Here is a 115,343-nt window from a genome sequence, read left to right as displayed (position 1 = left end):
TTTTTTCAGCCACCAAATTATTCAAAGATTTTAGTGTGTTGAAGGCGCCATTTTCATCAAAAGTTAAAAGTAAGTACATATTGTAGCACAGAAGTGCCTGAGACATGAGTTCTTGGTTGTAACAGATATTTCCAAGTTGAAGATGTGATTTGGCATAAGTTGGGTTGAATAAGATTGCTTGTTGGTAGGCGTAAACAGCTTCATTGATTTTATTAAGTGTTTCTAAAGCAACGCCTTTATTATACCATAATAAATAATAATTAGGATAGGTTTTTAAGCCCTCGTTATAAATTTGAATGGCCTCGTTATACTTTTCTAATGACGCAAAGGCTAACCCTTTATTTATGTAAAATGATAAATTAGTATCGTAGTTGTTTAGGCGTAAACCTTCGTCGGTAACTTTTATTGCCTCTTCGTACTTTTCAGAATTTAGCAGATAATATGATTTAGAAATCAAAACACTCGCATATGTGGAATCGTTTTTATTGATTTGATCTAAAATATCAATAGTTTTTTCATAATCATTCTCTTGTATGGCTTTTGATGCCTGAGAATAGACTGTATCATAATCTATGAATGGAATTTTTTCTTGTGAAAAGATTGAAAGCGATGTTATAAGATAAAGGGCAACAAATAATTTTTTCGTCATTGGTATAGTTTCGTCGAGGTAATTGTGCGAAAAATTTACATCTTTTTGTTGTCTTTACAAATAAAAAAACCATTTTATTGTTTAAATACACAATTTATAAGGGGAATCGCTCTACTAAACTTTAATCTGTTTTTACACTCAAAGTTGAGTGTTTTTTGGTGTATTTTAAAACCATTACCCCCTAAACAAAAAGAAGTCGTCTTTCATGTCTTCAATTTGGGTGTCTTCGTTTGTAATAATATAATCGATGGCTTGGGTGGTAAAGTCGTCGCCCTTTTTGGTAAGCGATACAATATCTTTTTCAATAGAAATCATGTTGTTTTTTAAAGCTAGGGTTAAAACCGTTTTGCTTCGTACTTTATGCCAGTTAATATGCTCGTTAAGGTGATTAACGTGGCGTTCGCTTTCCTCGGTATGGTTTTTTAGGTGCAGTAAAAAAGTAAGCAAAGAGACTTCTGTACGTTGCTGTTTTTCTCTATACAAAACGGCAAGAATACCTTTGCTTGGGGCAAACAGATAAACTATTAAAAATAACAAACCTAACATGGTAGTAATAGATCCAGCAATAGAAGCGTCTAACCAGTGGGCCACCCAATAGCCAGAAATAGCACTAAAAACCCCAAAGGTTATTGCGTAGATTAGCATGCGTTTTAAATCGGTGGTAAGTAAATAAGCTATAGCGGCAGGAGCTATCATAAGCGCAACGACCAAAATGGCGCCCACAGCATCAAAAGCACCAACAGTTGTAATTGATGAAACCGTCATTAAACCATAATGAATTATGGTTGGTGAAAACCCTAGTGAAGCCGCTAATCCAGCATCAAAAGTGCTCACTTTTAACTCTTTGAAAAATGCAAAAAGTAATGCGGTGGTGACTACTAAAATACTTCCGATAACCCACAACGATTTTGGTCCTACATCAATTCCAGAAATAATCAATCGGTCGAAAGGAGCAAAAGCTAATTCACCCAAAAGCACAGCATCAACATCTAAGTGAACATCGTTGGCGTTTTTTGCTATAAGAATCACCCCAATACTGAACAAAATGGGAAACACTAAACCTATGGCCGTATCTTCTTTTACTAAACCTGTTTTTTGAATGTACTCCACTAAAACGACAGTTATAATACCGGTTATAGTGGCCAAAAGAATAAGCAAAGGCGAGTTTAAATCTTGTGTGATGAAAAAGCCGATAACGATGCCTGGTAAAATAGAATGGCTAATGGCATCGCTTATCATGGCCATCTTCCTTAAAACTAAAAAAGTACCTGGAATAGCACAAGCTATAGCTACCAAACTAGCAATAAGCTGTATTTCTATTTGTGCACTACTCATCGGTTTTGTTTTGTTGGTTGTATAGGTTAGCCGCTGTATTAAAGCCTTTTTCGGTTAAACTCCACATATTGCCTTCTAAAATCACATAGTTTTTGTTGACCAACTTTTGTAAAGAACTTTTGGTGTAGCCATGAAAATTATTTAATATTTTGATGGTGTGCGGATGCGAAATATCATCATGTGTTGATGCAATGCGGTACATAAAAGCCAATGTTTTGTGAAGCTCCAAATCACGACGGTTTTTTATAAAACGGATTTGTTTAAAAAGGAGTCCGCGATTGGGAGAAAAAACGAATGAGAACAGCACAAAAATACCCGCAACGATAACGATTACCGGTCCAGTTGAGAGGTTGTTTTGAGTAGCGCTAATAGCCGTACCAAAAACCCCGGAAAAAGCACCAAAAATAGCGGCTAAAAAAACCATGGTGCTTAAACTGTTTGTCCATTGCCGTGCAGCAGCAGCTGGAGCCAAAAGCATGGCGCTCATTAAAACAACTCCAACCGTTTGTAAACCTAAAACGATAGCCAAAACGATAAATGATGTAATTAACACATCAATTATTTTTGTGTTAAACCCTAAGGTTTTTGTGTAATCGGCATCAAAAAGAAGAATTTTAAACTCTTTCCAGAATAATAACAAAACTATTAAACAAAGTCCTGTTACGAAGGCCATGAGCCAAACATCGCTTTCCACCAGCGTGGCGGCCTGACCAAATAAGTATTTGTCTAGCCCAGCTTGGTTAGCATTGGGTTGCTTTTGAATAAAGGTGAGTAGCAGCATCCCAAAACCAAAAAATAAAGATAAAATAAGCCCCAAGGCCGTATCAGGTTTTAAATGTGTTTTACTGATGATGCTCCGAATCCAAAATGTTCCAATTAAACCGCTTACCAAAGCTCCTAAGAGTAAATAATTGCTGTCTTTTGTTCCCGAAATTAAAAAAGCGATAGCAATACCAGGGAGGGCGGCGTGCGAAATGGCATCGCCTAAAAGGCTTTGTTTTCGCAATACAGCAAAACTACCAAGCATACCAGTAACTGCTCCAAGAATGGCAGTGCCCAATGTAATGGTGCGAAGTGTGTAGTCGCTTAAAACAAGTTTTATGTATTCTGTTAGGTCTATTTTGTTTGTTTTTTTGTCATTGAGAGACTTTTTAAAGTCGTGACAATCTTTTTTTCGAATCTTAATTTTAAAAGATTAACACGCCGTTTCGATTTTCATCGAAACTCCTCGTAATGTTGGGTTATTTATTATTTTACTCCTGAATACTTACTTTATAATTAATGCCATAGGTTTTAGTTAAATTATCGTCATTAAAAATATCCTTAATCGGACCTGTGGCAATTTTTTTAACGTTTAAAAAGGTTACCCAATCAAAATATTCAGGTACGGTTTGTAAATCGTGATGCACTACAATAACGGTTTTTCCAGCTTTTCTAAGTGCTTTTAAAATATTTATGATGGCAATTTCGGTTGATGCATCAACGCCTTGAAATGGTTCGTCCATAAAATAAATGGATGCGTTTTGTACCAAGGCCCTAGCAAGGAATATACGTTGTTGCTGTCCGCCAGAAAGTTGACTGATTTGTCGGTTTTTAAACGGCAACATCCCGACTTTTTCCAGAGCTTCAAGAGCTTCCTTTTTTTCTTTTTGCCCGGGGCGTTTTATCCAGCCTAAACTTCCGTAAGTGCCCATCATTACTACATCTAGTGCCGTTGTAGGGAAATCCCAGTCTACACTTCCTTTCTGTGGCACGTAAGCTACTTTGTCGCGTTGTTTTTCATAAGGTTGCCCATAAATGCTCACGCTGCCCGCAATAGGTTTTAAAATACCCAAAATGGATTTTATAAGCGTGGATTTTCCGGCACCATTGGGCCCAACTATGGCCATGAGAACACCTTCGGGGATTTCTAAATCGATATCCCAAAGTACGGGTTTATAATTGTACGCTACCGTTAAATCATCAACTTGTACAGCAATCACTCCTGTCGATGCATGAGTCTCTCTTTGGGTTTTGTCATTTTTTTGTAACATAATTTCTTTTTAATGTTCATTTTGTCACGATACAAAACAAACCAAAAAATCATATTTTAGGTCATTATTTCTGATTTTTGATGATTCGGACCATGTCCGAATTAGGGACTTGACTTTCTACATTTTTTATTCAATACAAAGTTAGTCTTTTTCAGTTTTTAAAATCTGTAAACTTATCACACTAAATTATGCAATTCCTCCCTGAGCCTGCATTGAGCGCAGTCGAAATGGGGAGTTAGGTGGGGCTATTCACTTCAGCGCATTAACAATCGTATTTACATTATGCTTAAACATGCCAATGTAGGTGCCTTCGGCAGTACCTGTATTTCCTAAGGCATCAGAGTACAACGAACCACCAATTTCCACATGATGTCCTTTTGAATTCACTGCCGCTTGTAACGCTTCGATGGTGCGTTTTGGTACTGAACTTTCAATAAAAATGGCTTTTACTTGCTTTTCAATGATATATTTTGAAAGGTTTTGGACGTCTTGAACGCCAGCTTCGGTGGCTGTTGAAATACCTTGTAAGCCAACCACTTCAAATTTGAATGACTTGCCAAAATAGTTAAATGCATCGTGAGCAGTGACCAAAATACGTTTTTCTTGCGGCAAGGTGCTTATGGTTGATTGTAATTCTGTTTTTAATGCATTGAGTGTGTCGATATAGTTTTGGGCATTGTTTTGAAACGTGGCTTTATGTTCAGGAATAGCTTCTGATAGTTTGTTGGCCACAAATTTGGTGGCCTGAATCCAATACTCTACATTGAACCAAATGTGTGGATCGAAGTTAGATGCGAAATATTCTGAGCCAATTAGGGTAGTTTTGTCTAGCGCATCTGAAATCGCCACGGTTTTTTGGGTTTTCATTTTTTCAAAAACATCAACCAACTTGCCTTCCAGGTGTAAGCCATTGTAAAAAATAATATCGGCACTTGCTAATTTGGTAACGTCGCCTTCGCTCGCTTTATAAAGGTGCGGGTCTACTCCGCTGCCCATTAAGCCTTGCAGATTAATGTATTCGCCGCCAATATTTTTAACCAAATCTGTAATCATAGTGGTCGTGGTAACCACGTTTAATTTTCCATTAGTTTTTTTATCGCTTTTACAGCCGAAGGATAATGTGATAAGAGATAAAACAAGTATATATTTTTTCATTTAATTTTTTGTGCTTTATGATTTGTTTTGGTATTGGTTACAGCCTGCCAAATGCCCATTATGGGCTTTAATTAGATCAAATTTAATTTAAAGTATAGCGTAAACCAAAAAATAGTCGTCTTCCTTGGTTGGGCCCATAAACGTAGGATGGGTCGAAGGTTAGTGCATACGGATTGTTGGCGGTTGCGATGGCATTTCCGTTGTTGTCAAATTGAACATTTTCATCAAAAGGATCTTGGGCACGGGCGATAATAAACGGATTACCTTTGTTGGGTGTCCAGTTCAATACATTTTTTACACCACCGTAAACTTCAAAGTTCTTTAAGCCATCAAAAGTCAGTTGGATGTTTTGAATACTCCAATAAGGAGATTCGGGCTGCCGAGGGTCTAAATCGCCCAAAAGCGGCAAACGCATAGGGCCGTAAAGGTTTCCAGTATAATCCAGAAGCAAATTGTACTTGTGATTTTTGTACGATACCGCCCAGGTTCCGGTGAAGCTTTCGGTTAAAATTTGGCGTTCGGTTACCCCGTTTTCGGTTTTCGATACATCCTGCAAGGTTGCGCCTGCCAGTAATTTTATGCCGTTGGGGAACATGACATCGATATTTAGACTAACACCTTGGCTTACCGCTTTTCCTTCTAAGTTGTCATAAATAATTTGATTGGGATTGGTGTCGTAATCTGGTAAAATGATGTTGTTAAAATGGGTGTACCAAGTTGAAGCATCCAGCCCGATAATGAAGCCGCTTTTGGAGAATATTTTGGTCATATAATTAATATTTACGTTATATGAGCGTTCTGGTTTTAGGGCTTCGGTTACCACTACGTTGCGTGCTCCCGTAAGTGCGGCATGTTCTTCCGTAAATAAATTGACCACTCTAAAGCCTGTTCCGGCATTGATGCGGAAAATGTCGTTTGCGGTAGGCTTGAATTTATAGGCCAATCGTGGCGTAAAAATATTACCGTGGCGTTTGTCATAATCGTAACGCGCACCTAAAAGGAGATTATGTTTTTCGTGTAATTTTATTTCGTCTTGAACAAATAATGATGGAATAATAAGTTCTTCTTTTACGGTTGAAGGCGTTTGGTCGTTATAAAAATTATAGCGCGCTGCCGCACCTAACAAAAGGTCGTGGTTGTTTAGTAGTTTGTCCCAGGTAAATTGCCCAAAACCAATACGCTGTTTGGCCAAATAAGGCATATCGCCATAAACGGAGTTTTGGTCATGGTCAGTATAAGAAAACTGGAATAGTACTTTTTCGTCAATGGGTAATTGGTACTTTCCTAAAAGTTCGAAGCGACTGGTGTAGATGCTTTCACCGTAAATTTCGTCGCCACCGCGATAAGAAGGGTTCCATTGCATTTCACCGCCCCAACGGTCTTCGTAAAAATATCGCCCAGCCAAAGAAAACACGCGATTGTTTTGGCGTTTAAAATTCCATTTTTGAAATACCGAAATACGGTCTTGCAGTGTGACATCAGTAAAATTATCGTTGTTGTTATCAATGGGGTTGCTATAATTAAAGTAATTAACACCCGTGAGTACATCGGTTTTCTCGCCTAATTTGACCTTAAAACCGAGGTCTAAATTGGCTTCACCCCAACCAGAAACATAACTGTCTGCAAAAACTAGAGGGGCATGCTCTGGTAGTTTGGTAATGATATTTATAAGGCCGCCAACAGCCTCACTACCGTACAGCGAGGAGGCGGGGCCCTTAACAATTTCAACCTGTTCTATAAGTGAATTAGGAATGCCTGATAACCCGTAAACCGTTGAAAGCCCACTAACAATGGGCATGCCGTCGATTAAAACTAAAGTGTAAGGGCCTTCAAGTCCATTAATGTGGATGTCGCCTGTATTGCAAACGTTGCAGTTTATTTGGGGGCGAACGCCATTTACATTTTGTAGCGCTTCAAAAATATTAGGGGTTGGATTCTTTTTTAAAAAGGTAGGGCTGTAAACTTCAACTGGCACGGGGCTTTCTAGTCTAGAAACCGCTTTTAGGGTTCCGGTAACCACGACTTCGTCGAGCATTTCCGATTCCTCTAAATGGAAATCAATGGTTACGTTTTTATCAGTTATAGTTAAGCGTTTTTTTCGTGTTTTATAGCCAGTAAACGAAACAAATATGGTGTATTTCCCTGTCTCTACATCTTTAATGGAATAGGAACCATCTTCTTTTGCTATGGTGCCTTTCGAACTTTCCTTTATAAAAACATTGGCAAAGGGTAACGGCTCACCGTTTGAAAAGACACGGCCACTTATTTCTTGTGCATGCAATGAAAATGAGATGAAACTTAAAAAAATTATAAGATGTTTCAATTGGTATATTTTTTGTAGTTAATATTGTTTATTTTATGCAAATATAAATATTAATTTAGATTAATCTAAAAATAGATTTAAAATAATGATTAAACTATATTTGTGTTTTAAATAAAAAGGTGATGATAACGCTAACAGAAGAAAACTACATTAAAACCATTTACCAACTTGGCCGATACGGTACCTTAACGGTAAGTACCAACAGTATTGCCCAGGCTATTGAAACGAAAGCGTCGTCGGTGACCGATATGATTAAAAAATTAGCTGAAAAAGGTTATGTTAATTACAAGCGGTATCAAGGTGCAACTTTAACAGCCAAAGGAAAAAAAATAGCTGCCGATGTCGTTAGAAAACACCGTTTATGGGAAGTGTTTTTGGTTGAAAAACTCAACTTTTCGTGGGATGAGGTTCATGAAATTGCTGAGCAATTAGAGCACATAAAATCGGAAAAACTGATAAGCGAACTCGATAAGTTGCTGGATTATCCCACACACGACCCGCATGGCGATCCCATTCCCGATAAATCAGGCGATATTAAAAAAACCGATAAAACCTTGCTTTTCAATTTAGCTGAAAACACCAAAGGGGTTTGTGTTGGGGTAAAAGATACCTCTTCGGCATTTTTAAAGTATTTGGATAAACATAAAATTGCCCTCGGTTCAGAAATCAATGTGATTTCTAGAGAAGATTTTGATGACTCGATGGTTGTTAAAATTAATGGCAGCCAAATGAGTATTTCGCAAACCGTGGCCAATAACTTGTTTGTTAAAGAAGAATAATATGCTCATAGAGCGTATTAGTGGCATCCGCAATCATCATTGCCACAGGCCTTTTTGGTTTTTGGTGTTTTCCAAAAGAATTTCTTTACTAAAAACACAATAGCAAGTACCAGAGCACTTATTACCAGTATATTTTGAAGGAGTATGTTCATATTTCTTTCGTCGGAATTAAATTAGTTTCATTTCAAAATTTGAAAAGCAATTAATGCTGCCGCATAGGCGATTCCGGTCATGACCACAAGTTGTAAGGTTGGCCATTTCCATGAGTTTGTTTCTCGCTTTACAATGGCCAATGTACTCATACATTGCATGGCAAAGGCATAGAAAAGTAACAATGAAATACCTGACGCAAAGTTAAATAAAGGACCTCCCAAAATGGGGTTTACTTCGGCAGCCATACGGTTTTTAATGGTGGCTTCATCATCGCTCCCAACGCTGTAAATGGTGGCCAAAGTACCAACAAATACTTCTCGGGCAGCAAAACTGCTTACTATGGCAATACCAATTTTCCAATCGTAGCCCAAAGGCCTTATAGCTGGCTCTATGGCTTGACCGGTAATGCCTATAAACGAATGCTCTAGTTTAAAAGAAGCGATGTGTTGTTGTAAGTCTTCTTTAGATATATTTTGTGAAGCATATTTTTCTGTTACAATTTCTTCGGCGTTGTTAAAATTGTCTCCGGGGCCATAAGATGCCAAAAACCATAATATGATTGAAATGGCCAAAATAATTTTTCCGGCGCCAAAAACAAAAGACTTGGTTTTTTCAATGACCGTAAGCGCTACATTTTTAAAAAGTGGTAGTTTGTAGTTTGGCATTTCAACAACAAAAAATGTTTTACTTCTAATTTTTAAAACTTTGTTTAGAATGTATGCCGAACCGACTGCGGCACCAAAACCCAAAAGGTATAAGAGCATTAAGGTTAAAGCTTGGTAGCCTAACCCAAAAAATCGACCCTCAGGAATTACCAAAGAAATAATAATTAAATAGACTGGTAGTCTTGCAGAACATGTGGTAAATGGAGTAACCAAAATAGTAATCAAGCGTTCTTTCCAACTTTCAATATTTCTAGTGGCCATAACTGCTGGAATAGCACAGGCGGTGCCAGAAATTAAAGGCACGACACTTTTTCCACTTAATCCGAAACGTCTCATAACGCGATCCATTAAAAATACCACGCGGCTCATGTATCCGCTTTCTTCTAAAACAGAAATGAATAAGAATAAAAAGGCTATTTGAGGAATAAAAATAACGATGCCGCCGAGTCCAGGTATAACGCCTTCTGCTAAAAGATTGGTGAAAGCCCCTTGCGGAAGCTGTGTTTTTAACCATTCGCTAAGTGATGCAAAAGTTTCGTCTATAAAATCCATGGGTATGCTAGACCAATCGTAAATAGCTTGGAAAATGAGCAATAAAATAACAAAGAAAATTATGTAGCCCCAGACTTTATGGGTTAAAATTCTGTCGAATTTGGTGCGTAAATCTTTGGCTTGCGATATATCAATTGTTTGCCCTTTTTTAAGAACGTTGTTTATAAATTGGTAGCGCTTTATGGTTTCTTTTTGTTGTAAACGTTTAAGGTCGGCTTCATTCTTTGTTTTAAAATCGGCTACAGCTTCAATTTCGTTTCTATCTGTTTTTCCAAAGTTTACATCTTGTGTAATAACCAACCATAGTTTGTAGAGCAATTGATTTGGAAATGCTTTTCTCAGGCCATCAAAATAATCTTTGTCTATTTCTGAAGCGTTTAAGCACGGTTCGGAAGACACGTTTTTGTAGTTTTCTATTAGGGATTTAAGGAGGTCAATGCCTTCCTTTTTTCGCGTACTTACAAGAGCAATTTTGGTATTCAGTTGTTTTTCTAAGTATTCAATGTCTAACGAAATGCCTTTGTATGCCATGCGGTCGGCCATATTGATAACCAAAATCGTGGGGATTTCCAAATCTTTAATTTGGGTAAACAGCAATAGGTTTCGTTTTAAGTTCTCAACATCGCTCACTACAACGGCGACATCGGGGAAATCTTTGTCGTTTTTATTGAGTAATAATTCAATAACTACGTTTTCATCTAAAGAAGATGCGTTTAGACTGTAAGTTCCGGGTAAATCTATTATATGGGCTTTTACGCCACGCGATAACTTGCAGATACCTTCTTTTTTCTCAACAGTTATGCCTGGGTAATTGCCTACTTTTTGGTTTAAGCCGGTTAGGGCATTAAAAACTGATGTTTTTCCTGTGTTGGGATTGCCAATAAGTGCAACATTTATTTGTTTACCCATTTTTTAATCTTTCAATTAAGATGTGAGAGGCAGTTTCTTTCCTTATTGCTAAATGAGACCCATTAATATTTAGGTACATAGGGTCTTGAAAAGGTGCCACTTGAACAAGCTCTACGGTATTACCGGGCAAGCATCCCATTTCCAATAATTTTAAAGGAATGTGTATTGACGAAACATCTTTTATAACCGCTATTTCGCCACGTTTTAAATGTGCTAATGTGTCTTGCAAGCTTATTTAGATTGATTTTAAAGAAGCAAAAGTAATGTAAAAGTTTAGAAGTATAAAAGTTCTGGCTTATTTTTTAGGAAAAGTAAAGAAAAGCGTAACAATTCCAAATAAAGCTTACTCATAACTATGTTATTTTCTGCATAAAACTTGTTTTTGCCGGGTTTTAAGTTAATATAGCATATAATTATGCCAATTATGTTGTTTTTACACTGATTTACAGAGCCTTATCTTTGCATTGTAAATATTTACATAATGTAATGGCCTACAATAATTAAAAGAACCATTGATAAATAACATCAATAAGGCAAATTACATTTTAACTTTTAAAGAACGTAAAATTTTTAATATGAAAACAAGTAACAGTATAGCAACAGAAAGTAAAGTTGGTGTAAAAACAAAACAATTCAGTAGCGCAAGTTCATTAGTTTGGAACAATAAAAGACGTTACAAATAATTAAACATTAAATCACAAAAAAAAGCGCTTTAAAAAAGCGCTTTTTTTATATACTATAATTAGTTTTAGTATTCTTCTTTCAAAATGGAAATATCATTAAGCAATCGCTCAATGTCCTCAGCATCAGTGCCGTCGTAAAACCCTCTTATTTGCCTTTTTTTATCAATGAGCATAAAGTTTTCGGTATGGATCATGTCGTAAGGGCCTTCAAACGGATTATCTTTTACGGCTAAATAACTTTTTCTGGCCAAATCGTAAATTTGTTTTTTATCGCCAGTTACTAAATTCCATTTTTCATCATTCACACCTTTTTCGATGGCATAACGTTTTAGTTGTGCCACGCTGTCAATTTTTGGAGTTACTGAATGGGAGAGCAACATAACGTCATCATCATTTAAAATTTCTTTTTGAATATCTGCCATATGGTCGGTCATAATCGGGCAAATGGTTGGGCAGGTAGTAAAAAAGAAATCGGCCACATAAATCTTGTTTTTGTAATCGTCTTGGGTAATGGTTTTTCCGTTTTGGTTGGTAAGTGAAAAATCGGCGATTTTATGATATTTTTTTTTGTACTGTAGAGTGCTGTCAACAAGTTCGGTACTCACCATGGTTGGTTGGTATATGGGTAAAGGCTTGTAGGTGTTTAAGGTGTTGTAAATCAATAAAATAATGATTATTGAAATGCCCGAGAAAACAATAGCAAAGCGCTTGTACTCCTTAAAAAAAGATAGCATAATGTTCAAATTTTAGCAAAAATACAATGAGTTTGATTAAAATGTAGTATTTTCCAAACCTAAATTTTTTAAAAGGCTCTAGATGAGAAATTTAATGTTGTTTATTGTTTTGATTATTGGCTGTACAATTTATGCCCAGGATGGAAGTTCTCTGAAGCCCTTATATGAAGCAGAAATGAAATCTGCTTTAAAGCGGATGCAATTCAAAGCGCCGGCAATAGTAGATAATTATGATTTAAAATATCATAGGCTTGCGTTTAATATAGATCCTTCTTATGCTGTTATTTCGGGTACTATTACATCTTATTTTGAAGCAAAAAACAATTTAAGCCAGGTAGTTTTTGAACTTACTGAAAATATGGTAGTTTCAGAAGTTGTACAGCGAGGTACAGCTCTGAATTTTACACAAAACAGTAATGACGAGCTTGTTATCGATTTGCAAGCTGTACAAAGTGCAGGCGCGCTGGATTCACTGGCAGTTACTTACTCAGGAAATCCAGTAGCGTCGAACCTCGACTCTTATGCTCAGAGCGAACATGATGGGCATCCTGCAATTTGGACGCTCTCTGAACCCTATGGGGCAAAAGGCTGGTGGCCCTGTAAACAAGACCTTAACGATAAAATAGACTCCGTAGACATTTTTATTACTACGCCAAAATTAGACCCCTCAGGAGAAGAGTACATAGCCGTAGCCAATGGTTTAGAGCAGAGCCAAGTTTATCAAGGGACAGATAAAACCACCCATTTTAAACATCGTTACCCTATTCCTGCATATCTTATAGCTATGGCTGTTACCAATTATGCGGTTTATACGCATACTGTGCAAAATGATGATAATCCATTTGATATAGTAAACTATGTATATCCAGAAGACTTGACTTCTGCTCAGACCAAAACGCCTGTTACCGTAGATGTTATGAACTTGTTTTCAAGTTTATTTGAACCCTATCCTTTTGCTACTGAAAAATATGGGCATGCCCAGTTTGGATGGGGAGGCGGTATGGAACATACCACGGTGTCGTTCATGGGAAGTTTCGATAGAAGCTTGATAGCACACGAACTAGCGCATCATTGGTTTGGAAACAAAGTAACGTGTGCTTCATGGAAAGATATATGGCTAAACGAAGGTTTTGCTACTTATTTATCTGGGCTTACAGTTGAACATTTAGATGGGAATGCCGCTTTTACCGATTGGAAAACACAGTATACGGCTTCTGCAACATCCTCCAGTGGTGGTTCGGTTTATTTAAAGGATAGTGATACAACAAATGTATACCGTATTTTTGATTCAAGACTTAGTTACCGTAAGGCGGCCATGGTATTGCATATGTTGCGTAAGAAAATTGGAGATGCCAACTTTTTTACGGGCTTGAAAAATTTCTTGACTAATACCAACCATGCCTTTGGATATGCTAATACAACAGATTTTATTAGCACAATGGAATCAGCTTCTTCAGAAGACTTAACCGAATTTTTCGATGATTGGATTTATAATGAAGGTTACCCTATTTATGATGTTCAATGGAGCCAACCTCAGTCCAGTCAATTGCAAATTAATATATCGCAGACGCAAAGCCATCCATCGGTAAGTTTTTTTGAAGCACCAATTACATTGCGTGTTCGTGGTACATTGGGTGAGACAATGGATATGACTTTGAATAATACAACCAACAATCAGAATTTTTTAGAATCGGTAACATTTAATGTGGCATCTGTTGAATTTGACCCTGAAGCCGATTTAATTTCAAAGAATAATATTGTAACGCTTTCCACGCATAGTGTTTTGCCTACAGAAGCTCTATCGTTATATGTCAATTCAGAAAATGAAACTCTTACCCTTGTAAATCCTAATCAAACTCAGATTCTAGGGTTTACAATTTATAATACATTAGGTCAGCGTTTATACCACGCAAAAGGTTGGGAGGATATAAGTACGGTTACCATGCCGTCTGGCTTATTTTTTGTTAAACTTCAAACAAATAGAGGTCTGATTACTAAATCGGTGTTAAAAAACTAAAGCATTCTCCATTGTCTTTTATAAAGTTGGTTTAAAACCTTACTTTTGTGCGATTATTAAAAAATTGAAAGACCATTTATGGAGTTTGTTATAAAAATATCCCAGTTTTTGTTGAGCCTTTCGCTGCTTATTGTATTGCACGAATTAGGTCATTTTATTCCGGCAAAAGCTTTTAAAACCAGAGTTGAAAAATTTTATCTATTTTTTGATGTCAAGTTTTCATTATTTAAAAAGAAAATTGGCGAAACCGTTTACGGTATTGGATGGTTGCCCCTAGGAGGTTATGTGAAAATTTCTGGGATGATTGATGAAAGTATGGATACCGAGCAGATGTCGCAAGAACCACAGCCTTGGGAGTTCCGCTCAAAACCGGCATGGCAAAGGCTAATAATCATGCTTGGCGGTGTAACCGTTAATTTTTTACTGGCTATTTTGATTTACATAGGTATGAGTTTTTTCTACGGAGAAAGTGTGCTGCCTGTTGAAAATATAAAAGATGGATTGGCCATTGAAAGTACAGTGGCCAACAAAGCAGGTTTTCAAACCGGAGACAAAATTGTGGCCGTTGACGGTGAGAAAATAGAAACCTATTCGCAAATTTCTGAAAAGGTTTTATTCGGAAAAGAAGTGCTTGTTGACAGAGACGGTTCGCAACTTACAGTTGAAATGCCCGAAGATTTTTTAGCCCAATTAATGGATTCCAAAGAGCGTGGCTTTATCAATCTTAGACAGCCTTTTATTGTTATGCAGGTTCCAGATACATCTTATAACAAGGCCAGTGGCTTAAAAAAGGGCGATCTTTTGTTGGGTTTAAATGATTACAAAACTAAATATGCCGACCAAGTTAAAGATGCTTTAGAGAACTTAAAAGGCCAAGAAGTAACCGCAACAGTAAAACGAAATGACCAAAACCTTACGTTGCCCTTAAAGGTAAGCGATGATGGTAAACTGGGCATTGTATATGCTGCTGCATCAACCCCAGAAACCTTAGAGGCTTTGGGGTATTACAATTATCAGATTAAAGATTATGGTTTTTTTGAATCTTTTCCAGTTGGGATGAAAAAGGCCAAAGACCGTATGGCATCTTATTGGGACCAGTTGGGCGCTATTTTTACACCAAGCACGGGTGCTTACAAAGGCGTAGGCGGTTTTAAAGCTATTTACGACATCTTTCCGAGCTTTTGGAGCTGGCAGGCATTTTGGAGTATCACCGCCTTCTTGTCTATCATGCTGGGCGTATTGAATCTTTTGCCTATTCCGGCATTAGATGGTGGCCACGTTATGTTTTTATTGTATGAAATGGTTTCTGGAAGAAAGCCAGGCGACAAGTTTATGGAATATGCTCAAATGGTAGGTTTCTTTATTTTAATAGCCTTGGTACTATTTGCAAACGGCAATGATATTTATAAAGCTATTTTTAATTAATTTTTTTTTGAAAAAGTATTGCAAGAACTAAAATAATATATATATTTGCGCTCGCAAAAGCGAAACAAAACCTTCCTCAGTAGCTCAGTTGGTTAGAGCATCTGACTGTTAATCAGAGGGTCGCTGGTTCGAGCCCAGCCTGAGGAGCAACAAAGACTTTACAGAGATGTAAGGTCTTTTTTGTTTGAAGTAATAATTTTTGAAGGCTCCATAGTTCAAGGGATAGAACAAGAGTTTCCTAAACTTTAGATCCAGGTTCGAGTCCTGGTGGAGTCACTGTTTTTTGGAATTTATTAAAAAGGCTTGCCTATATGGGGGTCTTTTTTTATTCTGTACTATTTCAGTTTTAACTGCATTGCATGCATTGATTGCATTTTGCATTAAAATATCAACTTGCTAAGTTTTTTAGCATAAAAAAGTACCCAAAAAAAATTAAATGTACTATTCTTAGTTAGAAAGGCTAAGTTTGATAAGAGGGGTTGTTCCCTATTGGTTAGAGAATTATATTTAATAAAGAGACCGCCCAGGTGGGGTCACGATTTGAAATCATAAATCCTTGTAAACGTTGAGTTTATGAGGATTTTTCTTTTTTTAGGTAGCATATAGGTGGTGAAATATTAATAAGAGTTAATATATTCATCTACAAGGTCTTCTAAAACATTTAGAGGAATGGCTCCATTTGAAAGGACGACTTCATGAAAATCTCTAATATTAAATTTTTTGCCCAATTTTTCTTTAGCTTTATGTCTAAATTCTAAGATTTTCATCATTCCAATCTTATAAGCTGTTGCTTGGCTTGGCATCACAATATGTCTTTCTACCATTTTAATAATATCTAATTCAGGATTTGGAGTATTATCCATATAATATTTTATTCCGTCTTCACGTGTCCATTTCTTAGCATGAATTCCAGTATCTACAACCAACCTACACGCTCTCCATAATTCCATCGCCAAACGACCAAAATCAGAGTAAGGATCAGCATAAAATCCCATTTCTTTTGGGATAAACTCTGAGTATAACCCCCAGCCTTCTTCATAAGCAGTTTGTTGCTCATATTTTCTAAACATAGGTACATTTTCTAATTCTCGTTGAATTGAATTTTGCATGTGATGTCCGGGAATTCCTTCGTGGTATGCCAAGGCTTCCATTTGGTATGTTGGCATAGATTTCATGTCATACAAGTTAACATAGTAGATTCCTGGTCTAGAACCATCTTCTGTAGGTGGATAATAAAAAGCTTTTCCAGCCGATTTCTCTCTAAATGGTTCAACAGCTTTCACTATTAAATCAGCTTTGGGCTTAGTGATAAAGAATTCATCCAATCTTGCTTTCATGCTATCAATTAGATTGGTTGCTTTGTTTAAATAAGCATCTTTTCCTTTTTGGTCTTCTGTATAATAGAATTGTTTGTCTGTTTTAATGAATTGAAAAAACTCATTTAAGCTTCTTTTAAATCCAACTTTCTCTCGTATAACATTCATTTCTTCATGAATTCTATCGACCTCTGCTAACCCTATATTGTGGATTTCATCTGCTGTTAAATTTGTTGTTGTTGTTCTATTTAATGCATTGTTATAGAAGGCTTCGCCATCAGGAAATTTCCAAACTCCATGATCGTTATTAGCCCTAGACTTCTGTTCTTTGGTAAAAGAAATAAGTTTTTCATATGCAGACTTAACGGAGGTTAAAAGAGCCTCTCTTGCTTGTTTTTCTAAATTAAATTTAATCTCGTCATCAGCATCTAAGTTGTTCACTTTTTTCATAAAGTCTTTCAATAACGTGCTTTCTTTATTTGATTTATCAAATGGTTGACCTATTAAAATGTTTTCTGAATCTTGAATCACTTTGTCATATACAAACTTTGGAGGCATAATGCCGAAAGCCTCACGTTCTTTTAAGTTTTCAACTAATTGAGTAAAGTATTTGTTAAAACTATTCAATCTTGAAATATAATCTTCTGCATCTTTAATATTATCAATTTGATGCATACTTATTAAAATTGATGGCAGCAAAGATTGTGCTCCAAACAACTGGTTTACAGGGTATGTGTATAGTCTATATTTATAGTCTGTAATATTATTTTCAATATTTTGCCTAAACAGTTTGTAATTCAATAACGCATCTTTAGAAAGTGCATTAGTATTAATTGAGTCATTTAACCATTGTAATTCTTCTTTCTTTATCAGTAAATTTCTTTCATCGGCAGCAGGAGAAATATCATCCAATTCACCATAATCTTTTTTAATTCCCAGCCATGTTTGAAATTGAGGGCTATTATCTAATTTTCTTTCGAAACTCATTTGAAAAAAGTCATTTAGTTTTTTAGACTCTTCAGCTATTTCAATATCAGTGTATGTTTTTGTGTTTTCCTTTATGCAAGAAATCAATAAAGCAACTGAATAAAGAAGTATTATTGATTTTAATAATAAATGTTTCATTTTTTTCTTTTTTGTTATTTTAGACTTTTTTCTAAAGTCTTAGTATGTATGCCAAAACACAATTGTGGTTGTTTTTATAATATTTTGATTATGAGGTATTTATGTGTTTTTATAAAGATAGCACATACAGGGTTAAGATAAAAATTAAGTGAGAGAAAACATCCAAGGAACTCTCTGTTCCATTGCTTCCGAAGGCTGAAGCCATTTTGAGTATTTACCAGAATGAAAATGATAAGGTATTTCCACGCATAAGTAATCAGCGTTATAATTCCTATTTAAAGGAAATTGGCGCTATTGTAGGTATAGAAAAGAAGTTAACTACCCATATGGCTAGGCGTACTTTTGCTTCAACCGTATTACTTTATAATGATGTTCCTGTTGAGATTGTTAGTGAACTTCTTGATCATAGCAATATGAAAGTAACACAGGAAAGCTATGGAAAGGTGGTGCAGAGACGCATTAGTTTAGAGGTGAACAGATAAAAGGGAAGTGGTTAGTTCCCTTTTAATTAAATACTGTTTCTGTTTTTAATTATATTGAAAATCACTGTATCAGTTTGTTGTGATTACTTGGGTAAGGTTTTATACTAAACTACGCATTATTTTTATACTGTGTTATCCACACACTATTTTAATAATATGATTTAAATAAAATAAAACCCACTCGCCGATTTAGGAGTGGGTTTATTGCTGACTATAAATCAAAAATATAACCTATAATTGTCCTCTAATTTCTCCACCTGGATTTTCTGAAGTGTGGACATTCACATAGATACTACCATTTTTTAAGGCGTCTATAAAATCGCTTATTTCCATATCTGCCAATGGTCCTGTCAAATCATCTTTTGTCTTATTACCATGAGCTAATATTCCGTTCATTCGTCCATTAGGACTGCCACTATAAAGAGCGATAACAACTGGTCCATTTTCTCCTACAGGAGCCCAGTGGAAGTGGGCACCAATAACATCTGTAAGGTTGGCTACAATTAATTTAAAATTAATAGAAGATCCATCTTTATTAACAGAAACAATACATTCTCCAACTGCATTTGTATCTACTCCAGGAACTTCATTTTCACCATTTAATGATGTAGTATACACCATTTTCATCGCCTTTTGAGAGCTCTGATTGGTAGTTAATGAAAGATTTAAAGAATCATCCTTTTGTTGTTCCTGTAACATTTCATTACTGCACCCTATTAACATAAAACTTAACGCTAATGCCCATAGGTAATACTTAGTTTGTCTTAACAATTTTTTCATAATAGATAGTTTAATACCTAGAAGTAAATGGACTAAAGTGAAGATTGTGGGGAAATAACTATTCCATCACTTCCATGTAGAAGTTAATATTAACCTATAATATACAAAAAAAATAGTTGAAAATCAATACGTTATTGTTTTTTTAGAGAATTCATGATAATGATTTTCCAGATGGATTTTTAAGTGTTTAAATAAATAGGAGGTTTTTTTGTTTTTATAGGGTAGGAATTTCATCAGTTAAACTGTTTTATATACAGAACAACAATAAACCATTTATTGTTGAGTTAAAACATTATTATTAATAATAAAATTAATAAAAAAAAGTATCATGAATTTTAAAAACTTAAAAACCTACTTATTTATTGGAATTGCAATTGCTTCTTTGTCCTTTTTTCAAAGTTGTACGGACAATGACTCAGAAAGCACCTCAAGAGTTAAATTAACCTTAGTTGATGCCCCAGGCGACTATCAAGAAGTTAATGTTGAAATTATGGATATTCAATACAATGCTACAGACACTGAAGAAGGTTGGAAGAGCTTTATCTCAGAAAGCGGATACCCAATCAATGTTGATTTAACAGAACTCATAGCTGGTAATAGCCTTTTATTAACAGACCAAATAATTCCTTCAGGCATGATGAAACAAATCAGGCTTATATTGGGAGAAAATAATACCTTGAAAATTGAAGGCAATGATGATTTAATACCACTTGATACCCCAAGTGCTCTACAGTCAGGGTTAAAGTTGAATCTGGATACAGAGTTAGAAGCGGGGTTCTCGTATAATTTTATACTTGATTGGAACGTTCAAGAATCCGTTGTTGATGCAGGAACTACTGGGATGTATAATTTAAAACCTGTGATTAAAGTAAATGCAGAAGTTAATTCGGGCTCTATTAGCGGTATGGTTGTCGAGACTGTAGAAGAAGTTCTAGTTTCTAAAGGGAACGTTATTGTAGAAGTTTATACATTAGATGATGTGTTAATAACAGATACCATGACTGATGAGTTGGGTAAGTTCTTAGTTCAAGGGCTAGAAGGAGGGAGTTATAAACTTAAAATATCTGTTGAGGGTTATCAGGACTATGAATCTGGTGAGATTGTTGTAACAGTCGGAGAGATTTTAGATGCTGGTACAATAGAGTTGTTAACTATTGAGTAAAAAGTTAAAAAATATTTTGACCACTCCAAAAATGGGGTGGTTTTTTATGGAATCAGTTTGGAGAAAAAAAAGGTTGAAGGGAAGTTAAGTGCTTCCCTTTTTAATTGCTCTCTTGTGATAAATAAGCTAATTTAATTTCCAGAACCTAATGAGTAACTACCATCTCCATTGAAAGTAGTTAGTGTAATGTTAACAGTCCAATTTCCTGGTTCGCCAACATCAGTTACTCCTGAAAAAGAATCAGGTTCAGTTGAGCCATTTAGATTTCTGTCAAGTACAACTGTCCCATTTGCATCTGCGACTACCATCTGAAAAGTGCCAGTTGCAGTCGACGTTATGTCCGCGTTATAGTCAGCTGTTATATTATTGTTTGACCAACTAATTGTCCTTGTTCCACTGCCACCATTTCCAGTAAAATCTCCACTAACATCATTCACCTGTCCTTGGTTGACAGTTATGTTTACGGTTGGTTCATTATTATCAGAACAGGATGTAAATGTTCCGACGAATATTACCATAGCAATTAAAATTGTAAGTAGTTTAAAATTTGAGGTTTTCATTTTTATCGATTTTTGTTATTAATTCTATTATAAAACAATTAAGTTGATAAAACTCCCAGTCTGAAAAATGTAATTATTTCAAATATATTTTATTCATATTGTCTCGTCCTGAAATATGGCTTCAGATTAAAAAATGATTTTACGACGTTTTTATTTTTTTAAATTAAACAATTTTATTCTCCAATTCAGTTCCAAACTGATAAGGTGTTCATAAATCGGGTCAAATCCATCATCAAGATTTATTAATGAAGGCCTATATATAATTCCGAAATTTAAAGTTTTTCCAATGTTATAATAAGTGTTAAGAGTCAAACCTAAATTCCGATTAGTATAGTAAGTGTTTTTTGGTAGAGGTGTTTCGTTTGCTCCTAAATCTTCGTAAATTTCATTCCTATGATTAACTGCGTAATTAATTCCATAACCAAAAGAGAAGTGACTTTTAATGAAATTGTCAGTTGCGCTTAGACAATATGAGTAAAGAGCTCTATTATATTCTGTATCCACTGGTACTGGAAATGGTAGTTCAAATGTTAATACAAATGAAATGTTCGCTTCGACAAAGCGTTTTTCACTGTAATTATATTCAAATCCGATTCCGTATCCATTAAAACCAAATTTGTTATCTCTAAACTCTTTGTCGGGATTTAATGATAAATGATTTATGTGCGGTAACTTTAAATCAATTCTAAAATCATTTTTTTCAAAATCAGTTCTTTTTTCAGTTTGCGTAAAACAGAAATAAGAGACAAAAAAGAATAGGATTATAAATTTTCTCATAGTAGGTTGTCAAAATGATATACAACGATTTGGCTAAACTGTTTTTTAATACAGTTTAGGTTTTGTTAGGTGCTGTTTATTCTTTTCGTATAATACTATCAAACCTAATATTGGGCCTAATGCTAATATTGGATAAATATATATAGGATTCATTGTAGCATGTAAAACATTCAGAAGTTGGATACTAATTATAGTTATTGAGAAACCAATGCAATTCACAATGGTAAGTGCAGTCCCTTTTATTTCTGCTAAGGCGTTTTGAGCGACTAGTGTTGAGAAAAGAGGTGAGTCTGCAATAACAACCATTCCCCAAAAAAGAAGAAAACCAATAAAAAAGCTTTCAGATTCGGTCAAGAACATCAAAGGAGAAATAAGGCAGCATCCGCAAGATAAGAGAAGTGCTATAAATGCTATTCGTTTAGTTCCTAATATTTGTGCTAGATATCCGCTGAGTACACAGGCCAATCCACCGAATCCTATAATCAGGAATGATAACAGCGGGACATTAAATGTAGCTTCAGGATGTTTCATGCCATATGTCTTTAGTATAATCGGTACAAATGTCCAAAAGGCATACAGCTCCCACATGTGACCAAAATAACCGAAGGCCGCAGAACGAAATTTATGATTTCTGAATACACTAAAAGAAGCTGATATTTCTAACTTGTTTCCAGGTTTTCGGTAAGGGCCGTCAGGAACCATAATAAACATCAACAGACCACCTAACGCCCCAAGAAATGAAGTTATGACCAGTACAGATTTCCATGGAAAAGCTCCGGTCATTTCCTTAGCTAAATGTGGGAATGCAGTACCAACCACCAATGCACCAACTAAGAAGCCAAGTGATTTACCTAATCCTTTTTCATAATGGTCTGCAGCTATTTTCATGCCTACTGGGTATATACCGGCTAAAAAGAAGCCAATAATAAAACGAAGTGAAAGTATGCTTGCTAAACTGTTCCCTTCCCATATTATTCCCGCATTGAATAAGGAGCCGAGTAAAGCACACGTTAAAAACACTTTTGATGGCGAAAACCGGTCAGCAATAGTTAAAATGGCGAAGGTCAGCGTCCCTAAAATAAAACCGAATTGTACAGCCGATGTTAAGTGTCCTAAAGCACTAGCATTAAGGTTGAAATTCACCATAAGATCGGCCATCACACCATTTCCTGCAAACCAAAGTGACGTGCAACAGAACTGAGAGATTACGATTATGGGAAGTATTAACTTAGATTGTTTCACTTATAGTTTTATTCAGGACGGATCATAATTTTTGTTAATGTGTTTTTGTATGGAAAGTTGCGTGTTTGTGTGCGAGGATTTTCCGAAGGAAAATCAGAAGCTAGCAACAAAGCAACGACCAAACGGCTTAACTAAAATAAGCAATGTTTTTTTTACACGGCTTAAGTTTGTTATATATTAAATTAGATACATAAACAGAAAGCCAAAAAAAAGGATTAAGGTTATTATACACGCAGATGCAATAGATTTTGTCAACATTGGACATATTAATATCCAAAAAGTATTTTGAAATAGCTTTACTGTACACTCTTCGCAATAAATTTCATTTTGGATACGGATTTTTATGTCTTGTACTGAAGCCTCATTTCAGGACGGGTCAGAGTATAAAAGTATATTTTGATTCCATATTTTTTTGAGTTATCACTTAATGTTTGGCCCTTTGATGCCATTGTAGTAGGTTGTAGGTTTTTGTTTTTTTAATTTTTTGACAATAAAAGGTGTATTTTTTTATTTATTTATTGTTTTTTTTGTTAAAAATCAATCGATTTAACAGGTATGTGCAGGATGGTTTCAATTGAGAGTAGAAATATATTTGTTCAAATCCCAATGAGTGTAGCGCATACATTTATAAAAAGCAAACTAAACTTTCAGTATATAAGACAACTAAATTAAACTAAATATGAAAACAACCTTTAACATTAAAAACACCGTGTTGATTTATCCTTTCACGGTTAAAAAGTTATTTGAGAACAGGTTATTTACTAAGCTGTGTTTATTTACGATCATGACGTTTTGTAGTTTCACACTTTATGGGCAACGCTACATGGAAAACCTTGATAGAGGATTGGTTGCCATGCGAACCGACGCTAACTCAGTACTAATAAGTTGGAGGATTCCTGGTGACGAATACACCCAGAATGCTACATATAACTTATATCGAGGATCTACATTAATTGCTTCCGATCTTAGTGTCTCAAATTATGTTGATGCAACTAGTACTGACGATTCTTACAGTGTAGCTGCTGTTATTGGAGGAACAGAGCAAGTTCTTTCCCCGGCTACAAGTATTAGAGGTGGTGAGTTTTTTACTATCCCAGTCCGGTCGCTTAATGGTGGTTACCTTACCCATCACCTGAATGACGCCTCTGTTGGTGACTTGGACGGTGACGGGGAATACGAAATTGTCATAAAAAGACTCTCAATTGATGAGTCTCCTGCCTCACCCTATAACCACTATCTTGAAGCTTATGAACTTGATGGTACGTTTATGTGGGCCATTGATTTGGGTCCCAATTTGTTGCACGCGGTAGAGGTAAACTTCTTGGTGTACGATTTGGATAATGACGGGAAGGCAGAAATTGCTACCAGGACTTCAGATGGTATGATCGACGGCTTAGGAAATAATATTGGTGACAGGGATGGAGACGGACAAGTGAATTATCGTTCTTCAGCGACACAAAATGGTCCTTTCTGGTTCAGAACCGAAGGTCCCGATTACATATCGATATTTGATGGCGAAACGGGTGGAGAAATTGCATGGGATTGGTATATTGACCTTGCACCAATTGAACAATGGGGACAGCCGGGCCATAGCCTTTCTCAACTTGGTCATAGGGCTACTAAATGTATGTGGGCAGTGGCCTATACCGATGGTGAAAACCCAAGCTTTATAATAAGCAGAGGTATTTATGAGCGCATAAAGATAGAAGCATGGCATTTTAGAAATGGGACCTTAACACAAGAGTGGGCCTGGGATAGCAGCCCTGGTGGTGTGGCCACTGAGTATCACGGACAAGGAAACCACAATCTTGCCGTGGGTGATGTAGATGGTGACGGTAGAGACGAGATAACTTATGGAGCCATGGCGGTCGATGAATACGGCAATGGCCTTTACTCTACCGGTTTTGCTCATGGCGATGCGGCCCATTTAGCGGATATAAACCCCGATATTCCCGGTTTGGAATATTTTAGCTGCCAAGAGTATGCTAATGGTACAGAAATCCCGGGTTTAGCATTAAGGAATGCTGAGACCGGTACAGTACAATGGGCAAATCCTTCAAGTGGTGATATTGGAAGATGTATGGCTGCTGATGTCGATCCAAATTATAAAGGTATGGAAATATGGGGGTCTGATGGTTCTGGTCTCCGCAGTAGTACGGGCCAACAAATATCAACTGCAATACCAACTTCTGCAGGAGGTGGAAATTCTTATAATTTTGGTGTTTGGTGGGATGGTGATGTTCAACGTGAAATACTCGACAGAAGAGTAATAACGAAATGGAATGGAAGTGGGACCGATAGGGTAGCTACCTTATATAATATGGCACCAATAGCCGAAAATAATGGTACAAAGTCAAATCCATGCCTTATGGCTGATATTTTGGGGGATTGGAGAGAAGAAGTTATATATAGACTTGATGATAATACAGGTTTGGCTGTGTTTGTTACGCCTTTCGTTACTAATCAAAGAATGTATACTTTAATGCATGACCCCAACTATAGGACTGCGATTTCTTGGCAGAATATTTCGTATAACCAGCCTCCAAATCTAGGATTTTATTTTGGAGGAGAGATGGATACACCACCATCTCCTAATATCAAATTGGTAAATAGCGAGTGTACGCCAACGGCAATAGTACCCTATATTGGTGTAGATGGTGGGACTCTTGCACAGGTAAATGAGGTGTCTATAAACCTTGGCTCATCAGTTACATTTTCACCACAGCCCGATGTTGGAGGGAGTTGGAGCTGGTCCGGGTGTGGTACTTCGGGGACGTCACGGGAACAGACCTTTACTCCAACCGAATCTTGCCTAGCCACCGTCATATATACGAATGATTCAGGTTGTGTTTCATCTTCAAATTTTACAGTCAATGTAAAGAAGAATATTTTACATTATCCGTTTGATGAAACAGGTGGCACAACCGCATTTGATAACTCTGGGAATGGAAATGATGGTACGGTTTCTGGTGGAGCAACGTTCTCATCTGGTAAGATAGACAATGCCTTAGTGCTTGATGGTACTGATGATTATGTTTCAGCTCCTGCTGGAGTCGTGGATAACCTTAATAGATTGACCGTAACTACATGGGTTTACTGGAATGGAGGAAATCCATGGCAAAGAATTTTCGATTTCGGTAATGGCCAAACAGAGAATATGTTCCTCACAGCCAGTAACTCAGATGGCGCTTTGCAATTCTCAATTACGGAAAATGGTATTACCCAAAATGTAGTAGGCCCTACATTACCGTTTAATAAATGGTCGCATCTTGCGGTAACGATAAACTCGAATGCCATTACACTCTATTTAAATGGCGATAATGTGGCTCAATATAGCGTTGGATCAACCATTAAGCCGTCAGATTTTAATCCCGTGCAGAATTACATTGGTAAGAGCCAATGGCCCGATCCATTGTTTAACGGTCTTATTGATGATTTCAGGATTTATAATTATGTGTTTTCTGATCAGGAAATCGCTGAATTGGATGTCGTGGCAAACGAACCTCCAACAGTGAGTATCACCAGTCCATCGGAAGGAGCGCAATATTTAATAGGGTCGGACGTGACCATCAATGCTTCGGCTGCGGATACAGATGGTGATGTTGCCCAAGTTGAGTTTTTTGTAGATGGAGAGTCTATTGGGGTCGATACTACGAGTCCGTATTCGGTTAACTGGACCATTGGAGATGGAAATTATAGCTTAACGGCGGTGGCAACAGATGATGATCTTGTAACAACAACATCAACAGCTGTTAGTGTAACAGGAAGTGCCCTTCCAAATACACCGCCCACAGTGAGCATCACTAATCCTATCAATGGGTCAAGTTACGATGAAGGCACCATCGTGTCAGTGGCTGCGACTGCAGCTGATGTAGATGGTAGTGTTTCACAGGTGGAGTTCTTTGCAAACGGCGTTTCCATAGGTGTAGACAATGTCAGTCCATATTCTGTCAACTGGACCATCGGAGTTGGTGGCTATAGTTTAACGGCTGTGGCAACAGATGATGACCTTGCAACTACGACATCTATAGCAGTTCTTACAACAGGAAATGCAATACCAAAATCACCTACGGTAAGTATAACCAGTCCAGCCGATGGATCAAGTTATGATGAAGGTACCAGTGTGAGTATTACAGCTAGTGCATCAGATTCTGATGGAAATGTTACCCAGGTGGAATTCTTCGTAGATGGCGTATCTTTAGGTATCGATAGTACGAGTCCTTATTCTGTAAACTGGACGATTGGTACCGGATCCTTCAGTTTAACGGCTGTGGCAACTGATAATGATGAACAGACAACCACTTCAACTGCAGTTAATGTTACGGGAAGTTGTGCTCCTTCAACGATAACCCCTTACTATAATGTTAACTCCACCGGATGGTTTACGGGAACAGATATTACAGTCAATGAAGGTGATAATATAGTATTTGGTCCACATCCAACAACTGGTGGATCCTGGAGCTGGAGTGGGTGTGGTACCTCGGGGACTTCACGTGAGCAAAGTGTAACCTTAACCAGTTCTTGTTCCGCTACAGCTACACATACCAATGATTGTGGTGGAGTGAGTAGTGTTACCTATAACATAACTGTAATCCCGGCTAGCAGTCCATACATGGCTGTTGATACTATTGAAACAAGTACCGTAAGTGCGGCGAAAGGCAAGAAATATGGTGCAGCAACGGTGACTGTTGTAGACGATCAGTCAAATACAGTATCTGGTGCCACGGTTTTTGGAACATTTAGTGGTTCGTTTGGAGAAAGTGTTTCAGGTGTTACAGATGCGAATGGTGTTGCTTATTTACAAACCACATCAACAGAGAAAGGAAATGTTGTGGTTGATTTCTGTGTAGATGATATTACACATAGCAATCTGCCTTATGACGCAACACAAAATCAAATAACGTGTACAGGTTCATCGGCAAAAATGTTGAATACCGAGTCGACAGATTTGGGCATAGAACCTTTAGAATTTAAGCTGTATCCTAATCCAACATCGCAGTATCTAAACATTACTTTAGGTTTAGAGTTGGTCGGTATGGATTTGGTAGACATCAATGGTAGACTGGTGCAAACCAATCTGGTTAAAACTGGTGATAAACGATACCAATTAGATATGAGCAATCTTGAGGTGGGAGTCTATTTACTTATTGTAAAAACTTCTGAATCACAAATAAACAAAAGGGTAATCAAGTTATAAAATAATAGTACATTGGTTAATCTAAAAGGATGGGGTCTGAATAGATCCCATCTTTTTTTTGATTAAAAAAAGAGCAGTAATTCCAATAAAGACATAAACCAATAACAAAGCTCACGAAAGAAGTATTCAAGTCCATATTACAGAACACCTTAGGTGGCTCTATCAGCAATCACATTCTGATAGAAAGTGTCAGGATCTATGTGCTTATAATCATACAGATACTGGTGACGGCCAAAAGGAGCTGATCACAGATAGGATGTAGAGCAAATTAAATACGTTTAAAAATATTAACTTTGAGAAAATGGACTAGTGCCTTTCACAGGATACGGTGTTGTGCTTAGTTTTTATATTTTAATTCTTTCAATCCCGATTTAAAAGCATGTCTGAAGGCTGTCAAATACATTCGATTTATTCTTTTATACGTTGCATCGAAGGTTTTCTTTTTTCCCCAAGATTTAGATGTTGTTTGCCCAATTAGTTCTTCAGTCTCATTGTCTAATGCTTTAATGTTTAATATGACTTCTACATATTCTACTTCATGAAATCCGTTAAAATGAAACGTTTGAACCCCTTTTTTAATTTCTACTTCAAACTTTATACTTCTATCACCTTTAATTTTCGCTTCGTTAATTATTGATTTAAGCTCAGATTCCAAATTATCAGGAACTGGAGGTGAAACAAAGTCCTGTTCTCCGCCAAAAGTGATTGGGTTCAAAAAAATATCATTGTCGCTCACATAGTCTCGGAGATCAGACACAGAAATTGAAAAACTCTCAAACGGAATAGTTACTTCCATTTTGTTAACTTTTTCTCTGAAAACAGGTCCGTGAGATGCACATCCACACAATAAGAGAATGAGGAAAACTATAATTCCGTTTTTCATTTGTTTCTTATTAAGCACAACGACTCGCCTATGAGCAGTAGCGTCCCGTAGGGCGCTATTGCTTATAGGTTTGTTGGTGCCGTTTTCTTTGTTTTCAATATTTTTCTCTTAGGACTTGTTATATTATTTCTTTTTCAATGTCAAATAGTCTGGTACTTCTAATGGAGAACGTGTCTCCAGACTAGAGTTAAATATATCTGTGTGCAATCGCCATTCGTTATTTTCTCTTCTATAAATCGCTATAAACTTACCAAGGTCAAGAATTTCATCTTGTTGATCGCGCATGGCATATTTGCCACGGGCAATTAGTAAGGCACCCGAAACCTCTAAGTCCACTAAATGCAACTGAAAATAATGCATGCCCCTTTTGGATACGGTGCGCCAAAATGTAGCAATTGCATTTCTGCCAAAGATGGGTGGGGCTCCTGGTGGATAAATAACACCATCACTCATATAAAGATTAGACACACCGTCCCAATCTGCATTGTTCGCTAATCGAACTAGCTCATTTTCTACTTCAATAACTGTAGCTCTTGCTCTTAGATAAGTGGATTCTTTCAAATCGTCAGGTAATACTACTCCGGCTCCAGAAGCATCAATGACTGATTCATCTGGTGTTTTGTCTTGTAAGAATGTTTCAACTGCTAAGAAAAAGGCAGCAGGCTTATCAGCATTCGGAACATGACCAGCACCTTTGAAATTGAGCAAACTACTATTGGGCAAACTGTTATTCCAATGCTCAAAAGAAGCAAAAGGAATAGCGTCATTGTCTCCTACTAATAGCAGTACCCTCGCTTTAACATTTGCCAATTGAGAAGTAATGTCCCAGTTGCCAATCGATTTCATCTTGTAATAACTAAATGGGTTTGTTAAATTAGCCTGATTGCAGTTGCAGATGTTTCCCCAAATGTTTCTAGCCTCTACATAGGAAGCTGCAAACCCTCTCATCCAAAGTGAATAGTAATCCCAACAAGCTTTAGTAGTATCGGCTGGATTGTTTTCATATATTTTTTTGTTTTGTTCTCTTAGAAGTGTTGTTAGACTGTCATTCTTATTAACCCAACCATTTGTCATGGCAGCTGCGGCTGGAAAAGGAGCCATGAGTATCATTGATTTGACTTTTCTAGGATATTTGGTTGCATAATAACCACAGATTAAACCACCCGTAGAATGACCCAAAAGGTTTAATTCTTTCAAGTTGAAATGTTTTCTTATGACTTCAATGTCTTCAATCGTATTATCAATGGAATATCTAATAGTGTCTTTTACCACGGTGGAGTAACCTGCACCAGCCTGATCGAAAAACAACAGCGTATGATGTGCTGCTAAAGGTTTCAAGTCAGGAATTAAGTAAGCCGAACCAAAAGTTCCTCCACCATGGACGACTACAATGGTGTCTTTTCCTTCACCAAGTAATTGGTAATGGAGTTTTACATAATCATTCGTTTCTACAAAACCTTTTGAAGATTTCAGTTTTACAATTTGGGCATTTCCAACAAAGGAATTTGTACATAAGAGCAATAGCCCAATCAAGAATGATTTCATATATTTTTCATTTTGTCATAAATCGAATTTTAACTAATGGCACACAACGTGTTTGTATAACGTGTTTGTTGCGTGGTTTAGCACGTAATTTAGCAAATAAAAACCGGATAGAAAATCCGTGAGGATTTTCAAAAGTAGTCGAGCAAAAGCAATTACTTGTAGTCATTGTTGGCTTTAGTTTTTTTTTAACTGGTTTTTGTTATGGTAAATCTGTGTTTATCATATCCTTATACATTTTCCAAATACCATCTTCTTTTTTCCAAATCACTAAAGATTTTCCTATAAGAGTGTCTTGCCCATTGCTTAAAGTCCACTTTTCAGTATCAAGTAAATATTCTCCACAACCTTCGGCCCAGGTTGACTCAACGTTTAGTTCAGTAAATCCACCTTCAATGAATCCAACAAACGCTTTCTCAATGTTATCTCTACCAGTAAAAATTGTGCTATTATGAGGCATAAATACACCGTCTTCTGTATAATAATTGGCAACAGCTTTTGCGTCTTTTTTAGCCAGAGCCTCTTTCACTCCTTTAAACGATTTTTGCAATTCTTTCTTTTCCTTATCTAAATTGAAAACCTGCTCTATTTTTTCGCTTTCATTTTCTTTAGACTTGTCTGAATTATTACAGCTTACTGAAATAAACAACAGTAAAATAATTAACTGTAGTATTTTGATTCGATTAAGATTCTTAATTGATTTTTTCATTTTTTTGGTTTTCAATTAGTGGTATTATTTTGTTTTCTGCATTACAGCCAACGAGTGGATAAACACACTGTTGTGTTTATTTTTATTAATCCCTTAGCTTAAATAAAATGTTCATTATTTCAATATTGGGCTCCTCTACCACTTTATAGGCTTGCGGAATACTTTTGGCTAAGTCTGAATCTTTAAAGGCTATTAATGACTCTTTGTTGTCCCAAATATACACGCCGCCGTAACTTCCTGTTTCCTTCATTTTAACATAAAACTTCTGCAAAAGTCCAGGTATTGCTTTAAACTCAGGTTTTCTTTCTTTTGCTTTGCTAATTAGTTCCTCTTCTGGAAGGCTAGATTTTAATTTGACAAATTGTAAGACCATATATTATGTAATTTAAGTAAAACTTGACTGCAATATTTTATTGATGAGGCAGATTTCAATATGCTAGTAATGTTTTGTTATTCAGTGACTAAGTTAGTAAATATACTTTTGCTAAATGCAAGTTTCGAGAGAATTTGCTTCAGGTTAAAATTGATTTGCGCTGTTAATTATATACCATAATCGGTATTTTAAAACCTAAAAATAAGTGCAATCTTGCTTTTTGTGTGGATTAATTACTTTTTCTTACTTGAGGTTAGGTAGATATTATTAAAATATAGCATTGTATTACATTTCGACGAAAAAATTTAAAAAAATTAGAATAGAGGGTAGGAAATTTAAAAGGTAACTTGTTTATATAACTATACAAACAAGTTAGAGGTCAGGAAAAATCCCAAAAGATTCTTTAATTAATAAAATTTAAATTTTGTAACTATGATAAAACCAAACACTAAGTCATTATTAGTAAAAGTAAAATTTAAAACATGGCTTTTCAATGCAGGGGTTGTGCTTATGCTGGTGTCATTTAATGGCTATTCACAAACAATAGTACGACAAAGTATTTCAAGTTATGGAGCCACATCATCACAAGAAGGGCTTTCTTATGCTCAAACAATAGGGCAAGCTTACAATACTCAAAATGTTAAAAACAGTAATGTTGCGCAAGGGTTTCTTCAGCCAGTAAGCTATAAAATTGAAAAAGTGGTTCAAGTTGATTTTGAAGCCTTAGAGGTTAAAGTATTTCCTAACCCATCGCAATACCGTATTACGCTACATAGTAAAAGTACTTTGAAAGAAGCTTATGTCGTTATTTCAAACATACAAGGAAATATCATTTACGATCAAAAAGTCCAAAACCTTAAAGAGTATAATATTAATTGTAGCTCTTGGGCAAAGGGGACATATCTTATAAAAATTCAAGACGACAACAATAAACAATCCGTTAGTAAATTAATAATATCTAAATAATCATTAATATGAAAAGAATTATACTAGTATTAACTCTAATACTTATATCATATACAAGCAAGGCACAAGAGCCTAGTTTTACCATAGAGGCTTCCCAATTAGTAAGTACTTTTAAATTTGTTGATAGCGATAATATGAAGCAAAATTCAGACTATCAATCCATATTTACAGGCGCTTATGGTATAGGATACCGAAATGCTTTTAGGAATAATGTGATTTTTAAAGCAGGTTTGGGAAAAAGAAATGGTGGAGCTAACTATGTTTATGATGGTATGAATTATTCCTGGCGTTTAGAGTATGCTGAGGCCAAAATAGGAGGAGGTTACATTTTAAAAAGGAGAGTGTTCAGTCCTTATGCCGTTTTAAATGGATATTATGGCCATTTATTGCGGGGTACTCAGATTTTAAACAACGAGGAGTTCAATATTACGAAGTCTGGCATACTGAAGAAATCAGATTTTGGCATCATTGGGAATATTGGAGTAAACTTTAATATTTCCCATTTTGTATCGGCATATGCTGAAGCATTATACTTATATGGGTTGAGTAATATCGAAGAAGATTCCGGACAGAAGTCGGCCAACAGGAGTTATGGTGTCACATTAGGCCTTTCTTTTAACTTAACCGAGTAGCAATAACTTTTAATTCAATTGTAATGAAAAAACTTAAATATATTTTTGTAGTAGCTTTTATAATAGCTGTTAATTTAGCTTCAGCACAGAGAATTGGTAATCTAGATGGTATTTACTATCAAGCCGTAGCCCTTAACGATGAAACACAGGAAATTGTTGGTCTGGATATAGAAGAGAAACCCCTTTATAATAGAGAAATTGGAATTAGGTTTACTATTACAAAAGGGCTAGATGGAGAGGTCCAATGGGAAGAAACTCATGTCACAACAACAGATGCACATGGCTTGTTTAGTTTAGTCATTGGTAAAGGAGATGTGTTAAGCACTACTTATACACGTTTATTGGATATTCCATGGATTGATGCAGATCAGTTCTTAAAAGTGGAAATATCAACCAACAATGACGGTAATTATACTCTGGTAAGCAACCAAAAGTTTATGGCGGTACCTTATGCTTTTTATACCGATGATATTGCTGATGATGCCATTACTACGCAGAAAATACTAAATGAAGAAATCCTTGCCGAAGATATCCAAGAGGGGGCTGTTGAAACTTCAGAGATTTTAAATGAAACAGTTTTAAATGAGGATATTGCCGATAATACTATAAACTTAACAACTAAGGTGACAGACATACTGCCTGTTGAAAATGGAGGAACAGGCCTTGATGCATCATCAGTTTCAGACGGTCAAATTTTAATTGGTGATAGTACCACAAATGATTTTAATTTGTCAACCATTACAGCTGGAGATGGTGTTGTAATTGAAAATACCCCAGGTGCTATTACCATTAGTTCGCCTCCTGTGTCTACTAGTGCCGATGGCTCTTTTACTATTCCCGTTGGAAGTAATGGAACCATTGGTGCAAATTCAGCATGGTATTCTCCAAATAGTTTAAAGGTAGAGCCTCCATTGGGTAAACCTTTTGAAATGGGAGATATTTTCCTTGCTTCTGCTAATGTTGATTTAAAGGGATGTATATTATCGGTTTATTTACAAAGTATTGATGGAGATGGAAGAGCAAATGTTCAGGTAATACTATACAACCCACAAAACACATCTGTAACGCTTCAAACACCAGTTACATTTAAATTCTTATTAGTTAAGTAAACTCAGTTAGCAAATATTAACCAAATGCAAAAAGCTAGGAGTAAACATACCACTTTGGTTGTTTGAGGTAAGATGTTTATTTATTCGGGATTATATGTAAGGTTCAAGTGAAAACACGTATGCTCAAATTATATCAGATGGGGAAGCACATGTTATTTTATTAGGAGGTGATAATGTGTTTAGTCTTGGTGTAAAATCAAGTAATGTGTTATTTTACTAATAACTAACTTTATGAAACAGGCCATCTCTTAAATAGAGAAGGCTTGTTTTTCAGGTATGTTGGAACAGTAATCGATAATACTATGAACTTCTAAAACTAGGAGTGGAACTAAAGATTTATCAATTCCACTGCTATACAAAGTTTTGAAAATTTAGAAGAGCATACAGAAGGCAGTTTATCTTAAAATAAGCAATTAACGATATAAAACTTGTTTAAAAGAAATATATGCCATTTTAACTTTTAGCATCTCAAAATTAACCGAAAGTTTCTCACTAATACAAATGTTTTTTCTTTGAGCAAACTATTTTTAATTCAACTTTAGAAAGGTTGAATCATTGCTAATGTATTTCATCAAATGATTAGGTTAAAGGTATGCGTGCCCCATTCTTAGAGAGCCATTGGTCAAAATCTTGTATCTCTGGGTTCAAATCTTTTGACAATGCTTCATCACGAATAGCATTAAAATCATCATTGAAATCTCTTTTAAACTGAAACATATTACCTAGGTCATCAGCACCGGGAAAGTCAAAATTACGATAGGTTTCTGGACTTACGCTATTATAAATAACATTAATATTGAGAGCATCTGATAGTTTGGCGGCCATCTCATTTCCTGTTAATTTTTCACCAACAATACCAATAGTTTCACCAATTAATTTATCACCTTTTTTGAAAACCCCGTAGGCACATTTTCCAATATCTTCTGCAGCAATTCCCGCTAATGCTTTAGTATCCATAGGAAAGGCTATATAATAATTGCCATCTTCTCCTTTTTGTGGACCCATCCCAAAATAGATGAAGTTGTCCCAATAAAATGAGGTTCTTAAAAATGTAACAGGTAATCCTGCCTCTTTAAACAGTTTATCTGCTGCACCTTTACTATCAAAGTGGGGAACCTTGTAATGACCTTGCAAGGTAGGCATACGTTCGTCATCCAATGGGACCCAATTTCTAGTATCCTCTAAAGTTGACCAAACAATATGTTCCAAATTAGATTCTTTAGCAACTTCAATAAAATCTTTTATTTGTTGATATTCCTTTTCAGCCGAAAAATGTTCCCAGAAAAAAGTGACAAAGTAAGCTCTTGTTGCTCCTTTCAATACTTTTTTAATGCTTTTTGGGTTGTTAAGGTCTGCTTCAACTACTTCCGCACCCATTTGTGACAAAGCTTTTGCTTTTTCAGATTGAGGGTCTCTGGTTACTGCTCTTACTTTATATTTTGAGTTAATATCTTTTAGGATAGCTCTTGCCAGTCCGCCGCCTTGAGCTCCCGTTGCCCCAAATACAGTTATAATAGTCTTGTTTTCCATTTTTTTATTCTTTTAGAAATTTATTATTGGTAGTTAAATGGCGACAAAAATACCTACCATTTATATTTGGGATAGGCTACTAATTTAACAAAAAATAATATGCAACAAAAATCTAAAATAAAACATTCTAGGGTCAAATTGTTTCTGGCTCTGTATGTCTAGATTTTGGAATAATGGCCTTACTGCTATTTGGTTTTATCTGTCAGACCAAACAGCCAATTCATTTCCTGAAGGGTCTGTAAAATGAAACCTCCGCCCTCCTGGGAAAGAGAAAACATCTTTTGTAATGGTTCCTTTGGCTTTAATAATCTTGTCTTTTATGGTATTGAGGTCTTCATGGTAAAGTACAATCAGAGCACCATTCACAACAGGGCTATCAGTCTTTTCAAAGCCACCTTCTAAGCCACTGTCCGAAAAAGCAATATATGTTGGCCCATAGTCAGTAAAGGTCCAGCCAAAGGCTTCAGAATAAAATTGTTTCGTTTTCTCAAGGTCATTAGCTTTGAGTTCAACGTAATTAATATGACTGTTTTCGCGCATGAGCTCAATTTATATGGTCGTTAAAAACGAATCAATCCAACTTTTCCGTTAATTTTTTAAACACCTTTTTCGGGTTTTTGTTTTCGTATAGAATATCGTAAACAGCTTCTATAATGGGGGTGTTGGCTTTCTTTTTGTTTTTTTGATTTAGCAAATGAGCACTTTTAGTGGCATAGTAACCTTCGGCCACCATACTCATTTCCATTTGAGCCGATTTTACTGTGTACCCTTTTCCAATCATATTTCCAAACATACGATTTCGTGAAAATACCGAGTAACCTGTAACCAACAGGTCGCCCAAATACGCCGAATTGTTAATGTTGCGTTTCATTTTATGTACCTTTTTAATAAAACGCTTCATTTCTCGAATGGAATTGCTCATAAGTACACTCTGGAAATTATCGCCATAACCCAAACCGTGGGCAATACCAGCAGCAATGGCGTAAATATTCTTTAGCATTACGGCATATTCTACGCCAATAATATCATCACTTATTTTGGTGTTAATGTAATCGCTGCTCAGGCTTTTTGCAATGGCCTTTGCTTTAGCTTCATCCGAACACGAAATGGTAAGGTACGATAAACGTTCTAATGCTACCTCTTCGGCATGGCAGGGGCCTGCAATAACAGCTATATTGTCGTAAGGCACATTATAAGCATCATGGAAATGTTCGCCCACCAACAAACCCGTCTCGGGCATAATACCTTTAACGGCCGATACTATAATTTTGTTGGAAATATCAACGTTTAGCTTTTCCAGTTCATTGTGGATGAAAGCAGAGGGTATAACAAATATTAAAACATCGGCATAATCGGCTATTTCATTAATGTCGTTACTTAGTTTTAACTGTTCTAAATGAAACTCTACCGAGCTTAAATAATTGGGGTTATGCTGCTCTCTTAAAAGATGTTCTTTGGTGTAAACACTACGCATATACCAACCAATTTCATCTAGGTTTTCGCAAAGCATCTTTACAATGGCCGTTGCCCAACTCCCCGCGCCAAATACCGCGTATTTTAAAGGTTTATCCATAAAATTAAAAATGTTGTCTTTTCAAAAATACGCAAAATATTACGCTTTTTTAAGATAACAAAATATAACCTTTTTGTTTTTGGCACGCGTTTTGAAACCCTTTTAACAGAAACCCAAAAAACGTTTGATTATGAAGACCATAAAAATACTTTTAAGCTTTGCCTTATTTGCAACTCTATTAACATCTTGTTACAGAGAAGTTGTTGTGGAAGAACGTATAATAGTAGACGATTATGAAGACCCCGGAATTTCTGTAAATCAGTTGCTGGGTGCATACGAGCTGTGGTATGTAGACATTAATCAAACTTTAGGTTATGGCGAAACACCTTTTTTACAAAAAGCATTTACTATTTCGTTTAGGAACGGTGTGGTTTATGCCAATAATAATATTGTGGGGTTGGGCAATAACGGGAACGGTTTTGGTATTGACGTTGGAGAGTATGATGCTTATGATATGATTTTGGATGTTTACCACGATATCGATGGGTTTTCAACCTTCGATGTTTATGAAATCGATTATAATACCATAGAATTGTACAACCCCAACAACGATACATCTTATTTCTTGGAAGGCTATCAGCGCAGTAATTTCGATTACGATTTTGTATTTTACGATAACATACATTATTTCCTTCAAGAATATGAAGCCTGGGAAAAGACTTATACGAGCGATTATGGGGCTTTAAATGAATTTGATAACGAAAATTATTTGCAGTTCTTAGCGGGCGGAAACGATTCCACTTTTAGGAGTTCCCAAAGTGATTTCGGATTGGGCGTTGATAACCTGTATTGGGATTACACGGGTATTTATGGAGTTGGAAACATAACAGGCGATGCATACCTAAAAACTTTAACATTAGATTATGATTCATGGGGCAATGAATATTTTGAATTGAGCGTTATAAATGACGGAAAGATAGAATTGTTCCACACAGCCTCTGAAACAGTTTATCAATTTGAAGGCCGAGGTTATATTCAGTATTTGAAATCATCAGATCAGGAAAAAAGAAAAGTCGCGAAAAATAAGATGCGTAAGCATAGAAAAGATAAAGTAGACAACCCACGCGAAAACACAAGGGTTAAATAAAAATTTTGGTTGGTTATTTAGTTTAGAAACCGTTTAAGGCAGCTTGCTTTAAGCGGTTTCTTTATTGTGACTATTTTTAAATAGTGTGTCTAAATAATTACTACGAACCCTTAACACATAATCTCATGGGAATATTTTCATTTATAAAAAACGCAGGGGCCAAAGTTTTTGGTATTGGAAAAACTGATGCCGAAGAGACGGCCGAAGCTGCAGCAAAAAAACTAAAACTTGAAGAAGCCGCAGCTAGAAATTTAGAAGAAACTGTTGCAGACTTAGATTTAAAGGTAGAAAACCTTAAAATTAGTATTGATGATGATAAAGCGACTATAAGTGGTGCTGCTTACGACCAAGCTACGAAAGAAAAGGTGGTTTTAGTGGTTGGTAATTCCAACGGAATTGCTACCGTAGATGACCAAATGACTGTTGAAAACGTCGAGCCTGAAGCACAATTTCACACTGTGGTTCGTGGCGATACATTAGGTAAAATAGCAAAGAAATTTTATGGAAACGCCATGAAATACCCTGTTATTTTTGAAGCCAATAAGCCAATGCTAAAAGATCCTGATAAAATATATCCAGGTCAAGTATTACGAATACCAGCACTTGACCAGTAGAAGTTCACTCAATTACAGTTAAAATATTTAATCTGTTTGGCCAACTCAATACGAGTTGGCTTTTTGTTCTTAGAACCATTTTTAAAATAAAAAATGGTTTACAATATTGACCACCGCTCAAAAAAGAGTCCGCATCCAACGATTTTGAAATAAATTTACTGACTAAATTCATATATTTTTCATTAGAACTATGAGGACAATACAGAAATTTTTTCGAGCAAGTTTATATGCTTTTGTTTTTTTGTATACTGTTGTGGTGGCTCAGGCTCAAAATAATGTAGCTACTTCCCAACAACCCGAGTCAGGGCAAATTCCGCCCCATCCGCCAAGGTTGCCAGAAGGTGTTATTCCTGCTTTTCCAGGGGCGTGGGGCGCAGGTATGTTTACCACCGGCGGTCGAGGAGGACAAGTAATTGCCGTTACCAATCTTAATGATAGTGGGCCGGGCAGTTTACGTGCCGCACTCGAAACCGAAGGCTCGCGTATCGTTGTGTTTCGTGTTGCAGGAACCATTAAGGCCAAAGAAGATTTTAATATTAATCATCCCGATATTACCATTGCTGGCCAATCGGCACCAGGAGGTGGCATTTGTCTTGCGGGAACACTAAATATTAATACGCATAATGTTGTTGTCCGGCATATCCGTGTGCGCCGCGGCGTACCTGTTGGAGGACAAGGCGATGATAATATTGGTGGAAATCCAGAACATCATATTATTATAGATCATTGCTCGACTAGTTGGGGAATGGACGAAAACATATCGCTTTACAGACACATGAGGCCCTCGCTAGATGGAAGTACAAGAATTAAAGATCCATCAAAGTATATTACCATACAATGGACAATTTCAAGTGAAGCACTCGATGCGCGCGGCCATGCTTTTGGAGGTACTTGGGGCGGTAATCCGTCAACCTTTCACCACAATCTTTTTGCGTGTAACACGGCAAGAAACCCGTCTATTGGAATGTCGGGACCGTTCGATTTCCGCAATAATGTAATTTATAATTGGCAGCATCGCACTATGGATGGTGGCGACGAAACGTCGCTTATTAACGTTATTAATAATTACTATAAACCTGGTCCGGCAACCAACGACAATATGAAAGCCGTTTTTGCCCGTGTTGAAAGTAGAAACATGTATTCGCCGGGCAGTGCTTGGGCAGATGGTGATTGGTATCCTAAAGAAGAAAAGCGGCCTGGAAAATGGTATGTGGCTGGAAACGTCATGTACGGTAATGAAGAGATTACCAATAATAATTGGGCTGGATTAAAAGGCCCAGAAAAGCTTGCCCGTGTAAATACGGCTTTTGAGGGGTGGCCCGTTTCTCCCCACCAAACAGCCCATGAGGCTTTCGAGTCTGTTTTGGCTAAGGCCGGAGCAACTTTACCAAAGCGCGATGCTGTTGATACGCGCGTTACCGAAATGGTAAGAACGGGAAAACCCATTACCGAAACAGGAATACTCAAAGATATTTCGGAAGTTGGTGGATATCCTGAATTGACCTATAACCCCAAAAAAGTTGAAAAAGATAGTGATGGCGATGGTATGCCTGATTCATGGGAGATCAAAAACAAATTAAATCCCGAAAATGATAATGATGGTGCAATTGATACTGATGGCGATGGCTATACAAACGTTGAAGAATACCTTAATGGAACTAATCCAAACGAAAATATTAACTATCGCAATCTTGGTAATAATGTTGATACGATAAGCTAAAAAGTAATAAAGAAATAAATGTTAAATTTAAGCTTTCCGATTAGTTTTTGGGAAGCTTTTTTGTTAAAAGCTATTTGTAAAAGTTCATTTCGTCCAAATACTTCCAAACATATTTTGGAAGCATGGGTTGCACGTTTTTACCTGCTTTTATCGATTTTCTGATAAAGGTTGAAGACAGTTCCATGATAGGTGCATCAACAAAATGAATTTTTTTGTTATTCTCAAAACGATTTTCTTTTTTATGTTCAGAAATACGAGGGTAAACATAAATGTGATGGTTTTCTAAAATCACCTCATAATTTTTCCACTTATGAAAACTCCTAAGATTGTCTTCGCCCATTATTAGAGCAAAATTGTGATTAGGATATTTTTCATGTAAATGGATTAAGGTGTTTACCGTGTAATTGGGTTGCGGCAAATTAAATTCAATATCGCAAGGGTCTAAGTTGCTGTAGTCCTTTGTGGCCAAATACACCATTTCTAGGCGTTGGTAATTATCAAGAAGCGTGCTTTTCTTTTTAAAGGGGTTGTGCGGTGTTACTACAAACCAAACTTGATCAAGGTCGGTATGTTCTGCCATGTGGTTGGCAATTATTAAATGGCCAACATGAATGGGATTAAATGACCCGAAAAACAATCCAACTTTCAAAATAGAATAGGGGTTAAGCGTTTATAAAATCGTGAACTTTATCATGGGCTTCCTTTAGGGCCTTTTCTAAATCATCGTTAATTATAATGGTGTCGAAAAGGGGAGCCGTAGCTAACTCCGCCGAAGCTTTGGCAACACGCATGTTTATTTTGTCGGCACTCTCGGTTTTTCGTTTTTTTAACCGGATTTTCAACTCGTCAATGCTGGGTGGTTTCACAAAAATAGCCAAGGTTTTTTCAGGAAATTTGCGTTTTATACGCAGGCCGCCAGATACATCGATATCAAAAATAACGTTCTTGCCTTTTTCCCAAATGCGTTCTACTTCTGTTTTTAAAGTGCCGTAAAAATTGTCGCGATACACTTCTTCCCATTCTAAAAACTCGTCATTTTTAATTTTGTTTTTAAATTCTTTAGCCGATAGAAAATAATAATCTTTACCATTAACCTCGGTGCCGCGTTTTTCTCTTGAGGTTGCCGATATAGAGAATTCTAAATTTAAATCGTCAAGTCCCAATAAATGGCGGACAATGGTGGTTTTTCCAGAACCCGAAGGTGCTGAAAATACAATGAGTTTGCCTTGTTTTTTTTTGTCTTGCTTAGCCAATATTTTATTTCTTATTTACAGAACGTTTAATAATTGTTCTTTTATTTTTTCCAATTCGTCTTTCATTTGAACCACGAGCTGCTGCATAGGTGCATAATTACTTTTTGAGCCTATAGTGTTGATTTCGCGGCCCATTTCCTGACTTATAAACCCTAGTTTTTTTCCGTTGGATTCTTTTGAGTTAATAGATTCTGTAAAGTAATCAAGGTGGTTTTTTAAACGTACTTTTTCTTCGGTGATATCAAATTTTTCAATATAATACACCAATTCTTGTTCAAACCGGTTTTCGTCGTATTTCTCTTTTAATTCTTCAACCCCTTTCAGTAAACGCTCACGAACGGCCTTTACGCGTTCTGGGTCGATGGCAATAACTTTATTTAATAGGGTTTCAATCGCTGTTATGCGATTATTGAAATCTTGCTCAAGCACTTTGCCTTCGTTTAAGCGGTGGTTAATTAGGTCGTTTGTGGCAGTATCAATTCCCACTTCAATGGATTTCCATTCATTTTCGTCAATTTCTTCACGCACTGTGTTAAGGGCATCTGGAAACCTAACAGCCATTTTTAAGAGCTCGAGCTGATCAGCGTCAACAACATCTTTAAGCTGCTCCATGTATTGTTTTACAACAGGTGTGTTAATCTGTGTAGAGGTGTCTTCGGCTGTAGCTTCAACGTATATTGAAAAGTCAATTTTACCTCTAACCAATTTATCGGCAAGTTTTTTTCTAATCACCAATTCTTTCTCTCTATAAACAGAAGGCATTCGTGCATTTAGATCAAGATTCTTGCTGTTTAGAGATTTTAGCTCAATGGTTATTTTTTTTGTGGGAAGTTGCAGTACAGATTTTCCGTAACCTGTCATCGAATAAATCATAAACGCGTTTTTTAAGATGTACAAAGGTAATTATAAAAGCTGAGGGATAGAAAATAGAATGAAAAATGCAAAATAAATTTTGAAGTGTTGTATGAAAAAAGCCTTTACATAGTCTATGTAAAGGCTTTGTACTCAAGGTGGAAGTACTTTTATACAAAAACATAAATAAGCTCAATCATTATAAAACCTATTGTAACATCAATAAAAACAATACTTTCATGCATATAATGGAATTTCCTTTTTTGATTTAGTTTGTATAAATTTGTATAATATTTTGTTCAATCGTACAACAATCGTACAACTTTTTTATTAATGTATGGCAGCTGTAAACTACCTGTATCGCTCAAAAAAGGAGAAGGCTTTCTTAAATTTAAGGCTACTTTTTACACACAATAATACAAATCATGTTATCGGCGGCAAAACTAAGCTTGAGGTTTCAAAGCAATATTGGGATAAATATCACTCCCAAAAGAGCCCAAAAGACATAGACATCAAGAATCAGCAGGTTAAGGTTAATGCGGAACTTAACAAAATTGAAAACCATATTCTTAAAGCTTTTCACGATGCTGATCCAGAGACAATAGATAAGGCCTGGTTGGCGAATCAATTGGATTTATACTACAACCCGCCTAAAAAATCGAAAGCGCTCCCAAAGGAACTTCTGCCCTATTTTGATTTTTACCTAAAAGAACGTATGAACGAACTGGCTGAACAAACACTTAAAAACTATAAAGTTGTTAGGGGTTTAATTGAGAAATACCAAAGCAGTATTGGTAAGAATATTAAACTAATTGATATAGACAGTGCATTTAAAACCAACTTTGAGGCTTTCTGTCTGGAAAAGGGTTATGCAATCAACACAATTTCCAGAGCGATACACACAATAAAAGCAGTCTGCAAACATGCAATGTATAATGGCATAGAAATAAGCCCTCAATTAGATAGGATAAAATTAAAGGAAGTTAAGGTTGACAAAATATACCTTACCCCTGAAGAGTTAAAGGCGATTGAAAAACTCGATGATAAAAAACTTAACGAGAGCTTGTTAAACGCAAGGGATTGGCTAATCATAAGCTGTTGCACTGGTCAGCGTGTGTCTGATTTTATGCGTTTTACCAAAGATCAGATCAGAATCGAAAAAGGCAAACACCTTATCGAATTTACCCAAAAGAAAACTGGCAAGAACATGACGATACCTTTGCACCCCAAAGTGTTAAAGATATTGGAGGAAAGAGATGGTGAGTTCCCTAGGCCTATTTCAAGCCAGAAATACAACGACTACATCAAGAAGGTCTGTAAAAAGGCTAAGATCAAGCAAAAAGTTAAAGGCAGTAAGCTTGAAAAAGTTGATGATAGTGCTAAGTTTCCATACAGAAAGCAGGTTGGTGAATATGAAAAATGGGAACTCGTGACCAGTCATATTGGAAGACGATCGTTTGCCACTAATTTTTACGGGCAGATACCCACGTCGTTCCTTATATATGTAACAGGCCATAAAACAGAGCAAATGTTCCTAAACTATATAGGCAAAAGCAACAAGGACATTGCTTTAGAATTAACTAAATACTTTTAAATTATCAATATGTTCAGTAGCACCCTTAAACATTACGAAGAAAATTACATTAATAGGTTATCAGATTATAAAAATACCTATGAAGATTATGATGTTACTGATTTTCTAAAAAATGATATTGAATATTATACTAACTATTATAATTCTCTAAAGAAAATCTCTGATTTTATAAAAACTTTCCCAAAGCACTCTTCACGCATTTATCCCATAATGAATGATGTGGTATCGGATCTTAAAAATATTAATGAATCAATTTATAACGAAATCATCTCGCTAAAAGAAGCTAATCCAGCAACCTTAATAGGTGAACAAAAAGTAAAATTACCGCCCAGTGAAAATCCTCCACTTATTGAAATAGATATTAAAAGCCTTAATAATCGTATCAAAAGTGGCAAATTAATACTAAAGTGTATAAACAATAAAATTGAAAACCCACAAGATTCAGATATTCCAGAGAAACAAAAAGGTGGCACTGTAAATGAAGAAGATAAATCTGGTAAAGAAGAAGATTCTAAAGATTTAGCTGAAAATGATTATACAAAATCCACTATTGATGAATATTTAGAAAATATTAAAGATGATATAAATCCGGATCAATACAAAACATTAGTTGATGCCTTATACCATTACTTCACAAAAGGTAAGTTCCCGAAACTTGAGCATAAAATCATGTTCAAACGGGTTAACAAAAAAAAGGTTGGTTGGGCGTTAAAGGAGGTTTACATGAATCTAAAAACAGATAAATTGAGTGAAGAATATTTACAGTTCGCTAAGGACAATATCAATCTATTTGAAAATGTAAAATCCAATCCTGAAAATTATATGGATTCAAATTTATATAGTTATTTCACGACAAACCCCGATAAATAGGGCATACACCAAATACACTTTATACACTTTTTAATACACTTTAGTCCACCAATAACACTTCCCATGTTTGCTGAATAATTTAAAAATTTATTCAAAATGCAAACAAATTCAATTTTATTACAAGACCTATCAGTAGAAGAACTACAGGAACTGATAGGCACAAGCGTAAAGAAAAGCGTCGAAGAACTTCAAAAGGAGCTACAATCCAAAAACTTTAAAGAAGAACTACTCACTAGGGAAGAAACATGCAGGTTTCTAAAAATCGACAGCTCAACTCTATGGAGCTGGACAAATAAAGGCAAGGTTCGTGCATACGGGATTGGAGCACGCCGGTACTACAAGCGAAGTGAACTACTCGAATGTTTAACTCTTTTAAAAAATAGGCTATGAAAGAGTTTAATCCTAATAAAAAACCTCAGGAAAATATTGAAAAAGTGGTCTACACAGCTTCCGAATTAATGGCTCTAGGAGATATAAGGCAAAAATATATACTGGAACATCTATTGCCACAAACGGGCTGTGCAGTATTAGTAGGTCAACCGGATACAGGTAAAAGCCAATTTGCACGACAGCTGTGTATTCATATAGCACTTGGATTAAAGGATTTTTTAGGGTTTAAGCTAAGCCCAGCCGTAAACAAGGTTGTTTATGTGGCAACGGAAGATGATAGAGATTCAATCAAATACCTACTTAGCAAACAACTCCAGGGAACAGATGAAAAGTATTACGACAATCTAAAGTTTGTTTTTGCAGATACCTTAGACCCCAAAGAAATCATCAAAACTTTAGAGAAAGAAATGGCCAAAGAGCAAGTGAGCTTAGTGGTTGTAGATAGTTATGGAGACATTTTTAATGGTAATGATAGCAACAATAACATGGCCATGCGAAATACAGTTAAATCATATGATAAGCTCGCCAAACGATATGGTTGTCTTATTTTGTTTGTACATCATATAAACAAAAAAGGCTATAAGTCATCACCGAGTCAGCAACATATTCAAGGAGGCTCTGGTCTTACTCAAAAGGTACGAGTGGCTATTCAACTATCTGATGGCGAAGATAATATCCGTTATCTCAGCGTAGTCAAAGGTAACTACTGTCCAAAAGAATACAAGTCCAACTCCCTAGAGCTTACCTTTTCAGAAGACAGCTTTCTTTTCACTAACACTGGCAAAAAGGTTTCAACATCTAAAATCGGGAATACTAATACATCTTCAAAATCTACTCAAAAATATAATAATAAGGTTAAAACTATGGAAGAGATTATGACTGAAGATACACATAGACATACAGAGTTAGTAAAGCTTTATTGTGAAAAAAATAATAAAAGCGAATCGACCGCCATAAGAGTAATTAATGAGCTTACAGAACAAAATGTTTTGAAAAAAAATGAGGATGGAACTTACAGCCTAAATAATAAATCTTAATTAACAAATTAAAAACAATTAGGTGTCAAGTTTCATTTCCTTAGGTGTTTGACACTTTGACACTAAAATATAATGAATTATGAAGTACGAAGAAGCAAGAAAATAGGCAGACCACACAATGGTACAATTAGGTCCTTATTGTTACCGAATAGAAATTATAGGAAGCATAAGATGTAAAGAGCCAGAAGTAAACAAAATTGAAATGGCATTAATCCTAAAGCCATATGTATTAATCCCTGAGCCTTATAATATTGGGCTTTTTGTAAGCGGAGTTGAATCAGTTGTAAATCAACGGACATGGAGAAAAGTAAAAGGAGAACTTCCATGTGACCACATGCAGCGAATATTGCCTGAAGGCATCAAGCTCGATTTGTTCTTTGCTGAACATGATAACTAGGGTAACATCTTTGCGATAAGAACTGGCAGTGCTGACTTCTCACATAAAAGGCTGGCTTCTGAATGGGTTTCCCATGGATACAAAAGTGAAGTTGGCTATTTGTACAAGGATGGTGAACGAATAGCAATTCGTGAAGAAGAAGATTTGTTCAAATTACTGAAAATCCGCTATGTAGAACCAGAAGAACGTGAATATTAACTACTATAAAATCTATCTAAAGGAGCATCAGCGTAGGGTAAATTTTGCATTGATGCTCCATAGAAAGAACAAAATACATTCTGCCATTCCGATTGTTCTATTGTAATTTTAAAAGTTAAAAAGTCAACTTATTTTTATAAGTAACAAAAGAAGGGTATGCCAATAACATCATTTTTGGCATTTTTAAACGAAATTAAAACTTTAGGTTATAGAAATAATATAGCATTAACTTCTTCTCTGGATTAGATAAAGCTATGGTTTTAAAAAAAATAAACTCTTCTCAAGCAATTCCGGCCACATGAGCAGCAAATAACATTTAAATAAGACATTTGTTGGTTTCTATAGGAATAATTAGTGCCATTTTATAGCATTAACATCATTTTTGACACTTTCCAGGGAACTTGAAGTTTGGTGTGTATATTCTTCATCATACAGTTCTGTTTTGGACACCAAAAAATTAATTTTTTCTATTTTTTTTCACACTTTATATGTTAAAAAAAGGAGTCCACTTCCAACAACAACCCCACCCATGGTTTAGCAGGTGCTGGGTAGCCCGGCTTAAATACAACTGCATAACTAAAATTATTATCATTATGGTAACTGTAAAAGAAATTAAAAAGGCCGAAAACTCACAGGGAGAGGAATTTTATGGCTTAATCGTTCAATCGGGGGCTGTTCCAGTGAAAAGCAAAAAGACTGGAAGGGTTTACATCACAGCAAAGACAGCTTTTGTAGCCACAACATTTGATAAAGAAACGGCTTCATCATTAATAGGTTCGGAGTTTGAGGGCTCCATTAGGAAGGTTCAGGCAGACCCTTACGAATACACCATCAAGGAAACGGGAGAAGTCATTATGCTTTCGCATCGCTGGGAATATTTTGACCCTGCTTTGGACATCGATGAGCAGGTGGTGGAAGAAATGGCCGTTATTTAAACTACGGCATCATTGTTTTAAAAGAGTTTATCACATCAGCTGTGGTAAGCTCTTTTTTTATTCCTAAAAACAATCAAATAATATGTATAACAAAAACAAAAAATCATGCAATTACAAAAAGCACAACGGTATAACGTAAAACTGCGTTTGGGAATTTCTGGAGCCAGTGGTTTTGGCAAAACCTATTCAGCGCTAAAATTGGCCTATGGATTGGCACAGGATTGGTCCAAAATAGCCATTATAGACACAGAGAACGCATCAGCCAGTCTATATTCGGACCTTGGCAACTTCAACGTGTTGAACCTGTTCATTCCATATAGTCCAGAACGCTATATACAGGCCATTGACACCTGTGAAAAATCCAACATGGAAGTCATCATCATCGACTCCATAACCCACGAATGGCAAGGGGACGGTGGCTGTCTGCAGATACATGAACAACTTGGGGGACGGTTCCAGGATTGGGCAAGGGTAAAACCCAGGCACCAGAAATTTATTGACAGAATCCTCCAATCAAAATGCCACATCATTACCACCACAAGGCGTAAAACGGATTATTCGTTGGATGTTGGCTCCAACGGTAAGTCCAAGGTGGTCAAGCACGGCACCAAGGAAATCACATCTGAGGGATTTGAATATGAGCTATCGGTGAACTTTGAGCTCATCAACGAAAACCACCTGTGCAAGGTGAGTAAGGACCGCACCAATCTGTTCCAGGGAAAGCCAGAATTCATCATTGACAGCGCGGTGGGCAAAAAGTTACGCAACTGGTGCAACCAAGGCATTTCAATCGATACCATAGCACAGGAAATTAATGCTTCCACAACCTTGGAAGGGCTAAGGCACCTATACCAAAAATACGACAGCCTAAAAGAGCAGGTTAAGCCCTTGATAATAAAAAGGAAATCTGAAATTGATAGCACGTCACAGATTATTGATAAAGAACAAATCATTCAAAATAAAACGATAAAAGAAAATGGAACCAACAGTTAGAACACTACAAGTGGTCAATGACCACGAGATTGAATCTTCAATCAACACCAACAACAAATTCATTGAGGCTAACACACTACAGGTTAGCCTCTCGCATTTAAGACAGGATTGCATCATACCGGTATTCGCCAAGGATAATGAGAACACGATCCCACATTTTGAATTTATCGAGGCAGTGAGAACAACGGCACAAGACCTATTCCCAAAAGGAATGGTCATGCAGCCCAACATTAGGACAAGCCATATCATCAAAGGGCGTATACCATCAGCTATAGGAAAACCGGCGAAGGAACTTTTGGAGCATGAAAAGACAATCTACTATGAGCGTATGGCATTTATGTTGGAAATACCACATGTCCACACTTTTATCAATGGACAAAAACTTAACCTTACCGTTGGTGGGGTGCGTTCCTATTCAGAGCAGAACCTGTTCTCCAAAAAGAGCATCGAAAAGTTTAAAATCTTTATTGGTTTTAAGAATATGGTGTGCTGCAATTTATGCATTGCAACGGACGGCCTCAAGGATGATTTAAGGGTGGGCAGTGTAGATGAAATTATATCCAAGAGCCGAAACCTGTTTTTGGACTATAACCAGGAATCCCATATTGATGGCATGAGGCAACTCCAGGAATATACCATCAACCAAGAACAGTTTGCCCATTTGGTTGGCAAGATGAAGCTTTACAATCAATCGGGCAAAGAACATAGGCAAGGGCTATTCAACTTGAGCACCACGGATTCACAAATCAATACCATTGTTAAAAATTATGTGGATGACCAGTATTTTGGTGCCGACGCATATGGCTATATCAACCTCTGGAACCTGTACAACTTGTTCACTGAAAGCTCTAAGAGCAATTACATAGACAATTTTTTGGGCAGGAACTGCAACACCTATGAATTTGTGAACCATTTGGGAATGGCACTTAAAAACCATGAGGACAACTATTTCCTTAATAAGTATGATATAGCACCTTAGTGCTTGTCCCTGGATTAAATTCAATTATTTAACATGAGCAATGAAGAACTTATTGAGCTTTTGAAATATTGCTCACCACACATTATTTATGTTGTTAACGGTCAAAATAGAATTATAAAATTGCATACACCTCTTAAACTATTGGTGTTACAGGATATTGGCAGTTTAAATAAAGACCAAATCGTATTCTGTACGGAACTGAAAATTACCAAGAGCGGTAGGATCGTATTTTATATTGACGGCAAAAACTACCACACGTACTATTTCGACATTTTAACAAAATAAGTGAGAAAGAGCATTATGCTGTATCTTTTGGTTCTATGGAAATAGAACATTTTCTGAGACGGTTTTGGCTCTATAATCCTAAAACCACTGAGAAAATCCACCTTGAGGACTTCCTACATATTAAAACCTAGCCTATTAATTTATTTTGTTGTAGTTCATAACTTTTCTTGTTATACATTATAATATTTATGGTTAGGTTTTTATGTTGGCGGGTGATTCTTAAGAAACTTTGTTATAATTAAACACCTAAGCAACTATAGCCGGTGTTGTAGGTAGTTTTTTTATTCATATTTTGTTAATCAACCATATAATTCCGACTCCAAAAAATAAAAATCCGCCGATTAATAAAATCGTTGGTAGGTTCTTTTCCCACCAATCATTGTCTTTTATAATTTCGTATTCATTTTCTTTTTTCAGGTAAATAATGTCAATCAGCTCGTTTATCCGTTTTGGTTTTTCGCTAGAATCCAATTTTTGAGTCGTTTCAATTCCATTTCGGTCGGTAAAACTTACTATTGGAAAATGATATTCATAAGATTCTCCGTCGGCATTTTTAATCCGTTCTTTTTTAAAGTCAACTATCTTGGCTTTCGTTTTAATTCCGTTGGATTTTATCCTTTTATTGGTGTTTTTAATATAGAAACCCACATATAAAAATCCACAACCAACAATTAGAAAAATTAGTCCACCGAGTAATTCTTTATTGTAAAAAAAGGTGCTGAAAATCACAATCAAAAGTCCGATTGCTAATATGTGTTTTTTTATGTCGATGCTCATTTTTTAAATTACCTACAACGGTTTGGCTATGATTTCGGCGTGGATAAATCCGCAGGATTTGTCCGCAGAGAAATCAGCTTGGTTAAAGTAATATATTTTTTAAAATAGTTCATAAGCCACGCTGAATTATAGCCAGTGTTGCCAACAGTTATTTTTTCAATTCTTCTAATTTTTTAATTTCCCAATCTTTGTCGTCATAAAACTTTTTGTTCTTATCGTCCCAATCTGTAAAATTTCCTGAATTCAGGGTTTTGTGTTGCTCTAAAATGACTTTTTTTATTTCTTTTGGCACTATTACTAAAATGTCAAACCTAATCAGATTCTCAAGCTGTAATAGGCTTTTATATGAATTTTTGTCAATTACTGAGGCAGAGTTTAAATCTAAATGTTTTAGATTTTTGAGCTTTTCAAATGGCTTTAAACTATTAATTCTCAAATTTTTTGGTGCAAAAGTGTCTCCATTTAGGGAAAGTCCAATTAAAGAAGTTATTTCTCCGATTTTTTCATAATTCTCAACTTTAAAAGAGTTTTCAATTCTTAAATGAGTCAGTGCAATTTTTGTAATCGGTGAAATGTCTCTTAGTTGAGTAAACCTCTCCAATTCTAACCTTTTGAGTTTTGTCAGTTTTAAAATTGGATTTAAGTCAGTTGCTTTTGAACTGTCAATTATTAAGTCCGAAAGATTTGGTAAGTCACAAAAAATATCAAGAAACTCTTGATTAATCCCACAAGCGATATAAATTCGATTTACTTTATTCAAGTTTGGGATTATTTTAATCCATTCGTTTTTTACTCGTTCTTTTTCCTTTTTACTCGAAACGTCCCATTGAAAAGACAAACTTCCAATTCGGATGTTTTCAGAGTTTATTTTTGGATTGTCATATTGCTGAATATTTTCATATTCAAAAATATGTTCAGGTGAGAAAAACTGATGATTTTTATATCTGTCGTTCATTCTAATTGTTGGCAACGTGTTTGTATAAGAATAGTGCGGTTTTGTGTCCGAGGATTTTCCGCAGGAAAATCAGAGTGACCAAATACGCACTAACTTTAGATTAAGTAATAAACTTACGCATTATTTTTATACAATGTTAGCATACGTTTTTTTCTATTAGCAAAAATATAGCTGTAATTATAAAAATTGGAAAACTCCCAATGTTTACACTATACCACCCATAATATCCTCTGTTTTTTATATCTCCGTTGTTCTTTATCCAAATTCCGTCTGACAATCTTCCCCATTGCATTTGAAAAGCTTCTTTTTTAAAAACTTTTTTATAAAATTCAATAATCCCTTTTGAGATTAACAAAGTCAGAAAAGGTGAGAAAGTCAGAAGTGTGCAATTAAATGTACAGAAATAAGTCCAATCCATTAACTCCATTATAATTCCAAGAAATCCGATTAGGAAAGTGATTTTTAAATATCTTTTAAAATATTTGTCATCTTTTAGGTCTTCCGTAAATGTTATTATTACCATACTAAAGAGTTGGTAAATGATAATAATTATATAAAAATATACTTCGGAAAGTGTCATTTTCAAATGTATGCTAACGGTTTGTGTATGGCTCGTTGCGGGAAATCCGCGAGGATTTTCCGCCGTAACCGAAAGATAGCAAATTGCAATGAATTCCGATTAGGAATTCAGCCGCAATGGGCTATACACGTTGTTAGGCAACGTTTTTATTATTGATTAATCATTATATATTTAATTCTGTTATCAGTATTAAATTGTATCTGAAATTTTGGTTCTGTGTACCAAAAATTCTCCATTCCTCCACCAAATTCTTGTTTTTCTTTTGGCTTACCATAAATACTTTCAATTTTCTGTTTACTGTAGTCCATACTAATTCCTCCCCAAAAAGTTCCTTCATATTGTTTTTCCAGAAAAACACAATATAAAGTGCTGTCTGTTTTAAACTTAAAGGATATTCCATCAGTATCATAGTTGATGAAGTAGGAATCTTTAAAATAAGTGTGAGTAGAATCGTTACCCAATCTATTCATCACTTCATTAATTTCTTTGCTTTCATTTGATTTTCCCAGAAGAGAGTTAAGTTCTTGAATTTTTATGTTGACGGAATTATTTACATAATTTCTATTGTCAATACAAGGGTATTTTTCATTGTCGGATTCTGTCAATGACTTGAAGATTTCTTCGCTTTCAGAGAGTATAAATTTTCCATTTCCAATTAGTTTGTTATTCCAATAGTCAGTTAGTTTTTTTAATTCAGACTCCGAAATAATTTGGCCTTTGTCTTCAAACCACTCCCAAACAATTCCATTATAAACATGATGCCAACCAATCAAATCTTTACAATTTTGGTAAATATATTTAGTGCCAAGTCCAATTTTGTTATACCTTTTTTGTTCATTAATTCGAGTTAAAATTATATGAATTCCGATTGATTTTTCTGGATTTGAGATTTGGTTTAAAAGTTGTCTGTTTGCTTGTTTTCCAATACCTACAAGTTCGTTGGCAATAGAATCCGATTCGGTTAGAGTTAAGGAATAATTGCAAGTAATTGGAAGTGTTTCCCAATTCAGATTTTCAATCAATTCCGATACTCTCAATTCCGTTTCTGTTTGTCCAAAAGACAAGCCACAAACTAAAATTAAAAGCCAAATTATGTTGTTTTTACGGATTTCCATTCAAATGTTGCCTAACGTGTTTGTATATGGTTTGTTGCGTGGTTTTGCACGTAATTTAGCAAATAAAAACCGAATAGAAAATCCGCGAGGATTTTCGTAAGTAGGCTTGAACTAGCAATAAATTATATACGGTGTTGGCAACTGGCTTTATTTTTTTGTCGTTTTTTTCCGTTTCTCAAAAATTCAATGATTAGTATTGAAATGCTATTCATACTTTTCCGATTTCTGAATTTCCGCTCTTTCATTCAGTCCGTCAGTCATTTTTATTGCGGTTGCTTTTCGTTTTTTAAAATCCAAGCTTTATTTCCGACATCACTACTTTGAAGAACTATTGTATATCCAGATTTAGTTCAACCAATTAATATTATGTCTTAATGCAAATACCATTAATATATTTAGCACTATTATCGTAACCATAAATAAAGATGATAATATGCGGTATTTTATTTTTGTCTTTTTACTATAATTCAAATAGTTGTCCCAAATTTTTATATATCGGTTATTATGGGAAAAGTAAGTGTAATTAGCAACGATAAGAAGTGAAATTAATATAATTCCATAAGTTTTATCTCTTTCCATTATTAAATCTCGTCTCCTTAAAATTTGGAATGTTATAAAATCATTGATAAATAAAATTGTAAAGAATTGGTACATAACCAACGAAAGAATTGTTGAAAAAAAAGGATAATCTCTGTTCCTAAATAATTTCGCAGTAATCTCGAAATTGACGCAAAAAAATTTATAGAGCATATTCATTAGGTTTATTTTTCAGCTTGTTGCCAACGGTTTTGTGTATGAAAAGTTGCGAGTTTACGGGCGAGGATTTTCCGAAGGAAAATCAGAAGCAAGTAAACGAGCAACTAACTTTGATTAAGCTAAAACTAGCAATTTTTTATACACGGTGTTACCCACAGTTTTTTATTGCATTAATAATCATCTAAAATCAGAAAATCACTTTCTGCCATTCTTTTCATTAATAATTTTCCGATAATATGACTAAATTCTCCAGCAATATCAATTTGATATCCACCAGATTTATTAGGAATTATTTTTGATTTTCCCTTTATTCGACCCATAATTCGTTCGCCATTTTTGAATTCTGCCGAGTTTAATTCTAAATCATATTTTTCAAATTCAACCTCCAGTATGTTTTTTCCGTCAAATTCATTTTCATCAGAATAGAGTAGTATATAAGCTCTTGGTTTGTCAGTAAGGTCAATTCTAATTGAAGTAGTACTTGTTCCGATAGTTCCAATCGTAACAATTAGAGAATCACTTTTTTTATTGTCTAATGAACAATATGCATAATATATAGAATTGCGTTCTGATATTTTCAATTCAGTTGAATCGACTTTTATTTTTGAGTCAATTTTCACATTTTGAGCTGATAAATTCAGTCCAAAAGTCAATAGCATTATTATTTGTAGTGTTTTTTTCAAATTGTGGGTAACGTCGCTTGTATGTTGCGTTTGCCTGCTGAAGGCAGCATATGCAATATACAAATTGTTGTAGGTAGTTTTTATAGCCGATATCCGAGTCCTATTTTCAAAATATTTACGTTCGTATTGAATTTTATATCTGGCACATCACTATCAGCAGTAAGTTTAATAAAGTCATATTGCACTTGAGTAAAAAGTTTTTCAGTTATGTCATATGCAATTCCAAAATTGAAGTTAAATCCACTATCACTTTGAGTATCATTTAGATCCGAACCATCAATTATATCGTTAGTTCCATTAGCGTCAAAAACCATAATTGTATATCCTATTCCAATTGAAGGATGAAACTTTTTAATAGATTCTAAATCCAATTCTCCATATATTCTAGGTTGAATAACATAAGACGTGACCTTGAAATCCTGAAATCGGCTATTTTGGCTAGAGTTATTTACTAAAATTCCACCATTGAAAGAAATCCCGATATTTACATGATTCAAATTAGTAAATCGATAGTTAGCTCCGAAGTCAATTATTCCATTATAATTTTCTCCAATGAAATTATTGTCAATTGGAATTGGATAATTTAATTCAAGACTAAATTTTGAATCTTGTGAAAATGATTTGATTGTAAAAATCAATAAGAATACTAATAATAAATTTTGTTTCATAGTTCAGTTTTAATTGCCTACAACGTGTTTGTGTATGATTTCGTTGCGTATTTCAGCAACTAAATTAGCAAATACAAACCGAATAGAAAATCCGCGAGGATTTTCGTAAGTAGGCGAGTACTAGCAATGAATTATACACGGTGTTACCACACGTTTTTAATTCGGATAAATCGATAATCTTATTTGATTATAAGAACCTTTAGGATTTCCAAAAGCAAATAAATACGCATTCATTCCGTTTTTATTCAGCCATTTTATTCCGTCTCGATAAGTTCCATCATCTTTTGGGTTTTCAGACTGCATTTCCGTAAAGGTTGGTTCTCCGTACTTTTCAGTTAGCATTTCAGTCAGTTCTGTAAATTTTTTCTTAAACGCTTTTTTTGTTTTCAAATTTTGTTTCTCAGTTTTGAAACTTTTCTTTTTTAAGTCATTCCACTCGTAAGTAGTAACTCGGATTGTACTGTCTTTTGTATAGTAGTAACCAACTTCAAGTGAAAAGTTCGGTTTTATAATCCGTTTAAAGTCTCGAGAAATTTCAAGTTCATAATTGTCCTTATTCGGATAAATATTTTCTCCAAGTCCAACTTTATGTGTTCGAGTAATATCTTCGGATTTCAGGCTTTTTTCAAGTTCTAGTGCGTAATTCAGATTCAGATTTTCATAATTAAAAACCCGTTCATTTTGGAATACTTTTTTTGAAGTTCCGCATCCAACTAATAAAGTCAGGAAGATAATTGATATGACGATTGTTTTTCTCAAATGTGTGGTAACGGTTGGGCTATGATTTCGGCGTGGATAAATCCGTAGGATTTGTCCGCAGAGAAATCAGGTTTGTTAAAAGTAAGAAAAGTTCTTTAAATTAAGCATGAAGCCACGCTGAATTATAGCCGATGTTGTGCATAGTTTTTTATTCCGCAATATCTATTATCAGACCTTTGCGTGTTAACCTATAATTTGGGCCTGATTTTATCAGACTTTTGTCTTTAATTAATGTTTTCAATTCAGTTTCTTGAATTCCATTAACGTTTACTATTCCATTTGTTTTGAATTCGGCTCTGATTTTCATTAAAGTCTCTAACATAGTGTCATTGAAATAAGCATTTCCACACACATAAACTTTTTTGTTCTTTTCAATTACGGATTCCAATTTCTTTTGAAGTCGAACTAAGTTCAAAATCATTAAATGCAATTTTGAAGCTTTATAGTATAATTTCATTCGTTTTCCTTTGTAATCCACTTCAACTAAATTCAGTCCATTTTCAATTGGTTTATTTTCATATTCTCCAATTAGAAAATCCAAATCTTTTTTTATTCCATCTGTCAGCATTTTTATACCGTCCATTGGAATTTCATTGTCAGAGAAAGCATTGAATTTTGTCTCAAATTTATGTTCAATTTTCAGCGTATGATTTCGCAAAAAAGCATAAATTTCAGAGGACTCATTCCAAAATATTCTGTCTTGAAATTCTTCATTTTCTATAATCTGTATGTAAATGCCTCTGTTCATTTTAAATTATGCACAACGGTTTTGTGTATGATTAGTGGCGTGTTTAAGCCACTAATTTAGCAAATACAAACCGAATAGAAAATCCGCGAGGATTTTCGTAAGCAAGCTCGAACTAGCCATTAATTATACACGGTGTTGCCACCAGTTTTTATTTTTATCAGACTCAAAATCAAAAGTCCGATTAATATAATATTTGTCCAAAATGCAAAACTTTTCATTTGTTCACTTTTGTCCGTTTTAAATGTCAATTCCTTCGCAATTGCTATTTTGTCTTGGTCAATATTTTTATTTTCTGTTATTTTAAAATCAAACTCACTTTCTTTTTCTGTAACAACATTTAAGTAATCAATTTCGCCGCTTGCGTTTTTTCCAACAAGCCAAAATTCAGTTGTTCCATCATTCTCGAACCAAAAGTCAGACGTTTTATTTGGCTTTAAATTTTTGTTAAAAGTTACATAATTTCCTTTTCCGTTCCATTCGTTGTCCCAAAAAGCTATAGAATAAATTTTTAAGTTTTTATCAGTAAGATTTTCAGTCCGAACATATACTGGCGTTGAAGCACCAAATGAGTTGTCAAACAATGAATTCAATCCTAAAGCAGAAAGACCGATTACAATTCCGAAAATTGTAAGCATTTTTAAACCACTCTTTTTGTCAGATGAAGCAAAATATCTAATCAGTAAAATTAGAATAAGTAAAAAAGCTGAAAATAGTAGTATGTTCATTTTTTAAATTGGTGGCAACTATTTAGTAAACGTATTTTATTGCGTTTATTTCTTATTTGTAAATGTATTAAATTTCCCAATCTTTTCGAAAGGACTTTCAATATTTATGAGATTAGTTGTACTTACATGGGTGTAAATTTCTGTAGTCTTAGAGCTGTTGTGGCCTAACAGCTTTTGTATGTATCTGAGATTTGTTCCAGCATCCAAGAGATGTGTCGCAAAGGAGTGTCTTAAACTGTGAACCGTGGCTGGCATAGTAACACCAGCTTTACGCTTGGAACGATTAAAGACTTGCCTTATGCTTGAAACGCTATATTGACCGCCATTTGGTCCTTCAAATAACCATTGCTTTGGTCTGTATACCCTATAATAAGCCCTTAGCTGTTCCAACAAGCTGGGAGATAACAACGTTATCCTGTCCTTTTTCCCCTTGGCGTTTCTGACCCAAACACGCATATTGGAAGAGTCTATATCCTCGACTTTTAAGTTGGTGCATTCGGATATTCGTAGTCCACAACCATATATAATGGAAAGTATAGTTTTATGCTTAATATTTCTTGTGGCATGCAATATGGAAGACACTTCTTCCATGGACAGAACTTTAGGTAAGGTCTTTGCCTTTCTGGGCCTACAAAAATCATAAGATACCTTGGGAAGGTTCAGGACCTTCTCTATATAGAATTTAATGGCGTTTATGCTCTGGTTTTGGTAGGATGCCGATACAGTATGCTTGGTTACCAATTCTTTGTGATAGTGCATTATATGCGATGTGGTGACCTGATGGAGTGGCATTGGGTGAATGTATGCAAGGAACTGCTTAAACATGTGCATATAGGTCTTAATGGTGTTCGGGCTGTACTTTTTTAAGGTAAGTTTTTGATGCATCAAATCCATCGCCAATTGATAATCAGCTTTGGCAACAGCTATATTTTGACTTGGTATTGGGAACGAATGCATTTTCATGGTACAAAATTGATGTTATATAATGATTTAACCGTATATTTAAACGTTTATATACGTATATAAACGTCTAAAAAAAAGGATTATGAAAATGAAATTCTGTTTGTCCTGTAGCAAGGAGTTGGTAGGGAGAACCGATAAGAAGTTCTGTGATGCCCAATGTAGAAGCACCTATCACAACCAAAATCGACCACAGCACGAAATCACCATCCAGAAAATCAATAGTATTCTTCGAAGGAACAGGAGCCTATTGGCCCATTTTTGTCCAAGTGGAAAGAGTACTGTTAGGAAAGATGTGTTATTGCAATCTGGCTATAGCCTTGAGTTGTTCACCCATATATATCCATTTAAAAATGGGATCTATTATTTCTGTTATGATTATGGTTTTCTCCCAATAAAAGATGATAAGGGGGTAGAAAAGATGCTTATTGTACAGAAACAGGATTATATGGATAACCTAATATTCAATCCTTGGGAATCTTTATCTTGAATGTTACCAATTACCGATCTAAAAATATTAGTGAGTTTGGGCTAAATATGGTCCGTTTAATAAACAAAAAACCTTTTAATCGTACATAAATCGTACATTATTAGAAATGAAAAATCCGTAATCATTTAATTTTAAATGTATTACGGATTTTATCTGTACTCAAGGTGGGAATCGAACCCACACTCCCGAAAGAACTGGATTTTGAATCCAGCGCGTCTACCAATTCCGCCACTTGAGCAATTTTGGACTGCAAAAATATATATTTTTTTGAAATTACACACAAAAATACTAAGCAATATACTTTTTAGGTTAAAATAAATACATAAATTTGCACCTCATTTAAAAACAGGTGTGGTTTTTGCGCCTAAAACAATAAAGTAAAAATGCCTATTGTGATAACAGAAGCTAAAATTTTCGCTTGCACACAAAGTAAAGTGCTAGGTGAAAAAATTGCAAAAGCCTTTGGAGCAGAGCTGGGCAATGTTATTACCTCTACATATAGTGATGGAGAATTTCAACCATCTTATGAAGAGTCTATTAGAGGAACGCGAATTTTTATTATCGGTTCAACAAACCCTGGGCCTGAAAACCTAATGGAGATGTTGTTGATGATTGATGCGGCAAAGCGCGCATCAGCAAGGCATATCACTGCGGTTTTACCTTATTTTGGATGGGCAAGGCAAGATAGAAAGGATAAGCCAAGAGTGCCTATTGCAGCAAAATTGGTTGCAAAAATGTTGGAGGCTGCTGGTGCAACCCGTATAATTACTATGGACTTGCATGCCGATCAAATACAAGGGTTTTTCGAGAAACCAGTAGATCATTTGTTTGCATCCACCATATTTTTGCCATATCTAAGAAGTTTAAATTTAGATAATCTAACTATAGCATCGCCAGATATGGGAGGTTCAAAAAGGGCTTACGCCTATTCAAAAGCTTTAAAAAGCGATGTGGTAATTTGTTATAAGCAACGTGCTAAAGCTAACGTTATTTCCCATATGGAACTCATTGGAGATGTAACTGGTAAAAACGTGGTTTTGGTTGACGATATGGTCGATACCGCAGGAACTTTAACTAGAGCGGCCGACTTGATGATGGAGCGTGGTGCATTAAGCGTAAGAGCTATTTGTACGCATCCACTTTTATCAGGAAAGGCTTATGATAATTTAAACAATTCACAACTGGAAGAATTGATAGTAACCGATTCTATTCCTGTAAAGCCTCTAAGCGATAAAATTAGGGTGTTGAGCTGTGCAGAATTGTTTGCCGAAGTGATGGAAAAAGTACATAACAACAAGTCTATCAGTTCAAAATTTGTAATGTAGTTTAAAAGCTACCTTCAATAAGAGTAATAATTATTAACTATAAATTTTAAAAATGAAATCAATTACAATCAACGGATCTCAAAGAGAAAGCGTGGGCAAAAAAGCAACAAAAGCCTTACGTAATGCTGGTCAGGTTCCTTGCGTATTATACGGAGGAGATAAGCCACTACATTTCTCTGCACCAGAATTAGCTTTCTCTAAACTTGTATACACGCCTAATGCGCATACAGTTGTGATTGAGCTAGACAACGGTACAACATTAAATGCTGTACTTCAAGACATTCAGTTTCACCCAGTAACTGATAATATTTTACATATAGATTTCTATCAATTATTTGATGATAAAGAAATCTCGATGAATATTCCTGTTCGTCTTGTTGGTAACTCTCGTGGTGTTAAAAACGGTGGTGTTTTAAGAAAAAACAACAGAAGACTGCGTGTTAGAGCATTGCCTGCTAACTTACCAGATTTTATTCAAATCGATATTACACCTTTAAAAATTGGTGATAATATATCTGTTGGTGATTTACCAAAAGATAACTACGAGTTTCTACACACCGATAATACAGTTGTTTGTCAGATTAAAACGGCCAGAACGGCAATTCTTGATGATGACGATGACGAAGAAGAAGAAATTGAAGGAGAAGAAGGAGCTGAAGGAGCAGAAACTCCAGCAGCTGAAGCACCTGCGGCTGAAGAATAGGCTTCTATTTCCTTATAAAATTAAAAGCAAAAATCTCTTGAAGAATTCTTCAAGAGATTTTTTTTGTTCATAGATTTTATAAAAATCTATGAAAAAGAGATGGGGGCAAATTAAACTAAATTAAATAAGCAAGAATATTTATGGAGATGATTGCTATGACTAAAATCACTAACCCGATAAAACAACATTTTTTCAGAATATCATTCTTTTTATCCATTAGTACATTCATGTTTTTTAGGTTTTTAATATTTTAAAACTCTGCACCATTACGGTGCAGAGTACTTAAAAAAATCCTCTCTCAAAGAATTAATTAATAGCACCATAAAAGTACGGCGTACTAAAAACAAAAAAAATACGCACTTCTACGTATTTTTAGTTGTGACCCATAAAAAAACAAAGGCCCTAAATCATTACAATTTAGAGCCTTCTATAATTCTCCCTAAGAACTAATTAATAGCACTGTAAAGATAACTAATATTATCGATACTTAAAATACGCACTTCTACGTATTTTATAAGCAATTACAAATAATCTTTGTTTAAGTTTGCCCAAATGGAAAGCGATGTGGGTTTGTTGTCTAAGTTTAACTTGTGAACAATATTGCTTCTATGCTTATCAACGGTCCTTACAGAAATAGATAGTTCGTTGGCTATTTCTTGGCTAGTTTTGTTTTTTGAAACCAGTTTCACAATTTTAATTTCAGCTTTTGTGAGCAATTCCAAAACCTCTGGTTTTTTTTGTAGGTTGCTTTTGCTCAAATACTCGACTATTTCTTCACTAAAATAAGGTGTGCCGTTTTTTACGTGGTTTATGCACGTTTCTATTTCTTCAATGGCGAAATCTTTTAAAATATAGCCAAATACATTAAAAGCTTTGGCCTGATCATAAAGGTCTTCTTCCTTATCAAAGGTTATCAAAATAATTTTAGTGGGTAAATTATTTTTTTTGCATTGTTCGGCAATCTCTAGCCCTGTTTTAAGTGGCATTCTAATATCCAAAATGGCAATCTCTGGTTTGTGCTTAACAATAAGGTTGTATGCAACGTTTCCGTCTTCAGCACTGCCTACAATATCGTAGCCTTTCGAATTTAAAAAGTCGGTAAGACCACGCAGCATAAGCGGATGGTCATCTGCTATTACAATAGAGGTGTTCATTAAGGCTTAGAGAGTGGTTTATTAGCTGTTCAGTTATATTTTTAAATATAAATATTTCTTTTGATAATCAATTACGGCTTTAGCTTTTTTTAAAATATCGGCACCAATAATGCCATCAACAGGTTTTGAATTATGTTCGGTAAGTGCAGTGTTTACATGTGTTAGGTTAAATAAAACCAAAACAACTTTGTTATTAGACCATTTGCCGATTTTTATTTTGTTTTTCTTTGCCATTTTGGTTTCCATATTAATAGCTCCTGCACCGGCAGCCTTTATTATGGAGTCTTCTGCGTTAAGCTTAAAAGTATCAATACCCTCAAAATCTACGCACGAACTTGATGCCCCTGTATCAAGAATAAAGCGTCCTTTATTGCCATTAATGGAAGCTTTTATTTCAAAATGATTGGTTTTGGTAAGATGAAGCTTCACCTTGGTATATCCTTTTTTAAGAAGAAACTGCTGAAGGGTTTCTTTTTCTGGCATCTTTCTGTTTTTTTAAAAAATAAAAATAGGGCAATAAAAATAATTAATATCCCAAAAAAGATATAAATTATAAGGGAACAATGTTTTTCTGCTTCTAGATTACCATAGTACACGAAGGCACTCCAATAGTATGGCGATTTTTTTGTGTTGCTTATCGATTCGTTTTCAAGATAGGTGATTTTTGATTGGGTGTTGGCCACAAAAGCCGATTGGTGTTTATTGAATTCCTCATAAAACGATTGCATAATTTTAGCCGTGGATAAATCGTTTATCTGCCAAAGTGAAAACAGTACGTTTTGTGCTCCTGCATATTGAAAACCGCGGGCAATGCTCATGGCACCTTCCGATTTGTATAGTTTGCCCACTCCCGTTTCGCAGGCGCTTAAAATTACTAATCTAGAGTTGAGGTTTAAACCGTAAATTTCGTTTAAAAGTATATTTTCATTGTAGAATGAAAGGCTTGCCGGAGAAACAAAATCGCCGCTTTGAGCATGGGTGGATAAATGCAAAATGGGGTAATCGTTACTTTTTTCAATAAAATTTTCTTTGCTGGCCGCTTCATTCATTAAAATAGTAGCTTGCATGTTATTCTTAATGGATTCGGCTTCTTGTTTTGAAAAATTTAAAGATTGGTTGCTGCCCTCAAAAATGGGAAAAATACCCAAAAGTTTATTCTTATTTGCCGATGCCGAGGTATTTAAATACATAGCTATACTCGAATTGTAAGCAATACAAGTGGAAAAAACCACAAACGGCATTTTTGAAAAGGCAGTTGAGGTTGTTTCTTGGGTTAAAAGTGCATCAAAAGGAATGAAATTCAACAATCCATCAGGAATAATAACAACATTTTTTATATCGTTTAGTGCTGCTAATTTTAAAAGTTTATACAGTCCAAAAGCTTGTTCGGTATAGTTTGAAATATTGTTGTTGATTGTCTTCGGGTTGTTAAAAAGATTGATGAAATCAACAATGCTTTTTTCGACGGCAGCACCTTTTTTAATGCGATTTAGGTGTATATCGTTATCTGAAACCACAAATTGGTAAATATGCTTTTTACCATAAAAATACGCTGCCAAAATGGCTTGGTCTTTTTTGAGTTTATGTTGCAAGTCTTTTAAAGAAAAGACATTATCGTTATTGGGATATTTCTCCGAAATGTAATGTTTCAATGCTTTAATAGAAATACTTAATTCGTTTAGCTGTTTGTTGAATTGATTGATTTTTGAAACACGATTGTCTCCCAATTGCTCTTTAACCAATAAACTGGTAATGTGTTCTTGTTTTTTGAGAAGCTCGAATTCGCGCTGTAAAAGTGTATCGTTGGGAAACTTCTTTATCTGCTGTTTTTTAAAGAACATATCGCTTAACGAGGTAGCCTTACTCTGTTCGGCGTATTGCAATGCTTTAATTACAAATGTAGTGTCTTTGGATGTTGTATAGGCATTAAATAGTAAATCAATACATTTTTCGCTCCTAATTCTGGTGGCCGTTTGGTTTAGTATTTTGGTTTCTTGTGCCGTCCAATTATTTCGTAACAAGTCTGAAACATAAAAACTGAGGTCGAAGTATCGCAATGCTTTAAAGGTGTCTGGTTCTATTTCGGCATACAAATCAAAAATGTCAATAAAGGTGTTTTCGGCATGTAAATCTTCTTTTTGTGGCAGTGTTTTACCACTGAGATTTGGTATTAGAGTTTTTATAGCACTATTTAAACTTTTTAGAGCTGTATCATTTTCGCCCAATAATGTTAGAAGTTGGGCTTCTTCCAAGTGCAGTTTTGCTAAATAACGAGTAGAAAGCTCTTTGCTAGAAAACCGTTCAGCCTTGACATCTTGAAAAATTTTAAAAGCCATTTCATAGTTTTGGTTTTGTAACGCTAACCTGTGTTTTTTTTCACTGTCAAGAGGAACGGGAACATCTTCATCGCTCGAAATCTCACCAAGGGCCATTTGGCTATCAATGTTTATTTCAATTAGTTTTTGTTTTTGAAGTTTTGTGGAATTGGGGTTATCAATATATGATGAAGTTAATTTTATAACCGTTTTGTGCCGCCCAAGGGTTTGGTATAATTTCGACAGGTTAATAGCACCACTAATTTGGTGTTTGAAATTTTCACTTTTTTCGGCTAAAAAAATATACTGTTTTATAATGCTTTCGGCATTGGTGAAATCATTTGTTTTGGTGTACAGGTTGCCCAAAGGAATCATGCAACTTTCAATAATATCAAAATCTGAAATACTTGAAAGATGATGCTGGTTAAAGCGTTTTAATGCAGCTTCAAAAGTGGAAATGGCATCTCTTAATTTTGATTCCGACTCTAAATAGAACCCTTTATGGCATTGTAAAAAAACCATGGCCAAATGTTCGTCTTTGGTCTGAATTTGCTTTTTGAATTGGACTTCTTTCTGACTTAATATTTTTAGAGAATTTTCATTTTTATTGACCATAAACGTTTCTGCCGCGACATAAATTTGCTCTTCCAGATTTTGCGAAAAACCGAAAGTGCTTAGGAACACAAAAAGAAAGCATAGTTTTTTCATTTTAAATGAGATGACAAAAGAGCCTTAGGCTCAAAACTTCCAAATGGCGTAAAATTGCCAATAGTTAAAATCATTATCAAAATTCATGATGTAGCGTGCGCCCAAACTAGGGCCAATACGGGCAAAACCCGCCGTGGCTTCAAACAACAAGCCTGTGCGAAAATTGGTAAAGGAGTTGCTCGCCTCGCTACTTTCTTCAGCGATTTCGAACACGGGCGCACCGGGCTGGACCCCTTCAAACCGTTCAATGAAAATATCTTGCTGTTGCTTTTCACTTACAGAAATGGAGTTTTGTAATCCTGCGCCCAAACCTATATAATTATTAATATTGTATCGCACTAATACTGGAATATCCCAATCAATATTTTCATATGAAGTATTGGTGGTGGTTCGTTGCCTAAAACGAAATCCAGATGCGTCTTGCACAATACCTTCTTCAATTTGAGTATAGGAATCGTATTTGTGAAAATTATTCATCAACTCCACTTGCCAATACCAACGGTACGATTTGTATGGCGAAAGGGTGACGCCAAAAAAGTAGCTTTCGGAATTGTTTAAATCTGAAAATGAATTGTAACCCACTTTGGCACCAATGGAGATGCCCGGCATAAACCGGGTAGTAGAATAATTGGTGATGATGGGTTCGTTTTTATCGAAAATAATGGCTGTGCGGCTTTTGGTTTTTTTCTTGTGGAAATCTTCAGCAAATTTAATCTTGTATTTTACAAAACCTTTGGTGCTGTCGTACTCTTTTACATTTTTTTGTTCGCTGCCCGGTAGGTAAATATTTTTAAAAGTGAAAATGGCTTGGGTGTCAGTTAAAGTGGTGTCTAAGCAACTGTACAAAACTTCACGTTTGGGGCAAATATCGCATTTGGGGTACATGTCAGTGACTTCTAAAGTTGATTTGTCCAGCATGTCGGGTATATCGGTTTCGAGTCGAATGGTGCGCGCTGGCCCTTCACCGTTGTTTTGGAATTTAATTTTATACTTCAGGGTTTTAAAACGCACCAAGCGGTAGTTCATTATAGTCCCGTTAGACGACATTTTATTGGGGTCGTGTGAGGTGACGATTTCCATTTCCATGTCTTTCACTTTGTGATTGTCGTAATTGGCATCGGGCACGTAAACGCCGCGTACCGAAATAATGGCACTGGTGTCTTTAACCATTTCGGGTGTGGTTTTCAAAGTAAAAAACATGTTGCGCTCTTCTTCGGGTTGCATACCGTCAAACTCCAAAACTTGCCAATTTCTGTATAGTGATTGCGCTTCAGAAATGGTAACCGGCAAATTGGTTTTTTCGGTAGAATCCTGTGGGATTTGCTGTTTATTAAGTCTGAATTTATTTGTTGATGCCAAAAAAGTATCGTCGTCATCTATTTTGCGGGTAAAAGCAAAACCTCCGGTTGAAAGCTTTTTTTCACCATGATAAGTTCGGGTGTCCAATATTTCAAAATTATCAGCTTTAAATTTCTGTTCATTGTAAAACAAATAGATTTTTCCATTAGTTTCGTAGGTTTTCGGATTTTTGTAGCGCACAATAAGCACCATATCTTGATCGGGAACGGGTTCGCGATTACGTTTTAATATGAAATCTTCTTCCATCGAGGCTGTTTCTTCGTAATCTTCAAAAACCGAATTTACATACACCTTTTTGGGTCGTGTGGTTGGTGGTTTTCCAGTGTCGTAATTATTGGTGGCCCAAAGTTTAACTTCGTATTCGCCTTTTTCTTTATAAATATGTTTGGGTTTCTCTTCGGTACTGAAGTGGCCGTCGCCAAATTCCCAGTAATGGGTATAGAACGCTTTTGGTGCACCGGCAATTTGTTGTAATTCTGGTGTTTCTGGAGTAAACGTTACTACGTTACCGTTAGTTTCAGCTTTTATTGTGGCGGTTCTGGCCAAGGTATCGTTAAGAATATCTTGAGCCGAAGCGCATAAAAAACTTGCCAAACAAAAAATTGTTAATAAGTAAGTTTTCATTTTAGATTTGTTTAGTGGTTGATAAATATACAAAAAGAGCCATTCAAGATGAGACAAACTACGATTTGATGTTTGTTATAATAACAATAAGATTTGCTATTACAATCAAAGCAATACAGATAAAGATTAATACGTAAACCATTTTCTTCATACTATTATATCAATCGAGATGCGATTTTGTTACCCTTAAAAAATAAAGCCAGAAACGTGGTGTTTCTGGCTTTTGTGAGTAGGTTAAAGTGAGGGCACCATTAAAAGTAGGTTTAAAATGGCAGATGTTTATGGTAATCCATTAATGATGGTTTCTAATTGTGATTGTGTTGTGATTGATGTTTCGCCTTCGGTAATGGTAATGACACCGTTTTCAACAATGGTTACGCCTTGAATGGCATACTTCCAGTCGTTTGCAGACTCTGTTACGAAAATCACGTGGCACTCCAACCCGATTGGGATTTGTCCGTAGTGCTCGCTAAATAAGCCATCCACGGGGTCGTAAGTGTCTAAGTTGGCCAGGCCAGTATCTTCACCATCGTAAGATAAAAATACAGAGCAATTGGTGTTGTCGTAACCTTCTGGCACATCAACCAAAATGGTTGTTTTTGGTCTTGGGTCGTTGTAAAAACGGTCTACATTACTCCAACCAAAATCGCCTATAAATGCGTAATACTGGTTGCCTTCGGTAAATACGCCGCGACCTCCTTGTGGCCCGGTTCCGTCTTCGTCTTTGTTTTCTTCCCAGGCTAGGTTGCCATCTTCATCAATGGCTCCCGTCCATAAAATCATTTCAGGGTCTGGGTCACCTGTTAATTCGGCCGGAATTCCTAATTGAATGGCGCAAGACGTTTCTAGAACTTCTTCGTTTTGTGTGGCTTCGATAAAAAACTCACCACCGGAAATTAAAAGAGCTTTGTCGCCGTTAGGCATAATACCCATAGTAGGTTTGTTGGTAAGTAACATATTGCCTTTACTAAAAATTTCGACAAATTCTAAATCGACTTGTCCTGTTACTGGACTTCCATTGGCGGTTAAACAAGAACCGTTAATACCAATGTTTACGCCGTTTTCTGAGGTTAAGTTTATCCAACCGTCTTCGGCATTAAACTGAAAGTTTTGTTTTAAGCCTTCTAAAGCTTCGTCTTGTAAATTTGAATAGTCTTGAGCCGAAGGATAAAAAATAATATCGGCATCGTCGTTGTTTTTGCTACAGCTTGTAAATACTAATGCTGCAAATAAAAGTGTTCCTAAAATGTGCTTAAAATTCTTCATGATAAATAGGTTTTAAAATTGTTATTCGTGTTTATATCAACAGGGCAACTTTTTTGTTACCCTGTTTTGGGATTTTTTTTCAGATTTTATTGTTGAGGTTGATTGATGATGATTTTTGAAACAATAGCATCACCAGAAGCAACGAGTTCAATCATTTTATCGGCATAAGCTTTATTGGAAGCATAGCCTTTAGCTTTACCGGTTTTGGTTTCCACTTCCCAGAAATAGTTTCTTTTGGTGTTGCTGTTCAATTCAGATTTTAAAACCAAATAGCTTTTTATTTCTTTACTTCTTACTACTTCGCCAGAGCTTGAAAGTGCCATCATGTTTTGGGCTTCTTTTAGAGACAAAGCAGTTCCTGAGTAAGTGCTTTTTGTGGTCTCTACTTCCCATTCGAAAACCTGGGCAATAGCATCTCTTGTAATTTCTATAGCTTCAACGCTGTTAGGGGTCTCGATTTTGTTTGTAGCGTTTGCATTTAAAATGGATATGGCTACGATTACGATAGTTAAAATTGAATGTCTCATGATTTCTAAAATTTTATGGATTAATTAATTTTTGTTTTGCCGTTTTGGCTGTTACACCCTTATATCAAAACCCTTTGAAAATTGTTACCCTTTATTTTGAAAGTTTTTTTACATTAGTAGCAAATACAAGGGCTAATGGGCGAAAAAAAAATTCACGAAGACCAGAAATACATCGACGGATTGTTAAAAAACAACTCGTTTATCATTCAAGCTATATATGATAAGTTTGTGCCCAAAGTGGTGAATTATATCAAGCAGAATAGTGGCGATGCCGACAAAGCTCAAGATGTGATTCAGGACACTTTAATAACCATTTACAATCAGGCCAGCCAAAAAAAATTACAGTTAACCTGTCCGTTTGATGCCTACTTTTTTTTATTGTGCAAGCGAAAGTGGTTCAACGAACTCAAAAAATCTTCCAATAAAGAGGTAACAATTAATGAGGAGGTGTTATCTAAAGATGACGACGCCCAAGAACTGGCTATCGAAACTTCGGTATTTGGTGAAAAGCAAGCCTTGTTTGCCAAAATGTTTAAAAAGTTGGGCCATGCGTGCCAAGATTTGCTAAAAGCTACTTTCAAAATAAAATCGATGGAAGAAGTGGCCAAAAGTTTAGGTGTAACCTACGCTTACGCCCGAAAGAAAAAATCGTTGTGCATTGGCAAGCTCACCGAATTGGTTCAAGGGTCGCCTAAATTTAACCAACTTAAAAATTAAAGTTATGGAAGACCAAAATTACATACTGTTTGAAGCCTACCTTGCCAACGAACTACCCAAGGAAGAAGCTGCCGAATTCGAAAACCGATTAAAAACGGATGCCGAGTTCAGCCAGGCATTCAATACCTATAAAGAACTGTCTGCTTTTTTGCAGCATGAATATGAAAACGAAGAAGCTTCAGCAGTTTTTAAAGCGAATTTAAAAAAGATTTCATCCGAGCATTTCAGTAAAAATACTGTTGCTGAAGAAATGGTAAAACCGAAGGCGAGAAAACTGAATTTTTATAAATACGCCATTGCCGCTTGTGTGGTTTTGCTTTTCGGAATTTTTATGTTTAACCAATTTTCAACGCCAACCTATTCAGATTATAATGATTATGGCGCCATCAGCTTAAGTGTCCGCGGCGAAAACGATCGACTTTTAAAAACGGCCGAAACCGCATTCAACAATAAAAATTTTGCTAAAGCAGAAGAAGCCTTTTCTGCGCTTTTAAATATGGACACCGATAATTCGGAGTTAAAATTGTATCGGGCCATTTCCAATATTGAATTAAATAATTTTGAAACGGCAGATGGGTTGTTGGAAGAAATTCGTAACGGAAATTCAGCATATAAAAATAAGGGGACTTGGTATTCAGCGTTGAGTAAATTGAAACAAAAAGAGAACGAAGCTTGTTTAGAAATTTTAAAAACCTTGCCTCAAGATGCCGATGATTATAACCGAGCACAAAAGCTGATGGATAAGTTGGATTAAAATTCTTGCGTCATATTTAAAAGTCGTCATTCCGAACCCCGATAGTTATCGGGAGATTGAATCTTTAAAATTAAAGTTGATGATTGTGAGATTACTTCGAAATAAAAATTTGTCGTAATGATGGTTGTTTATTGCTTTTTTTGGTGTTTACCCCATATTTAAGAAAACTAAAATAGATTTTGCAAAGCCGCTTTAATACAAGTGGCTTTTATATTTTTGCAGCATGATTATAACAGACACCCATACCCATCTATATAGCGAAGCTTTTGATGGCGATAGAACCGAAATGATAAACCGGGCCATAGAGCAAGGCGTATCGCGGTTTTTTATTCCTGCTATCGATTCAGAATATACCGAAGCCATGTTTCAGTTGGAAAAAGACTTTCCAGAAAACATTTTTTTAATGACCGGTTTGCACCCTACCCACGTAAAACCCGAAACTTGGGAAGAGGAATTGAAGCATGTTGAAGAGCTTTTGGAGCAACGACAATTTTACGCTGTTGGCGAAACGGGCATTGATTTGTACTGGGATACATCAACTTTAGAGATTCAGAAAAAAGCGTTCAAACGTCAAATTCAATTGGCGAAACATTACAGGTTGCCCATCGTTATTCATTGTCGAGAGGCTTTCGACGAAATTTTTGATATGCTGGAGGAAGAGAAAAGTGATGATTTGTTCGGAATTTTTCACTGTTTCACCGGAACGTTGGAGCAAGCCCAACAAGCGTTATCTTATAATTTAAAATTGGGCATTGGTGGTGTGGCGACTTTCAAAAATGGAAAGATTGATAAATTTCTCAATGAAATAGACTTAAAACATATTGTGTTGGAAACCGATGCTCCGTATTTGGCACCAACGCCATTCCGCGGCAAACGCAACGAAAGTGTTTATATAGTTAAGGTGTTGGAAAAATTGGCAACAATATATAATAGGTCTGTGGAAGAAATTGCCGAAATTACCACTCACAATTCAAAAGTCGTTTTTGGCGTATAATTTATGGAAAGTAAAAAACCAAACATACTCCTTATATATACGGGCGGTACTATTGGTATGGTAAAAGATGCCAAAACTGGGTCGCTAAAGGCTTTTAATTTTAAAAGCCTATTGCAGCAAATACCCGAATTACGATTATTGGATTGCCATATCGATACAGTATCGTTCGAGAATCCCATAGATTCCAGTGACATGAATCCAGATTATTGGGTTCAAGTTGCCGAAATAATTGAGGAAAACTATTCAGTGTTTGAAGGTTTTGTGGTGCTTCACGGAAGTGATACGATGAGCTATTCAGCTTCTGCGATGAGTTTTATGCTGGAGCATTTGGCAAAACCGGTGATATTTACGGGGTCGCAATTGCCCATTGGCGATTTGCGTACCGACGCCAAAGAAAATCTAATTACCTCCATTCAGCTGGCATCATTATATAAAAATGGGCAGTCCGTTATAAGAGAAGTGTGTCTGTATTTTGAATACAAACTGTATCGTGGTAACCGTACGACCAAATTGAACGCCGAACATTTTCAGGCGTTTGCTTCGTTCAATTACCCAGAGTTGGCCGAGTCTGGTGTACATTTAAAAATCAATAACAAGTACTTGTTTAGTCCCAATATTGACAATAAATTGCAGGTTCATAAAAAATTAGATTCGAATTTAGGCCTAATTAAATTGTATCCAGGCATTTCGGAAAATCTTGTGAAGGCTGTTTTTGCTACGCCAAACCTCAAGGCCGTAATTATAGAAACCTATGGTTCTGGAAATGCTACAACACAGCATTGGTTTATCGAGCTTTTAAAAGAACAAATAACAAAAGGCATACATATTATAAACGTCACCCAATGCTCTGGCGGGAGCGTGATGATGGGCCACTACGAAACCAGTAGTAAATTAAAGGAGATAGGTGTGATTTCGGGCAAGGATATCACCACAGAAGCAGCACTGGCAAAACTCATGTATTTATTGGGGAAAAATAATTTTGAAGGTAAAACGTTCAAAACCATATTCGAAACGCCTTTGCGTGGAGAAATCTCATAAAATTAACTGTCAAAATTTTAGCAATCAAAGATTTTTTCGTTATTTGAACCCCGTAAATTAAGATAATTAATATACAGAGAGGTGGCCGAGTGGTCGAAGGCGCACGCCTGGAAAGTGTGTATACTCCAAAAGGGTATCGAGGGTTCGAATCCCTTCCTCTCTGCTGTTATTTTTACTCTTAATTGCTTTTTTTTTAATATCTTTAACACTTTAACTAATAAAATTAAGATCTAGAACATGAAAAGATTATTTTCAATCCTTGCCATCACTGGAATTATGGCATTTGGAACGGTTAATGCAACGACAATTGCGAACACGAATGCGGCTGTTACAACTACGGTAGCTGTAGCTCAAGAAGAAGATGAAGCACCAGCGGCTGAAGAATCATTAGGATTTCACCAAGAATTAAAAAAGCGTTTTATTGAAGGAGGTCCTGGGTTTATGGGTATCGTGCTTTTATGTTTAATTTTAGGATTAGCAATTGCCATAGAAAGAATTATCTTTTTAAATCTTTCAACAACCAACACCAAAAAATTAACACAACAAGTTGAAGATGCATTGTCTTCTGGAGGAGTAGAAGCTGCAAAAGAAGTTTGTAGAAATACAAAAGGACCAATCGCCTCTATATTCTATCAAGGATTGGACAGGACAGATGAAGGATTAGAAGCTGCCGAAAAAGCGGTTGTGGCTTATGGCGGTGTTCAAATGGGACAATTAGAGAAAAATGTATCATGGATTTCATTATTTATCGCATTAGCACCGATGCTTGGTTTCATGGGTACAGTAATTGGTATGATTCAAGCATTCGATAAAATTGAAGCAGCTGGAGATATGCAGCCTTCATTAGTAGCTGGAGGTATTAAAGTAGCACTTTTAACTACAGTATTTGGTCTTGTGGTAGCTATTATTCTTCAAATTTTCTACAATTACATTATTGCTAAAATTGATAGTATTGTTAATGATATGGAAGACGCTTCTATCACATTAATGGATCTATTGATAAGAAATAAAAAGTAATAGTAATATAGAAAACTAAAAATTATGGGTTTACATAAAATATTAAAAATAGTAGCCTTTGCTTTAGCTATTATTGGTGCGATTTTTGCGCTAATGATTATGGCTGGAGATGAAGAAAGTGCACAAAATATGAGCGGAAACATGCTGTATGTAGCCTATGCAGTTTTGGGTATCGTACTTTTATTGGTCGTGCTGTTTGTATTAAAAGGCTTGTTTGCTGGAAATATTAAAAAAACACTGTTGACCGTAGGTATATTTTTGGCCATTGTATTTATCTCATATGGTATATCCTCAGGTACAGATTTAAACTTGAAACCGTTTATAGATAAAGGTGCAGATGTAACAGAATCAACATCTAAAACTGTTGGGGCAGGTCTATATACATTTTATATCCTTGCTATTCTAGCAATTGGGTCGATGTTATATGGCGGAGCAAAAAAAATATTTAATAGATAAATTATGGCAAAAAGAGCAGCACCAGAAGTAAATGCAGGCTCCATGGCCGATATTGCTTTCTTATTACTGATATTCTTCTTGGTAACAACAACTATTGAAACCGATGCTGGATTAAATAGAAAATTACCGCCTATTGAAGAAACAGAACCTCCTATCATTAAGCAAAAAAATATTTTTACGGTTTTATTGAACGGTAAAGATGAGTTGCTTGTTGAAGACGAAAGGATGGAACTGAAAGATTTAAGAGAAGCAGCCAGAGCGTTTTTAGATAATGGTGGCGATGGATCATGCGATTATTGTAAAGGGGAAAAAGATCCAGCATCTTCTGATAATCCAGATAAAGCTATTATATCTTTAAAGAATGAACGTGAAACGACGTACAAGGCATATATTGCCGTTCAAAACGAACTTGTAGCTGCGTATAACGAATTGAGGAACAGAAGGGCTGAAGAACTCTATGGGGAATCGTTTACAGAAATGGAAGCTAACCATAATGATGTGAATTGGCCTGGAAATAAAGCAAAGCTTAAAAAACAAATTGAGCAAATAAAGCTAGATTATCCTCAAAAGCTGTCGGAAGTACAATAAGATTATAATTTAACATTCAACAATATGTCGAAGTTTAAAAAGAAAAAATCGGGCGCTTTGCCTGCAATATCAACGGCCTCGTTGCCCGATATTGTTTTCATGTTATTATTCTTTTTTATGGTGGCCACAGTAATGCGCCAAAATACCTTAAAAATTGAAAATAATTTACCTTATGCTGACCAAGTGGAAAAGCTTGATAAGAAAGATTTGGTAATGTACATTTATGCAGGAAAGCCAAGTGCCAATTATAAGCAATATGGTTCAGAAGCCAGAATTCAGTTGAATGACGATTTTGCCAATGTGAGCGACATTGCGTCTTTTATTGCCGAAGAGCGCGCATCAAAGCGAGAAGAATTGGTGCCCTTTTTAACAACAGCATTAAAGGTAGATAGTGATGCTAACATGGGGCTCATCGGAGATATCAAATATGAATTGCGTAAAGTTAATGCACTTAAAATAAACTATACTACTAAAAAAGGTAGTGTGCTAGAAAATCAATAATTTTACACTCTTAATTTTATATTTAAGGCGTTTTGGATTTATTCAAAACGCCTTTTGGTTTTAATAGACTTAAGTTAAATATAAATGCTAAATTTGATTGTCTAAATATCAATTTCTGAATGAAACGTTTTTATTTAATTGTGTTTTTACTTTTCATAAACCTTTGTTTTGCACAGGATAGGGGAGAAACAGAAGTTGATTCGCTATACAAAGAAGACCATTTTTACGCTGGAATAACGTATAACCTTTTGGGAGATAGGCCTACAAGTGTTAGGCAAAGTGGGTTTTCGTTGGGCTTCCATTTAGGTTTTATTAGGGATTTACCTATTAACGATAGAAGAAATTGGGCTATAGGTATTGGTTTAGGGTATTCAGCAAATACGTTTAACCAAAACTTATTGGTTAACAAAGACAATACAGCTACCTTCGATTACAGCATTATTGGAAATCGCGATACGTTTACCAAAAATAAATTCACTTCACATTTTGTAGAGCTCCCTATTGAAATTCGTTGGCGAACCTCTACGCCAACCGAGTACAATTTTTGGCGCATTTATACCGGCTTTAAGCTAGGATATGGCTTTCTATATACCGTAAGGCATAAAGGCGATTTAGGAGACTTTAAATATAATGATAACAGTGATTTTAATAATTTACAATATGGCCTTACGCTAAGCGCTGGTTATAATACTTGGAACCTTCATCTTTATTATGCATTGAACCCTATTTTTAATAAAGATGCACAATTGAATGGTTCTAACATAAACATGAACGCTATAAAAATAGGTTTGATGTTTTATATTTTATAGGCTAGAAAAAATGGACAGCCAGAATTCTTGAAATATGAGCAGGGCCCGATTTAGATGTTGCAATAGCCGGTTTTTTGTAATGCCTGCAATGCTCTATATACTTCACAGCCAATAATTAATTAATAGTATTTGGGGTAAAATACCAAAAAGTACACCTAGAATAAGTTCTTTGTAATTGTGTGCCCTTAAGTGTAAACGCGATGTAGCAACGGCACCCATTACCACGCAAGTTAAGGCTAGTGTACCATTAATATTAACACTAAAGTGAATACTAAGTACCACAAAAAATAGAAATACCGAGGAAACACCAACCATATGTAAACTGACTTTAAAGTTCGTTATTGCCATGATTAAACATGCCATATTTGAAATAAGTATACCAACAAAGAAAAAATAAAGTTCAACAGCTAAAGTAGGTGTAATTAGGCGTTGCAATACTACTAAGAGTATAGCGCTGTAAAGTATTAACGGATAAATGCGCTCTTTAGTAGATTTAAGGTAAACCGAGTTAACTTTACCTAAAGTCCGTAAAAGAAAATAAACTAAAATGGGTAATATAACAGTTAAAATGCCCAGCGCAATTAACTTGCCGTAAACAACCTCTTTTGCTATAAATCTAGGAGAAATTCTGAAGTAATACCATGCTGCAAAAATGGGCATTAAAAGCGGGTGGAAAATGTATGAAATACTTTTTAGAAGCTTATCCATTATATTTTTTTGCGTAATCGTGCTACTGGAATATCGAGTTGCTCCCTGTATTTAGCAACGGTTCGTCGGGCAATGGGATAACCTTTTTCTTTTAAAATGGAGGCTAAATTTTCGTCGGTTAATGGTTTTTTCTTGTTTTCCTCATCGATTACCGTTTCCAATATTTTTTTGATTTCCCTAGTAGAAACATCTTCACCTTGATCGTTTTTCATGGATTCTGAAAACAACTCTTTTATTAAAATGGTACCATAAGGTGTATCGACATACTTGCTATTGGCAACGCGCGATACTGTTGAAACATCCATGTCAATTTCGTCTGCAATATCCTTAAGAATCATGGGTTTTAAGTTGCGTTCGTCACCTGTTAAAAAGTATTCTTTTTGGTAGTGCATAATCGCACTCATGGTTACAAAAAGAGTTTGTTGGCGTTGTTTTATGGCTTCAATGAACCACTTTGCAGCATCTAGCTTTTGTTTGATGAAGAGGACAGCATCTTTTTGCGATTTGGTCTTGTCTTTAGCGTCTTTGTAACCTTTCAGCATATTGTTATATTCTCTCGAAACATGTAGTTCTGGTGCATTTCTACCATTAAGGGTAAGCTCTAATTCACCATCAACAATTTTTATGGCAAAGTCTGGGACAACATGTTCTACAATACGGTTATTACCCGAATATGAACCTCCTGGTTTTGGGTTTAAATGTTCAATTTCCGATATGGCACCTTTTAACTGTTCTTCTGTAATATCAAATTTTTGAAGCAGTTTTTTGTAATGTTTTTTGGTGAACTGGTCAAAGGCATCGTCTATAATATCTATAGCTAAATCGGTGTCTACCGTTTTTTCTTTGCGGTGTAATTGGATGCTTAAACATTCTTGGAGGTCTCTAGCGCCAACACCTGCAGGATCTAGTTGGTGTACTTTTTTGAGCACCTTTTCAATATTTTCTTCTGTAGTAAATACGTTTTGAGTAAAAGCGAGGTCGTCCATAATATCGCTCAAGTCTCGACGAATATAACCGCTTTCATCAACGCTACCTACCAAAAACTCTGCGATGTCGCGTTCTTCATCATTTAATCTGTAGGTATTTAATTGATTGAGTAAATGTTGTGTAAACGAGGTGCCTGCAGCATAGGGTATTGTTTTGTCGTCGTCATCATTACTATAATTGTTAGAGCGCGTTCTGTAATCTGGAACTTCGTCATCACTTAAATACTCATCTACATTTATTTCATCAGCGTCAATGGTTTCATTGTCGTTGTAATCATCGTCAGAATTGTCAAAATCAGACTCCAAATCATTAGGTGCTTCATCTTTACCACCCTCTAGAGCTGGATTGTCTTCCAACTCTTGCTTCAAACGCTGTTCGAAGGCCTGTGTTGGCAACTGTATCAATTTCATCAATTGAATTTGTTGTGGTGACAGTTTTTGCGATAATTTAAATTGTAAATGTTGTTTAAGCATGGTTCGATTTAAGCGTATTACTCAATGATAAAATAAGCAATTTATTTGTAACTCAGGTCTTTTGTTTTTTTAACATATGTTAAAATTCGGCATTTTGCGGTGTTCTTGGGAAGGGTATAACATCCCTAATATTGCTCATTCCTGTGGCAAACATAACCAACCGTTCAAAACCTAGACCAAAGCCAGAATGCACCGCAGTTCCATATTTTCTTAAGTCTAAATACCACCAAAGTTCTTCTTCGGGAATACTGACGGCAGCCATTTTTTGTTTTAAAATATCCAAACGTTCTTCGCGTTGTGCGCCTCCAACAATTTCGCCAATACCAGGAAAAAGGATATCCATAGCACGAACGGTTTTACCGTCGTCATTTAAGCGCATATAAAATGCTTTGATATTTACTGGATAATCAAATAAAATTACGGGACATTTAAAATGTTTTTCAACGAGGTAGCGCTCATGTTCACTTTGTAAATCGGTGCCCCAATCGTTAATGAGGTACTTGAATTTCTTTTTCTTATTGGGTTTGCAATTACGTAAAATGTCAATGGCTTCGGTATAACTAACGCGTTTAAAGTGGTTGTCGGTCACAAAATTTAACTTTTCTATTAAAGTCATGGTACTGCGTTCTGCCTGCGGTTTCGTTTTTTCATCATCTTGCAGGCGCTTATCTAGAAACTCTAAATCTTCACGATTATTGTCTAAGATATATTGTATGACCGATTTCATGAAATCTTCGGCCAAATCCATGTTGCCAGCCAAATCCATAAAGGCCACTTCGGGCTCAATCATCCAAAATTCAGCCAAATGGCGCGATGTATTTGAGTTTTCGGCTCTAAATGTTGGCCCAAAGGTGTATACTTTTCCTAAAGACATGGCGTAGGTTTCGGCTTCCAATTGCCCAGAAACAGTTAGGTTGGTTTCCTTTCCAAAAAAATCTTTGGTATAATCGATATTTCCATTGTCATCTTTTGGAGGATTTTTTAGATTTAGACTGGTAACTTGAAACATTTCACCGGCCCCTTCTGCATCACTACCTGTAATTACAGGCGAGTGCATATAGTAAAACCCGTTGTCATTGAAATACTTGTGAATAGCAAACGATAGAGCAGAGCGCAAACGCATAACGGCACTAAAGGTATTGGTTCGGGTACGCAGGTGTGCGTTTTCCCTTAAAAATTCGAAGGAATGTTTTTTAGGTTGAATAGGGAACGTTTCAGGATCTGAATCGCCTAAAACTTCCAGTTCCTTAACCTGTATTTCTACTTTTTGTCCTTTTCCTTGGCTTTCTACCAACTCGCCTTTAACATGAATGGCGGCTCCGGTAGTGATGCGTTTTAAAAGGGCTTCGTCAAAGTTTTCAAAATCTACTACACATTGTATGTTATTTAGGGTTGATCCGTCGTTTATGGCTATAAAGCGGTTGGCTCTAAATGTTCTTACCCAACCTTTTACTTCAACTTCAGTAATGGTAAAATCTTCGGTTAATAACTGTAAAACTGTTTTGGCTTGCATGCGTGAAAATTTATACTGTAAATATAAAGGTTTCAGCTATGAAAATTCAAATTCTGGATTTCAAAAATTGTGAATTTTATACTTGCAATTATTGCTCGTCGTCGTCTTCCTCAGGAATAATATTAATAGAAGGTTTTCTGAGCACTTGTTTATTGGCAATGTTACGTTCTAAGGATAGCAATAGCGACGGCAACAGTAGTAAGTTGGATAACATAGCAAAGAGTAGCGTTGCAGAAACTAACGCACCTAAGGCAACTGTGCCGCCAAAGTTTGAAATGGTAAATACCGAAAAGCCAAAAAACAGAACGATAGATGTGTAAAACATACTCACGCCCGTTTCGCGTAAAGCCCCGTAAACTGAAACTTTAATTTTCCAGTTATTAGCCTGTAATTCTTGGCGGTATTTGGCCAAAAAGTGAATGGTGTCGTCAACCGAAATACCAAAGGCAATACTAAATACCAAAATAGTTGACGGTTTGATAGGAACGCCCAGATAGCCCATTAATCCTGCAGTTACCAATAGCGGTAATAAGTTGGGGATGAGCGAAATGATAATCATTCGTGCCGAACGGAACATATAAGCCATAAAGAGAGCGATTAAAAGTATAGCCAACGATAAGGAAATTGCTAAATTTTTAACCAAATATTTTGTGCCTTTTTGGAATACCAAGGCTTTTCCTGTCATCGTAACGTCATAGCGTTCCTTAGGGAATACCTTGTCTATTTTTGCCTGAAGATTTTCTTCAATACGTTCCATTTTATCGGTGCCAACATCCTTCATGAAAGTCGTGATTCGGGCATATTGTCCGGTGCTGTCCACGAAATTTTTCAGTAAATCTACATTTGATGATGAATTTTTGGCGTATGAGAGTATAAAGCTGTTTTCTTGTGATGTTGGTAACTGATAAAATTTGGTATTGCCATTGTAGTAAGCTTGTTTAGAATATTTTACTAAACCAACAATAGAAATGGGTTTTGAAAGCTCGGGGGTTTCAACAATGAGTTCTTCCAGCTCGTCCATGTGTTTTAGGGTAGAGCGCTTCATTACCCCTTTTTTACGCTTGGTATCTACCATAATTTCTAAAGGCATGATACCGTTGAACTCCTCTTCAAAAAATCGGATATCGTTCACAAATTCCGATTCTTGGGGCATATCTTCAATCAAACTCCCAGAAATTCGAATTTGATATATGCCAATAATACTAATGGCCAATAAAATAACGGCCGTAAAATAGATGGTAATACGCCTGTTGCGAACCATACGCTCCATCCAATCTACAAAACCACCAATCCAGCGTTTGTTCAAGTGTTCTAAATGGCGATCTTTTGGAAATGGTAAAAACGTATATACAATGGGTATAATGAGCACACATAACATAAAAATGGCTAAAATGCTCAACGAGGCTACAACACCAAACTCCTTTAATAATTTGCTTTCCGTAAGAATGAAAGTAGCAAAACCAGAGGCCGTTGTTACATTGGTCATTAGCGTGGCGTTGCCGATTTTGGTAATAACTCTCTGTAAAGACTTTACCTTATTGCCATGAAGTTTAACTTCATGCTGGTATTTGTTGATTAAGAAAATACAATTAGGAATACCAATGACAATAATTAGTGGAGGAATAAGTGCTGTTAAAACCGTTATTTCGTAGTTTAGAAAACCAATAATACCAAGAGTCCACATAACCCCAATACACACTACTATTAAAGAAATAAAAGTAGCCCTGAACGATCTAAAAAAGAAAAAGAATATAACCGAGGTTACCAAAAGTGCAGCAAAAATGAATTTGCCAATTTCGTCAACAATATTTTTAGAGTTTAGCGTACGGATGTAAGGCATACCCGAAACGCGGACATCCAGATTATATTTGGCCTCAAAAGTTTCAATTTTGGGCATTAAAACATCAATCACAAAATCTTTTCTGGCGGCCGTGTTTACAATGTCCTTTTTTAAGTAAATAGCACTGCGAATGGTTTTGGTTTCCTTATTGAACAAGAAATTATCGTAAAACGGATATTTTTTAAAAAGATCGTTTTGCAGGGTTTCAATTTCAGATATGGACTTAATGCTATCGGTAATAAAAGGCTCCAGTTTAAACTTTTGGTTTTCGGTATCCTTAACAAGTTTTTGAAGGTCTTTTATAGAGATAACGGTTTCAACCGCGTCATTGTTCTTAAGACTGTTTGAAAGTTTGTTCCAAGCATTTAGCTTTTCAACAGTAAATAAACTGCTGTCTTTTACACCAAGCACAATAAGGTTGCCTTCTTCGCCAAATGTTTCTAAAAAATTACTGTAGGTAATATTGGCTTCGTGATCGTCAGGTAGTAAATTGGCCTCGGTATAAGAGAGCCGCATGTTATCCCACTTTTGGCTTAACAGAAAAGTTGCTATAATAATACCAGCAAGTATGATGATTTTATTACGTAAAACCAACCTCGCAACAACATCCCAAAAGTCTTTTGTAAAAAGTTTTAACATGCCCTAATTAAAAGTTGCGCAAAGGTAGAAAAAACAAGTACAATACCTCATAATGAGACGTTAAATGTAAACTTAAATGCCACATTGTCGTCAATTTGTGGTAAATGATAAGCCCCATATCTGTAAGTAAAACTAACGCCAAAACCGAACAATAGTTTGTTAAGCTCAAAACCAGACTCGGTATAGCCTTTTTTTAGGGAGTTAAACGAGATGTTTTGATGCCTTTCGGGGTTTTTCATATGGCCAATAGCGTAGCGGGTAATTAAAACCAATTGGGGTTTAAAGCGCTCTGAAATATGAAAAGGTTTTAAATAGTGCTTAAATTGAAGTGTTGCAAACTTATCTGAAAAAAACTCGTTAAAATACATGGTTTCAAAACTATTTAAACCCGCAACCGAGAAGCGCTGTAAAATGGTTTCTTTATTAATGTTGTTGGGGTAGGCGTGGTATAAATGTGTAAGCGGTGTATTGCCATTGGCAATTCCCGAAACTAGTGTAATTTCAGAAAAGTGATCATCTTCAATGCCAAATTTGTAAAATGTTCTAAAATCGAACTTTGAAAAATTAAAGTTGCTTTTAAAAACATCTTTGAAGTTTTTAGTATACTGAAGGGTGAATACAGGATAACCTTTCTGGGTAGTTTTAATCCCTTGTTCTGAAGTTGATATTTTGTTGAACGGCCTCCAATTAAGTGCAATTTTTCCAAGGCTCAAATCAAAAGAATTGATTGGATTACCGCCTAACAAATAACTGTACTTGTACGTAGGTAGAATATTACTCACAGAAAACTCGGCTTCTGTAAGCAGTTTGGCGTTTATTTCATGCTCAATTGATAGTGATTTTGTTATGTGGCGGTGAAACAAATCGATATTTAACAAACGGGGTTCAAAAAACTGAAAAAAACGACCATCAGTCAAAAATTTTGTACTCCCCGTTTCTTGTAAGTCGTCGGTGTAAGATAAGTTAATCCAACTATTTGTTTTTTTAGACACTCTAAATCCCGCACCAAAGCTGTATTTAAAACGGTGGTCTCTAAACCCATAAACGGTGTATGCATTCAACCGGTATTTTTGGGAGAAAGTCTCGTTGGTTTCGCCCCCAAGACCTGTACGCACACCTTCATATTGATTGTATTTTATTAAATACCTTAAGTCGGCGTTAAAGTACTTGGTTGGGAAATAGCCATTGCCAATACTTTTTAAAAGTGCTCTTTTTTTTATGGAATCTTGTTGCGGATGTCTCCCCATTTGGTATTGCGACTGAGATTGCGCTATGGTTGAAACACATATTACAATAAAAAAAACAAAGCGCTCGAGCATTGAAAAAACCAAATAAATTATAATGGATAAAAAAAGCGACTTTAATGTCGCCCTTAATTTATACTGTCATGATTTCTTTTTCTTTGTGGTCAAAGAGTTCATCAACTTTCTTAACGTAATTGTCAGTTAATTGTTGCACGTCAATTTCAGCATTACTTTTTACGTCTTCAGAAACATCGTCTTGTTTTTTGATGTCGTTCATGGCATCTTTTCTAGCTGTTCTAACACTTACCTTGGCATCTTCGGCCTCGGCTTTTGCTTGTTTAGCTAAAGTGAGTCTGCGTTCTTCGGTTAGTGGTGGTACATTGATGATTATGGTTTCACCATTATTCATTGGGTTAAAGCCTAGGTTTGCATAAGCAATACCGCGTTCAATTTCTTGTAGCATGCTTTTTTCCCATGGTTGTACAGTAATGGTTCTGCCATCGGGGGTATTAACATTGGCTACTTGGTTTAAAGGTGTTTGCGTGCCGTAGTAATCTACCATTACACTACCTAACATAGCAGGGCTTGCTTTACCCGCTCTAATATTGACAAATTGTTTTTTTAGATGGACAATAGCGTTGTCCATTGCCTCTTTTGTGCTATCTAATATAAATTGTATGTCTTCGTTCATTGTATAAGCTTTTATATGAAACTTAAATATTCAAAAATTACGCCAAAATTAAACGTTAACCACAGTACCGATATTTTCACCGGAAACCACTTTAAGGAGGTTTCCTTTTTTGTTCATATCGAATACTATTATAGGTAATTTGTTTTCTTGACTTAAGGTAAAGGCTGTAGTGTCCATTACCTTCAGGCCTTTGCTCAACACGTCATCGAAGGATATAGAGTTGAACTTAACTGCACTGGTGTCTTTTTCTGGGTCTGCATTATAAATACCATCAACACGTGTTCCTTTTAAGATAACATCGGCTTCAACTTCGATAGCTCGTAAAACGGCAGCCGAATCGGTTGTAAAATAAGGGTTTCCTGTTCCACCACCAAAAATAACTACACGCCCTTTTTCAAGGTGCCGCATGGCTTTTCTTCTAATAAACGGCTCGGCAACTTCATTTATTTTTATGGCAGTTTGTAGCCTTGTTGGTATACCGGTATCTTCTAAAGCACCTTGCAATGCTAAACCATTTATTACTGTTGCCAACATGCCCATGTGATCACCTTGCACACGATCCATGCCTTTACTGGCTCCAGCAACACCTCTAAAAATATTCCCACCACCAATAACTATGGCTACTTCAATACCTTTATCGGTAATGGTTTTTATGTCTTGAGCATATTCTGCCAAACGCTCTGGATCAATACCGTATTGGCGGTTTCCCATTAAGGCTTCGCCCGATAATTTAAGGAGTATTCTTTTGTATTTCATTTAGTCCGTTTAATGAAGTTGTGCAAAACTAAGCAATTTTTTTTTCATTTGAATTTTTAGATATACTGAAATTGGACAATTTTTTATGTTACAAAACACGTTAAATTACACAAAAAAGCCACCATCCTAAAATAGAATGGTGGCTTTTATTATTTGAGACTCCTTTTTTTAAAGGAATTTATTATCCTACTGTAGCGCGTTTAAATCCTGAGATTTCAACTTCTCCATAAGAAGAAACGTATTCAGCAACAGTTTTCTTTTCATCCTTGATGAATTTTTGATCTAGTAAACATTGTTCTTGATCTAGAGTGGTGTTGTCTGAAATGAAACGCTCCATTTTTCCTGGTAATATTTTATCCCAGATTTTTTCTGGCTTACCTTCAGCTTGTAATTGCGCTTTAGCATCTTCTTCAGCTTTAGCCAATACTTCAGGTGTTAACTGCGACATAGAAATGTATTGAGGCACGTTTTTAAGTGTTTTTCCTAAACGTCCTAATTCAATATTGTCTTTTTCTATAACAGCTATTCTAGCTTCAGTTTCTTTAGCAACGTACTCTGGGTCAAAATCTTTGTAAGACAACGTAGTGGCTCCCATTGAAGCAACTTGCATAGCGATATCTTTTACCAAAACATCAGCGTTATCAACTTTAGCGGTTAACCCTACTAAAGCAGCAATTTTGTTAATGTGTACATATTGCCCAACGTAAGGTGCTTCTAGTTTTTCAAAAGCGGTGATGTCTAGTTTTTCGCCAATAACACCGGTTTGCTCAGTTAGTTTATCAGCAACAGTCATACCATCAAAATCTGCAGCTAAAAAGGCTTCTTTAGTATCATAGTTTAATGCTACTTCTGCCAATTGGTTAGCAAGCGCCAAGAAGTTTTCGTTTTTACCAACAAAGTCGGTTTCACAACCTAAAACGATAGCGACACCAGCAGTCTCGTCTGCGTTTATTTTGGCAACAGCTGCACCTTCAGAAGATTCTCTGTCGGCTCTTTTTTCTGCTACTTTTTGTCCTTTTTTACGCAACACTTCGATAGCTTTATCGAAATCGCCCTCAGCTTCAACTAGAGCCTTTTTGCAATCCATCATACCGGCACCGGTAGCTTGTCTTAATTTATTTACTTCAGCTGCTGTAACTTTTACTGTAGTACTCATAATAAATATAATTTAAAAAAGTCGTTCAATTTATTTCTTCAAAGAAAAGAATCAAACGACTTAATCATGTTTTGTTAATGTTATTTTATTCTTCTTCTTCCGCAACTGCTTTTTTAGCTGTTGCTTTTTTAGCTTTAGGAGCGTCTTTATCAGCTGCCGAAGCTTCTTTTTCTGCTTTACGTTCTGCCAAGCCTGTTGCTACTGCAGAAGTTACGTGAGATAAGATTTTATCTATTGATTTAGAAGCATCATCATTTGCAGGGATAACATAGTCAACTTGACGTGGGTCTGAGTTGGTATCTACCATTGCAAAAATAGGAATGTTTAATTTTTGAGCCTCTTTAATCGCGATATGCTCACGCTTAATATCTACAACAAACAATGCACCTGGTAAGCGCGTCATGTCGCTAATAGAACCCAAGTTTTTCTCTAACTTGGCTCTTAAACGGTCTACTTGTAAACGCTCTTTTTTAGATAATGTGTTGAAAGTACCGTCTTTCTTCATTCTATCGATTGAAGCCATTTTTTTAACAGCTTTTCTAATAGTAACGAAGTTTGTTAACATACCGCCAGGCCATCTTTCTGTAATGTAGGGCATGTTAATTTCTCCAGCTTTTTCAGCAACAATATCTTTTGCTTGTTTTTTTGTTGCAACGAATAAAATTTTACGTCCTGAAGCTGCAATTTTAGCTAGTGCTGCTCCGGCCTCATCAATCTTAGCCGCTGTTTTATATAGGTTAATGATATGGATGCCGTTACGCTCCATATATACGTAAGGTGCCATGTTTGGATCCCACTTACGTGTAAGGTGTCCAAAGTGTACACCTGCTTCTAGTAATTCTTTTACTTCTACTGCCATTTTTGTAATAGTTTACGTTCTGTTGAATTAGCAATGTTCCATTTGGCTTTCGCTCTTGGCTTCATTTAGATGCTAAACTAAGTCCTGTTTTTAAACTAGGAACAACAATAACTGTTTTTTAATTTGTTTACAGAAATTTAAGTTTAATGTTATTTCGATTGGTTTCTTAGTAACAAACAAAATAAATTTCAAAATGATATTAACGTTTAGAGAACTGGAATTTCTTACGAGCTTTCTTCTGTCCGTATTTCTTACGTTCTACCATTCTTGGATCTCTTGTTAACAACCCTTCTGGTTTAAGAATACCTCTGTTTTCGCCATCTACCTCGCACATAGCACGAGAAATAGCTAAACGTACAGCTTCAGCCTGTCCTGTAATACCACCTCCATTTACATTTACGGTAATATCAAAGTTGCTATCATTGTTAGTCAAAGCTAAAGGTTGCTTTACTTTGTACTGTAAGGTAGCTGTAGTAAAGTAGTTAGCTAAGTCTTTTTTGTTAATCGTTATGTTCCCTTTTCCTGGGGCAACATAAGCGCGAGCAACAGCCGTTTTTCTACGGCCAATTTTGTGAATTACTTCCATTAATTAAATTCGTTTAAGTTAATTGCTTTTGGTTTTTGAGCAGCATGAGCATGCTCTGAACCAACAACAACTGTTAGATTACGGAATAAATCTGCTCCTAATTTGTTTTTAGGCAACATTCCTTTTACTGATTTTTCTACTACTCTTGCAGGATCTTTACCGTACAATTCGGTAGCAGTTAAACTTTTTTGACCTCCAGGATATCCAGTGTGACGAATGTACGTTTTGTCGTTCCATTTGTTACCAGATAACGTGATTTTGTCGGCATTGATAACAATTACGTTATCGCCACAATCTACATGAGGTGTGAAGTTTGGCTTGTGCTTACCTCTTAAAAGTTTTGCAACTTTAGAAGCTAAACGACCAAGCGCTTGACCTTCAGCATCAACCAAAACCCACTCTTTATTTACAGTAGCTTTGTTTGCTGAAATCGTTTTGTAGCTTAATGTGTCCACACTAATGATTTTTTAATTATTAAACATTCCTCTCTCAAAAAGAGTTTGCAAATTTACGATTATATATTTGATTACCAAATAGTGAAGACAGATTATTTCAGATTAAAAATGAAGTCTTAAATAGCTGTTTGTTAAATATCTAATTTATTGCTTTTTTGGTTAATGGTAGATTTGGCGTTTGGGTTTTAAATTCGTTTTGCCCTAGGTTTTAAATTAGTGAGTTCGGCTATTTTTACTGGTTCGCCCGATTCTATGCTTTTTGTGGCCGCAATTCCAATAAGTACCGACATGGCGCCGTCTCTTATGCCTGCAGATCTGCCGTAAGGGTCGGCCATATTTGGATTAGCAAATATTTTTTCGTGCAGCCTTTTGTCGCCGCCACCATGGCCGCTACGTTCCATGCCAACTTCAATGGTTTTAAAATCGTTCCAAAGGTTGTGGATAATAATAGGTTCGTATTGCAGTTCTTCTTTTGAAGTTTGTTCCATTTCCTTTCTGTGCATTTCGGCTTGATTTACATTTGTATTTTCATGGTAAGGAATATGCAGCCAAGCTTCAATACGGCCTTTGGTGCCGTTAAATGCAACGCGCCATCCTTCAAAAGGTGAATAGGTTGTAAGTGAATAGTTAAGCGTTACATTGTTTTCGTATTTTACTTGTGCCGACATTTTATCGTAAATATTAATTTCTTTTCGAAATAAACAATTGTCTCTAATGTAGCCGTCGTGTTTTTCATTTTTTACATACAAATCCATAAGGCGCTTGTTTTCGGTAATATCCCAATAAAAATCACATTCTTTTTTGTAATCGCAAGACCTACAATTAGGTCCCGAAAAAGTGTTGTTATTGCCATAGTGCTCTAAATCGCCATATGCAAATACTTCGTGAGGATCTGAGTCTATCCACCAATTAAGTAAATCGAAATGGTGCGTAGCCTTATGTACCCAAAGTGTACCACTGTCTTCTCTTTGGCCATGCCATCTTCTAAAATAGGATGCACCGTGGTAGGTGTTTAAATACCAGTTAAAGTCTACAGAGGTAAGTTTACCAATACTGTTCTTGGCAAGAAGTTCCTTTATTTTAGTATTGTATGGACTCCATCTGTAATTAAAACCAACAATCAAATTTTTATTTGAACGCCTTTCGGCATCAATAATAGCCTGGCATTTAGTCTCGTCGGTAGTAAGTGGTTTTTCGGTAAGCACGTCACAACCCATGTCCAAACCTTCAATGATAAATTCGTGGTGGTTCGAGTCCTTAGTGGTTACAATTACTAAATCAGGTTTGGTTTGCTGCACCATTTTCTCAAAATCCAGAAAAGTTGGACAATTGACGCCCATGTACGATTGGGCATATTCAAGGCGCCCAGGGTTGTTGTCGCAAAGCCCCACAAATTCCAATATTTCAGAAAATTGATCAACCAAACGTTTTCCCCAAAAGCTCGTGCCGCGAATACCTGTTCCCACTAATACTATTTTTAGCTTTTCATTTTTTGTACTAAAACTAAATGCAGAAATAGGCAAAGCCATACCGGCGGCAAGAAGGCTGATGGATGATAAAAATTGTCGTCTAGAGTTGTTCATAATGTAATGTCGTTTTTATTAGTTGGTCTTTATAAATATAGTTTAAATTATTGAATCTCGAACGAGTCATTTTTTTGTGCAGAGTCTATCTAGTTTTAGTTTTTAACTATTGATTTTTAAATAAATACAAAGGGCTTTGCTATTTGGAATAATTCTAACGTATTGAAAATAAGAGTTTATTTTTAATTACTTTTGCAGCGCTATGCAAGAGTTACAACTTTCAGATTGGTTGCCTACCACAAACAAAGAGGTAAATATTCGCGGATGGGATGCATTAGATGTTATCCTGTTTAGCGGTGATGCTTATGTAGACCACCCTTCTTTTGGACCAGCGGTTATTGGTCGTATTTTAGAAAGTTTAGGGTTGCGGGTGGCTATAGTACCCCAGCCTAATGTTAATGATAATCTTCAGGATTTTACAAAACTGGGACGCCCAAAACTGTTTTTTGGTATTACGGGAGGTTGCATGGACCCCATGGTGAGTAACTATAACGCCAATAAGAAACGCCGAAACAAAGATGCATACACACCAAATGGTGATATAGGATTTAGACCTGATTATGCGACAACCGTTTATTCAAATATTTTAAAGGAAAAATGGCCAGATGTGCCCGTTTTAATAGGTGGCATTGAAGCCTCGTTACGTCGTGTAACCCATTACGATTATTGGAGCGACAAGTTGATGCCAACTATATTAGAATCCTCAAAAGCCGATATGTTGGTTTATGGTATGGGTGAACAGCCGTTGCGTGAAATTGTTCGTTTGTTGTTAAAGGGGGTGCCGTTTGAAAGCTTGAATACCATTAGCCAAACTGCTGTTTTAGTTAAAAAGGGTGAAAAAATTCCTAAAAACAGTAATTGGGAAGATGTTGAAATCGTATCACACGAAACTTGTTTGGCCGATAAAAAGGCTTATGCTTCTAATTTTAAAATTATTGAGCAAGAATCAAATAAATTGGAGGCGCGACGTATTTTTCAAAAAGTAGGCGATAAAACTTTGATGATTAATCCGCCATACCCAACGATGACAGAGGAAGAAATTGATGCGTCATTCGATTTGCCATATACTCGCTTACCCCATCCAAAATATAATAAGCGTGGGCCAATTCCGGCTTTCGAAATGATTAAATTCTCGATAAACATCCACCGAGGTTGTTTTGGTGGGTGTAGTTTTTGTACCATTTCGGCACATCAAGGTAAATTTATTGCATCCCGTAGTCAGGAATCTGTTTTAAAGGAAGTGGACACGGTAGCCAATATGCCAGATTTTAAAGGCTATTTAAGCGATATAGGTGGGCCAAGTGCGAATATGTATAAAATGAAGGGAAAGGTGCAAGAAATATGCGATAGGTGTGTAGCACCTAGTTGTATTTCACCGGTAATTTGCAGCAACCTTGACACATCACACAAACCATTAACAGATTTGTACCAGGCTGTTGATAGCCATCCAAAAGTTAAAAAGTCGTTTATAGGAAGTGGTATCCGCCACGATATGTTGGTACCTGAATTCAACAAGAATGCAGATGCCAAAGAGTTGGACGATTACACCGAAGAGGTGATGACCAAGCACGTATCTGGTAGGTTGAAAGTGGCGCCCGAACACACGAGCGACCCGGTGTTAAAATTAATGCGAAAACCATCCTTTTCATATTTTCATAAGTTTAAAGAGCGTTTTGATAAGATTAATATCAAGAAGAACTTAAACCTTCAGCTTATACCCTATTTTATTTCCAACCATCCAGCTTGTGAAGCTGAAGACATGGCAAACCTTGCGGCCGAAACCAAAGATATGGGCTTTCAGTTAGAGCAAGTACAAGGCTTTACGCCAACACCTATGACGGTAGCCACGGTTATTTATTACAGTGGTTACCACCCATACACCCTTCAAGAAGTTAAAACACCAAAAACTAGGAAAGAGAAGGACGAGCAGCATCGATTTTTCTTTTGGTACAAAGACGAGAACAAAGCGTGGATTAAAAAAACGCTCAATAAATTAGGGCGTCAAGATTTGCTAAAAAAGCTTCTGCCCGAGAATGAAAATTGGCGCAAGAACAAACCCGGTAAGCCCAAGCATACATTCAATGATTCGGTGCCTTTTAACCAAAGGAAGAATAAGGCCAAGTTTCGAAGCAAGAAGAAGCGAAAATAGTTATTGATAGCAATAAGAGTTTGAAATTTTAATTATTCTACTTTAAATCACTCCGATATAAATTGTTTATAATGCGCATAACGCTCAAAAATTTGGTTAACGTAGTTATAAGGCTCAATGCCTCGTACATAACCGTAATTTACTACTGGGTCGTTATAGTTTTTTGGATTGCTTAAAGCTAAAATGATATCCTCAACATTATCATCCCAAAGTTCGGGTTTTAAGCCTTTTTTTACGGCTAATTTTTGTGCGTCTTTTACGTGGTAAAGTCCGCAATTATAAGCGGCCATTGTAAATTTTTTGCGTTGAACCGAATCGGTAACCGTTTCAAATTTTTTCCAAAGTTGCTTTAAATAAGTAGTGCCGCCTCTAATGCTTTGCTCTGGGTCTGCTCTGTCGGTGATATTAAGTTCTTTTGCTGTTTTTGGCATGATTTGCATTAAGCCTTTGGCATTGGCCCAAGAACTATCATCGGGCTTAAAACGCGATTCTTGATAAATTAGAGAGGCTATTAAACGCCAATCCCAACCTAAGGTTTTAGAATGTGCTTTTATGATGTCGTCGTACGGACTGATTTCTTCATTGTTTAAACTATAAAAATCACTTTTTATACGACGCCTAAAATTCTTTTTGTTTTTAAAGTACTTGTTGTAGATGACATTGTAATCCACCTTTTTTTTCATTTCTTCTAACCAAAGGTTTATGGAGTTTAATAATTCAGGTGAATTTTTTCGTGTGGCCCAGGCAATACGTTGCGAAAAGCTTACGGGTACATCGACATCTAAAATGGGGTAGTACGATGCCATAATACTTGCTATATTTTTATCGGCAATGGTGTGTTTAATATGTCCTACAGCAATTTCTTTAATAATTTCATCGGTGGCCATTTCGCCCGGTAGGCTTTTAATATGAATTTTACCACCCAATTCTTCCGAAAGGTTTAGAATACGCTCTTTGTAAGACGATTTATCACGAATATAAACCGTGTCGTTTATAAGCTCAATGGCATCGTGTATTAGCGCATTTTCTAGTTTTTTCCAATGCATGTTTCGCCAATTATCGGGTTTTTTCTGAACCAAAACCTGTTTTGTTAGGTAGAGGTAGTTTGAAAATGAAACTGAAGCTTGCCGATTTCCAGTAATGGTTAGGCCATGGGCAATAATATCGCCTTCGCCATTATTTAGCATTGTAATGAGGTTATTGATATCATCGGCAACGATAATTTCAAGTTCTAAATCTAAGTAATCTGCCAAGCGTTGCAAGAGTTCGTATTCATACCCCATGGGTTTACCACGATATAAAAAATAACTTGTGCCGCTGTAAACGGTTAGTGCCTTGAGTTTGCCGTCTTCTTTTATGGTTTTTAGGTCTCTTTTTAAAACAGGTTTATTAGCAGCTTTGTTGTTGCTTGCGGATGACTTTTCGCAGCTTTGAAAAAGCAAACAGCTAGAAATAAATATAAATAAGGGTATTAAAAAACAAAAAAAGGATAGAGGTCGTTGTTTTTTTAGCATAGAATAGTTTTAATTCTATAATATACTAAAAATTATAAACTTTCACTTTTTTGCAATTGGGAGCGGTTAATGTGCTTCTAGCCAATTGTTTCCAGTGCCTAAATCGACATCTAGAGGCACCTCCAGCTTATAGGCATTTTCCATTTCTGTTTTTACTAGTTTTTTAATGTCTTCCAACTCTGGTTTATACACGTCAAACACCAATTCGTCATGTACCTGTAATAACATTTTGGTTTTATAACCGCCTTCGATTAATTTTTTAAAAATATTAATCATGGCAATTTTAATAATATCAGCAGCACTTCCTTGAATGGGGGCGTTTACTGCGTTACGTTCTGCTGCACCGCGAACTACAGCGTTTCTGGAGTTAATGTCTTTTAAATAGCGACGACGCCCTAATACGGTTTGTACATACCCGTGGTCGCGCGCAAAATCCACCTGTTTGCTGATGTAGTTTTTAAGCTTGGGATAGGTGTCGTAATACGTGTCAATCAATTCTTTAGATTCGCTTCTTGATAATGTGGTTTGATTACTCAATCCAAAAGCGGAAACCCCATAAATGATTCCGAAATTAACAGTTTTTGCGTTGCTACGTTGCTCGCGCGTGACTTCAGAAATAGGCACGTTAAACACTTTAGAAGCCGTAGAAGCGTGAATATCCTCGCCGTGCTTAAAGGCCTCAATCATGGTTTCTTCCTCGCTCAAGGCCGCTATGATACGCAGTTCAATTTGGCTATAATCGGCAGCCAATAGTGTGTACTCTTCATTTCTGGGAATAAAAGCTTTTCTAACCTGTCGCCCGCGTTCTGTTCTTATCGGGATATTTTGCAAGTTGGGGTTGTTGCTGCTCAAACGTCCCGTAGCGGCAACGGTTTGCATGTAATCGGTATGGATGCGTTTGGTTTCTGGGTTTACCTGAAGCGGCAACGCATCAACATAGGTGCTTTTTAGTTTGGATAGCCCTCTAAAATCTAAAATATTCTGAATGATTTCGTGGTCTTTGGCCAAGTAGCTTAACACGTCTTCGGCGGTTGAATATTGCCCCGTTTTGGTCTTTTTGGGTTTGTCTACCAATTTCATTTTTTCAAATAGAATAACGCCTAATTGCTTTGGTGATGCAATGTTGAATTCTTCGCCAGCAGCCTCGTAAATTTGTTTTTCAAGAGTTGCGATATCGTTGTTTAGTTGTTCGGATAGTGAATTCAGAAAGTCTTTATCTAAATTAATGCCTTCCAATTCCATAGCCGATAAAACGCGTAACAACGGAATTTCAATATCGTCAAAAAGGGTTTGGGTATTGGCTTCGCCCAATTCATTTTGAAAATGTTCTTTAAGTTGAAGGGTGATGTCGGCATCTTCAACGGCGTACTCCGTTTGTTGTTCCAATGGCACATCACGCATCGATTTTTGGTTTTTTCCTTTTTTACCAATTAAAGTTTCTATGGAAATGGGCGTATAGTTTAAATAGGTTTCGGCCAATACGTCCATGTTATGACGCATATCCGGGTTGATGAGGTAGTGGGCCAACATAGTATCGAACAGTTTGCCTTTTACCGCAATGTTGTATTTGGCCAACACTTTGATGTCGTATTTTAAATTTTGGCCAATTTTCTCAATGCTTTCATTTTCAAAAAACGGACGCAGCTGTTCGATTAGTTCTTGAGCCTCGTTTTTATCTTCTGGAAACGGCACATAAAAGCCTTTGCCGGTCTCCCATGAAAAGGCTATGCCGACTAATTCTGCAAGGAGTGGATTTATATCGGTGGTTTCGGTATCAAAGCACACCGAAGTTTGGTTCATTAAATTTTTGATGAATAACTTAGTTGCCATGCCCGAAGCGACACTTTGGTAAAAATGTGAAGTGGTTTCAGCTGTTTTTCGCGTGTATTCGGAAGTTGTTTCCGAAGTTTTGGCTTCTCCGTTATTTCCAAAAAGCGAAAATTGCCCCGCACCTGCGGTTGTCGATTTTTTTGGTGTTGGCTTGTTTTCTTTTTTGGTTTCTGTAACAGTAGCTTTGGCTTCTTCTTCAGGGGCAAAGGTTTTAAGGAAATTTTCTGTAAGCCTTCTAAATTCCAACTCCTGAAAAATGTGTTTTACAGCGTCAATGTCAGGTTCCGACATTTCAAAATCGGTTTCGTCAAATTCCACCGGAACGTCGAGCATAATGCGTGCCAATTTCTTTGAGAGTAAGCCCAATTCTTGGTTAGCCTCTACTTTTTCTTTCATTTTGCCTTTTAGCTGTTCAATGTTTTCAAAAAGACCTTCCATACTACCATAAGCTTTCAGAAACTTTTTGGCAGTTTTTTCGCCAACGCCCGGCAGTCCGGGAATATTGTCGCTGGAGTCGCCCATCATACCTAAAAAGTCAATAACCTGCTCGGGGCGTTCTACCTCAAACTTTTTCTGCACTTCTGCAATGCCCCAAGTTTCGTAACCACCGCCAAACGATTTTGGACGGTACATAAAAATATTTTCAGAAACCAATTGTGCAAAATCTTTGTCGGGCGTTACCATAAACGTTTGGTAGCCTTGCTTTTCGGCCTGTTTCGAGAGGGTTCCAATAACATCATCGGCCTCAAAACCCTCCTTAACCATTATAGGGATGTGCATGGCTTTTAAAATATCCTGAATGTAAGGCACGGCCACTTTTATGGCTTCGGGGGTTTCGTCGCGGTTGGCTTTGTATTCTTCGAACATTTCAACACGATCGGCACTGCCGCCCTTATCAAAACACACGGCCAAATGGTCTGGACGTTCACGTTTAATAACATCCAAGAGGGAATTCATAAACCCCATGATAGCCGAGGTATCGACGCCTTTGCTGTTAATTCTTGGGTTTTTGATAAAAGCGTAATAGCCACGGAAAATTAAAGCGTAGGCATCTACTAAAAATAAGCGTTTTTGTGCTGACATGAATTGTGTTTTGAAAGAAACGTAAAACTACGAAAAGTTATGCTTAAAACGGAATTTATAAACGCACGGATTCATAACCCTTTAAATTTTAAACTCTTAACAATTAGTTAAATAAATTACTGGATTATTTATTGGCCAATATTACTGTTATCTTTGATTAAAAAAGGAAACATGCTTCGGTGGATTTTATTTATACTCTTTTATGCAGTTATTGTGTTTTACGGGTTTCAGGCCTTAAGAACCATAACCAAAAGTGCTTGGTTGCAATATCTGTTTATTGTTTTAGCGGTAATTGTGGCGGGCAATTTTATAATTCAGTTTACGGTATATTCCGAAGGGCGGGTTCTCAACCCGGCAAAAAGCTATGCCTTTGGGTTTTTGTTGGCTTTTATATCATTGGGTTTAGGATTGATTCCTTTGCTTTTAGGTGAAGATATTATTCGGGTTATTTACGGACTTTACGATAAACTTGTGACCAAAAATGATGGTTTTTACATGGCTTCGCGCCGAAAATTTATAAGCCAAATTGCCTTAGGTGTTGCTGCAATTCCGTTCGCCTCGTTACTGTACGGTATGTATAAAGGAAAGTACCGATTTAGGGTTTTAAAATATACTCTGCATTTTAAAGATTTGCCAGAAGCATTTGATGGTTATAAAATCACACAAATCAGCGACATTCATTCGGGTAGTTTTGATAATAGAGAAAAAATTCAATACGGTGTTAATCTCATTAATGAGCAAAAGGCAGATGCTATCTTCTTTACAGGTGATATGGTGAATAACAAATCGGCAGAAATGTTGCCGTGGAAGGATTTGTTCGGTACATTGAAAGCAAAAGATGGTGTGTTTTCTATTTTAGGAAACCACGATTATGGCGATTATGTAAATTGGCCATCAAAAGAAGCAAAGGCACAAAATTTAAACGACTTGAAACTACTGCAAAAAGATATGGGTTTCGATCTGTTGCTTAATGAAAGTCGCTACATTGAAAAAAACGGCCAAAAAATAGCTGTTGTTGGTGTTGAAAACTGGGGGCGTGGCGGATTTAAAAAGGTGGGAGATTTAAAGAAAGCCACAGAACGTATTGATGCCAACGATTTTAAAATACTGCTAAGTCATGATCCGTCGCATTGGGAAGACCAAGTGATTAACGACGACATGCACTACCATTTAACCTTAAGCGGACATACTCATGGTATGCAGTTTGGTATTGAAATTCCAGGATGGGTAAAGTGGAGTCCAGCAAAATGGCGTTACAAGTATTGGGCCGGTATTTACAAAGAAATGGACCAATACATTAACGTTAACAGAGGTTTTGGTTATTTAGGATACCCTGGCCGTGTTGGTATATGGCCAGAAATAACCGTAATAGAATTAAAAAAAGACTCTAGTGATGCATAATTACACAGAAATGTTATTTTTATTACGGAATTTCCTATCTTTATAATTAGACCTAGCGAACCTATCTTATGATTTTATTTAAAGTATAAAAAAATTATGTAGGTTTGTTAAGTACATTTGATTAATAAACAACAAAGTATGTCTAAATTTGGTGAACTCATCGATGTCAATATTCCGGTACTTCTAGATTTTTATTCGGAATTAGACAAGCAATCGAGCGAAATGCACGTCATTTTAAGAGATGTTGCTGCTGCTTTGGGCGACAAAGCTAAAGTTATTAAAATTGATGTTGAAAAAAACCGAGAACTTGCCGAAGCCCTGCGCGTTAAAACTTTACCAACACTTATTATTTACAAAGATGGTGAAATGAAATGGCGCCAGAGTGGCGATCAAGAAACCAATACTTTAATAGGTATTGTGAATGAGTACGTCTAAAATTTAAGGGATTTAAAGCTATATCCTTTTTGGGAGAAAAAATCGAGCACTTTAGGCAATGCAAATTGCATGTTTTTTGAGGCTTTTACACTATCATGAAAAACCACAATGCTGCCTTCTGTGGCTTTATAAATCACATTGTCTAAGCACGCTTCAGGTGTAATGTTTGTGTCCCAGTCAAACGAAATGACATCCCACATAATAATTTTATAACCAGCATCAATAAGTTTTTGTCCCTGTTTTGGTTTTATTTTACCATAGGGAGGCCGGAATAGTTTTTTTGTAGACGGTTGATGATTAACAATTAACGGTTTTTGTAAATCTATGATTTTTTGGGCTTCATCGACTTCAGCTATATACGCATCTGTTTTAGAATTCCAACCCTTTAAGTGGTTTTGCGTATGATTTCCAACCGAATGGCCTTGTTCTATAATGCCTTTAAGAATTTTAGGATGTTTTTCAACGTTATTGCCTATGCAAAAAAATGTAGCTTTGGCGTTATATTGTTTTAAAACATTTAAAGTCCAATTGGTGATTTCGGGTGTCGGGCCATCATCAAAAGTTAAGTAAATGTTTTTTTTGGTATTTGGAACATCCCAAACATAATTCGGAAACATTTTTTTTGCAATCCGAGGGGTTTTTGCAGGAATAAAATCCATATAACAAATTAGTTAATACTATCAGCTTCAACTGGTAAATTGCTGTCCAATGGTAAATCGTTGTTCATCGGTACTGTTTCAGGTTCTGCTTCACCATAAAAATGCTCAAAGGATCGCAAATAATTATTAAAGATGTTACCTTCTATTTCAGCAAATTCGGAGTCGTGTTGTATTAAAACATCAATTAGAGCTTTGTAACGGCTAATATCTGTATAAATATCCTCAAACATCCTTTCTTGATTTCGTGTTTTAAGGCTAGCGTAATATTTAAGGTTTTCCTGATATTTTTGCGCTACTTGTTTAAACAATGTTCTTGCTTTTTCCTTATTTCCAACTGCATAATACGCACCAATATAAGGTTCAAGCAAAGTGTAGAATCCAAAATACTCTACAGGCATATTCTCCATAGCGATATCGGCAATTTCTTCAGCTTTGTCTAATTTGTCTTCGTTGATTAACTGTTGAATTAAACGTGCTAAGTTACCTCGATACGTAATGGAGTTTTTGCGTGTTTCGGGATCGTGGTATATATCTGGACTGCCACTGTTGCCCCAATCCCATTTTTTGACTTTTTCGTACATTAAATCGCTGTCCACGCGACCCATGTCGAAAGGGTTATTGCGGTCTATTGAGGTTTTTATTGGGACTAATTTGTAGCAAAGGCCATCAAGTTGTAAGTAGTCTTTCATCCATAAATAATCGTCATCACCAAAACTTCCGCCAGTAAAATAAATGGGACGTTTCCACTCGTTATTGGCAATCACATCGAGCATGAGCAAACGGTTTTTGTACAGTGCGCCACCGTTAACGGTAATGTCAATATAAGGTACAATCTTGTCGGCATCATTAGGTTTTACGATACCCGATTTTAATACGTTGTCTTTATTTACCGGAATGCGCAAGTGTGGTGTAGGCAGATACGTTGCATTCAGATCTTGAGAACGTACTTGAGTGATATCAACACCACGACGTTGTAAAACATGTTTGTATTTGGTTCTAGGGTCTTTACTTCCAACAAAATCTAAAAAGCGTTTAATGGGCAATGTGTCTTGAATAACCTGTTGAATAACGATATAATCGTTGGTGCCGTATTTATATAAATCGTGTGTTAGTTGTGATGGAATAGGGTCGCTTTCGTAAGCTTTACGTTTCATTTGGTCGATATACCAATCGGTTTGAAACAGGCTCGTGTTTACCACGCGCACATCGGTACGGTAACCTTCTATTTCTTGGGCGTACCACAGGGCAAAAGTGTCGTTGTCACCAATAGTGAAGAGAATAGCGTTTTCTGCACATGAGTCGAGGTACATATGTGCCATGGATCTGGCCGTATATTTATCCGATCGGTCATGGTCATCCCAGTTATTGGCTGCCAGAATACCAGGTACTAAAATCAGGCAAACTACTGTAATAATTGGACCTGCCAATTTTTTAGGTATATATGTTTTTAAGGTATCGTAAAGGCCATAAACTCCAAAACCTATCCAAAGTGCAAAAACGTAAAATGAGCCTACCACCGAATAATCGCGTTCTCGAGGTTCAAATGGGCGTACATTGGTGTAAACCTGTATGGCAACTCCGGTAAACAGGAAAAATACAAGCATGACCCAAAACAACTTTTTGTCTTTGTTAAACAGAAAGAAAAAACCAAGCAATCCTAAAATAAGGGGCAGTAAGTAGTAAGTGTTTCTGGCTTTATTGTTTTTTACATCACTAGGCAGGTTATCCTGCGAAAGCCCTAAGTGCCATTCGTCTAACGGTTTAATACCTGAAATCCAGTTGCCGTGATTGTCGTATTTACCTTGAATATCGTCTTGGCGACCTGCGAAATTCCACATAAAATAACGCCAATACATATAGCCTAATTGGTATTCAAATAGGTATCGTATATTACTCGCCAAAGATGGCTTCTCGATATCGATGTATTCTTTAAACTGTTTTAAAAAATTGTGGTAATCTTCGTAATCGATATTACCTTGGCTTACATCTTTTCTGAAATTGTTTACAGAAGCACGCAATTGGTTTTCCATTTGATATTCAGGCTTCAGCTTAAAATCTAAAAAGCCAGAAAACATCATGTAATTTTCGGCATGTTCGGTACTCCACATACGGGGAAATAGTGAGGCATGTTCAGAATTGTAGTTTTGCTTTGCATTTTTGTAGTCATTCACAATAACATACTCGCCTTTTTCTTCGTCTTTTTCGTATTTGGGTTTATCGTCTATATAAGGATTGTTTTCATCTAAGTAGGCGTATTGGTCGGTAAACTGCGGACCATAGAACAAATGGGTTTCGGGGTATTGTTCTAAGTTGTAATAAGCCAAAAGCTCTCTCGCACTCGATGGGTTGTTTTCGTTAATAACCACATTGGCATTGGCACGAATAGGAAGCATAAGCCACGATGAAAACCCAACAATAATAAAAGTTATGCAAAGAATGCCCGTATTAAGATGTACATAGCCTTTTTTACGTGTGTACCTCAATCCAGAGTTAATCAAAATAATGAGTGCAATACCAGCAAATATAGACCCCGAATTAAACGGTAAACCAATGGTGTTTACAAAAAATATTTCGGTAGCACTGAAAATTTTAAGAATGTTTGGTGCCAACAATTTAAAAACGAACAATAAAATACCAACAGAAACGGCGTTGGCTATAATGAAGTTTTTTACCGTTACGGTTTTATAGTTTTTAAAGTAATATATCAGCCCTATGGCAGGAATAGTAAGTAACCCCATAAAGTGAACACCAAACGAAAGTCCAATAATAAAGGCAATTAAAATAAGCCAACGGTTGCCACGAGGTTTGTGCATATCCTGTTCCCAACGAAGCCCAAGCCAAAACAAAGCAGCCATTATTAAAGTAGCCATAGCGTAAACTTCTGTTTCAACTGCATTGAACCAAAACGAATCGGTAAATGTAAATGCCAAACTGCCAACTAGACCACTGCCCAAAATAGCCATGGCTTTGTTTTGTGACATGTCGCCCTTGCCAACAACTATCTTTTTAAGAAGCAAAGTGATGGTCCAGAACATGAAAAGAATAGTGAATGCACTAGCAACGGCACTCATCATGTTCATCATCCAACCCACCAATTCAGTATTTCCAAAAGTAAAAATAGAAAAGAAGGCTCCTAGCATTTGAAAAAGAGGTGCTCCAGGCGGGTGGCCCACTTGCAATTTAGCCGAGGTTAAAATGTATTCTCCGGCATCCCAAAAACTTACCGTAGGTTCAACAGTTAAACTATATGTGATAAGCGCTATTAAAAAAGAGAACCAGCCTAAGATGGTGTTCCATTTTTTAAAGTTGAAATTTGCCATGGATTCCTGTGTTAATTTGCAATGGCGAATTTAACAATAAATACGTTAATGCAAATATTTTTAAGTAAACGTTAAGTTTTTACAATTATTTTTTTTGAAAAATACTTGTAGAAATAAAACTTTGTTCTAAATTTGCACCCTCAAATGGCAGTGGCCTATGGTGTAACTGGCAACACGTCTGGTTTTGGTCCAGAAGAGTCTAGGTTCGAGCCCTAGTAGGCCAACAGAAATTAAACCCTTAACAAATTTTGTTGAGGGTTTTTTTATGCCCTTATTTTTCAAGTAGTGCTAATTTTACCGAAACTTAATACAGATAAACTTAAGATTGCAATTGCTTAAGACAACAATTAGATGCTTTACAATTATATAAGTTTAAGGTAAATCTTGGGGCTTGCGTAATTTTTTTCTTTACACCATTAATTAATCAATATAAAAAATGAAAAAAATTACTTTGTTGGCTAGTTTGTTTACGCTAGCGATTACGACAACCAGTTTAAGTCAAACCGGACTTCAACATTTGACTTCGTTCAATACCAATGTTGAGGGGTCAGTAGAAACCGTGGCCTACGATGCAATCAATAAGCAAGCCTTTTTTTGCGAATTCATCTGCAAATTCGTTTACCATTGTAGACATTAGTACACCTAATTGTTGGAAATCATTTAAAATTCAATAAAACGCTTTCGGGAGTTATATACAACCTTAACGGATTGGAAGTATAACAGTTTACAGACCAATCGGGTGTTAACGTATCGCAACTAACATCAGGAATTTATATATTTAAAACCCAACAGCATGGTGTTAAACGCTTTGTTAAGTTATAATTTTTAGAATGAATAATTAGTAAAAAAGCCCAACCACTACGGTTGGGCTTTTTACTTTTTTGCAAATACAATCAGCTATTTCATCAATTTTTTAATTAACATGATACCTCCATATTTGCCCATTAACTTAAGACCGGATTGAACCCAGTTTAATGGCTTTAAACTTTCTTGGTATTCCTCTTTAACATTTTTAAGTTCTTCCCAAGCAATTTGGCGTTCTAAATTTAAAATCTTTAAGTCGTGTTCAATGCTTTTAGCGTTGTGATAAGTCTTCATTTTAACTGAAAAATTTTTTTGATAATTTCTTAATAATAAAATTGTTGATGTGTACTCTTAAAAAGAATATTATCAGTGATAAAATAAAAAATAATAGTCCGACAGAAACAAATCCAAGAGATAAATTGCCAAGTGCATTGCCAATAGAAAAAGCCAATGCCACAGCAATAAAGCTCATTCCTATTAAGGCGAGTCCACCAATTAGTATAACCTTGACTACCATCCCCATGGAAATGGTAAACTGTTCAAAAATTTTTAGTTTGTAATACTTGTAGGATGTTTTGACGTATTTTTCACTAACTTTTGACGCATAGGCATTTGTTTCATTAATTGAATCAATTAAACTCATTAATTACGAGGTTTTTTGTAGCCTTTTGTTTTTTTGTTTTAAGTCTTTGAGTTTGCTTTCTAGTGCTGTTATAACATCATCGGCTTTGTAGCTAGCATCAGAAACGATAGATTCGATTTCTTCATCGATGTTTCTTTTTTTTGTGCTGGCAGTATTTACAATCTGTTCTTTTAGGGTTTCGGCTTTTTCAGATAGTTTGTCTTTAGTGGCTTGGGCTTCGTCCACTATTCTTTGTCGGGTATTGCTTCCTTTGTCCGGTGCAAATAAAATGCCTAGAGCTGCTCCTAATGCGGTTCCGGCGACAATGCCTAAAAAAGTACTTTCGTTGTTTGTCATAATTGTTATTTTGTTTTTTGTTTAACTTAATATTAAAAATATACAACAAATTATAACTAAATCCAAATAAATTGACTTAAATTTTTCGATTTAAGTGTTGTTTTATGGTAAAAGGATAGTTCTTTAATCGTTCAGTGTTTTCTTTGCAGCTTCAACTGTTTTTTTAGAGCTGCCAATAAATATTTTTTCGTTTATAATGATTACTGGTCGGCTTAAAAAGGTGTAATGTTGAAGGATGTAGTTTTTATAGTCCCGCTCGGTAAGGTTATGGTTTTTTAGGCCCATTTCTTTGTAGAGTTTCGCACGTTTGCTGAAAAGTGTTTCATAACTACCGGCTAGTTTTTGCATGTCTTCGAGTTGTTTAACCGTTATCTCTTCACTTTTTATGTCTTGCAAAACAAATTCTGAAGATAAATTGAGTTCTTTTAAAATACGTGTGCAAGTATTGCATGTTTTTAAATAATATACTTTTTTCATATGTCCATAGGTTTCTTAAAAAGCAAATTAAAACTATATTTATCGAAAAATTAAATAAGATGGATTTTACATTTCAGGTTTTAAACAATACACGAAAAATTTTTGGTAAAATAATAGAAGATACTTCTTTGGAAGACTTAAACAATATACCTGAAGGTTTTAATAATAATATCATTTGGAATATTGGGCATGTTGTGGTTACCGAGCAATTGCTGGCTTACAAACTCTCTGGTTTAGAGCCTTCTATTTCAGGTGGTATGATTAATAAGTACAGAAAAGATTCTAAGCCTGAAGGCCCTGTAACTGAAGATGAGGTTAATGAAATAAAGGCTTTGTTGTTCTCGTCCATAAAAAAGACGGAGGATGATTATAAAAACGGACTTTTTAAGGATTATAACACATATACAGTGTCAACAACAGGCAATACCTTAACCAGCATTGATGATGCCTTGCAATTTATTTTAGCGCACGAGGGTATTCACTATGGTTACGTATTAGCACTTTTAAAGGCTGTTAAACGCTAAAAAAGGTTGGACATCTTCAAGAGGTATCCTGAATTCTATAATTCCGCTCGAATAAGGGGCTATTTCATAAGTATTGTAAAGTAAAACCAGGCCATCTTCGGTATAGCCAATATTTATTGGTAGGTGAAAATTATTGGTATCAAAAATGGGGATGTTTTCGTTTGTAATGGTTTTGTCAAAATAAGGTTTTACGACTTTTTTAAATCCTTCAAGGTCGGTAATTAATTGTTCATTAGAAATTTTTTCACCTGTAGCAGCTTTAAAATTCAAAAAAGAAACGATGGATATGCCGTGGGCACCGCCTGTATTGATGTATGATGTTATTGCTAAACTTATTATTTCTGGCGATTTATAAATAACCTCACCGTCAATTTGTGCTTCCCAAGGCATGTCACTTTCAGGGAAGCTAACCTTAAATTTTTCGTATGCACTATTAAAATTATCGATACTTTCTTTAATAGATTTTGAAGGTTCTGTGTTCGGGTCTCCAATGGTTAAGGCAGCAGCTACGGTTTTACTTATTTCATCATTAATGTTGTTTGAAATAGTTTTGTTTCCTTCTGACTTAGGAATGTTAACTTCAACAATACTGTTGTTTTTGAATGGAATATTAATCTCTGAAAATGAGACTTTTGGGTATTTATTGCAACAAAAGACAAAAAGTAAAATACCGATAAAAAAATAATGGCGTTTTTGTGGCATAATTTAATGAGGTTAATTAACAACCCTAAAGGTAAACATTGTATGTAAATAGAGTGTAAAAAACGAACAATTTAGAACAAGAGAAGGAAACTGTCTGTGATTTTAAGTAGATTTTAGTCTAAATAATAAACGTAACCAAAATTTAACCAAACCAACCAATCGTTTTTTCTATCATAATTCGCCCAATTGTGATTTAAGCCATCAATCCAATCATCAAAGTAGTATTGCCATCTTAAGTCGAGCATTAAATCTGATAGTTTTGTGAGTTTGTAGCGTACGCCAACGCTAGAAACAACGGACCAAGTACTGCCTGGAGAGGCATCTACAGAGCCTGGTTCCCAAAATGTATAAAAGTTGCTAGGGTCTGTAACGTCGCCTATTGCAGTTGGATTGGGATTGGTATAGTTAGTGCTAACTTCAGGCGTAAAATGTGTGTAGTGGACGCCAAAACTAACAAAAGGAGCAAAACTATAAGAAAAGGCTTGGAAAGAACGAATGCTTAAAGGGAAATATTCCAACTGCATTCCAATATCAAAATTTTCGGCTATACCGCTGTGTGCCCTAAGTTTATCTGCTTCAGCACTGGTTTTATCAGACTCCACCCAAAATCCGTGATGATCGAGATTGGTTTTGTTCCAAGAAACTTCACTTCTCAGTTTAAAATGGTCGTTAAAAAAAGTATCTGTAGTGTAACAATTACAATCGGCACTGTATGCAAAACTAATGTAGTGAATAATCCCGATACCAATACCGGAATTCCCGAAGTTTGTTATTTCATCATTTCTACTGCCAAAATCTGAACGAAACTCTACAGGACCTGCTATAACACCCAATTCGTGAGAAAAACCTAGTTGTGCAAAAACCGTTTGAATGCCAACAAACAATAAAAGCCCACAAGCTAAAGATTTCAAGTTAAGCATATAAGGTTTAGTTTTTCAGAGGGCGTTACTTACGAACAAATATATAAAAACTAGGCAAAGAAACAAATATTAATAAGTTATGCAGAAATACTGAGAAAAATGTATTATGAAATTATAAAAAATAATGCATTTTTTTTGAAGAAAATGTATATTTGTGTTGATTAATTGATTTTTTTTAAATTTTGCACAATTAAAGAGTATGAAACAAACTGTAGGTCAATTTATGGAGCTTGTAAGAAAAAGAAATGGGCACGAACCCGAATTTCTACAAGCCGTTGAAGAGGTTGCGGAAACCGTAATCCCTTATATCGTAAAACACGATATATATTATGGCAAAAATATTTTGCTGCGAATGGTAGAGCCAGAACGTTTAATTTCGTTTAGGGTCTCTTGGGTTGACGATAGTGGAGAAATACAGGTAAATAGAGGCTACAGAGTGCAAATGAATTCTGCAATAGGGCCATACAAGGGTGGTTTACGTTTTCACCCTTCTGTAAATGCCAGCATTTTAAAATTCTTGGCTTTTGAACAAGTGTTTAAAAATAGCTTAACGACTTTACCCATGGGTGGAGGAAAAGGAGGAAGCGATTTCGACCCCAAAGGAAAAAGTGATAACGAAATTATGAGATTTTGTCATGCTTTTATGAGTGAATTGTTTAGGCACATTGGCCCAAACACAGATATTCCGGCAGGAGATATTGGTGTAGGCGCTAGAGAAATTGGTTTTTTGTTTGGTATGTACAAAAAGCTAAATAACGAATTTACAGGAGTGCTGACAGGTAAAGGTATGTCATGGGGAGGTTCTTTAATAAGACCGGAAGCGACAGGCTATGGTACAGTATATTTTGCACAAAAAATGCTGGAAACAAAAGATGATGGTTTTCAAGGGAAAAAAGTAGTCGTATCGGGTTCTGGTAATGTGGCGCAGTATGCGGCTGAAAAAGTAATCCAGCTAGGCGGAAAAGTTTTAACGCTCTCAGATTCTAATGGTTATATTTATGATGCAGATGGTATAGACGAAGAAAAGTTAGCCTTTGTAATGCGATTAAAAAACGAAAAAAGAGGAAGAATTAAAGAATATTTAGATGAGTATCCTAAGGCTGAATATCATAAAGGACAAACCCCATGGGGTGTGTCTTGTGATGTTGCTATGCCTTGTGCAACCCAAAATGAACTTACCGAAGGCGACGCCAAAACATTGATTGAAAATGGATGCGTTTGTGTAAGTGAGGGTGCTAATATGCCATCAACAAACGGTGCCATAGCGGTATTCCATAAAGCTAAAATATTATTTGCACCCGGAAAAGCATCAAATGCTGGTGGTGTAGCTACCTCTGGATTGGAAATGACTCAAAATTCCTTGCGCTACAAATGGACACGTGAGGAGGTTGACAATAAGTTAAAGGATATTATGTCCGATATACATAAATCATGCTTAGAATACGGTAAAGATGAAGATGGCTATGTAGATTATGTAAGGGGCGCCAATATTGCGGGATTTGTGAAGGTTGCCGATGCCATGTTGGCTCAAGGTATCGTTTAAAACAAACATTATAAGCATAATAAAAGCTTCCTGATTTGGGAAGCTTTTTTGTTTTAAATATATTATTTTCAGGTAAAACTCGTTTGTTATAAATATATTTGAGCTTTCTAAAAATCTATGTTTAAAAGAATTGTATTTTTTGTAACTTTAATAGCCCCGCTAGCCATCTTTTCACAAGATTTTTCAACACTTTGGAAGGGGCATTTTTCCTATAACGACATCAAGGATGTATCTTATGGTAGCAATAAAATTTATGTGGCCGCTACGAATGCCATATTCAGTTTAGACACTGAAACCAATGAGATGACCGAAATTAACACGGTAAATGGGCTTTCAGGAGAAACAATTTCAACCATTTATTACAGTAAAGACTATCAATTGTTGGTGGTAGGCTATGAGAATGGACTTATTGAAATTGTGTTTGATAATGACGAAGAGGTTTTGTCTGTAGTTGATATTCTTGAAAAACCAACCATACCGGCCAAAGACAAAACAATAAATCATTTTAACGCTTATCAAAATGTTGTTTATGTATCAACAAATTTTGGTATTTCTGTTTTTGATTTAGAACGCTTAGAATTTAATGATACTTATTTTATAGGAAACAGTGGGGAACAAGTAAGGGTAAGTCAAACAGCTGTTTTAGGTGATTATATTTACGCTGCTTGTCTCGATTTTACTGGGATAAAAAAAGCTTTGGTTAACAGTCCAAATCTCATCGACTTCCAAAATTGGGAAACTGTTAGTTCGGGCAATTGGCGCTCCGTTGAGGCACATAATAATAAGCTTTTTGCTATTGATACTAACAACAAAATTTTTGAAATTCTAAATGATAGTGCCATCGAGTTGTTTGGCTATTCCGATGCTCCTCAGGACTTAAGGGCTCTAGATGGAAATTTAATAGTTACAACGCCGAGTCAAGTTTGGCTCTACGATGGAGATTTTAACTTAGTATTGGAAATTCCAATCAATGAAACTTTTGATACTGTATATACCGTAGCATCAGTTGATTCAGAATATGCATACGTAGGCTCTAAAGATTATGGGATTTTAAAAGTGCCTCTAACAGATTCGACTGTGTTTGAAGAAGTTCATCCAGAAGGCCCTTTACTAAATACACCGTTTTCAATACAATCAGAACCCAATGGTTTGTGGGTGACTTTTGGTGAATATACCATTTTTTACAACCCATATCCTTTAAATAATAGAGGCATAAGCCATTTGCAAAATGGAGAATGGATAAACAGTAGGTATTCTGATGTTCTTGGTGCAAAATGCCTTAACTATGTAGCGGTTAACCCTTTTAATAATGAGCAAGTGTTCATCAGCTCTTTTTTTAGTGGTTTGTTAGAAGTCAACGATAATGCCCCCACTATTTTATATAATGAAACAAATAGTGGTTTAGAGTCTCTAATTTTGCCGAATGACCCAGATTATATTGATATTAGGGTGGGTGCTTCAGCTTTTGATAAGGAAGGTTTGTTATGGCTTACCAATGGATTAATTGAAAATCAATTAAAATCTTACAACCCTACAAATAACCAATGGAAATCATATTCGTTAAAAGATATTATTGCTAATCCTTCTGATAATAGTGGTTTTGGTGATATTGTTATTGATAACAATAATACCAAGTGGATGGCTGCTGGTTATAATTATGGCGTTATCGCTTTTAACGAAAATCTGGGTAATCGCAACATCAAAGCCATTTATAGAGAAGAACAAAATATGCCATCATCATTCGTTTCTGCTTTGGCATTGGATAACAGAAACCAACTATGGATTGGTTCTGAACGTGGCATTCGGGTGTTGTATAATACAAGTAATTTTTTTGATGATCCTTCGCCTGAAGTCGATGAAATCATTATTGAAGAGGATGGCGTAGCTAAAGAATTGCTCTTTCAGCAATATATATCAGATATAAAAGTTGATGGTGCCAATAATAAATGGGTTGGCACGGTAGATTCCGGTTTGTTTTATTTTTCGCCCAATGGGCAGAATACCATATTCCACTTCACTAAAGATAATTCGCCATTGCCATCAAATAGCATTAGGGATATAGCTTTAGACGAAAATAACGGAACAGTTTACATAGCAACTACTAATGGATTGGTGTCTTTTCAATCTGGAAGTTCGGGGACTTCAGAAGATTTGGAAAGTGCCTATGTTTACCCAAATCCGGTTCGTCCGAATTTCGATATCTTTGAAGATAAGGTGAAAATCAAAGATATTTCAGAAAACGTAAACATTAAGATTACAGATATAGAAGGTAATTTGGTAGCCGAAGCCCAATCAAGAACCAACCAAAGGTATTCGGGTTATAATTTGGAAATTGATGGCGGAACAGCATATTGGAACGGAAAAAACTTAGCCAACAATGAGGTGGCTTCTGGTGTGTATTTAGTCATGTTATCAGATCTTGATACATACGAAACCAGAGTTTTAAAATTAATGGTGGTGAGATAATGCTTATTACAACAAACGCCATTGTTCTCTCTAAATTAAGATATAAAGACAACGACCTTATCGTTAAATGCTATACGCAAAAAATGGGTGTAGTAAGCTTATTGTTGCGTGGTATTTTAAAAAGTAAAAAAGGAAACACTAAGGCAGCCTATTTTCAATTGCTATCGCAGTTGCAAATCGTTACGGCATATAAAAACAATAGGTCGTTACAGTCCATTAAAGAAGCGAAGCCAAATCATATTTATGCAAGCTTGCATTCCAATGTTTTAAAAAGTTCAATAACGATGTTCCTTGCAGAAGTGCTGTCCAGTACATTACATGAAGAGGAGCAAAACGAAAATCTTTATAGTTTTTTGGAAAACGCATTGCTTTGGCTCGACTCGCAATCTGAATACGCTAACTTTCATTTGTTATTCTTACTGAAGCTTACAAAATATTTAGGTTTTTATCCAGACCTTACAAATATGGAATTTCAATACTTTAATTTGTATGAAGGCAGGTTTGAGCAAAATGCTAGTAATAAATACAGTCTAAACGGTGATAATTTAATGTTGCTAAAATCGCTTTTAGGCACAACATTTGATGTATTAAACACTATAAAAATTAATACCAAACAGCGACAAGCTTTTTTGAGTATGATTTTGCAATATTACGAATTGCATTTAGGCGGGTTTAAACCTCCAAAGTCTTTACAGATATTAAATCAAGTTTTTAGTTAAAACATGAATTTTAAAATTTCGCTAATTTTCCTTTTTTTGATTTCGTGGTCTGCCTATGCCCAAAATATAAAAGTGCTCAATAGTACAACCAAAGCCCCTATTTTTGGTGTGGCTATTTATAACATCGATAAATCTAAAAGCGTAATTACTAATTTTAGGGGCCAAGCAGAGCTAGATGCGTTTTCGGATACCGAAATTATTTATTTTAAACATCTTTCGCACGTACTTAAAAAGCTGACTAAACAGGATATTGGTAAATCTAATCGGGTATTACTAGTGTCGAACACTCAGGGTTTGGAGAAAATAGTTATTTCGGCATCTAAGTTTAAACAGAGCAAAAGGGATATTCCCCAAAAAATAGTAAGTATTAACGCTAACCAAGTCCAGTTTACAAGTCCGCAAACCAGTGCCGATTTATTGGAAAATACAGGTCGAGTTTATATTCAAAAAAGTCAACTTGGAGGCGGTAGCCCAATGATACGTGGTTTTTCAACTAATAGGTTGCTCATTACTGTTGATGGTGTTCGAATGAACAATGCTATTTTTAGAGGTGGCAACCTTCAAAATGTAATTGCAATCGATCCATTTTCTATAGAACATACCGAGGTCACTTTGGGTTCGGGGTCTGTAATCTATGGTAGTGACGCCATAGGTGGTGTCATGAGTTTTTATACGCAGCGTCCAAAATTATCGTATACCGACGATGTGTATATCCGCGCTAGTGCTACTGGACGGTTCAGTACTGCCAATAATGAAAGAACGGGGCATTTCGATTTTAATTTGGGCTACCAAAAATGGGCATTTGTTACTAGTGCTACATTTTCCGATTTTGGCGATTTAAGAATGGGAAGCCATGGCCCTAAAGCGTATTTAAAGCCAGAATATGCCATACGAACAGATGAAGGTGATCAGATTGTAGAGAACACTAATCCTTTAGTGCAAAAATTTTCGGGATATAACCAATTAAATGTGATGCAGAAAGCACGTTATGAACCCCATGAAAATTTAAGCTTCGATTTAGGTCTGTTCTACTCTACCACATCTAATGTACCGCGATATGACCGCCTAATTCGTTACAGGGCTGGTAATTTGCGTTCTGCCGAATGGAATTATGGGCCTCAAAATTGGTTTATGACTAATCTTCAGGTTACCAAATTAAGCAGCAATTCCAATTTGCACGATAAGGTGAAAGTGACCTTAGCCTATCAAAACTTTCAGGAAAGCAGAATGGACAGAAACTTTCAGTCTTCAATAAGAAATATTCGCGAAGAGGCCGTTGATGCCTATTCGTTCAATGTAGATTTTGAAAAAACACTAAGCTCTAAAACACAGTTCTTCTACGGAGGTGAGTATGTTTACAACAAAGTTTGGTCTGAAGGAAAGGAAGAGAATATATTAACTAAAGAAATAAATCCTGCTGTTTCGCGTTACCCTAATGGCGCGACCTGGCAATCGGCGGCCCTTTATTCTAGTTTAAAGTTCAAGCCCAACCCGAAATTTGTGTTGCAATCTGGTTTACGATTTAATCGTGTTGAATCCTCGGCCAATTTTTCAGAAAATAATATGTTTTTAAATCTTCCTTTTGAGGCATCTAAAAACACTTCAAGCGCACTTACCGGAACAGCAGGAATCAGTTGGTCGCCAAGTTCAACATTGCAGTGGCGTCTTAATGCGTCATCGGCATTTAGAGCACCCAATATTGATGATGTAGGAAAAGTGTTCGATTCTGAACCAGGGTCTGTGGTCGTACCCAACGATAATCTAAAACCAGAGTATGCTTACGGTGGAGAGTTGGGGTTGACGTTAAATTTTGATGATAAGCTGCTGCTTGATATGAGTACCTATTACACCTATTTGGACAATGCTTTGGTGCGAAGAAGTTATAATTTAAACGGTGATAGGCAAGTGGTTTACGACGGCGAGTTAAGCAATGTGCAAGCCATACAAAACGCCTCTAAAGCTTGGATACATGGCTTTGAGGTGGGCTTAAAAATGCCCATTGCAAAACATACAAACCTAAGTTCGCAATACAGTATTATTGGCGGAACAGAAACGGCAGGAAACATTGAAGTACCCGTAAGGCATGTGGCTCCCAATTTTGGAAACACTCATTTAATTTGGAAAAAAAATACAATGAAAATGGATTTGTATGCCAATTACAACGGCAGTTTGTCCTTTGACCAATTAGCCCCTTCGGAAACCGAAAAGGATTATATCTATGCATTGGATACTAACGGAAACCCATACAGCCCATCGTGGTACACCCTTAATTTTAGAACACAATATCAAATAGGCACTTCAACTACAATAACGGCCAGTTTGGAAAATATTACCGATCAACGTTATAAAACCTATTCTTCGGGCATTGCTGCAGCAGGACGAAATCTTATTTTAGCCTTAAGGTATAGTTTGTGATATCCTTCAGTGGAACATGTTAGGAGTGGTGTAGTAATTTGTTACTTTTTAGTTCTAATCAAGAGATTGCTTCGGTCTTACCTCCCTAGCAATGACGTTGTGATTTTTATTTCTTGATGGCTTTTTTACTGATTACAGCTCCGTTTGAAAGTTTTACTTTAGCGATGTAAACCGAACTTTTTAGGTTTGAAAGCTTATAAACCTCAACGTTGTTTTTTCCTTTAAGGTTATAAAGTTGCCGACCAAACAAATCGAAAATGGAAACCATTTTAATGTGTAAGTTATTTGGTGCCGTAAACTGTACGTTATCGTTTTTAAGTTCAGCGATTTTCAATTGACTTGGGAGTAAAGCATCGGTGGTTGAAAGTGCATCGGACTTAAATACAATTTCAAAACGGTTATTGAACTCACCTATTTCAGAGGTAAACGTATAATCTGAATTTGTTATATCGTGTGCCGTGTTCAATAGATTGTCTTTTATGAAAGCAGAGTGTATATTAAAAAATTCTCCTTCCATTTTTGGAATGGACAAGGTGTAAAGTGTGGGGACTTCAATCGTGGTGCTAAAACCAAGTTTAATGACTTCATCTTTGTTGATCCTATTTACATCTTTACCTTGAATGGCAAATTTTTTGTCACAATTTTCAATAGTTGAATATAGAGTGGCACCTTTGTTTGCGTATTTGGGTGTATCGTAAGATATGCCGTCGTCTTTTGGTGTTGCACCATTTACGTAACCTACTAGAATTTGGTTAAATACGCCATTATCAGAAGTTAAGTTGAGCCATAATTTATTAAATTCAGATTTAGATTTCTTTTTAGTGCCTTTAAAAAATTGGCTGTTGGCGGTTGTGTTGGCAACTCGCATGGCATTTCTAAATATAATATTGGTTGTGTAGATATCGCCTGAAACAAGGTTTGCAGGTGCTGTATTGGACATAGCAACAAAAAACCCTTGACCAGAAGGTATGTTTCTAGAAGGTGTAACACCATCTCCTCCAGCAGTTTGACCCATAACATTGATAATGGCATAATCCTCGTTAGAAAAATTAAACTTTTGGTTGCCATTGTTTGTAGCTGAAGGAGGTGTGTTTTGCGACCATAAAAAGATGGCGCCATCAATATAACTGGTGCCGTTTGAGTCTGTTCCTGAGATGTCAGTAGAGATGTTGCTATTGGCTGCCAAAAACAAATCGGCATCAATAGCAGAAGGATACGGGTTACCTATAAAATTCCAGTTATTGTCGTTTAATTCCGAATCGTTTCGG

105 protein-coding genes, 5 tRNA genes and 1 pseudogene (2 of these 111 cut by a window edge) are annotated in these 115,343 nt (G+C 36.0%); 46 read left to right on the top strand and 65 right to left on the bottom strand.

Annotated elements, in window-relative coordinates:
- From GSB9_01976 to GSB9_01971, 6 genes are all read right to left on the bottom strand, one after another.
- Window positions 1-649 carry the start of a tetratricopeptide repeat protein gene (locus GSB9_01976; GenBank protein ID UKM65408.1) on the bottom strand. It extends 2,648 nt beyond the left edge of the window, so the window shows 649 of its 3,297 coding nt (coding positions 1-649); it begins with the start codon at window positions 647-649; its stop codon lies beyond the left edge, outside the window.
- A gap of 174 nt (window positions 650-823) precedes the next feature.
- A complete protein-coding gene (locus tag GSB9_01975; GenBank protein ID UKM65407.1) occupies window positions 824-1,984 on the bottom strand; it encodes a metal ABC transporter permease in 1,161 nt (386 codons plus the stop codon).
- Window positions 1,977-3,104: a metal ABC transporter permease gene (locus GSB9_01974; protein UKM65406.2), complete on the bottom strand. Its 1,128-nt coding sequence runs from the start codon at window positions 3,102-3,104 to the stop codon at window positions 1,977-1,979. Before GSB9_01974 ends, GSB9_01975 begins: the two co-directional genes overlap by 8 nt.
- A 133-nt stretch (window positions 3,105-3,237) precedes the next feature.
- Window positions 3,238-4,017, bottom strand: a complete 780-nt coding sequence (locus GSB9_01973) for a metal ABC transporter ATP-binding protein (protein ID UKM65405.1) — start codon at window positions 4,015-4,017, stop codon at window positions 3,238-3,240.
- 249 nt (window positions 4,018-4,266) lie between these two features.
- Window positions 4,267-5,172, bottom strand: coding sequence for a zinc ABC transporter substrate-binding protein (locus tag GSB9_01972; protein UKM65404.1), 906 nt, complete (start codon window positions 5,170-5,172; stop codon window positions 4,267-4,269).
- An 82-nt stretch (window positions 5,173-5,254) separates the two neighbouring features.
- Window positions 5,255-7,495, bottom strand: a complete 2,241-nt coding sequence (locus GSB9_01971) for a TonB-dependent receptor (protein UKM65403.1) — start codon at window positions 7,493-7,495, stop codon at window positions 5,255-5,257.
- A gap of 125 nt (window positions 7,496-7,620) precedes the next feature.
- On the opposite strand from GSB9_01971, the gene GSB9_01970 reads away from it, so the two are divergent.
- Window positions 7,621-8,274, top strand: coding sequence for a metal-dependent transcriptional regulator (locus tag GSB9_01970; GenBank protein UKM65402.2), 654 nt, complete (start codon window positions 7,621-7,623; stop codon window positions 8,272-8,274).
- A gap of 17 nt (window positions 8,275-8,291) precedes the next feature.
- Here the strand turns inward: GSB9_01970 and GSB9_03320 are convergent, their stop codons facing one another.
- From GSB9_03320 to GSB9_01967, 4 genes are all read right to left on the bottom strand, one after another.
- Window positions 8,292-8,426 (bottom strand): FeoB-associated Cys-rich membrane protein, encoded by a 135-nt coding sequence (locus GSB9_03320; protein ID UOR30048.1) that lies wholly within the window; start codon window positions 8,424-8,426, stop codon window positions 8,292-8,294.
- A 27-nt stretch (window positions 8,427-8,453) separates the two neighbouring features.
- Window positions 8,454-10,553, bottom strand: coding sequence for a ferrous iron transport protein B (gene feoB, locus GSB9_01969; GenBank protein ID UKM65401.1), 2,100 nt, complete (start codon window positions 10,551-10,553; stop codon window positions 8,454-8,456).
- Window positions 10,546-10,782 carry a ferrous iron transport protein A gene (locus GSB9_01968; protein UKM65400.1) on the bottom strand — a complete coding sequence of 79 codons (237 nt, stop codon included), beginning with the start codon at window positions 10,780-10,782 and terminating at the stop codon, window positions 10,546-10,548. Before GSB9_01968 ends, feoB begins: the two co-directional genes overlap by 8 nt.
- 519 nt (window positions 10,783-11,301) lie before the next feature.
- A complete protein-coding gene (locus GSB9_01967) occupies window positions 11,302-11,970 on the bottom strand; it encodes an SCO family protein (GenBank protein UKM65399.1) in 669 nt (222 codons plus the stop codon).
- Between the two features lie 82 nt (window positions 11,971-12,052).
- On the opposite strand from GSB9_01967, the gene GSB9_01966 reads away from it, so the two are divergent.
- From GSB9_01966 to GSB9_01963, 4 genes are all read left to right on the top strand, one after another.
- A complete protein-coding gene (locus GSB9_01966) occupies window positions 12,053-13,987 on the top strand; it encodes a T9SS type A sorting domain-containing protein (GenBank protein UKM65398.1) in 1,935 nt (644 codons plus the stop codon).
- A 78-nt stretch (window positions 13,988-14,065) separates the two neighbouring features.
- Window positions 14,066-15,412, top strand: a complete 1,347-nt coding sequence (gene rseP / locus GSB9_01965; GenBank protein ID UKM65397.1) for an RIP metalloprotease RseP — start codon at window positions 14,066-14,068, stop codon at window positions 15,410-15,412.
- Between the two features lie 73 nt (window positions 15,413-15,485).
- Window positions 15,486-15,559 (top strand) — tRNA-Asn (locus GSB9_01964).
- Between the two features lie 57 nt (window positions 15,560-15,616).
- Window positions 15,617-15,688 (top strand) — tRNA-Arg (locus tag GSB9_01963).
- A gap of 341 nt (window positions 15,689-16,029) precedes the next feature.
- Here GSB9_01963 and GSB9_01962 read toward each other — a convergent pair.
- Entirely contained in the window at window positions 16,030-17,853 is a 1,824-nt protein-coding gene (locus GSB9_01962; GenBank protein ID UKM65396.1) for a DUF885 domain-containing protein, read from the bottom strand.
- A 137-nt stretch (window positions 17,854-17,990) separates the two neighbouring features.
- Between GSB9_01962 and GSB9_01961 the strand changes: the two are divergent.
- Window positions 17,991-18,335 (top strand): annotated as a pseudogene (locus GSB9_01961) (tyrosine-type recombinase/integrase).
- Between the two features lie 231 nt (window positions 18,336-18,566).
- On the opposite strand, the gene GSB9_01960 reads toward GSB9_01961, so the two are convergent.
- The gene (locus GSB9_01960; protein ID UKM65394.1) at window positions 18,567-19,115 is read right to left on the bottom strand and encodes a CHRD domain-containing protein; all 549 of its coding nucleotides are present in this window, start codon (window positions 19,113-19,115) and stop codon (window positions 18,567-18,569) included.
- 328 nt (window positions 19,116-19,443) lie between these two features.
- On the opposite strand from GSB9_01960, the gene GSB9_01959 reads away from it, so the two are divergent.
- Entirely contained in the window at window positions 19,444-20,277 is an 834-nt protein-coding gene (locus GSB9_01959; GenBank protein UKM65393.1) for a DUF4382 domain-containing protein, read from the top strand.
- 131 nt (window positions 20,278-20,408) lie between these two features.
- Here GSB9_01959 and GSB9_01958 read toward each other — a convergent pair whose 3' ends face one another.
- The 3 genes from GSB9_01958 to GSB9_01956 all read right to left on the bottom strand — a co-directional run bounded on the left by GSB9_01958 (window position 20,409) and on the right by GSB9_01956 (window position 22,856).
- On the bottom strand, window positions 20,409-20,837 hold the full coding sequence (locus GSB9_01958) for a hypothetical protein (GenBank protein ID UKM65392.1): 429 nt from the start codon (window positions 20,835-20,837) through the stop codon (window positions 20,409-20,411).
- Between the two features lie 150 nt (window positions 20,838-20,987).
- A complete protein-coding gene (locus tag GSB9_01957) occupies window positions 20,988-21,614 on the bottom strand; it encodes a hypothetical protein (protein ID UKM65391.1) in 627 nt (208 codons plus the stop codon).
- Window positions 21,615-21,659: 45 nt separating this feature from the next.
- Window positions 21,660-22,856, bottom strand: a complete 1,197-nt coding sequence (locus GSB9_01956) for an MFS transporter (protein UKM65390.1) — start codon at window positions 22,854-22,856, stop codon at window positions 21,660-21,662.
- Window positions 22,857-23,640: 784 nt separating this feature from the next.
- Here GSB9_01956 and GSB9_01955 point away from each other — a divergent pair.
- Entirely contained in the window at window positions 23,641-28,053 is a 4,413-nt protein-coding gene (locus GSB9_01955; GenBank protein ID UKM65389.2) for an Ig-like domain-containing protein, read from the top strand.
- Between the two features lie 337 nt (window positions 28,054-28,390).
- Here GSB9_01955 and GSB9_01954 read toward each other — a convergent pair whose 3' ends face one another.
- The 4 genes from GSB9_01954 to GSB9_01951 form a co-directional block, all read right to left on the bottom strand.
- On the bottom strand, window positions 28,391-28,936 hold the full coding sequence (locus tag GSB9_01954; protein UKM65388.1) for a hypothetical protein: 546 nt from the start codon (window positions 28,934-28,936) through the stop codon (window positions 28,391-28,393).
- 123 nt (window positions 28,937-29,059) lie between these two features.
- The gene (locus GSB9_01953) at window positions 29,060-30,481 is read right to left on the bottom strand and encodes an alpha/beta fold hydrolase (protein ID UKM65387.1); all 1,422 of its coding nucleotides are present in this window, start codon (window positions 30,479-30,481) and stop codon (window positions 29,060-29,062) included.
- Between the two features lie 199 nt (window positions 30,482-30,680).
- Entirely contained in the window at window positions 30,681-31,187 is a 507-nt protein-coding gene (locus GSB9_01952) for an SgcJ/EcaC family oxidoreductase (protein ID UKM65386.1), read from the bottom strand.
- Window positions 31,188-31,272: 85 nt separating this feature from the next.
- Window positions 31,273-31,560, bottom strand: coding sequence for a YdhR family protein (locus GSB9_01951; GenBank protein ID UKM65385.1), 288 nt, complete (start codon window positions 31,558-31,560; stop codon window positions 31,273-31,275).
- 432 nt (window positions 31,561-31,992) lie between these two features.
- On the opposite strand from GSB9_01951, the gene GSB9_01950 reads away from it, so the two are divergent.
- From GSB9_01950 to GSB9_01948, 3 genes are read left to right on the top strand one after another with little or no spacing between them, the layout of a single operon-like run.
- Window positions 31,993-32,526, top strand: a complete 534-nt coding sequence (locus GSB9_01950) for a T9SS type A sorting domain-containing protein (GenBank protein ID UKM65384.1) — start codon at window positions 31,993-31,995, stop codon at window positions 32,524-32,526.
- A gap of 8 nt (window positions 32,527-32,534) precedes the next feature.
- Entirely contained in the window at window positions 32,535-33,158 is a 624-nt protein-coding gene (locus tag GSB9_01949; protein UKM65383.1) for a hypothetical protein, read from the top strand.
- 23 nt (window positions 33,159-33,181) lie between these two features.
- Window positions 33,182-34,267 (top strand): hypothetical protein, encoded by a 1,086-nt coding sequence (locus tag GSB9_01948; GenBank protein ID UKM65382.1) that lies wholly within the window; start codon window positions 33,182-33,184, stop codon window positions 34,265-34,267.
- 579 nt (window positions 34,268-34,846) lie between these two features.
- On the opposite strand, the gene GSB9_01947 is transcribed toward GSB9_01948, so the two are convergent.
- The 3 genes from GSB9_01947 to GSB9_01945 form a co-directional block, all read right to left on the bottom strand.
- Window positions 34,847-35,797 (bottom strand): NmrA/HSCARG family protein, encoded by a 951-nt coding sequence (locus tag GSB9_01947; GenBank protein ID UKM65381.1) that lies wholly within the window; start codon window positions 35,795-35,797, stop codon window positions 34,847-34,849.
- 195 nt (window positions 35,798-35,992) lie between these two features.
- Entirely contained in the window at window positions 35,993-36,337 is a 345-nt protein-coding gene (locus GSB9_01946; protein ID UKM65380.1) for a VOC family protein, read from the bottom strand.
- Window positions 36,338-36,368: 31 nt separating this feature from the next.
- The gene (locus tag GSB9_01945; GenBank protein UKM65379.1) at window positions 36,369-37,370 is read right to left on the bottom strand and encodes a glycerol-3-phosphate dehydrogenase; all 1,002 of its coding nucleotides are present in this window, start codon (window positions 37,368-37,370) and stop codon (window positions 36,369-36,371) included.
- A 130-nt stretch (window positions 37,371-37,500) separates the two neighbouring features.
- Here GSB9_01945 and GSB9_01944 point away from each other — a divergent pair, with 130 nt between their 5' ends.
- The 3 genes from GSB9_01944 to GSB9_01942 all read left to right on the top strand — a co-directional run bounded on the left by GSB9_01944 (window position 37,501) and on the right by GSB9_01942 (window position 40,791).
- Window positions 37,501-38,457: a nicotinic acid mononucleotide adenyltransferase gene (locus GSB9_01944; GenBank protein UKM65378.1), complete on the top strand. Its 957-nt coding sequence runs from the start codon at window positions 37,501-37,503 to the stop codon at window positions 38,455-38,457.
- Window positions 38,458-38,582: 125 nt separating this feature from the next.
- On the top strand, window positions 38,583-39,071 hold the full coding sequence (lysM, locus tag GSB9_01943) for a peptidoglycan-binding protein LysM (protein ID UKM65377.1): 489 nt from the start codon (window positions 38,583-38,585) through the stop codon (window positions 39,069-39,071).
- A gap of 190 nt (window positions 39,072-39,261) precedes the next feature.
- Window positions 39,262-40,791, top strand: a complete 1,530-nt coding sequence (locus GSB9_01942; GenBank protein ID UKM65376.1) for a polysaccharide lyase — start codon at window positions 39,262-39,264, stop codon at window positions 40,789-40,791.
- 70 nt (window positions 40,792-40,861) lie between these two features.
- Here GSB9_01942 and nadD read toward each other — a convergent pair whose 3' ends face one another.
- Genes nadD through GSB9_01939 form a run of 3 tightly spaced genes read right to left on the bottom strand, consistent with a single transcriptional unit; the run spans window position 40,862 to window position 42,917 of the window.
- Window positions 40,862-41,440, bottom strand: coding sequence for a nicotinate (nicotinamide) nucleotide adenylyltransferase (gene nadD, locus GSB9_01941; protein ID UKM65375.2), 579 nt, complete (start codon window positions 41,438-41,440; stop codon window positions 40,862-40,864).
- A gap of 13 nt (window positions 41,441-41,453) precedes the next feature.
- Window positions 41,454-42,047, bottom strand: a complete 594-nt coding sequence (gene gmk / locus GSB9_01940; protein UKM65374.2) for a guanylate kinase — start codon at window positions 42,045-42,047, stop codon at window positions 41,454-41,456.
- 12 nt (window positions 42,048-42,059) lie between these two features.
- Window positions 42,060-42,917: a YicC family protein gene (locus tag GSB9_01939; protein UKM65373.1), complete on the bottom strand. Its 858-nt coding sequence runs from the start codon at window positions 42,915-42,917 to the stop codon at window positions 42,060-42,062.
- Between the two features lie 316 nt (window positions 42,918-43,233).
- On the opposite strand from GSB9_01939, the gene GSB9_01938 reads away from it, so the two are divergent.
- The 9 genes from GSB9_01938 (at window position 43,234) to GSB9_01930 (ending at window position 50,574) form a co-directional block, all read left to right on the top strand.
- Window positions 43,234-44,490: a site-specific integrase gene (locus tag GSB9_01938; protein ID UKM65372.1), complete on the top strand. Its 1,257-nt coding sequence runs from the start codon at window positions 43,234-43,236 to the stop codon at window positions 44,488-44,490.
- 9 nt (window positions 44,491-44,499) lie between these two features.
- Window positions 44,500-45,360, top strand: coding sequence for a hypothetical protein (locus GSB9_01937; GenBank protein UKM65371.1), 861 nt, complete (start codon window positions 44,500-44,502; stop codon window positions 45,358-45,360).
- A 96-nt stretch (window positions 45,361-45,456) separates the two neighbouring features.
- The gene (locus GSB9_01936; GenBank protein ID UKM65370.1) at window positions 45,457-45,750 is read left to right on the top strand and encodes a helix-turn-helix domain-containing protein; all 294 of its coding nucleotides are present in this window, start codon (window positions 45,457-45,459) and stop codon (window positions 45,748-45,750) included.
- Window positions 45,747-46,787 (top strand): helicase RepA family protein, encoded by a 1,041-nt coding sequence (locus tag GSB9_01935; protein ID UKM65369.1) that lies wholly within the window; start codon window positions 45,747-45,749, stop codon window positions 46,785-46,787. Before GSB9_01936 ends, GSB9_01935 begins: the two co-directional genes overlap by 4 nt.
- Window positions 46,788-46,905: 118 nt before the next feature.
- Window positions 46,906-47,184, top strand: a complete 279-nt coding sequence (locus GSB9_01934) for a hypothetical protein (GenBank protein UKM65368.1) — start codon at window positions 46,906-46,908, stop codon at window positions 47,182-47,184.
- 791 nt (window positions 47,185-47,975) lie between these two features.
- Complete coding sequence (locus tag GSB9_01933) at window positions 47,976-48,317, top strand: hypothetical protein (GenBank protein UKM65367.1); 342 nt, start codon at window positions 47,976-47,978, stop codon at window positions 48,315-48,317.
- Window positions 48,318-48,422: 105 nt separating this feature from the next.
- A complete protein-coding gene (locus GSB9_01932; protein ID UKM65366.1) occupies window positions 48,423-49,310 on the top strand; it encodes an ATP-binding protein in 888 nt (295 codons plus the stop codon).
- Window positions 49,294-50,289, top strand: a complete 996-nt coding sequence (locus GSB9_01931; GenBank protein ID UKM65365.1) for a DUF3871 family protein — start codon at window positions 49,294-49,296, stop codon at window positions 50,287-50,289. Before GSB9_01932 ends, GSB9_01931 begins: the two co-directional genes overlap by 17 nt.
- A gap of 33 nt (window positions 50,290-50,322) precedes the next feature.
- Window positions 50,323-50,574: a hypothetical protein gene (locus GSB9_01930; GenBank protein UKM65364.1), complete on the top strand. Its 252-nt coding sequence runs from the start codon at window positions 50,323-50,325 to the stop codon at window positions 50,572-50,574.
- Between the two features lie 285 nt (window positions 50,575-50,859).
- Here GSB9_01930 and GSB9_01929 read toward each other — a convergent pair whose 3' ends face one another.
- The 10 genes from GSB9_01929 to GSB9_01919 form a co-directional block, all read right to left on the bottom strand.
- Complete coding sequence (locus GSB9_01929) at window positions 50,860-51,351, bottom strand: DUF3592 domain-containing protein (protein UKM65363.1); 492 nt, start codon at window positions 51,349-51,351, stop codon at window positions 50,860-50,862.
- Window positions 51,352-51,499: 148 nt separating this feature from the next.
- Window positions 51,500-52,306 (bottom strand): hypothetical protein, encoded by an 807-nt coding sequence (locus tag GSB9_01928; GenBank protein UKM65362.1) that lies wholly within the window; start codon window positions 52,304-52,306, stop codon window positions 51,500-51,502.
- Window positions 52,307-52,442: 136 nt separating this feature from the next.
- A complete protein-coding gene (locus tag GSB9_01927) occupies window positions 52,443-52,829 on the bottom strand; it encodes a hypothetical protein (GenBank protein UKM65361.2) in 387 nt (128 codons plus the stop codon).
- Between the two features lie 206 nt (window positions 52,830-53,035).
- Window positions 53,036-54,001, bottom strand: coding sequence for a hypothetical protein (locus GSB9_01926; GenBank protein UKM65360.1), 966 nt, complete (start codon window positions 53,999-54,001; stop codon window positions 53,036-53,038).
- 926 nt (window positions 54,002-54,927) lie between these two features.
- Window positions 54,928-55,440, bottom strand: coding sequence for a hypothetical protein (locus tag GSB9_01924; GenBank protein ID UKM65358.2), 513 nt, complete (start codon window positions 55,438-55,440; stop codon window positions 54,928-54,930).
- An 80-nt stretch (window positions 55,441-55,520) separates the two neighbouring features.
- On the bottom strand, window positions 55,521-56,108 hold the full coding sequence (locus tag GSB9_01923) for a porin family protein (protein UKM65357.1): 588 nt from the start codon (window positions 56,106-56,108) through the stop codon (window positions 55,521-55,523).
- A 156-nt stretch (window positions 56,109-56,264) separates the two neighbouring features.
- Window positions 56,265-56,867 (bottom strand): hypothetical protein, encoded by a 603-nt coding sequence (locus tag GSB9_01922; GenBank protein ID UKM65356.1) that lies wholly within the window; start codon window positions 56,865-56,867, stop codon window positions 56,265-56,267.
- A gap of 148 nt (window positions 56,868-57,015) precedes the next feature.
- On the bottom strand, window positions 57,016-57,615 hold the full coding sequence (locus tag GSB9_01921; GenBank protein ID UKM65355.1) for a hypothetical protein: 600 nt from the start codon (window positions 57,613-57,615) through the stop codon (window positions 57,016-57,018).
- A gap of 119 nt (window positions 57,616-57,734) precedes the next feature.
- Complete coding sequence (locus GSB9_01920) at window positions 57,735-58,250, bottom strand: hypothetical protein (protein UKM65354.2); 516 nt, start codon at window positions 58,248-58,250, stop codon at window positions 57,735-57,737.
- Window positions 58,251-58,385: 135 nt separating this feature from the next.
- Complete coding sequence (locus GSB9_01919) at window positions 58,386-59,303, bottom strand: site-specific integrase (protein UKM65353.1); 918 nt, start codon at window positions 59,301-59,303, stop codon at window positions 58,386-58,388.
- 82 nt (window positions 59,304-59,385) lie between these two features.
- Here GSB9_01919 and GSB9_01918 point away from each other — a divergent pair, with 82 nt between their 5' ends.
- Window positions 59,386-59,790, top strand: coding sequence for a hypothetical protein (locus GSB9_01918; GenBank protein UKM65352.1), 405 nt, complete (start codon window positions 59,386-59,388; stop codon window positions 59,788-59,790).
- A gap of 156 nt (window positions 59,791-59,946) precedes the next feature.
- Here GSB9_01918 and GSB9_01917 read toward each other — a convergent pair.
- Window positions 59,947-60,028, bottom strand: a tRNA-Leu gene (locus tag GSB9_01917).
- Between the two features lie 145 nt (window positions 60,029-60,173).
- Between GSB9_01917 and GSB9_01916 the strand changes: the two genes are divergently transcribed.
- The gene (locus GSB9_01916; GenBank protein UKM65351.1) at window positions 60,174-61,115 is read left to right on the top strand and encodes a ribose-phosphate pyrophosphokinase; all 942 of its coding nucleotides are present in this window, start codon (window positions 60,174-60,176) and stop codon (window positions 61,113-61,115) included.
- 52 nt (window positions 61,116-61,167) lie between these two features.
- Window positions 61,168-61,818: a 50S ribosomal protein L25/general stress protein Ctc gene (locus GSB9_01915; GenBank protein ID UKM65350.1), complete on the top strand. Its 651-nt coding sequence runs from the start codon at window positions 61,168-61,170 to the stop codon at window positions 61,816-61,818.
- A 521-nt stretch (window positions 61,819-62,339) separates the two neighbouring features.
- On the opposite strand, the gene GSB9_01914 is transcribed toward GSB9_01915, so the two are convergent.
- From GSB9_01914 to GSB9_01909, 6 genes are all read right to left on the bottom strand, one after another.
- The gene (locus GSB9_01914) at window positions 62,340-62,972 is read right to left on the bottom strand and encodes a response regulator transcription factor (protein ID UKM65349.1); all 633 of its coding nucleotides are present in this window, start codon (window positions 62,970-62,972) and stop codon (window positions 62,340-62,342) included.
- Between the two features lie 33 nt (window positions 62,973-63,005).
- Complete coding sequence (locus GSB9_01913; GenBank protein ID UKM65348.1) at window positions 63,006-63,455, bottom strand: retroviral-like aspartic protease family protein; 450 nt, start codon at window positions 63,453-63,455, stop codon at window positions 63,006-63,008.
- Window positions 63,398-65,995: a CHAT domain-containing protein gene (locus GSB9_01912; GenBank protein ID UKM65347.2), complete on the bottom strand. Its 2,598-nt coding sequence runs from the start codon at window positions 65,993-65,995 to the stop codon at window positions 63,398-63,400. The genes GSB9_01913 and GSB9_01912 overlap by 58 nt, the downstream gene beginning before the upstream one ends.
- Before the next feature lie 30 nt (window positions 65,996-66,025).
- Window positions 66,026-67,948 carry a PKD domain-containing protein gene (locus GSB9_01911; protein ID UKM65346.2) on the bottom strand — a complete coding sequence of 641 codons (1,923 nt, stop codon included), beginning with the start codon at window positions 67,946-67,948 and terminating at the stop codon, window positions 66,026-66,028.
- Between the two features lie 309 nt (window positions 67,949-68,257).
- Window positions 68,258-69,244, bottom strand: a complete 987-nt coding sequence (locus GSB9_01910) for a hypothetical protein (GenBank protein UKM65345.1) — start codon at window positions 69,242-69,244, stop codon at window positions 68,258-68,260.
- An 86-nt stretch (window positions 69,245-69,330) separates the two neighbouring features.
- The gene (locus GSB9_01909) at window positions 69,331-69,771 is read right to left on the bottom strand and encodes a hypothetical protein (protein UKM65344.1); all 441 of its coding nucleotides are present in this window, start codon (window positions 69,769-69,771) and stop codon (window positions 69,331-69,333) included.
- Between the two features lie 135 nt (window positions 69,772-69,906).
- On the opposite strand from GSB9_01909, the gene GSB9_01908 reads away from it, so the two are divergent.
- From GSB9_01908 to GSB9_01899, 10 genes are all read left to right on the top strand, one after another.
- A complete protein-coding gene (locus GSB9_01908) occupies window positions 69,907-70,488 on the top strand; it encodes a sigma-70 family RNA polymerase sigma factor (GenBank protein UKM65343.1) in 582 nt (193 codons plus the stop codon).
- A 4-nt stretch (window positions 70,489-70,492) separates the two neighbouring features.
- Window positions 70,493-71,242: a hypothetical protein gene (locus GSB9_01907; protein ID UKM65342.1), complete on the top strand. Its 750-nt coding sequence runs from the start codon at window positions 70,493-70,495 to the stop codon at window positions 71,240-71,242.
- A gap of 223 nt (window positions 71,243-71,465) precedes the next feature.
- Window positions 71,466-72,236: a TatD family hydrolase gene (locus tag GSB9_01906; protein ID UKM65341.1), complete on the top strand. Its 771-nt coding sequence runs from the start codon at window positions 71,466-71,468 to the stop codon at window positions 72,234-72,236.
- A gap of 3 nt (window positions 72,237-72,239) precedes the next feature.
- Window positions 72,240-73,274: an asparaginase gene (locus tag GSB9_01905; GenBank protein UKM65340.1), complete on the top strand. Its 1,035-nt coding sequence runs from the start codon at window positions 72,240-72,242 to the stop codon at window positions 73,272-73,274.
- Window positions 73,275-73,349: 75 nt separating this feature from the next.
- Window positions 73,350-73,437: transfer RNA gene (locus tag GSB9_01904), tRNA-Ser, on the top strand.
- 74 nt (window positions 73,438-73,511) lie between these two features.
- Entirely contained in the window at window positions 73,512-74,291 is a 780-nt protein-coding gene (locus tag GSB9_01903) for a MotA/TolQ/ExbB proton channel family protein (protein UKM65339.1), read from the top strand.
- A gap of 24 nt (window positions 74,292-74,315) precedes the next feature.
- Complete coding sequence (locus GSB9_01902; GenBank protein UKM65338.1) at window positions 74,316-74,747, top strand: hypothetical protein; 432 nt, start codon at window positions 74,316-74,318, stop codon at window positions 74,745-74,747.
- Between the two features lie 3 nt (window positions 74,748-74,750).
- Window positions 74,751-75,335 (top strand): biopolymer transporter ExbD, encoded by a 585-nt coding sequence (locus tag GSB9_01901; protein ID UKM65337.1) that lies wholly within the window; start codon window positions 74,751-74,753, stop codon window positions 75,333-75,335.
- A 24-nt stretch (window positions 75,336-75,359) separates the two neighbouring features.
- Window positions 75,360-75,836 carry a biopolymer transporter ExbD gene (locus GSB9_01900; GenBank protein UKM65336.1) on the top strand — a complete coding sequence of 159 codons (477 nt, stop codon included), beginning with the start codon at window positions 75,360-75,362 and terminating at the stop codon, window positions 75,834-75,836.
- A gap of 119 nt (window positions 75,837-75,955) precedes the next feature.
- A complete protein-coding gene (locus GSB9_01899; protein ID UKM65335.1) occupies window positions 75,956-76,645 on the top strand; it encodes a PorT family protein in 690 nt (229 codons plus the stop codon).
- Window positions 76,646-76,747: 102 nt separating this feature from the next.
- Here GSB9_01899 and GSB9_01898 read toward each other — a convergent pair whose 3' ends face one another.
- From GSB9_01898 to GSB9_01887, 12 genes are all read right to left on the bottom strand, one after another.
- Complete coding sequence (locus GSB9_01898; GenBank protein UKM65334.1) at window positions 76,748-77,353, bottom strand: hypothetical protein; 606 nt, start codon at window positions 77,351-77,353, stop codon at window positions 76,748-76,750.
- Complete coding sequence (rpoN, locus tag GSB9_01897; protein ID UKM65333.1) at window positions 77,353-78,813, bottom strand: RNA polymerase factor sigma-54; 1,461 nt, start codon at window positions 78,811-78,813, stop codon at window positions 77,353-77,355. The genes GSB9_01898 and rpoN overlap by 1 nt, the downstream gene beginning before the upstream one ends.
- A 79-nt stretch (window positions 78,814-78,892) precedes the next feature.
- Window positions 78,893-80,326, bottom strand: coding sequence for an asparagine--tRNA ligase (gene asnS, locus GSB9_01896; protein ID UKM65332.1), 1,434 nt, complete (start codon window positions 80,324-80,326; stop codon window positions 78,893-78,895).
- Between the two features lie 88 nt (window positions 80,327-80,414).
- Window positions 80,415-82,805: an efflux RND transporter permease subunit gene (locus tag GSB9_01895; GenBank protein ID UKM65331.1), complete on the bottom strand. Its 2,391-nt coding sequence runs from the start codon at window positions 82,803-82,805 to the stop codon at window positions 80,415-80,417.
- Between the two features lie 47 nt (window positions 82,806-82,852).
- Window positions 82,853-84,136 (bottom strand): hypothetical protein, encoded by a 1,284-nt coding sequence (locus tag GSB9_01894; GenBank protein ID UKM65330.2) that lies wholly within the window; start codon window positions 84,134-84,136, stop codon window positions 82,853-82,855.
- A 46-nt stretch (window positions 84,137-84,182) separates the two neighbouring features.
- Window positions 84,183-84,740, bottom strand: a complete 558-nt coding sequence (frr, locus tag GSB9_01893) for a ribosome recycling factor (protein ID UKM65329.1) — start codon at window positions 84,738-84,740, stop codon at window positions 84,183-84,185.
- A 48-nt stretch (window positions 84,741-84,788) separates the two neighbouring features.
- A complete protein-coding gene (gene pyrH / locus GSB9_01892) occupies window positions 84,789-85,496 on the bottom strand; it encodes a UMP kinase (protein UKM65328.1) in 708 nt (235 codons plus the stop codon).
- Window positions 85,497-85,677: 181 nt separating this feature from the next.
- The gene (tsf, locus tag GSB9_01891; GenBank protein UKM65327.1) at window positions 85,678-86,652 is read right to left on the bottom strand and encodes a translation elongation factor Ts; all 975 of its coding nucleotides are present in this window, start codon (window positions 86,650-86,652) and stop codon (window positions 85,678-85,680) included.
- Window positions 86,653-86,737: 85 nt separating this feature from the next.
- Window positions 86,738-87,511 (bottom strand): 30S ribosomal protein S2, encoded by a 774-nt coding sequence (gene rpsB, locus GSB9_01890; protein UKM65326.1) that lies wholly within the window; start codon window positions 87,509-87,511, stop codon window positions 86,738-86,740.
- A gap of 199 nt (window positions 87,512-87,710) precedes the next feature.
- Window positions 87,711-88,097 carry a 30S ribosomal protein S9 gene (rpsI, locus tag GSB9_01889; protein UKM65325.1) on the bottom strand — a complete coding sequence of 129 codons (387 nt, stop codon included), beginning with the start codon at window positions 88,095-88,097 and terminating at the stop codon, window positions 87,711-87,713.
- Window positions 88,097-88,552, bottom strand: a complete 456-nt coding sequence (gene rplM, locus GSB9_01888) for a 50S ribosomal protein L13 (protein UKM65324.1) — start codon at window positions 88,550-88,552, stop codon at window positions 88,097-88,099. Before rplM ends, rpsI begins: the two co-directional genes overlap by 1 nt.
- 185 nt (window positions 88,553-88,737) lie before the next feature.
- Window positions 88,738-90,135: a Gfo/Idh/MocA family oxidoreductase gene (locus GSB9_01887; protein ID UKM65323.1), complete on the bottom strand. Its 1,398-nt coding sequence runs from the start codon at window positions 90,133-90,135 to the stop codon at window positions 88,738-88,740.
- 202 nt (window positions 90,136-90,337) lie between these two features.
- Here GSB9_01887 and GSB9_01886 point away from each other — a divergent pair, with 202 nt between their 5' ends.
- Window positions 90,338-92,284, top strand: coding sequence for a YgiQ family radical SAM protein (locus GSB9_01886; GenBank protein ID UKM65322.1), 1,947 nt, complete (start codon window positions 90,338-90,340; stop codon window positions 92,282-92,284).
- A gap of 47 nt (window positions 92,285-92,331) precedes the next feature.
- Here the strand turns inward: GSB9_01886 and GSB9_01885 are convergent, their stop codons facing one another.
- On the bottom strand, window positions 92,332-93,726 hold the full coding sequence (locus GSB9_01885) for a transporter substrate-binding domain-containing protein (protein UKM65321.2): 1,395 nt from the start codon (window positions 93,724-93,726) through the stop codon (window positions 92,332-92,334).
- 138 nt (window positions 93,727-93,864) lie between these two features.
- Window positions 93,865-96,711 carry a DNA polymerase I gene (gene polA / locus GSB9_01884; protein UKM65320.1) on the bottom strand — a complete coding sequence of 949 codons (2,847 nt, stop codon included), beginning with the start codon at window positions 96,709-96,711 and terminating at the stop codon, window positions 93,865-93,867.
- Window positions 96,712-96,882: 171 nt separating this feature from the next.
- On the opposite strand from polA, the gene GSB9_01883 reads away from it, so the two are divergent.
- Together GSB9_01883 and GSB9_01882 are read left to right on the top strand one after the other, a co-directional pair.
- Window positions 96,883-98,112 carry a metallophosphoesterase gene (locus tag GSB9_01883; GenBank protein UKM65319.1) on the top strand — a complete coding sequence of 410 codons (1,230 nt, stop codon included), beginning with the start codon at window positions 96,883-96,885 and terminating at the stop codon, window positions 98,110-98,112.
- A gap of 138 nt (window positions 98,113-98,250) precedes the next feature.
- A complete protein-coding gene (locus tag GSB9_01882) occupies window positions 98,251-98,547 on the top strand; it encodes a thioredoxin family protein (GenBank protein UKM65318.1) in 297 nt (98 codons plus the stop codon).
- Here GSB9_01882 and GSB9_01881 read toward each other — a convergent pair.
- Window positions 98,544-99,164 carry a polysaccharide deacetylase family protein gene (locus GSB9_01881; GenBank protein UKM65317.2) on the bottom strand — a complete coding sequence of 207 codons (621 nt, stop codon included), beginning with the start codon at window positions 99,162-99,164 and terminating at the stop codon, window positions 98,544-98,546. The two genes, GSB9_01882 and GSB9_01881, sit on opposite strands and share 4 nt — an antisense overlap.
- Before the next feature lie 50 nt (window positions 99,165-99,214).
- Entirely contained in the window at window positions 99,215-102,526 is a 3,312-nt protein-coding gene (locus GSB9_01880) for a DUF2723 domain-containing protein (GenBank protein ID UKM65316.1), read from the bottom strand.
- 151 nt (window positions 102,527-102,677) lie between these two features.
- Between GSB9_01880 and GSB9_01879 the strand changes: the two genes are divergently transcribed.
- Both GSB9_01879 and GSB9_01878 read left to right on the top strand, forming a co-directional pair.
- A tRNA-Gln gene (locus tag GSB9_01879) sits at window positions 102,678-102,750 on the top strand.
- 212 nt (window positions 102,751-102,962) lie between these two features.
- A complete protein-coding gene (locus tag GSB9_01878; GenBank protein UKM65315.1) occupies window positions 102,963-103,163 on the top strand; it encodes a hypothetical protein in 201 nt (66 codons plus the stop codon).
- Between the two features lie 260 nt (window positions 103,164-103,423).
- Here the strand turns inward: GSB9_01878 and GSB9_01877 are convergent, their stop codons facing one another.
- The 4 genes from GSB9_01877 to GSB9_01874 all read right to left on the bottom strand — a co-directional run bounded on the left by GSB9_01877 (window position 103,424) and on the right by GSB9_01874 (window position 104,786).
- Entirely contained in the window at window positions 103,424-103,624 is a 201-nt protein-coding gene (locus tag GSB9_01877; GenBank protein UKM65314.1) for a DUF6327 family protein, read from the bottom strand.
- Window position 103,625: 1 nt separating this feature from the next.
- Window positions 103,626-103,973 carry a hypothetical protein gene (locus GSB9_01876; protein ID UKM65313.1) on the bottom strand — a complete coding sequence of 116 codons (348 nt, stop codon included), beginning with the start codon at window positions 103,971-103,973 and terminating at the stop codon, window positions 103,626-103,628.
- A 3-nt stretch (window positions 103,974-103,976) separates the two neighbouring features.
- Window positions 103,977-104,309 (bottom strand): YtxH domain-containing protein, encoded by a 333-nt coding sequence (locus GSB9_01875; protein ID UKM65312.1) that lies wholly within the window; start codon window positions 104,307-104,309, stop codon window positions 103,977-103,979.
- Window positions 104,310-104,432: 123 nt separating this feature from the next.
- The gene (locus GSB9_01874) at window positions 104,433-104,786 is read right to left on the bottom strand and encodes a hypothetical protein (protein UKM65311.1); all 354 of its coding nucleotides are present in this window, start codon (window positions 104,784-104,786) and stop codon (window positions 104,433-104,435) included.
- 59 nt (window positions 104,787-104,845) lie between these two features.
- Here GSB9_01874 and GSB9_01873 point away from each other — a divergent pair, with 59 nt between their 5' ends.
- Window positions 104,846-105,310 (top strand): DinB family protein, encoded by a 465-nt coding sequence (locus GSB9_01873; protein ID UKM65310.1) that lies wholly within the window; start codon window positions 104,846-104,848, stop codon window positions 105,308-105,310.
- Here the strand turns inward: GSB9_01873 and GSB9_01872 are convergent.
- Both GSB9_01872 and GSB9_01871 read right to left on the bottom strand, forming a co-directional pair.
- Window positions 105,290-106,012 carry a DUF3298 and DUF4163 domain-containing protein gene (locus tag GSB9_01872; GenBank protein ID UKM65309.1) on the bottom strand — a complete coding sequence of 241 codons (723 nt, stop codon included), beginning with the start codon at window positions 106,010-106,012 and terminating at the stop codon, window positions 105,290-105,292. The two genes, GSB9_01873 and GSB9_01872, sit on opposite strands and share 21 nt — an antisense overlap.
- A 113-nt stretch (window positions 106,013-106,125) precedes the next feature.
- On the bottom strand, window positions 106,126-106,932 hold the full coding sequence (locus GSB9_01871) for a glutamate dehydrogenase (protein UKM65308.1): 807 nt from the start codon (window positions 106,930-106,932) through the stop codon (window positions 106,126-106,128).
- Between the two features lie 199 nt (window positions 106,933-107,131).
- Between GSB9_01871 and gdhA the strand changes: the two genes are divergently transcribed.
- The 4 genes from gdhA (at window position 107,132) to GSB9_01867 (ending at window position 114,075) form a co-directional block, all read left to right on the top strand.
- On the top strand, window positions 107,132-108,475 hold the full coding sequence (gdhA, locus tag GSB9_01870) for an NADP-specific glutamate dehydrogenase (GenBank protein ID UKM65307.1): 1,344 nt from the start codon (window positions 107,132-107,134) through the stop codon (window positions 108,473-108,475).
- A 117-nt stretch (window positions 108,476-108,592) separates the two neighbouring features.
- Entirely contained in the window at window positions 108,593-110,941 is a 2,349-nt protein-coding gene (locus GSB9_01869) for an ABC transporter substrate-binding protein (GenBank protein ID UKM65306.1), read from the top strand.
- Entirely contained in the window at window positions 110,941-111,660 is a 720-nt protein-coding gene (recO, locus tag GSB9_01868) for a DNA repair protein RecO (protein UKM65305.1), read from the top strand. Before GSB9_01869 ends, recO begins: the two co-directional genes overlap by 1 nt.
- A gap of 3 nt (window positions 111,661-111,663) precedes the next feature.
- A complete protein-coding gene (locus GSB9_01867; protein UKM65304.1) occupies window positions 111,664-114,075 on the top strand; it encodes a TonB-dependent receptor in 2,412 nt (803 codons plus the stop codon).
- Between the two features lie 106 nt (window positions 114,076-114,181).
- Here the strand turns inward: GSB9_01867 and GSB9_01866 are convergent, their stop codons facing one another.
- Window positions 114,182-115,343: the 3' end of a lamin tail domain-containing protein gene (locus tag GSB9_01866; GenBank protein UKM65303.1), read on the bottom strand. 1,259 nt of this gene lie beyond the right edge of the window; only the last 1,162 of its 2,421 coding nucleotides appear in the window; its start codon lies off the right edge, out of view; the stop codon is at window positions 114,182-114,184.

Source organism: Flavobacteriaceae bacterium GSB9 (assembly GCA_022749295.1).
Classification (GTDB): Bacteria; Bacteroidota; Bacteroidia; order Flavobacteriales; family Flavobacteriaceae; genus Flavisericum.
This window is presented reverse-complemented; position numbering and strand designations above follow the sequence as displayed.

Bases quoted from the DNA above. Each gene is read 5' to 3' on its own strand.
- GSB9_01973 (UKM65405.1), bottom strand. From the start codon at position 4,017: ATGTTACAAAAAAATGACAAAACCCAAAGAGAGACTCATGCATCGACA.
- GSB9_01912 (UKM65347.2), bottom strand. From the start codon at position 65,995: ATGAAAAAACTATGCTTTCTTTTTGTGTTCCTAAGCACTTTCGGTTTT.
- GSB9_01975 (UKM65407.1), bottom strand. From the start codon at position 1,984: ATGAGTAGTGCACAAATAGAAATACAGCTTATTGCTAGTTTGGTAGCT.
- GSB9_01900 (UKM65336.1), top strand. From the start codon at position 75,360: ATGTCGAAGTTTAAAAAGAAAAAATCGGGCGCTTTGCCTGCAATATCA.
- GSB9_01903 (UKM65339.1), top strand. From the start codon at position 73,512: ATGAAAAGATTATTTTCAATCCTTGCCATCACTGGAATTATGGCATTT.
- GSB9_01907 (UKM65342.1), top strand. From the start codon at position 70,493: ATGGAAGACCAAAATTACATACTGTTTGAAGCCTACCTTGCCAACGAA.
- GSB9_01926 (UKM65360.1), bottom strand. From the start codon at position 54,001: ATGGAAATCCGTAAAAACAACATAATTTGGCTTTTAATTTTAGTTTGT.
- recO (UKM65305.1), top strand. From the start codon at position 110,941: ATGCTTATTACAACAAACGCCATTGTTCTCTCTAAATTAAGATATAAA.
- GSB9_01947 (UKM65381.1), bottom strand. From the start codon at position 35,797: ATGGAAAACAAGACTATTATAACTGTATTTGGGGCAACGGGAGCTCAA.
- GSB9_01962 (UKM65396.1), bottom strand. From the start codon at position 17,853: ATGAAACATTTATTATTAAAATCAATAATACTTCTTTATTCAGTTGCT.
- GSB9_01913 (UKM65348.1), bottom strand. From the start codon at position 63,455: ATGCCAGAAAAAGAAACCCTTCAGCAGTTTCTTCTTAAAAAAGGATAT.
- GSB9_01951 (UKM65385.1), bottom strand. From the start codon at position 31,560: ATGGTCTTACAATTTGTCAAATTAAAATCTAGCCTTCCAGAAGAGGAA.
- GSB9_01967 (UKM65399.1), bottom strand. From the start codon at position 11,970: ATGCTATCTTTTTTTAAGGAGTACAAGCGCTTTGCTATTGTTTTCTCG.
- GSB9_01953 (UKM65387.1), bottom strand. From the start codon at position 30,481: ATGAAATCATTCTTGATTGGGCTATTGCTCTTATGTACAAATTCCTTT.
- GSB9_01937 (UKM65371.1), top strand. From the start codon at position 44,500: ATGTTCAGTAGCACCCTTAAACATTACGAAGAAAATTACATTAATAGG.
- GSB9_01959 (UKM65393.1), top strand. From the start codon at position 19,444: ATGAATTTTAAAAACTTAAAAACCTACTTATTTATTGGAATTGCAATT.
- GSB9_01942 (UKM65376.1), top strand. From the start codon at position 39,262: ATGAGGACAATACAGAAATTTTTTCGAGCAAGTTTATATGCTTTTGTT.
- GSB9_01906 (UKM65341.1), top strand. From the start codon at position 71,466: ATGATTATAACAGACACCCATACCCATCTATATAGCGAAGCTTTTGAT.
- GSB9_01954 (UKM65388.1), bottom strand. From the start codon at position 28,936: ATGAAAAACGGAATTATAGTTTTCCTCATTCTCTTATTGTGTGGATGT.
- GSB9_01958 (UKM65392.1), bottom strand. From the start codon at position 20,837: ATGAAAACCTCAAATTTTAAACTACTTACAATTTTAATTGCTATGGTA.
- GSB9_01915 (UKM65350.1), top strand. From the start codon at position 61,168: ATGAAATCAATTACAATCAACGGATCTCAAAGAGAAAGCGTGGGCAAA.
- GSB9_01873 (UKM65310.1), top strand. From the start codon at position 104,846: ATGGATTTTACATTTCAGGTTTTAAACAATACACGAAAAATTTTTGGT.
- gdhA (UKM65307.1), top strand. From the start codon at position 107,132: ATGAAACAAACTGTAGGTCAATTTATGGAGCTTGTAAGAAAAAGAAAT.
- GSB9_01871 (UKM65308.1), bottom strand. From the start codon at position 106,932: ATGCTTAACTTGAAATCTTTAGCTTGTGGGCTTTTATTGTTTGTTGGC.
- GSB9_01950 (UKM65384.1), top strand. From the start codon at position 31,993: ATGATAAAACCAAACACTAAGTCATTATTAGTAAAAGTAAAATTTAAA.
- GSB9_01878 (UKM65315.1), top strand. From the start codon at position 102,963: ATGAAAAAAATTACTTTGTTGGCTAGTTTGTTTACGCTAGCGATTACG.
- GSB9_01867 (UKM65304.1), top strand. From the start codon at position 111,664: ATGAATTTTAAAATTTCGCTAATTTTCCTTTTTTTGATTTCGTGGTCT.
- GSB9_01881 (UKM65317.2), bottom strand. From the start codon at position 99,164: ATGTTTCCGAATTATGTTTGGGATGTTCCAAATACCAAAAAAAACATT.
- GSB9_01887 (UKM65323.1), bottom strand. From the start codon at position 90,135: ATGAACAACTCTAGACGACAATTTTTATCATCCATCAGCCTTCTTGCC.
- GSB9_01895 (UKM65331.1), bottom strand. From the start codon at position 82,805: ATGTTAAAACTTTTTACAAAAGACTTTTGGGATGTTGTTGCGAGGTTG.
- GSB9_01882 (UKM65318.1), top strand. From the start codon at position 98,251: ATGTCTAAATTTGGTGAACTCATCGATGTCAATATTCCGGTACTTCTA.
- GSB9_01898 (UKM65334.1), bottom strand. From the start codon at position 77,353: ATGGATAAGCTTCTAAAAAGTATTTCATACATTTTCCACCCGCTTTTA.
- rpsB (UKM65326.1), bottom strand. From the start codon at position 87,511: ATGGCAGTAGAAGTAAAAGAATTACTAGAAGCAGGTGTACACTTTGGA.
- GSB9_01933 (UKM65367.1), top strand. From the start codon at position 47,976: ATGGTAACTGTAAAAGAAATTAAAAAGGCCGAAAACTCACAGGGAGAG.
- GSB9_01899 (UKM65335.1), top strand. From the start codon at position 75,956: ATGAAACGTTTTTATTTAATTGTGTTTTTACTTTTCATAAACCTTTGT.
- rseP (UKM65397.1), top strand. From the start codon at position 14,066: ATGGAGTTTGTTATAAAAATATCCCAGTTTTTGTTGAGCCTTTCGCTG.
- GSB9_01929 (UKM65363.1), bottom strand. From the start codon at position 51,351: ATGAGCATCGACATAAAAAAACACATATTAGCAATCGGACTTTTGATT.
- GSB9_01944 (UKM65378.1), top strand. From the start codon at position 37,501: ATGAAGACCATAAAAATACTTTTAAGCTTTGCCTTATTTGCAACTCTA.
- GSB9_01935 (UKM65369.1), top strand. From the start codon at position 45,747: ATGAAAGAGTTTAATCCTAATAAAAAACCTCAGGAAAATATTGAAAAA.
- GSB9_01946 (UKM65380.1), bottom strand. From the start codon at position 36,337: ATGCGCGAAAACAGTCATATTAATTACGTTGAACTCAAAGCTAATGAC.
- GSB9_01919 (UKM65353.1), bottom strand. From the start codon at position 59,303: ATGAAAATGCATTCGTTCCCAATACCAAGTCAAAATATAGCTGTTGCC.
- GSB9_01966 (UKM65398.1), top strand. From the start codon at position 12,053: ATGAGAAATTTAATGTTGTTTATTGTTTTGATTATTGGCTGTACAATT.
- GSB9_01952 (UKM65386.1), bottom strand. From the start codon at position 31,187: ATGAAAAAATCAATTAAGAATCTTAATCGAATCAAAATACTACAGTTA.
- GSB9_03320 (UOR30048.1), bottom strand. From the start codon at position 8,426: ATGAACATACTCCTTCAAAATATACTGGTAATAAGTGCTCTGGTACTT.
- GSB9_01916 (UKM65351.1), top strand. From the start codon at position 60,174: ATGCCTATTGTGATAACAGAAGCTAAAATTTTCGCTTGCACACAAAGT.
- polA (UKM65320.1), bottom strand. From the start codon at position 96,711: ATGTCAGCACAAAAACGCTTATTTTTAGTAGATGCCTACGCTTTAATT.
- GSB9_01886 (UKM65322.1), top strand. From the start codon at position 90,338: ATGCAAGAGTTACAACTTTCAGATTGGTTGCCTACCACAAACAAAGAG.
- GSB9_01960 (UKM65394.1), bottom strand. From the start codon at position 19,115: ATGAAAAAATTGTTAAGACAAACTAAGTATTACCTATGGGCATTAGCG.
- pyrH (UKM65328.1), bottom strand. From the start codon at position 85,496: ATGAAATACAAAAGAATACTCCTTAAATTATCGGGCGAAGCCTTAATG.
- GSB9_01930 (UKM65364.1), top strand. From the start codon at position 50,323: ATGAGCAATGAAGAACTTATTGAGCTTTTGAAATATTGCTCACCACAC.
- GSB9_01909 (UKM65344.1), bottom strand. From the start codon at position 69,771: ATGAGACATTCAATTTTAACTATCGTAATCGTAGCCATATCCATTTTA.
- GSB9_01934 (UKM65368.1), top strand. From the start codon at position 46,906: ATGGTACAATTAGGTCCTTATTGTTACCGAATAGAAATTATAGGAAGC.
- rpsI (UKM65325.1), bottom strand. From the start codon at position 88,097: ATGGAAGTAATTCACAAAATTGGCCGTAGAAAAACGGCTGTTGCTCGC.
- frr (UKM65329.1), bottom strand. From the start codon at position 84,740: ATGAACGAAGACATACAATTTATATTAGATAGCACAAAAGAGGCAATG.
- GSB9_01939 (UKM65373.1), bottom strand. From the start codon at position 42,917: ATGATTTATTCGATGACAGGTTACGGAAAATCTGTACTGCAACTTCCC.
- GSB9_01949 (UKM65383.1), top strand. From the start codon at position 32,535: ATGAAAAGAATTATACTAGTATTAACTCTAATACTTATATCATATACA.
- GSB9_01931 (UKM65365.1), top strand. From the start codon at position 49,294: ATGGAACCAACAGTTAGAACACTACAAGTGGTCAATGACCACGAGATT.
- GSB9_01957 (UKM65391.1), bottom strand. From the start codon at position 21,614: ATGAGAAAATTTATAATCCTATTCTTTTTTGTCTCTTATTTCTGTTTT.
- GSB9_01874 (UKM65311.1), bottom strand. From the start codon at position 104,786: ATGAAAAAAGTATATTATTTAAAAACATGCAATACTTGCACACGTATT.
- GSB9_01901 (UKM65337.1), top strand. From the start codon at position 74,751: ATGGCAAAAAGAGCAGCACCAGAAGTAAATGCAGGCTCCATGGCCGAT.
- GSB9_01945 (UKM65379.1), bottom strand. From the start codon at position 37,370: ATGGATAAACCTTTAAAATACGCGGTATTTGGCGCGGGGAGTTGGGCA.
- GSB9_01875 (UKM65312.1), bottom strand. From the start codon at position 104,309: ATGACAAACAACGAAAGTACTTTTTTAGGCATTGTCGCCGGAACCGCA.
- GSB9_01932 (UKM65366.1), top strand. From the start codon at position 48,423: ATGCAATTACAAAAAGCACAACGGTATAACGTAAAACTGCGTTTGGGA.
- GSB9_01948 (UKM65382.1), top strand. From the start codon at position 33,182: ATGAAAAAACTTAAATATATTTTTGTAGTAGCTTTTATAATAGCTGTT.
- GSB9_01928 (UKM65362.1), bottom strand. From the start codon at position 52,306: ATGAACGACAGATATAAAAATCATCAGTTTTTCTCACCTGAACATATT.
- GSB9_01914 (UKM65349.1), bottom strand. From the start codon at position 62,972: ATGAACACCTCTATTGTAATAGCAGATGACCATCCGCTTATGCTGCGT.
- GSB9_01876 (UKM65313.1), bottom strand. From the start codon at position 103,973: ATGAGTTTAATTGATTCAATTAATGAAACAAATGCCTATGCGTCAAAA.
- GSB9_01936 (UKM65370.1), top strand. From the start codon at position 45,457: ATGCAAACAAATTCAATTTTATTACAAGACCTATCAGTAGAAGAACTA.
- GSB9_01872 (UKM65309.1), bottom strand. From the start codon at position 106,012: ATGCCACAAAAACGCCATTATTTTTTTATCGGTATTTTACTTTTTGTC.
- GSB9_01938 (UKM65372.1), top strand. From the start codon at position 43,234: ATGGCAGCTGTAAACTACCTGTATCGCTCAAAAAAGGAGAAGGCTTTC.
- GSB9_01905 (UKM65340.1), top strand. From the start codon at position 72,240: ATGGAAAGTAAAAAACCAAACATACTCCTTATATATACGGGCGGTACT.
- GSB9_01921 (UKM65355.1), bottom strand. From the start codon at position 57,615: ATGAACAGAGGCATTTACATACAGATTATAGAAAATGAAGAATTTCAA.
- rpoN (UKM65333.1), bottom strand. From the start codon at position 78,813: ATGCTTAAACAACATTTACAATTTAAATTATCGCAAAAACTGTCACCA.
- GSB9_01910 (UKM65345.1), bottom strand. From the start codon at position 69,244: ATGAAGAATTTTAAGCACATTTTAGGAACACTTTTATTTGCAGCATTA.
- GSB9_01869 (UKM65306.1), top strand. From the start codon at position 108,593: ATGTTTAAAAGAATTGTATTTTTTGTAACTTTAATAGCCCCGCTAGCC.
- feoB (UKM65401.1), bottom strand. From the start codon at position 10,553: ATGGGTAAACAAATAAATGTTGCACTTATTGGCAATCCCAACACAGGA.
- GSB9_01972 (UKM65404.1), bottom strand. From the start codon at position 5,172: ATGAAAAAATATATACTTGTTTTATCTCTTATCACATTATCCTTCGGC.
- GSB9_01918 (UKM65352.1), top strand. From the start codon at position 59,386: ATGAAAATGAAATTCTGTTTGTCCTGTAGCAAGGAGTTGGTAGGGAGA.
- asnS (UKM65332.1), bottom strand. From the start codon at position 80,326: ATGCAAGCCAAAACAGTTTTACAGTTATTAACCGAAGATTTTACCATT.
- GSB9_01880 (UKM65316.1), bottom strand. From the start codon at position 102,526: ATGGCAAATTTCAACTTTAAAAAATGGAACACCATCTTAGGCTGGTTC.
- GSB9_01923 (UKM65357.1), bottom strand. From the start codon at position 56,108: ATGAAACAAAATTTATTATTAGTATTCTTATTGATTTTTACAATCAAA.
- GSB9_01877 (UKM65314.1), bottom strand. From the start codon at position 103,624: ATGAAGACTTATCACAACGCTAAAAGCATTGAACACGACTTAAAGATT.
- lysM (UKM65377.1), top strand. From the start codon at position 38,583: ATGGGAATATTTTCATTTATAAAAAACGCAGGGGCCAAAGTTTTTGGT.
- GSB9_01920 (UKM65354.2), bottom strand. From the start codon at position 58,250: ATGCTTACAATTTTCGGAATTGTAATCGGTCTTTCTGCTTTAGGATTG.
- GSB9_01883 (UKM65319.1), top strand. From the start codon at position 96,883: ATGCTTCGGTGGATTTTATTTATACTCTTTTATGCAGTTATTGTGTTT.
- GSB9_01902 (UKM65338.1), top strand. From the start codon at position 74,316: ATGGGTTTACATAAAATATTAAAAATAGTAGCCTTTGCTTTAGCTATT.
- tsf (UKM65327.1), bottom strand. From the start codon at position 86,652: ATGAGTACTACAGTAAAAGTTACAGCAGCTGAAGTAAATAAATTAAGA.
- GSB9_01908 (UKM65343.1), top strand. From the start codon at position 69,907: ATGGGCGAAAAAAAAATTCACGAAGACCAGAAATACATCGACGGATTG.
- GSB9_01927 (UKM65361.2), bottom strand. From the start codon at position 52,829: ATGGTAATAATAACATTTACGGAAGACCTAAAAGATGACAAATATTTT.
- GSB9_01955 (UKM65389.2), top strand. From the start codon at position 23,641: ATGACGTTTTGTAGTTTCACACTTTATGGGCAACGCTACATGGAAAAC.